General features: G+C 66.4%; 110 protein-coding genes (2 of these 110 only partly in view). 62 read left to right on the forward strand and 48 right to left on the reverse strand.

Annotated features, from left to right (window positions below; genetic code table 11):
• From AC56KL_RS09495 to AC56KL_RS09510, 4 genes are all read left to right on the forward strand, one after another.
• A protein-coding gene (locus tag AC56KL_RS09495; RefSeq protein WP_497179904.1) for a manganese catalase family protein crosses the window boundary here: on the forward strand, nt 1-846 show its 3' portion. Its footprint begins 177 nt before the window's first position; only the last 846 of its 1,023 coding nucleotides appear in the window; the start codon falls outside the window, past its left edge; it ends in the stop codon at nt 844-846.
• 55 nt (nt 847-901) lie between these two features.
• Nucleotides 902-1,825: a ZIP family metal transporter gene (locus tag AC56KL_RS09500; RefSeq protein ID WP_497179905.1), complete on the forward strand. Its 924-nt coding sequence runs from the start codon at nt 902-904 to the stop codon at nt 1,823-1,825.
• A gap of 105 nt (nt 1,826-1,930) precedes the next feature.
• Entirely contained in the window at nt 1,931-2,521 is a 591-nt protein-coding gene (locus AC56KL_RS09505; protein ID WP_497179906.1) for a TetR/AcrR family transcriptional regulator, read from the forward strand.
• A 219-nt stretch (nt 2,522-2,740) separates the two neighbouring features.
• Complete coding sequence (locus AC56KL_RS09510; protein ID WP_497179907.1) at nt 2,741-2,980, forward strand: hypothetical protein; 240 nt, start codon at nt 2,741-2,743, stop codon at nt 2,978-2,980.
• A 110-nt stretch (nt 2,981-3,090) separates the two neighbouring features.
• On the opposite strand, the gene AC56KL_RS09515 is transcribed toward AC56KL_RS09510, so the two are convergent.
• Nucleotides 3,091-4,434, reverse strand: a complete 1,344-nt coding sequence (locus tag AC56KL_RS09515; RefSeq protein ID WP_497179908.1) for an MFS transporter — start codon at nt 4,432-4,434, stop codon at nt 3,091-3,093.
• Between the two features lie 186 nt (nt 4,435-4,620).
• Here AC56KL_RS09515 and cyoA point away from each other — a divergent pair, with 186 nt between their 5' ends.
• The 13 genes from cyoA to AC56KL_RS09580 all read left to right on the forward strand — a co-directional run bounded on the left by cyoA (nt 4,621) and on the right by AC56KL_RS09580 (nt 16,855).
• Entirely contained in the window at nt 4,621-5,670 is a 1,050-nt protein-coding gene (gene cyoA, locus AC56KL_RS09520; RefSeq protein ID WP_497179909.1) for a ubiquinol oxidase subunit II, read from the forward strand.
• 2 nt (nt 5,671-5,672) lie between these two features.
• Nucleotides 5,673-7,676: a cytochrome o ubiquinol oxidase subunit I gene (cyoB, locus tag AC56KL_RS09525; protein ID WP_497179910.1), complete on the forward strand. Its 2,004-nt coding sequence runs from the start codon at nt 5,673-5,675 to the stop codon at nt 7,674-7,676.
• Nucleotides 7,669-8,307, forward strand: coding sequence for a cytochrome o ubiquinol oxidase subunit III (gene cyoC, locus AC56KL_RS09530; protein WP_497179911.1), 639 nt, complete (start codon nt 7,669-7,671; stop codon nt 8,305-8,307). Before cyoB ends, cyoC begins: the two co-directional genes overlap by 8 nt.
• Nucleotides 8,304-8,705: a cytochrome o ubiquinol oxidase subunit IV gene (gene cyoD / locus AC56KL_RS09535; RefSeq protein WP_497179912.1), complete on the forward strand. Its 402-nt coding sequence runs from the start codon at nt 8,304-8,306 to the stop codon at nt 8,703-8,705. Before cyoC ends, cyoD begins: the two co-directional genes overlap by 4 nt.
• 18 nt (nt 8,706-8,723) lie before the next feature.
• On the forward strand, nt 8,724-9,587 hold the full coding sequence (locus AC56KL_RS09540; protein ID WP_497179913.1) for an SURF1 family protein: 864 nt from the start codon (nt 8,724-8,726) through the stop codon (nt 9,585-9,587).
• A gap of 15 nt (nt 9,588-9,602) precedes the next feature.
• Nucleotides 9,603-10,955 (forward strand): ATP-binding protein, encoded by a 1,353-nt coding sequence (locus AC56KL_RS09545; protein WP_497179914.1) that lies wholly within the window; start codon nt 9,603-9,605, stop codon nt 10,953-10,955.
• Nucleotides 10,939-11,481, forward strand: coding sequence for a response regulator transcription factor (locus AC56KL_RS09550; protein ID WP_497179915.1), 543 nt, complete (start codon nt 10,939-10,941; stop codon nt 11,479-11,481). The genes AC56KL_RS09545 and AC56KL_RS09550 overlap by 17 nt, the downstream gene beginning before the upstream one ends.
• An 8-nt stretch (nt 11,482-11,489) precedes the next feature.
• Nucleotides 11,490-11,888: a c-type cytochrome gene (locus tag AC56KL_RS09555; RefSeq protein WP_497179916.1), complete on the forward strand. Its 399-nt coding sequence runs from the start codon at nt 11,490-11,492 to the stop codon at nt 11,886-11,888.
• Between the two features lie 3 nt (nt 11,889-11,891).
• Nucleotides 11,892-12,545, forward strand: a complete 654-nt coding sequence (locus AC56KL_RS09560) for an MOSC domain-containing protein (protein ID WP_497179917.1) — start codon at nt 11,892-11,894, stop codon at nt 12,543-12,545.
• 74 nt (nt 12,546-12,619) lie between these two features.
• Nucleotides 12,620-13,057 carry an acetyltransferase gene (locus AC56KL_RS09565; protein ID WP_497179918.1) on the forward strand — a complete coding sequence of 146 codons (438 nt, stop codon included), beginning with the start codon at nt 12,620-12,622 and terminating at the stop codon, nt 13,055-13,057.
• Between the two features lie 270 nt (nt 13,058-13,327).
• On the forward strand, nt 13,328-14,413 hold the full coding sequence (locus tag AC56KL_RS09570; RefSeq protein WP_497179919.1) for a hypothetical protein: 1,086 nt from the start codon (nt 13,328-13,330) through the stop codon (nt 14,411-14,413).
• Entirely contained in the window at nt 14,406-15,662 is a 1,257-nt protein-coding gene (locus AC56KL_RS09575; RefSeq protein WP_497179920.1) for a cation:proton antiporter domain-containing protein, read from the forward strand. Before AC56KL_RS09570 ends, AC56KL_RS09575 begins: the two co-directional genes overlap by 8 nt.
• A complete protein-coding gene (locus AC56KL_RS09580) occupies nt 15,659-16,855 on the forward strand; it encodes a YbdK family carboxylate-amine ligase (protein WP_497179921.1) in 1,197 nt (398 codons plus the stop codon). The genes AC56KL_RS09575 and AC56KL_RS09580 overlap by 4 nt, the downstream gene beginning before the upstream one ends.
• 275 nt (nt 16,856-17,130) lie before the next feature.
• Here AC56KL_RS09580 and AC56KL_RS09585 read toward each other — a convergent pair whose 3' ends face one another.
• Nucleotides 17,131-17,619, reverse strand: coding sequence for a MarR family winged helix-turn-helix transcriptional regulator (locus AC56KL_RS09585; protein ID WP_497179922.1), 489 nt, complete (start codon nt 17,617-17,619; stop codon nt 17,131-17,133).
• A 171-nt stretch (nt 17,620-17,790) separates the two neighbouring features.
• Between AC56KL_RS09585 and AC56KL_RS09590 the strand changes: the two genes are divergently transcribed.
• Entirely contained in the window at nt 17,791-20,262 is a 2,472-nt protein-coding gene (locus tag AC56KL_RS09590) for a penicillin-binding protein 1A (RefSeq protein ID WP_497179923.1), read from the forward strand.
• Here AC56KL_RS09590 and AC56KL_RS09595 read toward each other — a convergent pair.
• The 4 genes from AC56KL_RS09595 to AC56KL_RS09610 all read right to left on the reverse strand — a co-directional run bounded on the left by AC56KL_RS09595 (nt 20,259) and on the right by AC56KL_RS09610 (nt 24,073).
• On the reverse strand, nt 20,259-20,810 hold the full coding sequence (locus AC56KL_RS09595; RefSeq protein WP_497179924.1) for a M23 family metallopeptidase: 552 nt from the start codon (nt 20,808-20,810) through the stop codon (nt 20,259-20,261). The genes AC56KL_RS09590 and AC56KL_RS09595 overlap by 4 nt on opposite strands.
• Before the next feature lie 72 nt (nt 20,811-20,882).
• Nucleotides 20,883-22,733 (reverse strand): sensor histidine kinase, encoded by a 1,851-nt coding sequence (locus tag AC56KL_RS09600; RefSeq protein ID WP_497179925.1) that lies wholly within the window; start codon nt 22,731-22,733, stop codon nt 20,883-20,885.
• Nucleotides 22,734-22,871: 138 nt separating this feature from the next.
• Nucleotides 22,872-23,711: a glucose 1-dehydrogenase gene (locus tag AC56KL_RS09605; RefSeq protein ID WP_497179926.1), complete on the reverse strand. Its 840-nt coding sequence runs from the start codon at nt 23,709-23,711 to the stop codon at nt 22,872-22,874.
• A gap of 182 nt (nt 23,712-23,893) precedes the next feature.
• Nucleotides 23,894-24,073 carry a DUF3606 domain-containing protein gene (locus tag AC56KL_RS09610; RefSeq protein ID WP_027864044.1) on the reverse strand — a complete coding sequence of 60 codons (180 nt, stop codon included), beginning with the start codon at nt 24,071-24,073 and terminating at the stop codon, nt 23,894-23,896.
• A gap of 183 nt (nt 24,074-24,256) precedes the next feature.
• Between AC56KL_RS09610 and AC56KL_RS09615 the strand changes: the two genes are divergently transcribed.
• Both AC56KL_RS09615 and AC56KL_RS09620 read left to right on the forward strand, forming a co-directional pair.
• The gene (locus AC56KL_RS09615) at nt 24,257-24,580 is read left to right on the forward strand and encodes a thioredoxin family protein (RefSeq protein ID WP_497179927.1); all 324 of its coding nucleotides are present in this window, start codon (nt 24,257-24,259) and stop codon (nt 24,578-24,580) included.
• Nucleotides 24,577-25,881: an MFS transporter gene (locus AC56KL_RS09620; protein ID WP_497179928.1), complete on the forward strand. Its 1,305-nt coding sequence runs from the start codon at nt 24,577-24,579 to the stop codon at nt 25,879-25,881. Before AC56KL_RS09615 ends, AC56KL_RS09620 begins: the two co-directional genes overlap by 4 nt.
• Before the next feature lie 21 nt (nt 25,882-25,902).
• Here AC56KL_RS09620 and AC56KL_RS09625 read toward each other — a convergent pair whose 3' ends face one another.
• Both AC56KL_RS09625 and AC56KL_RS09630 read right to left on the reverse strand, forming a co-directional pair.
• Nucleotides 25,903-26,712, reverse strand: a complete 810-nt coding sequence (locus tag AC56KL_RS09625) for a DUF481 domain-containing protein (RefSeq protein ID WP_497179929.1) — start codon at nt 26,710-26,712, stop codon at nt 25,903-25,905.
• A gap of 92 nt (nt 26,713-26,804) precedes the next feature.
• Complete coding sequence (locus AC56KL_RS09630; RefSeq protein ID WP_497179930.1) at nt 26,805-28,097, reverse strand: NCS2 family permease; 1,293 nt, start codon at nt 28,095-28,097, stop codon at nt 26,805-26,807.
• A gap of 112 nt (nt 28,098-28,209) precedes the next feature.
• Here AC56KL_RS09630 and AC56KL_RS09635 point away from each other — a divergent pair, with 112 nt between their 5' ends.
• On the forward strand, nt 28,210-29,448 hold the full coding sequence (locus AC56KL_RS09635; RefSeq protein ID WP_497179931.1) for a hypothetical protein: 1,239 nt from the start codon (nt 28,210-28,212) through the stop codon (nt 29,446-29,448).
• 456 nt (nt 29,449-29,904) lie between these two features.
• Nucleotides 29,905-31,086, forward strand: coding sequence for a glycosyltransferase (locus AC56KL_RS09640; RefSeq protein WP_497179932.1), 1,182 nt, complete (start codon nt 29,905-29,907; stop codon nt 31,084-31,086).
• Nucleotides 31,087-31,263: 177 nt separating this feature from the next.
• On the opposite strand, the gene AC56KL_RS09645 is transcribed toward AC56KL_RS09640, so the two are convergent.
• Together AC56KL_RS09645 and AC56KL_RS09650 are read right to left on the reverse strand one after the other, a co-directional pair.
• Entirely contained in the window at nt 31,264-31,659 is a 396-nt protein-coding gene (locus AC56KL_RS09645; RefSeq protein WP_497179933.1) for a KGG domain-containing protein, read from the reverse strand.
• A 187-nt stretch (nt 31,660-31,846) separates the two neighbouring features.
• The gene (locus AC56KL_RS09650; RefSeq protein WP_497179934.1) at nt 31,847-32,941 is read right to left on the reverse strand and encodes a mechanosensitive ion channel family protein; all 1,095 of its coding nucleotides are present in this window, start codon (nt 32,939-32,941) and stop codon (nt 31,847-31,849) included.
• 317 nt (nt 32,942-33,258) lie between these two features.
• On the opposite strand from AC56KL_RS09650, the gene AC56KL_RS09655 reads away from it, so the two are divergent.
• Nucleotides 33,259-34,107, forward strand: a complete 849-nt coding sequence (locus tag AC56KL_RS09655; RefSeq protein WP_497179935.1) for a phytanoyl-CoA dioxygenase family protein — start codon at nt 33,259-33,261, stop codon at nt 34,105-34,107.
• Between the two features lie 67 nt (nt 34,108-34,174).
• Here the strand turns inward: AC56KL_RS09655 and AC56KL_RS09660 are convergent, their stop codons facing one another.
• The 4 genes from AC56KL_RS09660 to AC56KL_RS09675 form a co-directional block, all read right to left on the reverse strand.
• A complete protein-coding gene (locus tag AC56KL_RS09660) occupies nt 34,175-34,447 on the reverse strand; it encodes a hypothetical protein (RefSeq protein ID WP_497179936.1) in 273 nt (90 codons plus the stop codon).
• Nucleotides 34,448-34,521: 74 nt separating this feature from the next.
• A complete protein-coding gene (locus AC56KL_RS09665) occupies nt 34,522-34,791 on the reverse strand; it encodes a DUF5985 family protein (protein ID WP_497179937.1) in 270 nt (89 codons plus the stop codon).
• Nucleotides 34,792-34,795: 4 nt separating this feature from the next.
• Nucleotides 34,796-35,053: a DUF5985 family protein gene (locus AC56KL_RS09670; RefSeq protein ID WP_497179938.1), complete on the reverse strand. Its 258-nt coding sequence runs from the start codon at nt 35,051-35,053 to the stop codon at nt 34,796-34,798.
• Nucleotides 35,054-35,527 carry a hypothetical protein gene (locus tag AC56KL_RS09675; protein WP_497179939.1) on the reverse strand — a complete coding sequence of 158 codons (474 nt, stop codon included), beginning with the start codon at nt 35,525-35,527 and terminating at the stop codon, nt 35,054-35,056.
• A gap of 104 nt (nt 35,528-35,631) precedes the next feature.
• On the opposite strand from AC56KL_RS09675, the gene AC56KL_RS09680 reads away from it, so the two are divergent.
• From AC56KL_RS09680 to AC56KL_RS09700, 5 genes are all read left to right on the forward strand, one after another.
• A complete protein-coding gene (locus AC56KL_RS09680; protein WP_497179940.1) occupies nt 35,632-36,417 on the forward strand; it encodes a DNA/RNA non-specific endonuclease in 786 nt (261 codons plus the stop codon).
• Between the two features lie 27 nt (nt 36,418-36,444).
• Complete coding sequence (locus tag AC56KL_RS09685) at nt 36,445-36,702, forward strand: hypothetical protein (RefSeq protein WP_497179941.1); 258 nt, start codon at nt 36,445-36,447, stop codon at nt 36,700-36,702.
• Between the two features lie 114 nt (nt 36,703-36,816).
• Nucleotides 36,817-37,251: a YsnF/AvaK domain-containing protein gene (locus AC56KL_RS09690; RefSeq protein WP_497179942.1), complete on the forward strand. Its 435-nt coding sequence runs from the start codon at nt 36,817-36,819 to the stop codon at nt 37,249-37,251.
• Nucleotides 37,252-37,265: 14 nt separating this feature from the next.
• Nucleotides 37,266-38,456, forward strand: a complete 1,191-nt coding sequence (locus AC56KL_RS09695) for a YsnF/AvaK domain-containing protein (RefSeq protein WP_497179943.1) — start codon at nt 37,266-37,268, stop codon at nt 38,454-38,456.
• A gap of 215 nt (nt 38,457-38,671) precedes the next feature.
• A complete protein-coding gene (locus AC56KL_RS09700) occupies nt 38,672-40,627 on the forward strand; it encodes a YsnF/AvaK domain-containing protein (protein WP_497179944.1) in 1,956 nt (651 codons plus the stop codon).
• Nucleotides 40,628-40,743: 116 nt separating this feature from the next.
• On the opposite strand, the gene AC56KL_RS09705 is transcribed toward AC56KL_RS09700, so the two are convergent.
• Together AC56KL_RS09705 and AC56KL_RS09710 are read right to left on the reverse strand one after the other, a co-directional pair.
• Complete coding sequence (locus AC56KL_RS09705) at nt 40,744-41,733, reverse strand: sensor domain-containing diguanylate cyclase (protein WP_497180143.1); 990 nt, start codon at nt 41,731-41,733, stop codon at nt 40,744-40,746.
• A 132-nt stretch (nt 41,734-41,865) separates the two neighbouring features.
• Nucleotides 41,866-42,792: a sensor histidine kinase gene (locus AC56KL_RS09710; protein WP_497179945.1), complete on the reverse strand. Its 927-nt coding sequence runs from the start codon at nt 42,790-42,792 to the stop codon at nt 41,866-41,868.
• Between the two features lie 226 nt (nt 42,793-43,018).
• On the opposite strand from AC56KL_RS09710, the gene queE reads away from it, so the two are divergent.
• From queE to AC56KL_RS09755, 9 genes are all read left to right on the forward strand, one after another.
• Nucleotides 43,019-43,654, forward strand: coding sequence for a 7-carboxy-7-deazaguanine synthase (gene queE / locus AC56KL_RS09715; protein WP_497179946.1), 636 nt, complete (start codon nt 43,019-43,021; stop codon nt 43,652-43,654).
• Nucleotides 43,655-43,707: 53 nt separating this feature from the next.
• Nucleotides 43,708-44,154, forward strand: coding sequence for a 6-carboxytetrahydropterin synthase QueD (gene queD / locus AC56KL_RS09720; protein ID WP_497179947.1), 447 nt, complete (start codon nt 43,708-43,710; stop codon nt 44,152-44,154).
• 97 nt (nt 44,155-44,251) lie between these two features.
• On the forward strand, nt 44,252-44,704 hold the full coding sequence (gene tadA, locus AC56KL_RS09725) for a tRNA adenosine(34) deaminase TadA (protein ID WP_497180144.1): 453 nt from the start codon (nt 44,252-44,254) through the stop codon (nt 44,702-44,704).
• A 144-nt stretch (nt 44,705-44,848) separates the two neighbouring features.
• Complete coding sequence (locus AC56KL_RS09730) at nt 44,849-45,775, forward strand: alpha/beta fold hydrolase (protein WP_497179948.1); 927 nt, start codon at nt 44,849-44,851, stop codon at nt 45,773-45,775.
• A 10-nt stretch (nt 45,776-45,785) separates the two neighbouring features.
• Nucleotides 45,786-46,715, forward strand: coding sequence for a muramoyltetrapeptide carboxypeptidase (ldcA, locus tag AC56KL_RS09735; protein ID WP_497179949.1), 930 nt, complete (start codon nt 45,786-45,788; stop codon nt 46,713-46,715).
• A gap of 109 nt (nt 46,716-46,824) precedes the next feature.
• Nucleotides 46,825-48,426: an ABC-F family ATPase gene (locus tag AC56KL_RS09740; protein ID WP_497179950.1), complete on the forward strand. Its 1,602-nt coding sequence runs from the start codon at nt 46,825-46,827 to the stop codon at nt 48,424-48,426.
• Nucleotides 48,427-48,555: 129 nt separating this feature from the next.
• Nucleotides 48,556-49,704, forward strand: a complete 1,149-nt coding sequence (gene nadA, locus AC56KL_RS09745; protein ID WP_497179951.1) for a quinolinate synthase NadA — start codon at nt 48,556-48,558, stop codon at nt 49,702-49,704.
• Nucleotides 49,701-50,588: a carboxylating nicotinate-nucleotide diphosphorylase gene (gene nadC, locus AC56KL_RS09750; RefSeq protein ID WP_497179952.1), complete on the forward strand. Its 888-nt coding sequence runs from the start codon at nt 49,701-49,703 to the stop codon at nt 50,586-50,588. Before nadA ends, nadC begins: the two co-directional genes overlap by 4 nt.
• Before the next feature lie 90 nt (nt 50,589-50,678).
• Nucleotides 50,679-50,906, forward strand: coding sequence for a hypothetical protein (locus AC56KL_RS09755; protein ID WP_497179953.1), 228 nt, complete (start codon nt 50,679-50,681; stop codon nt 50,904-50,906).
• A 195-nt stretch (nt 50,907-51,101) separates the two neighbouring features.
• Here the strand turns inward: AC56KL_RS09755 and AC56KL_RS09760 are convergent, their stop codons facing one another.
• From AC56KL_RS09760 to nadB, 4 genes are all read right to left on the reverse strand, one after another.
• Nucleotides 51,102-52,148, reverse strand: coding sequence for an alpha/beta fold hydrolase (locus AC56KL_RS09760; protein ID WP_497179954.1), 1,047 nt, complete (start codon nt 52,146-52,148; stop codon nt 51,102-51,104).
• A gap of 61 nt (nt 52,149-52,209) precedes the next feature.
• The gene (locus tag AC56KL_RS09765; protein ID WP_497179955.1) at nt 52,210-53,055 is read right to left on the reverse strand and encodes an NAD-dependent protein deacetylase; all 846 of its coding nucleotides are present in this window, start codon (nt 53,053-53,055) and stop codon (nt 52,210-52,212) included.
• 150 nt (nt 53,056-53,205) lie between these two features.
• On the reverse strand, nt 53,206-54,105 hold the full coding sequence (locus tag AC56KL_RS09770) for a DMT family transporter (RefSeq protein ID WP_497179956.1): 900 nt from the start codon (nt 54,103-54,105) through the stop codon (nt 53,206-53,208).
• A 48-nt stretch (nt 54,106-54,153) separates the two neighbouring features.
• Nucleotides 54,154-55,794 (reverse strand): L-aspartate oxidase, encoded by a 1,641-nt coding sequence (nadB, locus tag AC56KL_RS09775; RefSeq protein WP_497179957.1) that lies wholly within the window; start codon nt 55,792-55,794, stop codon nt 54,154-54,156.
• 155 nt (nt 55,795-55,949) lie between these two features.
• Between nadB and AC56KL_RS09780 the strand changes: the two genes are divergently transcribed.
• Nucleotides 55,950-56,450 (forward strand): pyridoxamine 5'-phosphate oxidase family protein, encoded by a 501-nt coding sequence (locus tag AC56KL_RS09780; RefSeq protein ID WP_497179958.1) that lies wholly within the window; start codon nt 55,950-55,952, stop codon nt 56,448-56,450.
• 38 nt (nt 56,451-56,488) lie between these two features.
• Here the strand turns inward: AC56KL_RS09780 and AC56KL_RS09785 are convergent, their stop codons facing one another.
• The gene (locus AC56KL_RS09785) at nt 56,489-56,842 is read right to left on the reverse strand and encodes a hypothetical protein (RefSeq protein WP_497179959.1); all 354 of its coding nucleotides are present in this window, start codon (nt 56,840-56,842) and stop codon (nt 56,489-56,491) included.
• A 63-nt stretch (nt 56,843-56,905) separates the two neighbouring features.
• Complete coding sequence (locus tag AC56KL_RS09790; RefSeq protein WP_497179960.1) at nt 56,906-57,349, reverse strand: DUF411 domain-containing protein; 444 nt, start codon at nt 57,347-57,349, stop codon at nt 56,906-56,908.
• A 122-nt stretch (nt 57,350-57,471) separates the two neighbouring features.
• On the opposite strand from AC56KL_RS09790, the gene AC56KL_RS09795 reads away from it, so the two are divergent.
• Nucleotides 57,472-58,635, forward strand: coding sequence for a tyrosine-type recombinase/integrase (locus tag AC56KL_RS09795; RefSeq protein ID WP_497179961.1), 1,164 nt, complete (start codon nt 57,472-57,474; stop codon nt 58,633-58,635).
• 41 nt (nt 58,636-58,676) lie between these two features.
• Here AC56KL_RS09795 and AC56KL_RS09800 read toward each other — a convergent pair whose 3' ends face one another.
• Both AC56KL_RS09800 and AC56KL_RS09805 read right to left on the reverse strand, forming a co-directional pair.
• Nucleotides 58,677-58,955 carry a hypothetical protein gene (locus tag AC56KL_RS09800; protein WP_497179962.1) on the reverse strand — a complete coding sequence of 93 codons (279 nt, stop codon included), beginning with the start codon at nt 58,953-58,955 and terminating at the stop codon, nt 58,677-58,679.
• 97 nt (nt 58,956-59,052) lie between these two features.
• On the reverse strand, nt 59,053-60,591 hold the full coding sequence (locus AC56KL_RS09805) for a hypothetical protein (RefSeq protein WP_497179963.1): 1,539 nt from the start codon (nt 60,589-60,591) through the stop codon (nt 59,053-59,055).
• A gap of 346 nt (nt 60,592-60,937) precedes the next feature.
• Here AC56KL_RS09805 and AC56KL_RS09810 point away from each other — a divergent pair, with 346 nt between their 5' ends.
• The 3 genes from AC56KL_RS09810 to AC56KL_RS09820 all read left to right on the forward strand — a co-directional run bounded on the left by AC56KL_RS09810 (nt 60,938) and on the right by AC56KL_RS09820 (nt 66,121).
• Complete coding sequence (locus tag AC56KL_RS09810; RefSeq protein WP_497179964.1) at nt 60,938-61,795, forward strand: hypothetical protein; 858 nt, start codon at nt 60,938-60,940, stop codon at nt 61,793-61,795.
• Between the two features lie 143 nt (nt 61,796-61,938).
• Nucleotides 61,939-62,637 (forward strand): PEP-CTERM sorting domain-containing protein, encoded by a 699-nt coding sequence (locus AC56KL_RS09815; RefSeq protein ID WP_497179965.1) that lies wholly within the window; start codon nt 61,939-61,941, stop codon nt 62,635-62,637.
• A gap of 424 nt (nt 62,638-63,061) precedes the next feature.
• Nucleotides 63,062-66,121, forward strand: coding sequence for a TonB-dependent receptor (locus tag AC56KL_RS09820; RefSeq protein WP_497179966.1), 3,060 nt, complete (start codon nt 63,062-63,064; stop codon nt 66,119-66,121).
• Nucleotides 66,122-67,660: 1,539 nt separating this feature from the next.
• Here AC56KL_RS09820 and AC56KL_RS09825 read toward each other — a convergent pair.
• Together AC56KL_RS09825 and AC56KL_RS09830 are read right to left on the reverse strand one after the other, a co-directional pair.
• The gene (locus AC56KL_RS09825) at nt 67,661-68,722 is read right to left on the reverse strand and encodes an AI-2E family transporter (protein ID WP_497179967.1); all 1,062 of its coding nucleotides are present in this window, start codon (nt 68,720-68,722) and stop codon (nt 67,661-67,663) included.
• Nucleotides 68,723-69,153: 431 nt separating this feature from the next.
• A complete protein-coding gene (locus AC56KL_RS09830) occupies nt 69,154-69,978 on the reverse strand; it encodes an ion transporter (protein ID WP_497179968.1) in 825 nt (274 codons plus the stop codon).
• Nucleotides 69,979-70,308: 330 nt separating this feature from the next.
• Between AC56KL_RS09830 and AC56KL_RS09835 the strand changes: the two genes are divergently transcribed.
• Together AC56KL_RS09835 and AC56KL_RS09840 are read left to right on the forward strand one after the other, a co-directional pair.
• Nucleotides 70,309-70,815: a DUF421 domain-containing protein gene (locus AC56KL_RS09835; RefSeq protein WP_497179969.1), complete on the forward strand. Its 507-nt coding sequence runs from the start codon at nt 70,309-70,311 to the stop codon at nt 70,813-70,815.
• A gap of 369 nt (nt 70,816-71,184) precedes the next feature.
• Nucleotides 71,185-72,177 carry a tyrosine-type recombinase/integrase gene (locus AC56KL_RS09840; protein ID WP_497179970.1) on the forward strand — a complete coding sequence of 331 codons (993 nt, stop codon included), beginning with the start codon at nt 71,185-71,187 and terminating at the stop codon, nt 72,175-72,177.
• Between the two features lie 128 nt (nt 72,178-72,305).
• Here the strand turns inward: AC56KL_RS09840 and AC56KL_RS09845 are convergent, their stop codons facing one another.
• Complete coding sequence (locus AC56KL_RS09845; protein WP_497179971.1) at nt 72,306-72,806, reverse strand: YybH family protein; 501 nt, start codon at nt 72,804-72,806, stop codon at nt 72,306-72,308.
• Nucleotides 72,807-73,035: 229 nt separating this feature from the next.
• On the opposite strand from AC56KL_RS09845, the gene AC56KL_RS09850 reads away from it, so the two are divergent.
• From AC56KL_RS09850 to AC56KL_RS09865, 4 genes are all read left to right on the forward strand, one after another.
• A complete protein-coding gene (locus tag AC56KL_RS09850) occupies nt 73,036-74,919 on the forward strand; it encodes an AI-2E family transporter (RefSeq protein ID WP_497179972.1) in 1,884 nt (627 codons plus the stop codon).
• Between the two features lie 161 nt (nt 74,920-75,080).
• The gene (locus AC56KL_RS09855; protein WP_497179973.1) at nt 75,081-76,040 is read left to right on the forward strand and encodes a chemotaxis protein; all 960 of its coding nucleotides are present in this window, start codon (nt 75,081-75,083) and stop codon (nt 76,038-76,040) included.
• A gap of 217 nt (nt 76,041-76,257) precedes the next feature.
• A complete protein-coding gene (locus AC56KL_RS09860; protein ID WP_497179974.1) occupies nt 76,258-76,455 on the forward strand; it encodes a hypothetical protein in 198 nt (65 codons plus the stop codon).
• A 365-nt stretch (nt 76,456-76,820) separates the two neighbouring features.
• Nucleotides 76,821-78,791: a peptidase U32 family protein gene (locus tag AC56KL_RS09865; protein WP_497179975.1), complete on the forward strand. Its 1,971-nt coding sequence runs from the start codon at nt 76,821-76,823 to the stop codon at nt 78,789-78,791.
• Between the two features lie 70 nt (nt 78,792-78,861).
• On the opposite strand, the gene AC56KL_RS09870 is transcribed toward AC56KL_RS09865, so the two are convergent.
• A complete protein-coding gene (locus tag AC56KL_RS09870; protein ID WP_497179976.1) occupies nt 78,862-79,842 on the reverse strand; it encodes a Bug family tripartite tricarboxylate transporter substrate binding protein in 981 nt (326 codons plus the stop codon).
• 221 nt (nt 79,843-80,063) lie between these two features.
• Between AC56KL_RS09870 and AC56KL_RS09875 the strand changes: the two genes are divergently transcribed.
• The gene (locus AC56KL_RS09875) at nt 80,064-81,758 is read left to right on the forward strand and encodes a hypothetical protein (RefSeq protein ID WP_497179977.1); all 1,695 of its coding nucleotides are present in this window, start codon (nt 80,064-80,066) and stop codon (nt 81,756-81,758) included.
• 500 nt (nt 81,759-82,258) lie between these two features.
• On the opposite strand, the gene wrbA is transcribed toward AC56KL_RS09875, so the two are convergent.
• From wrbA to mltG, 12 genes are all read right to left on the reverse strand, one after another.
• A complete protein-coding gene (gene wrbA / locus AC56KL_RS09880) occupies nt 82,259-82,858 on the reverse strand; it encodes an NAD(P)H:quinone oxidoreductase (protein WP_497179978.1) in 600 nt (199 codons plus the stop codon).
• 108 nt (nt 82,859-82,966) lie between these two features.
• A complete protein-coding gene (lpxO, locus tag AC56KL_RS09885; protein ID WP_497179979.1) occupies nt 82,967-83,866 on the reverse strand; it encodes a lipid A hydroxylase LpxO in 900 nt (299 codons plus the stop codon).
• 176 nt (nt 83,867-84,042) lie between these two features.
• Complete coding sequence (locus AC56KL_RS09890) at nt 84,043-84,270, reverse strand: DUF6139 family protein (protein WP_497179980.1); 228 nt, start codon at nt 84,268-84,270, stop codon at nt 84,043-84,045.
• A gap of 119 nt (nt 84,271-84,389) precedes the next feature.
• The gene (locus AC56KL_RS09895) at nt 84,390-84,590 is read right to left on the reverse strand and encodes a hypothetical protein (protein WP_497179981.1); all 201 of its coding nucleotides are present in this window, start codon (nt 84,588-84,590) and stop codon (nt 84,390-84,392) included.
• 246 nt (nt 84,591-84,836) lie between these two features.
• Nucleotides 84,837-85,751, reverse strand: coding sequence for a class I SAM-dependent methyltransferase (locus AC56KL_RS09900; protein ID WP_497179982.1), 915 nt, complete (start codon nt 85,749-85,751; stop codon nt 84,837-84,839).
• 131 nt (nt 85,752-85,882) lie between these two features.
• Nucleotides 85,883-86,548, reverse strand: coding sequence for an ankyrin repeat domain-containing protein (locus AC56KL_RS09905; protein WP_497179983.1), 666 nt, complete (start codon nt 86,546-86,548; stop codon nt 85,883-85,885).
• A 3-nt stretch (nt 86,549-86,551) separates the two neighbouring features.
• Entirely contained in the window at nt 86,552-87,334 is a 783-nt protein-coding gene (locus tag AC56KL_RS09910; RefSeq protein ID WP_497179984.1) for a TatD family hydrolase, read from the reverse strand.
• 218 nt (nt 87,335-87,552) lie between these two features.
• Complete coding sequence (locus tag AC56KL_RS09915; RefSeq protein ID WP_497179985.1) at nt 87,553-88,071, reverse strand: GNAT family N-acetyltransferase; 519 nt, start codon at nt 88,069-88,071, stop codon at nt 87,553-87,555.
• Between the two features lie 56 nt (nt 88,072-88,127).
• Nucleotides 88,128-88,505 (reverse strand): PilZ domain-containing protein, encoded by a 378-nt coding sequence (locus tag AC56KL_RS09920; protein ID WP_497179986.1) that lies wholly within the window; start codon nt 88,503-88,505, stop codon nt 88,128-88,130.
• A gap of 10 nt (nt 88,506-88,515) precedes the next feature.
• The gene (locus tag AC56KL_RS09925; RefSeq protein WP_497179987.1) at nt 88,516-89,553 is read right to left on the reverse strand and encodes a DNA polymerase III subunit delta'; all 1,038 of its coding nucleotides are present in this window, start codon (nt 89,551-89,553) and stop codon (nt 88,516-88,518) included.
• Complete coding sequence (gene tmk, locus AC56KL_RS09930) at nt 89,550-90,176, reverse strand: dTMP kinase (protein WP_497179988.1); 627 nt, start codon at nt 90,174-90,176, stop codon at nt 89,550-89,552. Before tmk ends, AC56KL_RS09925 begins: the two co-directional genes overlap by 4 nt.
• Complete coding sequence (gene mltG, locus AC56KL_RS09935) at nt 90,173-91,171, reverse strand: endolytic transglycosylase MltG (RefSeq protein ID WP_497179989.1); 999 nt, start codon at nt 91,169-91,171, stop codon at nt 90,173-90,175. Before mltG ends, tmk begins: the two co-directional genes overlap by 4 nt.
• Nucleotides 91,172-91,308: 137 nt before the next feature.
• On the opposite strand from mltG, the gene ygfZ reads away from it, so the two are divergent.
• The 4 genes from ygfZ (at nt 91,309) to AC56KL_RS09955 (ending at nt 95,421) form a co-directional block, all read left to right on the forward strand.
• The gene (ygfZ, locus tag AC56KL_RS09940; protein WP_497179990.1) at nt 91,309-92,379 is read left to right on the forward strand and encodes a CAF17-like 4Fe-4S cluster assembly/insertion protein YgfZ; all 1,071 of its coding nucleotides are present in this window, start codon (nt 91,309-91,311) and stop codon (nt 92,377-92,379) included.
• A 2-nt stretch (nt 92,380-92,381) separates the two neighbouring features.
• On the forward strand, nt 92,382-92,666 hold the full coding sequence (locus AC56KL_RS09945) for a DUF4936 family protein (protein ID WP_497179991.1): 285 nt from the start codon (nt 92,382-92,384) through the stop codon (nt 92,664-92,666).
• A 4-nt stretch (nt 92,667-92,670) separates the two neighbouring features.
• Nucleotides 92,671-93,429: an NRDE family protein gene (locus AC56KL_RS09950; protein WP_497179992.1), complete on the forward strand. Its 759-nt coding sequence runs from the start codon at nt 92,671-92,673 to the stop codon at nt 93,427-93,429.
• A 129-nt stretch (nt 93,430-93,558) separates the two neighbouring features.
• Entirely contained in the window at nt 93,559-95,421 is a 1,863-nt protein-coding gene (locus tag AC56KL_RS09955; protein ID WP_497179993.1) for a glycosyl hydrolase family 18 protein, read from the forward strand.
• A 125-nt stretch (nt 95,422-95,546) separates the two neighbouring features.
• Here the strand turns inward: AC56KL_RS09955 and AC56KL_RS09960 are convergent, their stop codons facing one another.
• The 3 genes from AC56KL_RS09960 to AC56KL_RS09970 are packed head-to-tail and all read right to left on the reverse strand — an operon-like array spanning nt 95,547 to nt 97,577.
• A complete protein-coding gene (locus AC56KL_RS09960) occupies nt 95,547-96,455 on the reverse strand; it encodes an SDR family oxidoreductase (protein ID WP_497179994.1) in 909 nt (302 codons plus the stop codon).
• A 34-nt stretch (nt 96,456-96,489) separates the two neighbouring features.
• On the reverse strand, nt 96,490-97,272 hold the full coding sequence (locus AC56KL_RS09965) for an SDR family oxidoreductase (RefSeq protein WP_497179995.1): 783 nt from the start codon (nt 97,270-97,272) through the stop codon (nt 96,490-96,492).
• A gap of 2 nt (nt 97,273-97,274) precedes the next feature.
• Entirely contained in the window at nt 97,275-97,577 is a 303-nt protein-coding gene (locus AC56KL_RS09970; RefSeq protein WP_497179996.1) for a Dabb family protein, read from the reverse strand.
• A gap of 299 nt (nt 97,578-97,876) precedes the next feature.
• On the opposite strand from AC56KL_RS09970, the gene AC56KL_RS09975 reads away from it, so the two are divergent.
• On the forward strand, nt 97,877-99,577 hold the full coding sequence (locus tag AC56KL_RS09975; RefSeq protein WP_497179997.1) for an MFS transporter: 1,701 nt from the start codon (nt 97,877-97,879) through the stop codon (nt 99,575-99,577).
• 106 nt (nt 99,578-99,683) lie between these two features.
• Here AC56KL_RS09975 and AC56KL_RS09980 read toward each other — a convergent pair whose 3' ends face one another.
• The 4 genes from AC56KL_RS09980 to AC56KL_RS09995 all read right to left on the reverse strand — a co-directional run bounded on the left by AC56KL_RS09980 (nt 99,684) and on the right by AC56KL_RS09995 (nt 103,548).
• Nucleotides 99,684-99,932 (reverse strand): hypothetical protein, encoded by a 249-nt coding sequence (locus AC56KL_RS09980; RefSeq protein WP_497179998.1) that lies wholly within the window; start codon nt 99,930-99,932, stop codon nt 99,684-99,686.
• Nucleotides 99,933-100,058: 126 nt separating this feature from the next.
• On the reverse strand, nt 100,059-100,667 hold the full coding sequence (locus AC56KL_RS09985; protein WP_497179999.1) for a PH domain-containing protein: 609 nt from the start codon (nt 100,665-100,667) through the stop codon (nt 100,059-100,061).
• Between the two features lie 149 nt (nt 100,668-100,816).
• Nucleotides 100,817-101,365, reverse strand: a complete 549-nt coding sequence (locus tag AC56KL_RS09990; RefSeq protein ID WP_497180000.1) for a DUF2939 domain-containing protein — start codon at nt 101,363-101,365, stop codon at nt 100,817-100,819.
• A gap of 95 nt (nt 101,366-101,460) precedes the next feature.
• Entirely contained in the window at nt 101,461-103,548 is a 2,088-nt protein-coding gene (locus AC56KL_RS09995; RefSeq protein ID WP_497180001.1) for a 3-hydroxyacyl-CoA dehydrogenase NAD-binding domain-containing protein, read from the reverse strand.
• Nucleotides 103,549-103,691: 143 nt separating this feature from the next.
• Here AC56KL_RS09995 and AC56KL_RS10000 point away from each other — a divergent pair, with 143 nt between their 5' ends.
• The 3 genes from AC56KL_RS10000 to AC56KL_RS10010 all read left to right on the forward strand — a co-directional run bounded on the left by AC56KL_RS10000 (nt 103,692) and on the right by AC56KL_RS10010 (nt 106,955).
• A complete protein-coding gene (locus tag AC56KL_RS10000; protein ID WP_497180002.1) occupies nt 103,692-104,429 on the forward strand; it encodes a hypothetical protein in 738 nt (245 codons plus the stop codon).
• Between the two features lie 71 nt (nt 104,430-104,500).
• A complete protein-coding gene (locus AC56KL_RS10005; protein ID WP_497180003.1) occupies nt 104,501-105,127 on the forward strand; it encodes an MEDS domain-containing protein in 627 nt (208 codons plus the stop codon).
• Nucleotides 105,105-106,955: a putative bifunctional diguanylate cyclase/phosphodiesterase gene (locus AC56KL_RS10010; RefSeq protein WP_497180004.1), complete on the forward strand. Its 1,851-nt coding sequence runs from the start codon at nt 105,105-105,107 to the stop codon at nt 106,953-106,955. Before AC56KL_RS10005 ends, AC56KL_RS10010 begins: the two co-directional genes overlap by 23 nt.
• Before the next feature lie 28 nt (nt 106,956-106,983).
• On the opposite strand, the gene AC56KL_RS10015 is transcribed toward AC56KL_RS10010, so the two are convergent.
• Nucleotides 106,984-108,666 (reverse strand): 3-(methylthio)propionyl-CoA ligase, encoded by a 1,683-nt coding sequence (locus AC56KL_RS10015; protein WP_497180005.1) that lies wholly within the window; start codon nt 108,664-108,666, stop codon nt 106,984-106,986.
• Between the two features lie 194 nt (nt 108,667-108,860).
• On the opposite strand from AC56KL_RS10015, the gene AC56KL_RS10020 reads away from it, so the two are divergent.
• From AC56KL_RS10020 to AC56KL_RS10040, 5 genes are all read left to right on the forward strand, one after another.
• Nucleotides 108,861-110,375, forward strand: coding sequence for a protein adenylyltransferase SelO (locus AC56KL_RS10020; RefSeq protein WP_497180006.1), 1,515 nt, complete (start codon nt 108,861-108,863; stop codon nt 110,373-110,375).
• Nucleotides 110,376-110,438: 63 nt separating this feature from the next.
• Nucleotides 110,439-110,834 carry a peptide-methionine (R)-S-oxide reductase MsrB gene (msrB, locus tag AC56KL_RS10025; protein ID WP_497180007.1) on the forward strand — a complete coding sequence of 132 codons (396 nt, stop codon included), beginning with the start codon at nt 110,439-110,441 and terminating at the stop codon, nt 110,832-110,834.
• Nucleotides 110,835-110,862: 28 nt separating this feature from the next.
• The gene (locus tag AC56KL_RS10030) at nt 110,863-111,504 is read left to right on the forward strand and encodes a septation protein A (RefSeq protein ID WP_497180145.1); all 642 of its coding nucleotides are present in this window, start codon (nt 110,863-110,865) and stop codon (nt 111,502-111,504) included.
• A complete protein-coding gene (locus tag AC56KL_RS10035) occupies nt 111,494-111,772 on the forward strand; it encodes a BolA family protein (protein WP_497180008.1) in 279 nt (92 codons plus the stop codon). The genes AC56KL_RS10030 and AC56KL_RS10035 overlap by 11 nt, the downstream gene beginning before the upstream one ends.
• A gap of 136 nt (nt 111,773-111,908) precedes the next feature.
• Nucleotides 111,909-112,494: the 5' portion of a peptidylprolyl isomerase gene (locus AC56KL_RS10040; RefSeq protein ID WP_497180009.1), read on the forward strand. The gene runs 194 nt beyond the window's last position; the window shows 586 of its 780 coding nt (coding positions 1-586); its start codon is at nt 111,909-111,911; its stop codon lies beyond the right edge, outside the window.

The following is a 112,494-nucleotide window of genomic DNA, read 5'->3' on the forward strand; positions in this document are numbered from 1 at the left end:
GACATCGCCACCGAGGAGCTGAGCCACCTCGAGGTGATCGGCCATATCGTCGCCATGCTGAACAAGGGCGCCAAGGGCCGCCTGGCCGAGGCCGTGGATAGCGAAGCCGACATGTACAAGGCCATCACCGGTCCCGGCAACGACAGCCACATCACCCAGGTGCTGTATGGCGGCGGCACCCCGCTGGTCAACTCGGCCGGCGTGCCCTGGACCGCGGCCTACATCGATTCGATCACCGAGCCGACCGCTGACCTGCGCTCGAACATCGCCGCCGAGTCACGCGCCAAGATCGTGTACGAGCGCCTGATCGCGCTGACCGACGACCCGGGCGTGAAGGAAGCGCTGGGCTTCCTGATGACCCGCGAAGTGGCGCACCAGAAGTCCTTCGAGAAGGCCTTGTACGCCATCGAGCCGAACTTCCCGCCGGGCAAAATGCCGGCCGACCCGCGCTTTGCGAGCGTGTACTACAACATGTCGCAGGGTCCGGGCGAGATGCGCGGTCCGTGGAACCAGGGCGCCGACTGGGACTTCGTCACCGACCGCGACAAGCAGCAGGCGGTGGACGGCGGCTCGGGCGAAGCCGAAGTGGCGTTGCCGAGCGGCGACATCGACCTGCTCAAGCAGATGGCGATGCGCACCATGTCCGACCCGATGGCCTCGCCGCGCACCGGCGCCGAACTGGGCATGAGCATGCAGTCGGCAGGCGGTGCTACGATGGCGGGGCAGTCCGGCAGCGCCATGGGGTCCACCGAGCTCGGTTCGAAAGGCGGCAAGCTCGACGACACCGGCATGAGCAAGCCCCAGGACAAGGGCACCGCCAAGGGCGTCAAGGCAATGAAGAAGTAAGCACGCGCCGCGCGGCCCGCACCGGCCGGCCGCGCGGATTTCCTTTGGGAGTTGCATGGATACGAACGCAGACAAAGCACAAGACAACAGCCTCATCGGCCTACGATCGCTGCTGCGGGCGCTGACGCTCCGCCGCGTCGTCGGCTTCCTCATCTGCGGCCTCGGCTGCATCCTCCTGCTCGGCAGCCTGGTCGAGCAGCTCATGAATGCGAATCCCAAGATGCACCGCGCCCTGCTGGGTGGCGCGATCGCCGCGGCGGCCACCGCGCTGGGCACCTTGCCGGTCCTGTTCGCACAGAATTTCTCGAAACGTACCTACGACTGCTTCCTCGGTTTCGGCGCAGGCGTGATGCTGGGCGCAACTGCGTTCTCGCTGGTCATCCCGGCCATTGCCGCGGCCAAGACGGCAGGCGCCGGCAACTGGGAAGCGAGCCTGATGGCCGGCGCCGGCATCATGGCCGGGGCCGGCGCCATCCTGCTGATGGGGCGCGCCGTCCGTACCGAGGGACTCCTCGACGCCGACGAGGCCGCCGTTTCGCTTCGCCGGGCCTGGCTGTTCGTCTGGGCCGTCGCCTTGCACAACTTGCCGGAAGGGCTGGCGATCGGTGTTGCCCACGCCGGGATCGACCTGGAGAAAGCCAATGCACTGACGACTGGCGTGTCGATCCAGGACGTGCCGGAAGGCCTGGTAGTGGCGCTTGCCCTGCGTACGGTCGGTTGCAGCCGCCTGGTTGCGGTCGGCATGGGCGTGGTTTCCGGCCTGATCGAACCGGTCGCCGCCGTCGTCGGCGTGGCGCTGATCGGCATCGCAGGCGGGCTCTTGCCATTCGCACTGGCTGCTGCCGGCGGTGCGATGTTGTTTGTGATCGTCAATGATGTGATTCCGGAATACCGCCAGAACGGCAACGGCACCTTTGCCAGCATCGCGCTGGTATTCGGCTTCATCCTGATGACCGTGCTCGATACGGCGCTGGCCTGAGGCGGGCGCCGCCTGGACGCCTCCGTGCCGGTACCGGCGGAGGCGTTTCTTGACTGCTAAATATGATGAGAATAATATGAGTGCCATCATATTTTTGGAGTTGCCATGAGCATGTCCGCAAAGTCCAGCAAGCGCGAACAATCCCATCACCGGATCGTGGAGGCCGCCAGCCGCGCCGTACGGCGCCACGGCTATGCGGGCGTCGGCGTCGCCGAGGTCATGAAAGAGGCCGGGCTGACCCATGGCGGTTTCTATGCCCATTTCGATTCGCGCGAGGCTTTGCTGGTGGAGGCGATCGAGCATGCCGGCGCCATCAGCAGCGCGGAGCTCGACGAACGCATCGCTGTGCGGGCAGCCGAAACGGGCCAGCCCCTGCAGGCACTGATCGAACTCTACCTGGCGGACGAGCAATTACACGATGTCGAACACGGTTGCGTGGTCGCGGCGCTCGCCAGCGACATGCCGCGCCAGCAGGACATGGTGCGCGACGTCTCGAAAGGACGCGCCGACCGCCTGGTGCGGCGCGTGGCCAGGGCCTTGCCGCCCAACGCCGCGCCCGGGCTGGCCGGCGTCATCGCCGGCGCGCTCATCGGCAACCTGCAGCTGGCGCGGATCCAGGGTGATAATGCGGAGGGCAGGGCGGTGCTGGCAAGCGCACGCGCAACCCTGCTTGCGCTGTTCGCGTCGACCCGCTGACTCGCGCCGGCGAGCGGGATGCGGTGCTTAGACTGGATATCGAAGAATTTATGATGCTGATCATATGATCGCCACCATATTTTAATTGCAGGGATCTTTGGCCGGCTCCGATGTTGCAGGAGGCTAGCCTGGGACACTTTGTCCTCTTTGTCTGGCGCCTGCGCGGACGTAGTATGCGATGTCGGCAGCTTTCTCAGTCCTAGGCTCGAAATACTCAATATGACCGATTGGTTCCCCGCAGTCTTTTATACCTTCAAGTTCCTCGTCCTGGGCATCGGCATGTTCTTTGCCGTGAAATGGCATTACGACCAGGGAAGGAAGGGGCGGACAAAGGAGAGCGGCGCGGTGCTGCGCGCCAGCGGGACGGCGGCGGCCGTGTTCGTGGTATCGCTGCTGTTCCTCGGCTTTGCCACCTTCGCCCTGGCCGGGATGCTCGGCCTGGATTTGCGCATGCCGTGAGGGCAGGCTGCACGTTGCGGACAAGACAAGGCCCCGGAGCGCTACGCCACGGGGCCTGGTTTTTACTGCGCGAGCGCGCTTTTGCGGATCAGTCGCGGATCAGTCGCGGATCAGTCGCGGATCTCGAGCGCCCGGTTCAGGCTCAGCGCCGCCAGCGAACCGACCGCACCCGACAACAGGTAGAGGCTGACATAGCCGAGGCCGAAGTGCGCCGACAGGCCCAGTGCGACCAGCGGTGCGAAGGCCGCGCCTACCAGCCAGGCCAGGTCGGAGGTCAGGGCTGCGCCGGTGTAGCGGTACTGCTGCTTGAAGTTCGCGGTGACCGCGCCGGCGGCCTGGCCATACGACAGGCCCAGCAGCACGAAACCGACCAGGATGAAGGTGTTCTGGCCGGTCACGCCGCCATCCATCAGCGAGGGCACGGCGAGCGAGAACAGGCCGATCAGCACTGCCAGCGTGCCGAGGGTGGTGCGGCGGCCGACCCGGTCGGCGATGAAGCCGGAGGCCAGGATCGCCAGCACGGCCAGGCCTGCGCCCCACATCTGGACATGCAGGAACTCGTCCATCGGGCGGGTGTCATAGAGCTGGATCCAGGACAGCGGGAACACGGTCACCAGGTGGAACAGCGCATAGCTGGCCAGGGCGGCGAGGGCGCCGATGGCGATGTTGCTGCCCTGCGATTTCACCAGCTCGCCAACCGGAGCCGGGTCCAGCTCGTGGGCGTCGAGCAGGCGCGAATACTCGCTGGTCGAGACCAGGCGCAGGCGTGCGAACAGCGCCACGACGTTGATGGTAAACGCGCAGAAGAAGGGATAGCGCCAGCCCCACACCAGGAAGTCGTCTTGCGACAGGTTGGTCAGGAGAAAGGCGAACAGGCCGGCGGCGATCAGGAAGCCGACCGGCGCGGCCAGCTGGCCCAGCATCGCATAGAAGCCGCGCTTGTTCTCGGGAGCCGACAGGGCCAGCAGGGAGGGCAGGCCGTCCCACGAGCCGCCCTGCGCCACGCCCTGTCCGATGCGCATCAGCGCCAGGATCACGATGGCCGCCACGCCGATGCGCTCGTACGAAGGCAGGAAGGAGATCACGACCGTGCTGGTTCCCATCATGAGGAGGGAGATGGTGAGCTTGAATTCGCGGCTGTAGCGCGTCTGGATCCACATGAACACCACGGTGCCGATGGGGCGGGCGATGAATGCGAATGAAAAGACGATGAACGAGTAGAGCGTCGCTTCGAGCCGGTCGGCCCACGGGAAGAACACCGCGGGGAACACCAGCACGGAAGCAATCGCGTAGACGAAGAATTCGAAATATTCCGAGGCGCGTCCGATGACCACGCCGACGGCGATTTCGCCCGGATGGATTTCGCCGTCCCGGGCATTGATGTTGCGAGCCCCGCTGGTAGGGTGGGTGATGGGGGCGGCGCCCGCGCCGCCGTACGTCGTGTTGCTTTGCATATCTTCATCTCCTTGGGGGTCAGCCCGGCCTGCAACAGCCTGAACTTCGCACCCTGTTCTCATTGTTATCGCGGCATTGCCGCGATTTCAATATAGCAAGGGTGGGACAAAGTGTCCAATGGTTGCCGTAGGCCGTTGGCGGTACAGTAGCATGTTCTTATTCCCATGTAACGTTAGATACCTAGCATGATTCCTAAAATTGTCCGCCGCGGACTCCCGTTACTTCCGCTTGCGCTGCTCTCCGGCTGCAACACGGTCGTAATGAATCCCACCGGCGATATTGCAAAACAGCAGGCAGACCTGATCACGATCTCGGTCTTGCTGATGCTGATCATTATCGTCCCGGTGATGATCCTGACTGTCCTGTTCGCGTGGCGCTACCGCAAGGGCAACACCACGGCCAAGTACGAACCGGACTGGGACCACTCGACCAAGCTCGAACTCGTGATCTGGGGCGCGCCGCTCCTGATCATCATCGTGCTGGGCCTGATCACCTGGGTCTCGACCCACAAGCTGGATCCCTACCGCCCGCTCGACCGCCTCGACGAGAACCGCCCGATCCCGGCGTCAACCAAGCCGCTCGAAGTGCAGGTCGTCGCACTTGACTGGAAGTGGCTGTTCATCTATCCGGAGCAGGGCATCGCTTCCGTCAACCAGCTGGTCACCCCGGTCGACGTGCCGATCCGCTTCAAGATCACCTCGTCGACCGTGATGAACACCTTCTACATCCCGACGCTGGCCGGCATGATCTACGCGATGCCGGCCATGGAGACGACCCTGAACGCCGTGCTGAACAAGCCGGGCGACTACAAGGGCCTGTCCGCCAACTTCAGCGGCGAAGGCTTCTCGCATATGTATTTCGCCTACAAGGGCGTCACGGCAGGCGAGTTCGACGCCTGGGTCGCGACGATGAAGGCCAACCCGGCCGTGCTGGACCGCGCCGAGTACCTGGCCGTCGAGAAGCCGTCCGTGCGCGAACCGGTGCGCCACTACGGCCAGGTGGAAGCCGCGCTGTTCAACCGCATCCTGAATCGTTGCGTGGCCGAGGGCAATGTCTGCATGAACGAGCAGATGTCCCAGGACCACCAGCGCAACGCCATCGCCGCTGCGGCGAAGCGCCTGCCGGGCAAGGCCCAGCTGGAGCAGATGGCCCAGCTGGCGGAAGCGGAAGTCTGCCTCACGCCGGACGCCGGTGGACCCACCGTCGGTATTCCTAATTCTCCTGTAAAGAAGTAATCATGCAAGATTCTCTCGACCTGACGAAGCTACTCTTCGGCCGGCTCAGCTGGGACGCGATTCCGTTCCACGATCCGATCCTGCTGGCGACCTTTGCCGGCGTGGTGGTGGGTGGCGGCGCCCTGGTGGCCCTGATCACCTACTTCCGCCAGTGGGGCAATTTGTGGAGCAACTGGATCACCAGTATCGACCACAAGAAAATCGGCATCATGTACATGATCCTCGGGCTCGTCATGCTGCTGCGCGGCTTTGCCGACGCGCTGATGATGCGCGCCCAGCAGGCCTTCGCCTTCGGCGCCAACAAGGGTTTCCTGCCGCCCGACCACTACGACCAGATCTTCACCGCCCACGGCGTGATCATGATCTTCTTCGTGGCGATGCCGCTGATCACGGGCTTGATGAACTACGTCGTGCCGCTGCAGATCGGCGCGCGCGACGTGGCCTTTCCGTTCCTGAACAACTTCTCGTTCTGGATGACCACCATGGGCGCCGTGCTGGTCATGGCTTCGCTGTTCGTCGGTGAATTCGCACGCACCGGCTGGCTGGCCTATCCGCCGCTGTCGGGCATCCTGGCCAGTCCGGGCGTGGGGGTCGACTACTACATCTGGTCCTTGCAGATCGCCGGCGTGGGTACCTTGCTGTCGGGCGTGAACCTGATCGTCACCATCGTCAAGATGCGCGCGCCGGGCATGGGCCTGATGAAGATGCCGGTGTTCGTCTGGACCTCGCTGTGCACCAACATCCTGATCGTGATCACCTTCCCGATCCTGACCGCCGTGCTGGCCATGCTGGGCATGGACCGCCTGTTCGACACCGCCTTCTTCACCAACGACCGCGGCGGCAACGCGATGATGTACGTGAACCTGATCTGGATCTGGGGCCACCCGGAGGTGTACATCCTGATCCTGCCGGCCTTCGGCATCTTCTCGGAAGTCGTCTCGACCTTCTGCGGCAAGCGCCTGTTCGGCTACACCTCCATGGTCTATGCGACCTGCGTCATCATGGTGTTGTCCTACCTTGTCTGGCTGCACCACTTCTTTACGATGGGCGCGGGGGCGAGCGTGAACTCGTTCTTCGGGATCACGACGATGATCATCTCGATCCCGACGGGCGCGAAGATCTTCAACTGGCTGTTCACCATGTACCGCGGCCGCATCCGCTTCGAACTGCCGATGATGTGGACCGTGTCGTTCATGCTGACCTTCACGCTCGGCGGCATGACCGGCGTGATGCTGGCGATCCCGGCGGCCGACTTCGTGCTGCACAACTCGCTGTTCCTGATCGCGCACTTCCACAACGTGATCATCGGCGGCGTCGTGTTCGGCCTGTTCGCGGGCTTCAACTACTGGGCGCCGAAGATGTTCGGCGTGAAGCTCAACCAGTTCTGGGGCCACGTGTCCTTCTGGCTGTGGTCGATCGGCTTCTGGGTCGCCTTCACCCCGCCGTACATCCTGGGCTTCATGGGCGTCACGCGCCGCATGAGCCATTTCGAAGATCCGTCGATCCAGTGGCTGTTCCAGATTTCGCTGGTCGGCACCCTGATGATCGCGGGCGGCATCGGTGCGCTGCTGCTGCAATGCTTCTTCACCTGGAAAGACCGCGCCAAGCTGCGCGACATCACCGGCGACCCATGGGATGGCCGTACCCTCGAGTGGTCGACCGCGTCGCCGCCGCCGGACTACAACTTCGCCTTCACCCCGGTGGTGCACGACAACGACACCTTCGCCGACATGAAGAAGAACGGCTACCAGCGTCCGCTGAAGGATTTCGTGGCGATCCACATGCCCAAGAACACCTGGGCCGGCTTCGTCATCTCGGTCCTGTCCGCCGTGGTGGGCTTCGGCATCATCTGGCACATGTGGCTGCTGACCGCCGTCGGTTTCGTCGCCATGATGGCAGCGATCATCGTCCACACGTTCAACTACAAGCGCGATTTCTACATTCCGGCGGAAGAAGTGGCCCGTTCCGAAGAAGCGCATACCCGTCTGCTGAAGAGCTATGTCTAATACCAATGCAACCATTCCCGGCGGCCTGAGCCCCGACGACGTGACCGCGCGCTACCTGGTGCGCGAGCACCATCCGGAGCAGGGCACCTTGCTCGGCTTCTGGATCTACCTGATGAGCGACTGCCTCATCTTCGCGTCCCTGTTCGCCACCTATGCGGTGCTGGGCCGTAACTACGCCGGCGGTCCGACCGGCGCGGAGCTGTTCGACCTGACCCTGATCGCCATCAACACCGGCTTCCTGCTGCTGTCGTCGATCACCTTCGGTGTCGCGATGATCTCGGCCCAGGCCAAGAAGCTGGGCGCGACCCTGCTCTGGATGGGCGTCACCGGCCTGCTGGGCCTGGCCTTCCTGTCGCTCGAGATCTACGAGTTCCTGCACCTGATCCACCAGGGCGCCGGTCCCCAGCGCAGCGGCTTCCTGACCGCGTTCTTCGCGCTGGTCGGCACCCACGGCCTGCACGTGCTGTTCGGCGCGATCTGGCTGGTGGTCCTGATGGTCCAGCTGGCCAAGCACGGCATCAACACCGAGAACTTCCGCCGCCTGCAGTGCCTGTCGCTGTTCTGGCACTTCCTGGACGTCGTCTGGATCGGCGTATTCACCTTTGTCTACCTGATGGGAGTGCTGCCATGAGCGAACACATCCACCACCACGAGCACGACCACAACGGTCATACCAGCTTCGTCACGCACTATTCGATGAAGGACTATGCGATCGGCTTCGCGCTGTCGCTGGTGCTGACCGCGATCCCGTTCTGGCTCGTCATGGGCAACGTGCTGCCGACCGAAACGACCAAGTACGTGATCATGGGCTTTGCCGGCGTCCAGTTCGTGGTGCAGATGATCTACTTCCTGCACATGAATTCGAAGTCGGAAGGCGGCTGGAACATGATGGCGCTGATCCTGACCGTCGTGCTGCTGGTGATCGTGCTGGCAGGCTCGATCTGGGTGATGACCCACATGAACGCCAACATGATGCCGGCCATGGGTGGGGCAAGCGACACCACCCACGGCATGCACGACACGCAGTAAGCGCTTCATCGTCCCGCGATGACGTCCCCGCGCGACCAGCAGGCAGCACCTGCCGCCCATGCTCCGCGCAGCGCTTTCGCGCGGCGGATGCTGGCGCTGGCGGCGCTGCTGCTGGCCGCGCTTTTTTTGGGTCTCGGGACCTGGCAGGTGGTTCGCCTGCAATGGAAACTGGCGCTGATCGCCCGCGTCGACGCCCGCGTGCACGCCGCGCCGGCGGCCTTGCCTCCCGCGGCGCGCTGGGCGCAGGTGACGAAGGAATCCGACGAATACCGGCGCGTGCGCGTGTCCGGACACTACCTCTACCCATTCACGACTCCGGTCCAGGCGGTCTCCGACCTGGGCGCCGGCTTCTGGTTGCTCACGCCGCTCTGCACGGCCGAGGGCCACATCGTCTTCGTCAACCGCGGCTTCATTCCAGCGGCAGCCAACAAGCCCGGCACCTACCCGGCCCGCCGGGCGGCCGCCGATCCCTGCGCTACGAGCGGGGAGGGCGCCGCCGAGCGGGTCGAGCTTACCGGCCTGTTGCGCATCAGCGAGCCGGGCGGCGGCTTCCTGCGCGACAACGACCCTGCGGGTAACCGCTGGTTCTCCCGCGACGTGCAGGCGCTCGGCGCCGCCCGCGGCTTGGCGAACGTTGCGCCGAACGGCGCTGCCGGGAGCGCGCCGAACGGCTCTCCTGTGGTCGCGCCGTTCTTTATCGACGCCGGCAAGGGCCAGGATCCGGCTGGGGCGCCCGAGCGCGCCGCCGGTGGCCTGACTGTGATCGCCTTCCAGAACAACCATCTCGTCTATGCCCTGACCTGGTATGCGCTGGCCCTGATGGTGCTGGGCGCATGGTGGTGGATCAGCCGTTACGGAAGTACAATCCGTGACGATGACTGAGCACACCACACGGGCATGATCCAGAACCCCCTCGATTTCTTCGCCAAAGCCGGACGCAGCTCGCCCCAGGCCGCCGCCGCGAGCGTGGAGTTCGCCGCCGGCCACAAGAACATGCTGCAGCTGATCGAGCTGCGCTGGATCGCCGTCATCGGCCAGGTCACGACCATCGCGGCCGCCATCCTGGTGTTCGGCATCGCGCTGCCGCTGGTGCACATGCTGCAGGTGCTGGCCTGCCTGATCGCCTTCAACGTCGCCAGCCACTTGCGCTGGCACGAGCGCCGGCCCGTCTCAAACACCGAAATGTTCATGGCCCTGCTGGTCGACGTGGCCAGCCTGACCGTGCTGCTCTACCTGTCCGGCGGCATCACCAACCCCTTCTCCTTCCTCTACCTGCTGCAGGTGATCATCTCGGCCGTGCTGCTGGAGGTGATGTGGACCTGGACCATCGTCCTGATCACGATCGCCTGCATGGCCGGGCTGGCGATGTACGCCCAGCCGCTCGCGCTCCCCTTCGACCATGCACGGGGCATCTCCAGCCTCTACATCCAGGGCCTGCTCGTGTGTTTCGCCCTGAATGCGGCGCTGCTGGTGATGTTCATCTCGCGCATTTCCGACACCCTGCGCCAGAAAGCGGCGCAGCTGGCCTTGCTGCGCCAGCACGCCGTCGAGGAAGAGCACATCGTGCGCATGGGCCTGCTGGCCTCGGGCGCCGCGCACGAGCTGGGCACGCCGCTGGCCACCGTGTCCGTGATCCTGGGCGACTGGAAGCGCATGCCCCAGTTCCGCAACGATCCCGACCTGCTGGAAGAAATCACCGAGATGCAAACCCAGCTGCAGCGTTGCAAGTCCATCGTCAGCGGCATCCTGCTGTCGGCCGGCGAAGCGCGCGGCGAGTCGGCCGTGCGTACCACGGTGCGCAGCTTCCTCGACGGCGTGGTCGCGAGCTGGCGTGCGAGCCGCCAGGTCGCCAGCTTCCAGTACAATGACCGTATCCTGGAAGACCGGCCGGTCGCGTCCGATTCCGCGCTCAAGCAGACCATCGACAACCTGCTCGACAATGCGCTCGAGGCATCGCCCGACTGGGTCGGCCTGGACGCCTGGATCGAGGATGGCAGCCTGATCGTGATGGTCACCGACCGTGGACCGGGCTTCGCGCCGAGCATGCTGGGCCAGATCGGGAAGCCCTACCAGTCCACCAAGTCCAAGCCCGGACGCGGCCTGGGCCTGTTCCTGGCAGTGAACGTGGTGCGCAAGCTGGGCGGTTCGGTGACGGCGGCCAACCGGGAACAGTGCGGGGCGCAGGTGACACTGCGCCTGCCGCTGTCGAGCATTGAACTGGAAGAGGAACGCATTGACGGAAAACATTGAGCGCCTGCTCCTGATCATCGAGGACGACGAGGCGTTCGCGCGCACCCTGAACCGCTCCTTCGAGCGCCGCGGCTACCGGGTGCTGGTGGCCCACGGCCTCGAGGAAGCGACCGCGCTGCTGGTCGAACACTCGCCGGGGTATGCGGTCGTCGACCTCAAGCTCAAGGGCAATACCTCCGGCCTGGCCTGCGTCCAGCTGCTGCACGAGCACGACCCGGACATGCTGATCGTCGTGCTGACCGGCTTCGCCAGCATCGCCACCGCGGTCGAGGCCATCAAGCTGGGGGCGGTGCAGTACCTGGCCAAGCCGTCCAATACCGACGACATCGAGGCCGCTTTCGGACACGTGGCCGGCAATGCCGAGGTCGAGGTGACCAATCGCTCCACCTCGATCAAGACCCTCGAGTGGGAGCGCATCCACGCGGTGCTCGCCGAGACCGACTTCAACATCTCGGAAGCGGCGCGCCGCCTCGGCCTGCACCGGCGCACGCTGGCGCGCAAGCTCGAGAAGCAGCGGGTGAAGTAAGGCGCCCGATGCGCGCACTCGCCTTGTTCGCGTTCCTGTCCTGCGCGGCCCAGCTGGGGCAGGCCGCCCAGCCGGCCCGGGCGCCAGAGGCAGGGCGCGCTGCCTTCAAGCGCTGCGCCAACTGCCACCAGGTCGGCCCCGGCGCGCGCAGCCATTTCGGACCGCAGCTCAACGGCATCGTCGGCCGCCGCGCCGGCGCGGCCACCGATTTCGCCTATTCGCCGTCAATGAAGCGCGCGGGTTTCGTCTGGGACGAGGCGCGCCTGGCGGCCTTCCTGCGCGAGCCGGACGCCGTAGTTCCCGGCAACCGCATGCGCTTCTGGAGCCTGATGAGCGAGCGCCAGGCGCGCGACCTGGTCGCCTACCTGCGCTCGTTCCCGCCATCCGCGCCGGCGAATGGCCGCTAGCACATGGGCAGCGTGATCGCACTGGCGCTACGCGCGCCGGCGTCGGGAGCGCCGGCGCCGGCCGAGTCGGTCGAGGCGATCGCCGGCCTCGGACTGGCCGGCGACCGGCATGCCGATGCGCGGTCGCCGCGCCAGGTGCTGATTGCAGGCAGTGGCGTCTACGAGGAATTGTCCTTGCCGGCGCTGGCCCTGGCCGAAAACATCCTGCTCGATGTCGACACGGCCGCCATGGCGTCCGGCACCCTGCTGCGCATCGGCCACGACGTCGTGCTGCGCCTGAGCTTCCAGTGCGAGGCCTGCGGCAGTCTCGAGCGGCGGTGCGCGGGCCTGGCGCGTGCGCTCGGCCGCCGGCGCGGAGTGCTTGCCCGCGTCATCGCGGGCGGGGAGGTCCGCGCAGGCGACCGGCTGGAGATCGTCGGCCGGCGCATGGCGGCCATGGCGGACGACTGGCGCGAACGGGTGTTGCAGGTGCTGCATGCGGTCCCCGCAGGCATGGTGGTCGACTACGCCGTCCTGGCGCGCCTGGCCGGTGTGCAGTCCAGCTATTGCCGGGCCTTCCCGCGCCTGCTGGCCGCACACGGGCTGGCCGGCAAGGCGGTGGCGGCGCGCATCGACCCGGCAAGGCCCCGGTGGGATGGCGCCGGACTGTTCGACTGACGCAGGCCACCCGGGAGATCGACCAGGCACTTCCTGTTGAGGCACAATACGGTTTCCTCGACAAGGAACACCGCATGACGACCATCCGACTGTCGCTCGATACCGACACCGCCGCGCTGGCGGATATCTGGCGCGCCAGCGTGCGCGCTACCCACGACTTCCTGTCCGACAGCGACTTCAAGGAAATCGAGATCCTGGTCGCCGAGCAGTACCTGCCGGCCTGCCGGGTCTGGGTCGCGCTCGACGCCGCCGGCAGGCCACGTGGCTTCATGGGCCTCACGGAGGCCAACGTGGACACGCTGTTCATCGACCCCGCCAGCCGTGGCCAGGGAATCGGCCGCCATCTGCTGGCCCACGCCAGGGAGCTGGCAGGTCCCCTGAGTGTCGACGTCAACGAGCAGAACCTGCAGGCCGTGGGTTTCTATCGCCACATGGGCTTTACCGAACAGGGGCGCTCGCCGCGCGACGATGCCGGCCGGCCCTACCCCTTGCTTCACATGCAGCAGATCTGAATCAAGGTAAATACATTTGCACAAACATGGTTGCATCCAGCACATTTTTAGTCCATTATTGCTGAGTGGCGCCGGTTCCAGCGAGCCGGCGCCCGATCAGCGATGAGGCGGCTCAGTCCGTTTCTTTTCATCCCCCGCCTCGCGCCGGGGGTCTTTTTCGGTACCGCGGCCCTGGTGCAGCGGCTGGCGCGGCTGGTATCACGGCGCGCCCCTGCCGGCCCACCGCCAGGCAAGCTGCACGCTTCACCTGCGCGACCCACCGGAGGAAACTTGACGACACTGTTCTCCCCGACGAGCGGCGTAGCCCGGATCGTCGCCCACCGCCCGCCGCAGAGCCTGGCTCCTGTATGCGCCGCCGTCCTTGCGCTGTGCATGCCGGTACCAGCGCAGGCAGCGCCTCGCCTGCCGGCCGTGCCGGCTGCGGCCGACTTCCCGGCGCTCAGCGGTTCGCGCCCCGGCGCCTGCAGCGCACCCCTCGACGCCGGCCCGGCCGCGCTCGGCGCGCCTGCGTTGCGCCGCTGTGCCTGGAGCCAGCGCATCGAAATGCTCTACTGGGACGAACTGCCGGCGCCCTCCGGCGCTTGCCTGCCTGGCGCCGCCATCGCCTGGCACCGCCTGGGCGCCGCCATGGGCGCAGTGCTGCCGCCGTGGAACGGCGCCTGGAGCGGGCAATCGTCACGGGTCGAGACCGGCGGCGTGGTGCAGGCCGGCTCGGTCTGGCGCCGCGCCGACGGCCAGTGGTCGGCGGTGTTGTGGCGCTGGCGTCCGTCCGACCGCATTCCGACGCGGAACTGGCAGGCCGGCCATTGGGCCGAGGTGCTGGCGGCCGTACGCGCCGTCGACGCCGCCAATCCGGCGCCGCCGCGCTCGACCCTGATGGTCGCCTGGCTCGACGCCACCAACGGCAAGCCGCGCGTGCTCGGCTCCGACAGCTGGCGCTGGGCCAGCGAGGGCGCCTGTTTCGACCTGCGCAGCGCCAACCTGGGCCAGGCCCAGCTGCCCCTGCAGCATTCGCGCGACGACGCCAGGCTCGAGCAGCGCAGCGCCATGCAGGTGCTGCTGGCGCGCCGTTACCCGAATGCCGAATGGCTGCGTCCGTTCACCTTGGTCGAACCGGCCATCGCAGGCGACCGCACCGGCGCCAAGTTCCTGGCCGTCTGGAAAGAGGGCCCGGCGCTGCACGGCCAGTTGTGGATTCCGCTGCCCGGCGAGGGCGGCATCATGCGCGCCCGGATCTCGAGTGAGCTGCCGGCCGCGAGCGCCCCGGGGGCGGCCGCGCTCACGAAGGGCCGCGCCGTCCTGACCGAACGCGAGCTGAGCAAGCTGGCCCATGCCTGGGAGACCCGCCATGAATGAGGAACTCTCGACGCCCCTGTGGCTGCTCTCGCCGCTGGCCGTGCTGGGCGCCGGCCTGATGCTGGCGCTGGTGCTGGGCATGCTGCTGCAGCGCTTCAAGGTGCCGAAACTGTACGGCGCAGTGCTCGCCGGCCTGCTGCTGGGCGCCAGCGGCGGCGAGCTGATCGACCGGCCACTGCTGGCCCAGTTCCAGGAACTGCTGAATGCGGCGACCGCGCTGGTACTGTTCGAGGTCGGGCGCAAGATGGACCTGGCCTGGCTGCTCAGGAGCGGCCGGCAGGGCGGCAGCCTGCTGCTGGCCACGCTGGCCCGCCTGGCCGCCGTGGCCCTGGTCGTGCGCCTGCTCGGACTGCCCTGGAGCGCGGCCCTGTTCATCGCCTCGATCCTGATCGCCGTGAATCCGGTCATCGTGAATTCGATGGTGGCCGACGAGAATGCCAGCGGCACCAGCACCTTCGCCACCGCCAACATGGTGGGCCTGAGCAGCCTGGTGGCCTTGCTGATGCTGGCTGTCACCATGGCCTGGACCCGCAGCCACGGGATCGACGCCGCCACAGATTTCGGTTCCGAGCTGGTGCGCCAGGGCGGCAAGCTGGTGCTGGGAGCCGCGATCGCGCTGCTGTCCTACGGGCTGTACGCGGCCGCTACCCGGCTGTGCAAGGTGCCGGCGACGATGCGTCCCGGCATGCTGCTGGCCGCGCTGCTGATCGACCTGGGCCTATGCTCGATCTCGTCGGCCAGCGCGCTCCTGTCGCTTTTGCTGATGGGCCTGCTGTTGCGTAACGCCGAGCGCCGCGACAACGTGTTCCAGGCCCAGCTCAAGACTGCCCAGGACATCGGCTACGTGCTCCTGTTCCTCATGTCGGCGGCCCTGGTCGACCTGCAGGGCCTGGCCCAGGGGTGGACGCTGCTGGCGGCGCTGGCCGTGTTCGCCGTGCGGATCGCAGCCACGCGCCTGGCTCTATGGCCGGCCACCGCCTGGGACCGCAACAAGAAGCATGCGATGGCGCTGTCGATGTGTTCGCTGGTCAGCTACGGCGGACTGGTGGTCGACACCACGCTGAATGCCTACACAGGCCTGGACACGGTGTCCACCGAGCTGATGGGAGCGCTGCTGGCGCTGAACGTACTGCTGGCGCCCGGCCTGACCTGGCTCGGCCTGCGCATGGCGGGCGAGACCTACCGCCAGGCAGCGCCCCACGAAGAGCGCAGCGACCAGGACCACCCGAAGAAGGAGGTGAACGCATGAGCGCACCCTTGAACGACGAAGAGACGGCCCGCCTGGCGCAGGCGCAGGCCCGCGCGGTGTCGGGGCAGGGCCCGGCTTTCCTGCCCGATTTCACGCCCTCGACCGTGGGAACCATGGGCATCGAGCTCGAACTGATGGTGCTGGACCGGCTCACCTACGACCTGTTCCCGGCCGCGCCGGATATCCTGCGCGTGCTCGACAAGCATGACAAGCCCTGGGTGCACACGCCCGAGATCACCACCTCGATGCTGGAAGTGGCCACCTCGATCCTGAGCAGCTTCGGCGAGGCGCAGGAGCAGCTCGAGCACATCCGCAGCACCGTGGGGCGCGCCGCCTTCGAGGTCGGCGCCGCGGTCTCGGGCGGGGGCGCCCACCCGTTCCAGCGCTGGAACGAACAGCGCATTTATCCGAAGGAGCGCTACTTCGAGTCGGAGCGCAAGTACGGCTACCTGGCCAAGCTGTTCACCGTGTTCGGCATGCACGTGCACATCGGCGCCGGCACGGCCGACGAGGCGGTGCGCCTGTGCGCCTGGCTGACCCAGCGCGCGCCGCTGTTCGTGGCCCTGTCGGCCAACTCGCCGTGCTGGCAAGGCGAGGTGTCGGGATTCTGCAGTTCGCGCAGCAACGTGGTCGGCGCCTTCCCGATGAGCGGGATCCAGCCGCATGACCTGCGCAGCTGGCAGGACTTCCGCGACTATTTCGAGCGGCTGGCGGGATTCGGCATCGTCAACAGCATCAAGGATTTCTACTGGGACGTACGGCCTAAGCCCGAGTACGGCACCATCGAGCTGCGCGTGCTCGACACGCCCTTGAAGCCGGTGTACGCCGCGGCGCTGGCCTGTTACGCGCGCGAGCTGTGCCTCGAGTTCGCAGACGCCGCCGGCGCCTGGCCGACCAACGGCAGCCGCGAGCTGTACACCTGGAACCGCTTCAATGCGGCGCGCGACGGGGTGGCCGCCAACTGGATCGACCCCGAGACCGGCGCTTCCAGGCCAGTGTGCGAGGTGATCCGCAGCGACCTCGAACGGCTCGGCCGGCGCTCGCGCGACCCGGGCTTCGGCAAGGCCTGCGCCGTGATCGAGGACCTGATGAAGGAGGGCGGCCAGGCCGGCCTGCTGCGCCGGCACCTGGCGGCAGGCGGTGGCATGAACGACCTGGCGCGGGTCGCCAGCGAGATCTTCGACGCCGGCTAGGCCTGTTCGACCGAAGCCAGGGCAGAGCCCGCGATTCTCCGTAGGGTGGTCGGCTCCGCCGACCGCGCGTTCAGCCCAGGCATGCGGCACGACTGCGCCTGTCGTTCACTCAGGCATGCGGCACGACTGCGCCTGCGCCTGTCGTTCAGCCCAGGCATGCGGCACGACTGCGCCTGCGCCTGTCGGACGCGCGGTCGGCCAAGCCGACCACCCTACGTTTGTCCCGAACACGTCGTTCCATTGACTCTGCAATCGGTCAGACAGGCGCTGGCGCCTCAGAGCTGCGACAACGGCGTGGTGGCGGCGGCGTCGTCAACGCCCAGCTCGGCGATCAGGCGATCCAGGTTCTGCTCCAGCTGATCCAGGGTGGCCGCGTCGAGGCTGGCCAGCGCGTCCGGCAGCACCCCGGCGAAGGGCATCGGGGCGCGCTGCAGGATCTCGCGCCCCGCCGGCTGCACGTACAGGGCGACGGTGCGGCGGTCGGCGCCTTCGCGGCTGCCGCTCACGTAGCCGCGCTCCACCAGGCTGCGCACCAGGTTGCTGGCGGTCGACTGGTGGATGTCGAGTTCGCGCGCCAGGCCGGTGGCGCCGATGCCGGGATGGCGCTCGATGACCGACAGCGCCCACAGCTGGGCGCCGCCGACCCCGGCCTCGCGCTCGACCTGGCGGAAATGGGTCTTGACGGCGTTGAACACGATACGGAACTGGCGCAGCACGCGCATGGACTGGCCGCTGTCGGGCGCTGGATCGGGATTCGGATGCATGGCGCGATCATAGCGGATTTCCAGGCATCCGGTACGGCCCGGAACGCCGGGTGCGCCGGCTTGCCGCGCAAGCCGGACCGTGCGCGCGGCAGTGGTCGGCTATACTTCTCCCATAGGTAGCGCCGGCAAGCCGGCCGTGATGCCGGCATTCGCAGCAAGGACTCGTATATAGTGAACCAGGAAGAAAAGACCGAACCCCAGCTGGGGCCCGACAGCCGAGCCGGCGGGCTCAAGGGCCATGGCAGGCGCCTGTTCGAAGGCGCCCGCGGGCGCGCCCAGGCGGGGGTCTCGCTGGCCCAGGCGCGCCTGCGCGGCCGTTCGCGCACCGAGCAGGTGCTGCTGGTCGGGCTGTGGACGCTGGCTGCCGGCCTGATGGCCTTCTTCCTCTACCTGGTGATACTGATCCCGCTTACCCCCGGCATCGACGACCTGCGCCAGGCCAGTACCGCACGCCCGACCGTGATCCTGTCCGCCGACGGCAAGGAACTCGGCAGCTTCGAGAAAGGCCTGCAGGAGCGGGTAAAGCTGTCGCAGGTGTCGCCGCACGTGATCAAGGCCCTGATCTCGACCGAGGACCACCGCTTCTACGACCACCACGGCGTCGATTTCCGCCGCGTGGCGGGGGCACTGGTCGCCACCCTCAAGGGCGACCCGCAGGGCGGCTCGACCATTACCCAGCAGCTGGCGCGCAATATGTTCCCCGACGAGATCGGCCGCGCACGCAGCGTGAACCGCAAGATGAAGGAACTGATCACCGCGATCAAGATCGAGAACACCTACAGCAAGACCGAGATCCTCGAGGCTTACCTGAACACCGTGCCTTTCCTCTACAACGCCTATGGTATCGAGATGGCGGCGCGCACCTATTTCGGCAAGTCCGCAGCCAGGCTGGACGTGCTGGAATCGGCCACGCTGGTGGGCATGCTGAAGGGCACCCATTATTACAACCCGGTGGCCAACCCGGAGCGCTCCAAGCTGCGCCGCAACGTGGTGCTGTCGCAGATGGCCAAGCACGGCGCGTTCACGCAAGAGCGCTACCGGCAGCTGGCGAAGCGTCCGCTGCGCGTGCGTTTCGCGCGCCTGAACGACCGCAGCGGCAAGGACGACCATTTCACGGCCTACGTGCGCAAGTGGCTGCTCGATTGGGCCGAGCAGAACGACTACGACCTGCAGCTCGACGGCCTGGTGGTGCACACGACGCTCGACCAGGACTTGCAGGAAGCGGCCGTGCGCGCCGTGGAGCGCCAGACCAACACGCTGCAGGCGATCGCCGATGTGGAGTGGGCGTATGCCGGCATGCCGCGTTCGACGTCGACCGGCATGTACACGTCCATGCGCGACGAAGTCGATCCGTTTGCGTATTACTGGAGCTCGCATGCGCGCACGCTCGACGCCTTCGTGCGCGAGAGCGGCGAGTACCGCCAGGCGGTCGAAGACGGCGAGGCTGCGGCCGCCGCGCTGAAGCGCCTGAAGGCAGACCGCGGCTTCATGCGTGAGCTGAAGGCGAACAAATCGCGCCTGGAAGCGGGCTTCGTCGCCATGGACCCGCATACGGGCGAAGTGCGCGCCTGGGTCGGCAGCCGCAGTTTCGAGCGCGACCAGTTCGACCATGTGGTCCAGGCGGCGCGCCAGCCCGGTTCGACCTTCAAGCCGATCGTGTACGCCGCGGCGCTGGAAAGCGGCATTCCGCCGGACCAGACCTACCGCGACGTGGTGCAGGACATCCGCGTCGGCGGCACCGTCTGGCGTCCCACCGACATGTCCGGCAACAGCGGGCGCAGCATGACCATGCGCGAGGGCCTGGTGTACTCCAAGAACACCATCACCGCCCAGGTGATGCAGCAGGTCGGGGTGAATCCGATCGTGCGCCTGGCCCAGGGCATGGGCGTGCGCCAGAGCCGCCTGCAGGCGGTGCCCTCGCTGGCGCTGGGCACCAGCCCGGTGACCCTGCTCGAGATGGTCAGCACCTACAGCACCATCGCGGCCCAGGGCGAATACCGCAAGCCGGTGCTGGTGCGCCGCATCACCGACCGCGAAGGCAGGACGATCGCCGACTTCGCGCCGGCGGCGCCGGAGCGCGCGCTGTCGCAGGAAGCGGCCGTGACCCTGATCGACATGCTGCGCGGCGTGGTCAACCGCGGCACCGGCGGCGGCGTGCGCTACCGCTTTGGCGTGCAGGGCGACGTGGCCGGCAAGACCGGCACCACCCAGAACAATACCGACGGCTGGTTCATCCTGATGCATCCGAACCTGGTAGCGGGCGCCTGGGTGGGTTTCAACGACAACCGCGTGGCCATGCGCAGCAGCTACTGGGGGCAGGGCGGCCACAACGCCTTGCTGCTGGTGGGCGACTTCATGCGCTCGGCCATCGAGAGCGGCCGGGTCGATCCGAACGCCCTGCTGCCGGGCGGACGGCCGCCGCCGCCGCGCCCGGCCGAGGAGCCCGAGTACGTCGAGGAAGGCCAGGACGAGATGGAGTTCGAAGGCGAGATGCCGGCCGACGAGGAGGTTCCCGACCCTGCCCCGATCGAGGACGAGGACGCGGCCGAGCCGGTGCAGCCGGTGCCGGTACAGCCGGTACCCCTGCCGGAGTTTGCGCCGCCCCCTCCGCCGCCATCCAGCGGCGAAGACGACATCATCTAGGGTGCCGCGCCCGCCAAGGCCGCGCGCGGCGGTCCATCCTTCAACAAGGGATACGGGTTGAGCGGGCCGCCTGCGCCATACACGCCGTAGTGCAGGTGCGGAGGCGTGGTCCTGGCATTGCCCGTATTGCCCACGTAGCCCAGCAGCCGGCCTTGCTCGACCCGCATGCCCGGCGCAAGGTCCGAGAAGCGGTCGAGGTGGGCGTAGTAGTGGCGCTGGCCGCCCGGCCCCAGCACCCACACCACCTGGCCGCCCAAACGGTTGTTCCCGACCCGCAGGACGATGCCTTCGGTGGCGGCGCGCACCGCCGTGCCGCGCCTGGCGAAGATGTCGATGCCCTCGTGCTTGCGGCCTTCGCTCCTGGCCGCATGCCAGGTGTCAACCAGGGCTTTCGGCCGCACGCCGCTCACCGGCATGGCAAGGGCCGCGGGAGCTGGCATCGCGGCCAGCCGCATCGCGTACACGGCATGCCGGGCCCACGGTTCGAACAGGCCCCAGGCGGCAAGCAGGAGAACGGCAAACAGCAGACTGCGCAGAAAGGTTCGCATAGCGTGGATCCATGGAACGTGCGATACCGGACAGGTATGGGCGAAGCCGTGGATTTACAGGTGCGAACCGGATCAGGCCGGGTCAAGGCTGGCACGGACCCTCGGTTCGGCAGGCGCGTCGCCAGGCGCGCCGCCCGCGCTTAGCGGGAAGGCCAGGGTGAACACGCAGCCCTTGCCATGCCCCTCGCTATGCACCGATACCCTTCCGCCGTGCAGTGCGGTGAGCTCCTTGACCAGGGCCAGGCCGAGCCCGAGGCCGCCCTGGGCGCGGTCGATGCTGGTCGGTCCCTGGACCAGCACGTCGAAGATCACCGGTAGCAGCTCCGGCGCCAGGCCCACGCCCGTGTCGCTGACCTCCACCGTGACTTCATGCGCTTCCACGCTGCAGCGCACGCCGATGCGCCCGCCGGCCGGAGTGTACTTGATGGCGTTGTGCAGCAGGTTGTCGACGATTTGCTCCAGGCGGGTGCGGTCGCCGTCCACCCATGCCGGCCCGAATTCGGTTTCCCATCCATGGTTGCCGGCGTCGATCAGGCGCTTGGCCTCGACGCAGGAGCGCAGCACCTCGCCCAGGTTCACAGGCGTGCGCTGCAGGACGATCTTGCCCGAGAGGATGCGCTGCACGTCGAGCAGGTCGTCCACGATGCGGGTCAGGTGGCGCATCTGGCGGCGGCTGATCTCGCGCGCATTGGCCGCCAGTTCCGGCTTGAGGTTCGGCATGTCGAGTACGCTCATGGCTCCGGAGATCGCCGCCAGCGGGTTGCGCAGTTCGTGGCCGAGCATGGCCAGGAAGCCGTCCTTGGCCTGGCTTTGCGCCTCGGCCACGCGGCGCGCGCGCTGCTCGCTCAGGAGGAGCTGTTCGCGCTCGTGCTGGAGGGCCTGGCGCGCCGCGCTTTCGCGCGACAGCGCCTCGCTGGTGTAGTGCAGGCCGTCGAGCAGGGCGTCGACTTCGTCGACCTTGGTCGGGCGCGGCTTGGCGATGGCGCCGCGCGCGAGCGAGTTGGCCACGCTGCCGGCCTGCTGCAGCGCTGCCGACAGCTTGTTCCCGAAGAAGGAGGCGATCAGGAGGGCCATGCCCATCAGCAGCAACAGGGCCAGCGTGGCATAGGTAGCGGCAGTGCGGGCCGCCGATTCGATGTCGGCCACCGGTACGCCGATCACGATGGTCCAGCCGCTGGCCGCCGAGCGCGTATAGATGCCATATACCTCGGTGCCTTCGTGCGTCACGTGACGCAGCACGCCGCTTCCCGCATGCCGCGCCGCTGTACGCATCTCGGGATGCATCGGCTTGCCGGCAAGGCGTGCTCCATGCCGGTTGCGTGCGATCGTGTTCCCGTCCGCATCGAAGATGCCGACCAGCCAGGTCGGCTCGAGCGCACGGTTGGTGAACACGCGCTCGAAATAGCGGGCGTCGAACACCTGGCTCACGACATAGCGCGGGCGCTGGTCAGGCGGCGAGGGCACGTCCACCGACACGACGCCACGCCGCGACGTGGGGCCAAGGAAGTAGCCTGACACGCGGGTCTTGTTGGTGCGCAGGACTTCCTCGGCGAAATGCCGGGCTTGGCCGTTCAGCTCGGTATCGTAGGGCAGCAGGGTGTTGAATAAGGGGCGATATTGCTCGTCAACCAAGGTAGTCCACGACTGCCTGTCGCTGGCGTTGAGCCGCTCGGCAAGACGATACACCCGTGGCAGGTTGCCCAGCGCCAGGCTTTCCGAGCTGGCAATCGTGCGCAGCAGCGCTTCCTTCACGGCAAGTTCCCGGTCTACCAGCAATGCGGTGGCGCGCGCCGTCTCCTGCACCCGGTGGATGCGCGACGCCCGCTCCCAGTCGAGCAGCATTGACACCCCGATCCAGAACGCGAGCGCGACCGGGATCAAGATGGCGGCGGCCATCAGGAACAGGTAGGTGCGTGTTTTCATGGGGACATGCGTTCGCCGGTGCGCGCGAGGACAAAGCGTTGGCATTGCAAAATGGCAATGCAGGCAAGCTTAACAGAAGCTTCGCCTGGGTGCTTGCCTTTTCGTCACACTCGCGGCGGCCCATCGTGCCGCCCATTCCTACAGGATCGGTGTGCCCCCGGTCACCGCGATCCGCGCGCCGGAGATGTAGCTGGCCTGTTGCGATGCCAGCAGCACGTAGACCGGCGCCACCTCGACCGGCTGGCCGGGGCGCTTCATCGGCACCTGCTGGCCGAAGCTTTCCACCTGGTCAGGCGGCATGGTGGCCGGAATCAAGGGCGTCCAGATCGGGCCCGGCGCCACCGAGTTCACGCGAATGCCCTTTTCGGCCAGCAGTTGGGCAAGGCCCGCGCTGAAATTGGCGATCGCGCCCTTGGTGGCGGCATACGCCAGCAGGGTCGGCTTTGGATTGTCGGAGTTGATCGAGGTGGTATTGATGATCGACGAGCCCGGCTGCATATGGCGCACCGCAGCCTTGCAGATGTGAAACATCGCCGTGATATTCACCTGGAAGGTGTAGTCCCATTCTTCATCGGGGATGTCCTCGATCGCATCACGGCTCATCTGGAAGGCGGCGTTGTTGACCAGCACGTCGATGCGCCCGAATTCCGCCACGGCGCGCTCGACGATGGCGCGGCAGTGCGCCGGATCGGCCAGGTCGCCCGGCACCAGCACCGCGCGCCGGCCCGCCTCCTCGACCAGGCGCGCGGTTTCCTGCGCGTCCTCGTGCTCGTTCAGGTAGGACACCAGCACGTCGGCGCCCTCGCGCGCGAAGGCCAGCGCGACGGCGCGGCCGATGCCGCTGTCGCCGCCCGTGATGACGGTCGCCTTGTCCTTCAGCTTGCCGGAACCGACATAGCTCGATTCGCCATGGTCGGCCTTGGGGTCGAGGGCCGACTCGAGGCCCGGCGGTTCCTGCTGCTGCTTTGGCTGGTTCATGCGCTTCTCCGGTGGTGGCGCGCAGGGATGCGACGCCGTGCTTGAACTGGGCGTCCAAGATAGCGCGTCCGTCCGGAGGGCGTCGCGCCATTCCGGCGCGCATGGGCCGCGCCGCAAGGCGATGCTGCGGGGATGCAGGCCACCCCTGGGCTGCCTCCGCCCACGGGCATGCCGTCAGGGCCTCAGTGGCGCTTCAGGTGCTCGCGCACCGCCTCGGCGCTGGGGCCGACCTGCTTCACTGCACGCTCGAGCTCTTCCTTGCTCACGCCCAGCGCCTCGGTCCAGTGACGCACTTCCCATTCTTCGTTGACGTTGATGCGGGCACGGTCTTGCGCGCCACGGTTTTGCAGGTTGTCGGACATGATTGCCTCCTTGATCACTTTGCCTGCAGCCAGAGTGCCAGTCCCCGTGGTGCCCTTCCGTACGCTGTTTCACCTTGCGCCGCAAGACTGCCGCGGGATCGACCTACCCACCCGTGCCAGCGGCAACATTTTCAGGTACGCTTGCGATATCAACAGCACCCCGCACAGATGGAGGAGACCCGCATGTCCGCACCCTATGAAACCGCCCAGCCCGAACGCAGCGCCGTCGACGCCATGCCGGGCACCGTGATGCTCGATTTCGGCGCCAACTGGTGCGGCTACTGCCGCGCCGCCGAGCCCCTGATCGACGAGGCGCTCGCGGGCAGCAAGGGCGTGCGGCACGTGAAGGTCGAGGACGGACCAGGCCGTCCGCTCGGCCGCTCGTTCCGCATCAAGCTGTGGCCGACCGTGGTCGTGCTCCAGGACGGTCGTGAAGTGGCGCGCGTGGTGCGCCCGGTATCGAGCGACGAGGTGCGCGTGGCGCTGGCCCAGGCCGGTGCCGCATGAGCGGGTCGGCCCCGCCAGTCGCGGCGAACAAGCCGCGCACCGTCCTGTTCGCCAGCCTGATCGGCACCACCATCGAGTTCTACGACTTCTATATCTACGCGACCGCCGCGGTGCTGGTGTTCCCGCGGCTGTTCTTCCCGGCCGCCGATCCGGCCGCCGCCACCCTGCAGTCGCTCGCGACCTTCGCCATCGCCTTTTTCGCGCGCCCGGTCGGCTCGGCCGTGTTCGGACACTTCGGCGACCGCATCGGACGCAAGGCCACCCTGGTGGCGGCCCTGCTCACCATGGGCATTTCCACGGTGCTGATCGGCCTGCTGCCGACCTATTCCTCGATCGGCACGCTGGCGCCGCTGCTGCTGGCCCTGTGCCGCTTCGGACAGGGCCTCGGCCTGGGCGGGGAGTGGGGCGGGGCGGTCCTGCTTGCCACTGAGAACGCGCCGCCCGGCAAGCGCGCCTGGTACGGCATGTTTCCGCAACTGGGCGCGCCGATCGGCTTCTTCCTGTCGGGGGGCACCTTCCTGCTGCTGGGCCAGCTGATGTCGGACGAGGACTTCTTCAGTTACGGCTGGCGCATTCCTTTCCTGGCCAGCGCACTGCTGGTGCTGGTGGGCCTGTACGTCCGGCTGAAGATCACCGAGACGCCAGATTTCCAGAAGGTGCTGGACCGCAACGAGCGGGTCAAGGTGCCGGTGCTGGCCGTGTTCCGCGACCACCGGCGCGCGCTGGTGCTCGGCACCGTCACGGCACTGGCGACCTTCGTGATCTTCTACCTGATGACGGTGTTCGCGCTCAGCTGGGGCACGACGGCGCTGGGCTTTTCGCGCCAGCAGTTCCTGACCATGCAGCTGGTCGCGGTCGTGTTCTTCGGTCTGACCATCCCGCCCTCGGCGCTGCTGGCGGACCGCTACGGGCGGCGCATGGCGCTGATGCTGGTGAGCGGGGCGATCGCCGCGTTCGGGCTGCTGTTCGGTCCGCTGTTCGGCGCCGGCACGATGGTCTCGGTGGCGGGCTTCATGATCCTCGGCATGTGCCTGGTGGGCTTTACCTACGGTCCGCTCGGCACCCTGCTGGCCGAGCTGTTCCCGCCGGAGGTGCGCTACACGGGAGCGTCGCTGACCTTCAATTTCGCGGGCATCCTGGGCGCCTCGCTGGCTCCCTACATCGCGACCTGGCTGGCCACGAACCACGGCCTGGCTTTCGTCGGCTACTACCTGGCCGCCGCCGCGCTGCTCAGCCTGTTGGCCCTGGTAGCGATCGGCGCGCCCCGCACGTCCGCGCCGGCCCAGCCGGCTGCCCGCTAGGGAGGGCCGGCCCGCTCGACTTCAGAAGGAATAGACCATCGTCAGCGAGGTCTGGGTATCGGTGTTCTTCTTGCCGGCCGGGACACTGGTGTCACTGCGCGCGCTGAAGCCTGCCTTCATCTGCATGGTCGAATTGATCTTGGTGCTGAGCGAGGTCTCGGCCACTGAGTGGGTGTTCGAGGTGCCTTTCTCGACGCTGACGGTCTGGGCGAAGAAGGCCGAGGGGCTGACGCGCCAGCGGAACTGGGCCGCGCCGCGCACGGTCAGGCCGCTTTCGTCTTCCCCGGTGGCGCGCTCGCCGGCGAAATAGCCCGGGCCGATCTCGACGTCGAGGGTCCTGTCGCTGGCATTGAGCCAGCGCGAGCCGTGACCGATGGCCAGCGACGAATAGCGGGTGTACGCGCCGAAGCGGTCGTTGACGTGCGAACCGAGCACGAAGGCGCGCCGGCCTTCGCCCAGCAGCTTGAGCGATGCCTTGGCCGAGACGGCGAAGCGCTCGGCCGACTTGCTGCGCTCGAGCTTGCCGTCTTCGTCCTCGTACTCGTCTTCCTTGAAGAAGCCGCTGACGACGAACTCGTGGCTCCAGTAGGCGGTCTCGTGGCGCGCGTCGATCTTGCCGGTGATCGAGGTGCCGGTGGTGTTGCCGGAGGTCGTGATGGCGCCCAGTTCGGCCGAGGTGAACCAGCCGCCCTCGGGAATCTCGGGCAGGGCGACGGAGAGCGGGGCGTGGACATCGCCAACGGGAGGCAGGTCGGGACCGGCCAGGACATGGCCAGGGGCGGCGCAGAGCAGCAGCACCGGCGCGGAGAGCAGGAATCGAAGAGATTTCATAAGCATCATGTTGCCGACAGGATGCGCGACATTGTAGCGCAATGAGGCCACAAAACGATGCTTCGTGACACATTCAAGCGCATCGGGCCGGCTCAGGTGCCCACGTAGACGATCTTGAAGGTGAACAGCGCGGCGATCACCCACACGACCGGCGCCACGTCGCGGGCGCGCCCGGTCAGCAGCTTCAGCACGGCATAGGTGATGAAACCGAAGGCGATGCCTTCCGCGATCGAAAAGGTAAAGGGCATCACCAGCGCGGTGACGGCGGCCGGAATGCTTTCGGTGGAGTCGCCCCATTCGACCTCGCCCAGGTCGGACAGCATCAGGCAGGCGACGAACAGCAGGGCCGGCGCGGTGGCATAGGGCGGCACCACCCCGGCCAGCGGGGCGATGAACAGGCAGGCCAGGAACAGCACCGCCACCGTCAGCGCCGTCAGGCCGGTGCGCCCGCCCGCCTGGACCCCGGAGGCGCTTTCCAGATAGGCGGTGGTGCTCGAGGTGCCCAGCACGCTGCCCGCGACGATGGCGCCGCTGTCGGCCAGCAGGGCCTTGTTCAGCCGGTCCATCTTGCCCTCGACCAGCAGGCCGGCGCGGCGCGCCACGCCCATCAGGGTGCCGGTGGCGTCGAACAGCTCCACCAGGAAGAACACCAGCACCACGTTCAGGATCCCGACCGACAGCGCGGCCTTGATGTCGAGCTGGAGCAGGGTGGGTGCGAGCGAGGGCGGCGCCGAGAAGACGCCCTTGTAGGTATTCCCGCCGAAGAAGAAGGACAGGACCGTCACCAGCACGATGCCGATCAGGATCGCGCCCTTCACGCGCAGGCGGTCGAGCGCGACGATGGCGAAGAAGCCGGCGATGGCCATGATCGCCTCCGGCCTGTGCAGGTCGCCGGCCTTGACCAGGGTGGCCTCGCTGGCCGCCACGATGCCCGCGTTCTTCAGCGCGATCAGGGCCAGGAACATGCCCAGGCCGACCGTGATGGCGACCCGCATCGACTTCGGGATGCCGTTGACGATCATGCCGCGCAGGCCCAGCAGCGACACCACGATGAACAGGCAGCCGGAAATGAACACGGCGCCGAGCGCAGCGGGCCAGGCCACGCCCATGCCGAGTACGACCGCGTAGGCGAAATAGGCGTTCAGGCCCATCCCCGGCGCCATCGCGATCGGGTAGTTCGCGTACAGGCCCATCACCGCCGTGCCCAGCGCGGCCACCAGGCAGGTGGCGACGAATACCGACTCCCTGGGCATGCCGGCATCGCCGAGGATCGAGGGGTTGACGAAGATGATGTACACCATCGTCAGGAAGGTGGTGAGCCCGGCCAGCAGTTCGGTGCGGACGTCGGTGCCGCTCTGGGTCAGCTTGAAGAATCGGTCGAGCATCGCAGCGCTCCATGGTTGTCCTGGCTGAAGCATAACACCGCGGCGCGTCCGGGCCGCGCGATGCCCTGCCAATGCGCTAACATGGCATCTCCACCATTACCGACCCATTCACATGAAGAACAAGCGCCCGCTGCCCCGCACCTCCAACAACCCGCGCGAGCCGGACAAGGCCGCGGTGGCCCAGGAGCTCGCCGACCTCGCGCTGGCCATTGCGGAGCGCGAGGAAGCGCCCGGCTTCGGCAGTGCCGATGAGCGCGAGGAGGAACTGCTCGGCGCGCTGCGCAAGCTTCTGCGCAAGAAGCGCGACGAGCCGCTGTACGAAGCGATCGAGCTGGCGCGCTACACCGACCCGGAAGCCTGCCGCCTGCTGCGCAGCCGCATCGAGGAGGAGGCGGCCAACCTGCGCCTGCGCCGCGAAGGAGGAAAGGATGGCGGCATCAGCGGCATCAGCGGGGGCGCCGAATACGAGATCGACGCTTTCCTGATTCCGCTGTTCGTGCGCAGCACCGGCGGCCTGCAGGCCGCGCAGACCTTCCAGGACCCCGAAGCCTTCGAGGCGCTGGCGGCCAGCTTCCACCCGGCCGGACTGGAAAGCGCGGGCGGCAAGCTGGTGCTGGTGCAGCATGCCTACGACCTGGCCGAAATCGACCACGTGTCCTTTTCGACGCTGCAGGAGATGCTGCGCGAGGCGGCCGCGTCGCTGCTGGAAAAGAAGCTGCAGCCGGCGCCGACCATCGAGGCCAGCATCCGCGGCTGGACCGGCGAGCGCTTCGCTCCCGACGAATCGGCGCTGGAACTGCGCTTCCTGCTCGGCTTCTCGCTCAAGCGCACCGACGACCCGTTCTATGCGGTGCCAGGCGACGAAGCCGGCGCCGACGCCTGGTACGCCACGCGCGAGGAACGCTACCGCGCCTGGACCTTCAGCGCCGCACCGCTGGTGCGGCGCCTCCTGGCAGCCGATCCGGAGGCCGTGCACGTCGACTTCCTCTACCAGGACCTGTTCTACGGCGCGAAGGAACAGGGCGTCAGCGAACTGACCACGCTCGGGATCCTGTCCGACGTGGCGCGCACCCTGGCGGCGAAGGACCTGGAGCCGGACCGGGTGCATGCGGCGGTCGCCCCGCTCGATGCGGGCGAGCACATTATCCTGCGCGTCAACCTGTACGCGCTCGACGGCGGAACCCCGTGGGGCAGCGTCGAAACCCCGGTCGACCTCGCCGCCGACCTGGGCGCGGAGATCGACAACCTGTGCGATGCGCTGCTCTCGCTGGGCCTGGAAGGCGTGTCGATCGCATCCGGCTTCAGCGAAGACGGCCACGCCGAGGGCGCCGAACCCTACCTGCCCGGCTGACCGGCAGAACCTGCGCGGCCAGCTTGCGGCCGCCGCAGACCGCCTGAATGACGGCGCGGCAGCACTTTCCGCTGTGATCCAGCACTGTCCACACACATTTCTACCGTATCAAACACGGCCCGTTGGCGCACCTGGCAGGGCGGTGCGCTCGTGCAAGGTAAAAAGAGCGATGAACGTTCGTAGTGGATTTTCCTGTAAAAGTGTAGGAAGCGCCCTACAGCAACTCTGGCAGCTCTTGGGACTCCCTATGGCGACGACTTGTAACAACTGCTTGCAATATTTCATAGTAGAAATATTGCAATGCATAAATGAAAATATTGGAAAATTTGCATGTTACGATTCGAGGGTCCGGTACGCTGCCGCAGGGCGGATGGCGTACCCGGGGACTGGCGTCGAGAGAAGAACTGCCAGGCTTTGCCAACAACTATAGCGCCACGAAGGCGAAAGGAACTGAATATGCCGACCTTGATCGTGTTTTGCCACCTGCGCTGGGATTTTGTCTTCCAGCGTCCACAGCACCTGATGACCCGTCTGGCGGAACACTACGATATCGTGTTTGTCGAGGAACCGGTGTACAGCGAAGGGCAGGCATACCTGAAGAAGACGGCGGTCGCGCCGAACATCACCGTGTGCCGTCCGCATACCGCGATCCACGCACCAGGCTTCCACGACGACCAGATCCCGACCCTGCAGACCCTGCTGGCCGACATCGTCCCGCAAGGCGAGCAGCCGGTGGTCTGGTTCTATACCCCGATGGCGCTGCCGCTGCTGCAGGGCCTGAATCCTTCCAAGATCGTCTACGACTGCATGGACGAGCTGGCGATGTTCAAGAACGCGCCGAAGCAGCTGCTGCAGCGTGAAAGCGCGCTGCTGAACATGGCCGACGTGGTCTTCACCGGCGGCCCGAGCCTGTACCAGTCCAAGCGCGACCGCCACGCGAACGCGCACTGTTTCTCGAGCAGCGTCGACGCCCGGCACTTCCGCCAGGCCCAGGACCGCACCATCTCGCACTCCGACCAGGCCCACATCCCGGGTCCGCGCCTCGGCTTCTATGGCGTGATCGACGAGCGCCTGGACGTCGAGCTGGTCTCGAAGATGGCCGACGCGCACCCGGAATGGCAGATCGTAATGGTCGGACCGGTCGTGAAGATCGATCCGGCGACGCTGCCGAAGCAGCAGAACGTGCACTACATGGGTCAGCGCACCTACGACCAGCTGCCGCAATTCCTGGCCGGCTGGGATGTGTGCCTGCTGCCCTTCGCCATGAACGATTCGACCAAGTTCATTTCGCCGACCAAGGTGCTCGAATACATGGCGGCCGAGCTGCCGGCCGTGTCCACCCCGATCACCGACGTCAAGGTGCCGTACGGCGATGTGGTGGCCGTGGCCGAGACCCCGGAACAGTTCATCGCAGCCTGCGAGCGCCAGCTGGCGCTGGGCCAGGGCGAGCGCGAGCGCATGGCCAAGCGCATGCGCGAAGTCGTGGCCGGTACCTCCTGGGACCTGACCGCGTCACGGATGCACGAGCTGATCACGAATGCCGTCCCGGGCCGCCACGCGCGCCTGCCGGCCACCCCGGACGCCGCCAAGGCAGTGCCGGTGAAGGCCAGCGCGGCACCGGTCGCGAAGACGGCCTGACAGGGTAAGCGGCCAGCGTTCCGGGACGGGACGCTGGCTGGCGACGGCACGGCGGCGCACCTGCGGGTAGCGCCGCCGTGTTTTTGTGCGCTCGTCCGATCCCGGATGTAGAAAGGCCGGAGGGGCGTCCTGGGACGCCCCTCCGGCTGTCGCTTGTGTGAGGATCGGGATCCGCGTCTAGCGCTTGCCGCCGCGTTCACCGTTGTCGCCGCCGCCGTTGCCGCTGCCGTTGCCACGATTGCCGCTCTGCTGGTTGCCGTCGTTCTTGTGGCTCATGCGGCCGGCCTCGCGTGCTTCTTCCGAAGTGAACTCGTGGGCATTGCCCGATGCGTGGGCGGCGCGGCCGCCCTGCGAGGCGATCTCGCGCTGGCGTTGCGGGTCCATCGAGGCGAAGCCGCGGTTACTGGAATTGCCGCTCTGCGAATTGGCGCCGTTGCCGCTCTGGGCGTTGCCGCCGCTCGATGCACGGCCGCCGCCGGAAGAGCGGCCGCCCTGCGAAGCGGCTTCACGCTGCTGCTCTTTGTCCATGGACGCGACGCCGCGTTTGCTGTTTCCCTGATTGTTCGATGCCATGATGGTCTCCTTTATCGATGACAGGGTTGGTCGAAGTCCCTTCCGCCCGCCGTCCGCGTCCTGCGGTCGGTATATTACGGAAGAGGCGGGTCCATCTTAGGGCGGCGAGCTCGGCCACGGAATAGGACTGTCCGGCCAGGCACTGTAGGACCGGTCCGGCGCATAGCACCGCGGCGCCGGACCATGATCAGTGCTTCATCTGGACGCCGGGCGCTGCGGCCGCCGGCGTCCAGCCGCCTGCCGGGTCCTTGTGGTCGGCCACCCGCACCACCGACAGCGGGTGGGCGAACTGGATGCCTTCGCGCTGGAAGGCGCGGTAGATCCGCAGCAGGATATCCTGCTGGGCGTCCATGTGCAGGATATAGTCCGGGCTTTTGAAGTGGTATACCACCTCGACATCGAGCGACCAGTCTCCGTAGCGGAAGAAGTGGGCGCGCTCGAAGTCGACGTCGGCGCGCGTGCCGACGATCGCTCGGATCATCGCCGGAATGGCGGTCACCTGCGCTTCGCTGGTGCCGTAGGCCACGCGCAGCACGAAGGCGACCCGGCGCGAGGCCATGCGCTTGTGATTGTGGATACGGCTGCGCAGCAGCTCGCCGTTCGAGAATACGATCTGCTCGCCGCCCAGGCCGCGCAGGCGGGTGGTCTTCAGCCCGATGTACTCGACCGCGCCGAGCGCGTCGCCGACGATGATGAAGTCGCCGATCTCGAAGGGCTTGTCGAGCATGATAGACAGCGAGGCAAACAGGTCGCCGAGGATGTTCTGGGTCGCCAGGGCGACCGCGATGCCGCCGATGCCGAGGCTGGCTACCAGCGTGGTGATGTTGAAGCCGAAGTTATCCAGCATCATCAGGAATGCGACCGTCCACACGACGAGGCGCAGCATGAAGAACAGGATGGTGCTGGAGGCCTTGCGGGCCCCGTCGCCTGGCGTGGCGAGCAGCTGGCTGCGCCATCCGCGCAGGGCGACGTCGCCCCAGATCCCCAGTTGCAGGACCAGCGAGCCGACCGCCACCCGCGATACCACCAGGCGCCAGCTTTCCGGCATGACGAGGAAGATGCTGGCCAGGTAGACCCCGATCGCCAGCTGGAGCACGAGGTAGGTGCGGCGCAGCATCTTGACCACCAGCTCGTCGATCCGCGTCGCGCTGCGCCCGGACAGCTCGCCCAGCCGCCGCAGGAACAGCACGCGCACGAGGTACATCGTCGCGGTCGCGCCAATGCAGACGCCCAGGGCCAGCGTCCAGTTTTCCAGGTCATTGTTAGTCAGTAAGAACTCCATCCGCCACTCCACCTTCCTTGAACACTGCGAGGCGACAGTGTGCGGTCCGGGCAGCATGGGGCGCGCACAATTGGCAGGCCGCCGGGCTGGCCGCTACAGTGGTTCGACGCGGGCATGGCGGCGGGCCGGGCGGCGCGCACCACATCGCTGCGCCCGATGACCCAGCGCCAGCTACGGTCCTGATGGCGTCCTGTCAACGCCTCCTGGCGCCCGCTGCCGGGCCTGCGCCACGCTGCCTGAATTGCCAGTAGTATCTGCGCGAAACATGGCGTGCGCGGCGCCGGTGCCGCGGGCAGGAACTGGACAAGGAGGTCAGGATGGACAAGCTCAAGCAGGGCGGGCAATACGAGGTGGCCGACATCATGCGCGGCCTGTACGGCGACGGCATCATCGCCTGCCGCGGCGCCTTCACGCCCGCGCTGATCGCGGAACTGCGCGCCGACATCGACCGGCTGTTCGAAGAAGCGCTCGGGCGCGAGGGCGGGGCCCTCAACCGCGGCCCGAACCGCTACTACGTGGAGGTGCACCCGGAGCGCCTGCGCTCCTTCCTGGCGATCGCCAGCCACCCGTGGGTGAGGGCGGTCTGCAGCGCGGTGCTGGGACCGGAGTACCGCATCGTCGAAGTCGGTTTCGACGTGCCCGGGCCGGGCGCCATGCACCAGCCCTGGCACCGCGATTTCGCATCGCCGCCCGAGACGGCGCAGGGACGGCGTCTGAGCTCGCTCGCGTTCAACATGACCACCGTCGACGTGACCGAGGAGATGGGGCCGTTCGAGATCGCGCCCGGCACCCAGTGGGACCTGTATGAGGGCGACCAGATGTTCCCGGACAAGGCCCTGTGGCCGCGTTATGAAGCGCTAGCCCAGCGCAAGCTGCCGAAGGTGGGCGACATCTCCGCGCGCTCGGCGCTGACGATCCACCGCGGCACCGCCAACCGCTCGCATCTCTCGCGCCCGGTGCTGGTGCTGGGCGCCGACGCGCCGGACGCAACGAACGCCATCAAGCACGACCTGCAGATGTCGCGTGCCTACTACGAGAGCCTGCCGGAAGACGTGCGCCGCCACCTGGCCTGCCGCGTGGTGGAGCAGCTCGAGCCGATCCGCCAGGCGCATACCATCGAGGGCCTGAAGATGGGCGTGAACATGGGTGGGGAAACCGGGGCGTGAGGGGCGCCTGCGCCGGGTTTGACCTGGCCAGGAGGCGGCCAGGCCGCGTTGCGCGGCCCGGAGCGCATCACTCCTTGTCGGGAACGCCTTGCGAAGGCACCGGCGTCTTCAGTGCATCCGGCACGGCGCCGGCAATGCCGTTCTCGGGCAACTGGCCGACCCGGCGCGCTTCGTCCGAGTGCTGGTCGAGACTGACTTCCTCGGCCACGTCGAAGCGACCGTCCTCGGCTCCTTCCTCGCCCGGAAGCAGGTTGTCCGAACGCTGGTCCTGGCCGCCGCCTGCGGCCGGATTGTCCTGTGGGGTGGGCTGTCTGTTCTCTGGTTCGCTGGGTGACGCCATGCTGTCCTCCTGTTGAGGGTTTTTCGTGGCTTCATTATCGCCCTCGGCCCGCCGCGCGGGCGCACGCCAGGCATTCAGTCGCGCCGGTCCTGGCGCGGGAGGTTCTTCTCCACGATCGCCCACACGATCATGCCGTAGGCAACCACCCGGATCAGGTAATGCAGCGGCGAATCCTCGCCCGCCTCGTTCAATACGGCCGAATAGACCCGGTGCAGGCCTTCGATGAAAAAGGACAGGGCGAAATACAGGAAAAAGCGGTCGCCGGTGTTGCGCCAGAAGCGCAGGAAGAAGAGCGCGATGGTCAGCGAGGCCATCGAAATCGCACCGTACATCAGTTGGACCATCGGCTCACTCCTTCTCGTAGATCAGTCCGTACAGCAGCAGCAGGCAGGCCAGCAGGGCGCTGATCACGCGCAGCGGCATGAAGTCGACGTTCGGGAACACGATTTTGTCGAAAATCAGGAACAGGTTATTGAATGTCATGACAGCGAAGCACAGCGCGCTCCAGAACAGGAGCCGATACCGGGTGCGCCGGTAGCTGGCGAACAGCAGCCAGGCACAGGCCAGCGAGGTGAGCATGCAAAGCGTATAGATGAGTTCGCCCATCTAGGAATCCTTTCGCAAGCGGAAGGCGTCGGCGAACTGCTGCGCCTTCCGGTCGAGTGTGGAATGGATGATGTTGGTAACGTCCACCAGATGACGCGCGTAGATCTCGGCCAGGCCGTCGATGCGTTCACGCATCGTGTCGCTCGCCGGGCCATAGCAGTACGACGCTTCATGTGGCGTCGGACAGGGACTGGCCATGCCGGAACGGTACAGCTCGTCGAGCAGGCCCTGGGCCGTGCGCTCGCTGGTGTACAGCCGGCGCGCCAGCATCTCCCCGGACCATTGCTGGCCAGGATCGGCGCGCAGCAGCAGCAGCGCTTCGAGAAAGGGCACGGAGGGGATGCTCGTCAGTACAAAACGGCGCAAGTCCTCGGGTATCGGCGGACGGTTCATTCGCTCCGGGTTAATTTCCCAAAAGGAATATTGTGAGAAAGACGAAAGTGTAGCCCATTCCAGCAGGAAAAGGACTTTCAATCGTGCTCAATCGTGCGCGCTCCCCTCAAGCGTTTGTTTGACGGTTCTCAACAGCACTCGGCTACAATGCGCGCTATCGAATCATTGAGTAGCTGTACACGATCATGTTCCGTTCCATCCTGGCCCGCATCAAAGGCGCCGCCATTGTCGCCGGACTGCTTGCCGGCGCCGCTGTCCAGGCCGCCAGCTGCGCCGATCACTACCTCGACGGCCGTCCGCCCGAGATCCGCAACCCGAAGCTGGCTGCCGCTACGCGTGAACTGTGCTACAGCGAGTTCGGCGTCATGCATTCAGGTGTTACCCGGACCGCCCTGTGGTCGGCCGAACACCTGGCCGTGAACCAGCTCGAAGCCGCCGAAGGACTGGACCGCGACAACGCCTTCCACCCGGAGCCACGCCTGCCGCGCGCGCAGCGCGCCGAGCTGTCCGACTATGCCCGCAGCGGCTTCGACCGCGGCCACCTGGCGCCGAACGGCGACATGCCGGACCGCCGTGCCCAGCGCGAAAGCTTTTCGCTGGCGAACATGGTGCCGCAGGACCGCGAGCATAACCGCCATATCTGGGCGCCGATCGAGGGCGCGGTGCGCAAGATGGCAAGGAAGGAAGGGCAGCTGTACGTCATCACCGGGCCGGCCTTCCTCGGCAACAGCCTGCGCAAGGTCGGCAACGTGATCGTACCGAGCCACCTGTACAAGGTGGTGTACAGTCCCCGCCAGAAGGCCGCTGCCGCCTGGTTCGTCGAGAACCGCGGCGACGCGCCGATCCATGTGGTCCCGGTGGCCGAGCTCGAGCGTATCGTCGGCATCGAGCTGCTGCCATCGCTCAGCCGTCAGCAGAAGGAGCGGATGCTGGCGCTGCCGAAGATCCGCCAACGCAATAAGCGAAACTGAACCCCGGAACTGCCCCGCGGAGATGACATGAGTCCGAAAAAATCCTTCACGCCCTTTGCCAATGAAGCCGACGTACTCGAGATCGGCAAGCTGATGCTGGAGAACCGTCTCGACCGCATCACCATCTCGGGCGACCTCGACCTCACCGCCGACAAGGCTGGTCTGGAGGCGGCGCGGCGCCTGCACGCGCAGCTGGGCGCGGTGGTCGCCGCGCTCGAGGCGCGCGAGCTTCCGGACCGCCTGCCGCCACCCGACGTGAAGACCGTCGACAACCCCTTCGCCTGATCCGGCGCCGCCCCTGCGGCGCACTCATCATTCCGCGCGTCAAGGGTGCGCGAGCCCCGGAGGGATTGGAGTAACCTCGTTCGCTCTGAAAGCAGCGACGCGAGGAGCCACCAGATGTCCAGCACCATTCCCCAGAACACGCCACAGGGAGACCTGCGTATTCCTTTGGCCGAGGAGCAGTTGGAGGTCGGCACTCGCGTCGTCGACACCGGCCGCGGCGTTCGCATCCACAAGACGGTCACCGAACAGGCAGTCACCATCGACGAGCGCCTCGCGCGCGACGAGGTGGACGTCCGCCATGTCCCGGTCGACCGGATCGTCGCGCTGGAAGAGGCACCTGCAACCCGCTACGAAGGCGACACGCTCGTCGTGCCTATCCTCGAGGAAGTGCTGGTGGTCGAACGCCGCCTGCGCATCAAGGAGGAACTGCACATCACGCGCGTCCGGCACGAAGAGCACTACCACGACACCGTTCCGCTCAAGGTGGAGCAGGTCGTGGTGGAGCGCTTCGACGATGCCGTCCTGCCGCCGTCCGATACCCACCAATGATGGAGGAAACGATCATGCAACATACCCTGGTAGCCGTATTCGATAACAACGCCGACGCGCAAAGCGCCATGGACGAACTGCTCGCTTCGGGCTTCTCGCGCCAGGACGTGCGCATGTCGAGCGGCGGCAGCACCGCCGGCGCCGACAGCAGCCTCTCCAGCAACTCCACTTCCTCCCACTCGTCCGGCGACACCGGCGGCGGAGGCATCATGAATTTCTTCAGCAACCTGTTTGGCAGTGACGAGGACGACACCCGCCATGTCAGCCGCTACGAAGGCGCCGTCTCGGGCGGCAAGTGCGTGGTCACGCTGACCGCCGACTCGCTGCCGGAAGTCGAGCGCGCCGCCGACATCGTCGAACGCTTCGGCCCGATCGACATCGACGAGCACTCGGACGGCGCCGGCGGCATGGGCGCCGGCGGCGCCATGCTGCAGGGCAGCCAGAGCGGCATGCAGTCGTACTCGAGCTCGGCGCAGTCGGGCACGACCCAGCAGCAGGGCAGCCTGGGCGGCGCCTCCCTGCAGCGCGACACCGCGATGGAAGCCGGCCGCACCGGGTCCACCCAGGCGATCCCGGTGGTCGAGGAACAGCTCAAGGTCGGCAAGCGTGAAGTGCAGCGGGGCGGCGTGCGCATCTTCTCGCGCGTGGTCGAGACCCCGGTCAACGAAAGCGTGAGCCTGCGCGAGGAACACGTGGACGTCCAGCGCCGCGCCGTCAACCAGCCGATCAACCCGGGCGACACCACCGCGTTCAAGGAGCAGACGATCGAGATGCGCGAAACCGCCGAGGAAGCCGTGGTGCAGAAATCGGCCCGCGTGGTCGAGGAAGTCACCATCGGCAAGCAGGTCAACGAGCGTCAGGAACAGGTCAATGAGACCCTGCGCCACACCGAAGTGGAAGTGGAACGCCTGGGCGGCTCGGACCTGGACGACGACAGCTCTTACCGCAATCACTACCAGAGCAATTTCGCCTCGAGCGGCGGCGCCTACGACGACTATGCGCCGGCCTATTCCTACGGCTCGCAGATGCGCGGCCAGTATGCCGGCCGCCAGTGGGACGAGGCCGAGAGCGACCTGCGCACCGACTGGGAGTCGCGCAACAGCGGCAGCGGCGCGGGCACCTGGGAGAAGATGAAGGCCGCCGTTCGCCATGGCTGGGATCGCATGACCGACGACAATAGTAGCGGCAGCAGCCGTTCCTATTAAGCTTGCGATGCGGGCGATTGCCCGCGCTTCGGCAGCTCGACATACGGCGCTTCGGCGCCGTATTTCATTGTTAATGTTTCCCTTCTAACATCCGGTTCCTCCACTGCAGCGTTGGCCCGGCAGGCGCGCGCGCGCCCGGTCGGGATTGATGTAATCTCAACTCACTAGCTTGGCGGCCACAAGGCCCTTGAATCTACCATTACGGAGGAACCACCATGCAACATACTCTTGTAGCCGTGTTCGACAACCGGACCGACGCGCAGAATGCAATGAATGAACTCCTGTCTTCGAATTTCTCCCGTCAGGACGTACGCCTGTCGAATGCCGATCCGACCGGCATGACCGACAGCGTTTCCGGCACTAGCAGCAACAGCAGCAACAGCGGCATCCTCGCCGACGGCACGGGCGACGGCATCGGCGCCAGCATCAAGAACTTCTTCAGCGACCTGTTCGGCGCCGACAACAGCGAGCACGCCAGCCGCTACGAGGGCGCCGTCACGCGCGGCCACCATGTCCTGACCGTCAGCGCCGACTCGCTGCCCGAGGTCGAACGCGCCGCCGACATCGTCGAGCGCTTTGGACCGACCGACATCGACGAACAGGCAACGGGCGACAGCCCGCTGAGCGGAGGCGCGATGGCCGGCGGCCTGGGCGGAACGTCCGGCGCGATGCGCACAGGCGGCGCCGGCGCGATGCAGCAGTCGAGCGCCATGTCGGCCCAGTCGACCTCGGCCCAGACCAGCGGCGCACCCAACCTCCAGCTCGACAATGCCGGCGACCGCAAGCTGTTCGCCCAGCAGTCCCTGAACCAGGCCGAGCCGATGGGGCAGACCTACCAGGAACCGATGGGCAAGAGCGGCCTGAGCGCCACCGGCGGCACCTCGTTGCAAGGAACTACGCTGCAGGAAAACTCTGTGCAGGGCTCCGCGCTCGAAGGAACGCAGAAGAGCGACACCTCCTTCCTGAGCTCGGGCCAGCAGGGCGGCACGCTGCAGGGGTCGTCGCCTTCGGCCTCGCTGCAGACTCCCGGTTCCGGGCTGGGCGGCGATCCGGTCGGCAGTCCTACCCATTCCCACCTCGGTTCGCAGCAGCGCGAAGGCGGCCAGCTGAACACGGCCGGCGTAGGTGGCTCAACGAGCCCCACGGGCGGCGCGTCGCAGCAGCTGGCCACCGGGTATGGGACAGGATCGGACACTGCGGACACGCTGCGCGGCGACGCGATGCGCGCGGCCGGCGCCCAGTCGATCCCGGTGGTGGAAGAGCAGCTGCGCGTCGGCAAGCGCGAAGTCCAGCGCGGCGGCGTGCGCATCTATTCGCGCCTGGTCGAAACCCCGGTGAGCGAGAGCGTCAGCCTGCGTGAAGAACACGTGGACGTGCAGCGCCGCCCCGTCGACCGCCCGCTCGGTTCCGCGGACACCGCTTTCCGCGAACAGTCGATCGAGATGCGCGAGACCTCCGAGGAAGCCGTGGTGCAGAAGTCGGCCCGCATCGTCGAGGAAGTCACGGTGGGCAAGCAGGTGAGCGAACGCCAGGAGCAGGTCCACGACACGCTGCGCCACACCGAAGTCGACGTCCAGCGCCTGGACGGCGCCGGCGCGAGCTCGCACCTGAACGACGACGATAACTATTTCCGCAGCCACTACGACAGCAAGCTGGGCAGCTCGGGGTTGGATTACGACAGCGTCAAGCCGGCTTATGCGTACGGCAGCGAGATGCGCAAGAGCGAACTGTACCGTAACCGCCCATGGGACGACATCGAGGGCGACCTGGCGCGCGGCTGGGATTCGCGCATCTCGACGGGCGGCGCGAGCGGCACGGGCGGCACCGGCGCAGGTGCGGCCGTGTCCGGCGCCTGGGAGAAGATCAAGTCGGCCGTGCGGCACGGCTGGGACCGCGTGACGGACGACGACGACGACGATCGCGAATACCGCAATCACTGGAACGCGACCTATAGCAGCTCGACCGACGCCGGCACCTATGACGACTTCAAGCCGGCCTATGCCTACGGCTCGTCCATGGCCCGGGATCCCAAGTACCGCGGCCGCCAGTGGGGCGAGGTCGAAAGCGACCTGCGCACCGACTGGGATAGCCGCTACGGCAACGGCGGGCAGTCGACCTGGGAGAAGATGAAATCGGCCGTGCGTCATGGCTGGGACCGCATGACCTCGTGATCCCGCGGGGCGGCGCAAGCCCTTGCGTCACTTGAAGCAGTCGACATCGGCGCCCCATGGGCGCCGATGTCTTTACTGTTGCAGGCCTGCCCGGATCGATGTGGACATGCCGGCGCCTAGGCGGCTTCGCTCAGGGGCAGGCTGATGCGGTTGCGGCCCATGTGCTTGGCGCGGTACAGGGCGGCGTCCGCGGTCGCCACTAGCTCGCTGGCCGTATTGTCCGGACCGGCCATCGCCGTGGCGGCGCCAATCGAGACCGTCACATGGCGGGTTGGGGCGGTGGACGGCAACTGCAGCTGCTCGACGCGGCAGCGGATGCGTTCGGCCACGATCGCCGCGCCCTTGAGCGACTGGTTAGGCAGGATCACCGCGAATTCTTCGCCGCCGTAGCGCGCCACCAGGTCGTTGGCCCGCATCTCGCTGGCCACCGCCCGGGCAATGCGCTTCAGGCATTCGTCGCCGCCCAGGTGGCCGTTGGCGTCGTTATAGGCCTTGAAGTTGTCGACGTCGACCATCAACAGCGACAGCGGCTGCTGCTGGCGCAGCGCGCGCGCCCATTCAGCGTGCAGGGTGTCGTCAAAGCAGCGCCGGTTGGCCAGGCCGGTCAAGCCGTCGCGCGTGGCCAGCTGCTCGAGCGCCACCTGTGCGAGCTTTTCATCGGTCAGGTCGCGCAGGGTTTCCACCACAGCCGCCAGTTGGCCGTCGGCGCCGAAGATCGGGCTGGCGTCGGCGGCCAGGTAGCGCCGGCGTCCGACGCGCGGCATGTCGAACCAGCTTTCCAGGCACAGGCTCGCCGGCGCGGTGTCGCCGGCGCGGCGCGGCAGCAGGCGGCGCACGTCTTCGCTGCGGTTTTGCAGGACCAGGTCGGCCAGGGTCGGGCGGCGCTGTTCGTAGAAGCTGCGCCAGTGGTCGCCCGTGCCCAGCACTTCGTGGGCCGGCACGCCGGTCAGCTGTTCGCATGCGCGGTTCCAGATCATGACCCGCGCGTCGGTATCGAGGACGAATACGGGAATCGACAGGGACGCCACCAGTTGTCCGACGAACGCCCCGTCGTTCACGAGTGCGGTCGCGGCAGGCGCGCTGGCGCCGGTGGGGGCTGAACTCATCATGGTCGTCCTCTGCGGTTCCGGTCCGGCAGCCGATTGACTGCCAACAGGAAAGGATTTTGCTACCGCGCAGGCGCAACCTTATTGATTTAAAGCAATATCTATTGATGGATGAAGCAGCCGCCTCCGTGCTCAGGCCGGTGTCGCGACCCGGTAGCGGGGCAGGGTGGCGCAGACCACCGTCCCGCCGCGCCGTCCCGGCGCCAGGGTCAGCGTTCCGCCGAGGGCTTCGGTACGCTCGCGCATCCCGTCGATCCCGAAGATCCGCGTATCGCGGCCGTCGAGTTGGCTTGGGCCGACACCATCATCCTCGACCTTCAGCACGGCTTCACCGGCCGACTCGACCAGGGTAACGCATACCGTGGTGGCGTGGGCGTGACGCGCCACGTTCGACAGCGCCTCCTGCAGCACGCGGAACAGCACCGCTTCCGTTTCCGGGTCGCGCCGGCCATCGGCGGCGAGGCCCGCATCGAAGCGGTAGTCCAGCCCGTGCAGGCGGGAAACGTCGGCCAGGTGGCGTTCGGCGGCGTCGCGCAGGCTCACGCCCGGCGCCATCGGTCGCAGGCCGGCAACGATGCCCCGCACCGAGCGGATCGCGGCGTCCAGGCCGGCGATCGTGGCGCTCAGCCGGTCGTGCGCGGCAGGCGAGGCGCCGCGCGCCGCAGCCTGCTGCAAGGCCAGTTCCACCCGCATCGACAGCAGGCGCTGTCCCAGTTCGTCGTGCAGGTCGCGGGCGATCCGGGTGCGTTCGGCCACGCGCACGCTTTCCTGCTGGCGCACCAGCCGGCACAGCAGCTCATGGCTGGCGGACAGGGCGTCCTCGACACCGGCATGAGCGCTGCGCTCGGCCTGCAACTGCTGTTCCAGGGCGTGGTTGCGGTCGTGGCTGGCCCGGGCACGGCGCTGCAGCAGCAGCGCCAGGGCGATGGCGGCCATGGCGAGCATGGCAGCCGCGACGGTTTCTGGCGCCGCACTGCGCAGCGGCAGGGGAAGGGGAAGCGCCGCGCCGGCCGGCGTACTGGCGCCGAGCAGCCCGGCTGCTAAGCCGATTGCTGACACGTGCTCTAGGAATGAAGTGGGCTTGTTCATAGCATCCTTCTTACGGGCATTCGGAACATTCCGTACGAAGGTACATCGGAGTCCGACGATAAATATTGCTTATCCTCAACGCATGAAGCGGATGTCCGCGATGGGATGCGCCGCCGGGAGGGCAGGCGGCCGGCCGGGCCGGCGCTCCACAGTGGCTGCCGGCGCGTTATAATGGAAGGTTGACGAGAGGCTTACCGTGACTTACAGCATCAAAGAGATCTTCTACACCCTGCAGGGCGAAGGCGCCCATGCGGGGCGTCCGGCCGTGTTCTGCCGTTTCGCCGGCTGCAACCTGTGGACCGGCCGCGAGGTGGACCGCGCCACTGCCGTCTGCAGCTTCTGCGACACCGACTTCGTCGGCACCGATGGCGAGCGCGGCGGCAAGTTCCGCGACCCCGCTGCGCTGGCCGCAGAGATCGACGGCCTGTGGCCGGCGACCCATGCCGCCAGCAAGTACGTCGTGTTCACCGGCGGCGAGCCGCTGCTGCAGCTCGACCATCCGCTGATCGAGGCCATGCATGCGCGCGGCTTCACGATCGCGATCGAGACCAACGGTACCCTGCCGGTGCCGGAAGGCGTGGACTGGGTGTGCGTGAGCCCCAAGATGGGCTCCCAGCTGGTGGTAGCCAGGGGCAACGAGATCAAGGTGGTGATCCCGCAGGCGGGGCAAGACCTGTCCGCCTACGAGGGACTCGACTTCGAGAACTTCTACGTACAGCCGATGGACGGTCCGCTGGCAGCGCAGAACACGCGGCTGGCGATCGAGACCTGTCGTCGCAACCCCAGGTGGAAGCTCAGCCTCCAGACCCATAAACTGCTCCAGATTCCCTGAGCGATTCGCCAGGAATCCACGCCAGGAAACCATTCAGAACAGGCGCCGCCGCAATGCTGACCATTACCCGCAAGCTGGAGTTCGATGCAGGCCATCGGATTCCCGACCACAAGAGCCAGTGCCGCAACCTGCACGGCCACCGCTACACCCTCGAGATCACCCTGACCGGCGATGTCATCGACGTTGAAGGTAATTCCGACAACGGCATGATCATGGATTTCTCCGATGTCAAGACCTTGGCCAAGCAGCACTTGGTCGACGTGTGGGACCACGCCTTCCTGGTGTACGAAAAGGACGACAAGGTGCGCGAATTCCTGGCCTCGCTGCCGGGACACAAGACGGTGGTGATCGACTGCATCCCCACGGTCGAGAACCTGGCGCGCGTCGCCTTCAACATCCTCAGGACGGTGTTCACCGACCGCTACGGCACCGGACTGCGCCTGCACAAGCTGGTGCTGCACGAAACCCCGAACTGCTGGGCTGAAGTCACCGATGCCTGAGACATCGACGGAGGCGCCCGAGCTGGCTGCCGACCAGCCGGCGGCCGGCAAATCGGACGCCGACAAGTCGGACGCCGGCAAATCGGACGCAGACTACATGGGACTGGCCCTGGAGCAGGCCAGGCTGGCCTGGGCCGAGGGTGAAGTGCCTGTGGGCGCGGTGGTGGTCAAAGACGGTGAAGTCATCGCGACCGGCTACAACCAGCCGATCGGCCGCCACGATCCGACCGCGCACGCGGAGATCATGGCGCTGCGCGCGGCCGCCGAGAAGCTCGGCAACTACCGCCTGCCGGGCTGCGAGCTGTACGTCACGCTGGAGCCCTGCGTCATGTGTTCCGGCGCGATGATGCACGCGCGCCTCGCGCGTGTCGTGTACGCCGCGGTGGACCCGAAGACCGGCGCCTGCGGTTCGGTGCTGAACCTGTTCGAGCAGGAAAAGCTCAACCATCACACCGGAGTCAGCGGCGGGGTCATGGCGGAAGAGGCGAGCAGCCTGCTCAAGGCCTTTTTTGCCGAGCGACGGGCTGCCGCGCGCAAGCTCGCCGTTTAGCACCCCCTGAAGCGCCGTAAGACAAGTCGCACGCCTGAACGAGCGCCTTGCCCGTAGCGAAAGTGATATGCTGGCCGCGAGCCGCTGGGGCGGCAAGCCAAACGAGAAGAGCCGATGCCGGCCATGCGGCCACGACAAGCTGCCATGCCTACGCTGAACGCCAACGGAATCCGCATCGCCTTCGACACCGCAGGCGACCCCAAGGCCCCGCCGCTGCTGCTGGTGCACGGCCTCGGCATGCAACTCACCGGCTGGCCCGACGAGTTCGTCGAAGGCCTGGTCGAGCTGGGTTTCTACGTCATCCGCTTCGACAACCGCGATTGCGGACTGTCCACCAAGTTCGAGCAGGCCGGCGTGCCGAACCTCACCCTGGCCTGGATCAAGTCCAGGCTCGGGTGGCCGTTGCGCGCCGCCTACCGCCTCGACGACATGGCCGAAGACGCCATCGGCGTGCTGTCCGCCCTCGGCGTGGCGCGCGCCCACGTGGTCGGGGTGTCGATGGGCGGCATGATCGGCCAGATCCTGGCCGCCCGTTATCCGCAGCGTATCCTGAGCCTGACCTCGATCATGTCCAGCAGTTGCCGGCGCGGACTGCCCGGGCCCGACAAGAAGCTGCGCAAGCTCCTGTCCTGCCGCCCGCCCGGCCCGGCCGACATCGAGAGCATCATCGACCAGGGCGTGACCATGATGCGCGCGATCGGCAGTCCGGCCTATCCGACCCCGGACAAGCTGCTGCGCAAGCGCGTCGCCCGCTCGGTACGGCGCAGCTATTGCCCCAGCGGGGCCGCGCGCCAGATGATGGCCATTGCCGCTTCTGGGGACCGCTGTGCATTGCTGCGCACCATCACCGCGCCGTCGCTCGTGATCCACGGCGCCGCCGACCCGCTGGTCCCTCCCGCTTGTGGCCAAGACACGGCCAGCCGCATCCCCGGCGCGCGCCTCGAAATCATCGAAGGCATGGGCCACGACCTCCCGCCGCAGTTGGTCGAGCGGCTACTTGCCTTGATCGATGCCCACGCCAGGGGTAAGATGTTGCCAGACTCAACACCCCGCTTATTTGTCAAACAATAGTCGTCCAACAGTGATCACCCAACAAATCGGCATCGCCATCGTGGCTCCCGCCGGCCAGGCACTCGACCCGTGCGCGGTCGACCGCGGCATCGCCCGCCTCGAGCAGCACGGCTGCCTCGTCCATAATTACTACGACCACGCGGCCGTCCACGAGCGCTTCGGCGGCACCGACGCGGGCCGCCTGGCCCAGCTGCGCGCCGCCGTCGAGGACCCGGACGTGCAGCTCATCATGGCCATCCGCGGCGGCTACGGCAGCTCGCGTCTGCTGCCGCACATCGATTTCGAAGCGATCGCGGCCAGCGGCAAGCTGGTGGTCGGATTTTCCGACATCACCGCTCTCCACATGGGGCTGATGGCACGTACCGGCGCGCTCAGCTATGCAGGCCCGATGGCCGCGACCGACTTCGGCTTGGCCGAGCCGGTCCGGTTCACGCTGGACGACTTCTGGCAATGCCTGGCGGGACCGACCCATACCATTACCGAATCCGCAACCGGCAACCCGTGCATCCAGGAAGAGGGGTCGGTCTGGGGCGGCAACCTGGCGATGGTCGCCTCGCTGCTGGGCACGCCGTATTTCCCGCGCATCGACGGCGGCATCCTGTATCTGGAAGACATCGCCGAGCATCCCTACCGGGTCGAGCGCATGCTGCTGCAACTGCAGCAGGCCGGCGTGCTCGAACGCCAGCGCGCCGTCGTGCTGGGCGACTTCTCCGGCTACAAGCTGGCGCCGAACGACAACGGTTACGATTTCGACACCATGCTGGCGCACCTGCGCAGCACCCTGCCGGTTCCTGTGCTCAGCGGACTGAGCTTTGGCCATATCCCGCGCCGCGTGACGATTCCGTTCGGGTCGCAGGGCAGGCTGGTATCGCATGCCGACGGTTTCAGCCTGACGCTGTCCGATTACCCGACCCTGCGCCGCAGCAGCTGCCTCCCCTGAGCGGCAGCCCCGCCTGCGGCGGGGCAGATTCACCTTGACGCCTCCAGCGATGGTAAAATCGCGGGTTATCCGGCAACACCGTTGCTAACCCGCTTTTAAAGGTTTCATAGTGCTATCCACAGCCAATATCACGATGCAATTCGGCGCCAAGCCGCTGTTCGAGAACATCTCGGTCAAGTTTGGTGAAGGCAACCGTTACGGCCTGATCGGCGCGAACGGCTGCGGCAAGTCGACTTTCATGAAAATCCTCGGCGGCGACCTGGAGCCGTCGGCCGGCAACGTCAGCCTCGACCCGGGCGAGCGCCTCGGCAAGCTGCGCCAGGACCAGTTCGCCTATGAAGACGTGCGCGTGCTGGACGTCGTCATGATGGGCCACACCGAGCTGTGGAATGCCATCTCGCAGCGCGACGCCATCTACGCGAACCCGGAAGCGACCGACGAAGATTACATGAAAGCCGCGGAACTCGAAGGCAAGGTCGCTGAGTACGACGGCTACTCGGCCGAGGCGCGCGCTGGCGAGCTGCTGCTCGGCCTGGACATCGCGAGCGAGCTGCACCAGGGCCCGATGAGCGCCGTGGCGCCGGGCTGGAAGCTGCGCGTGCTGCTGGCCCAGGCCCTGTTCTCGAACCCGGACATCCTGCTGCTCGACGAGCCGACCAACAACCTGGACATCAACACGATCCGCTGGCTCGAAGACATCCTGAACCAGCGCAACTCGACGATGATCATCATCTCGCACGATCGCCACTTCCTGAACCAGGTCTGCACCCACGTGGCCGACATGGACTACGGTACGCTGAAGGTCTACCCGGGCAACTACGACGACTACATGCTGGCCTCGACCCAGGCGCGCAACCAGCAGCTGGCCAACAATGCCAAGGCCAAGGAGAAGGTCGCCGAACTGCAGGACTTCGTGCGCCGCTTCTCGGCCAACAAATCCAAGGCGCGCCAGGCGACCTCGCGCGCCAAGCAGATCGACAAGATCAAGATCGAGGAATTCAAGCCGTCCTCGCGCGCCTATCCCTTCGTGCGTTTCGAAGGCGAGAAGAAGCTGCACCGCCTGGCCGTGGAAACCGAGGGCCTGACCAAGGCTTATGACCGCACCCTGTTCAAGAACTTCTCGATCATGGTCGAGGCAGGCGAGCGCGTGGCCATCATCGGCGCCAACGGCGCCGGCAAGACCACGCTTCTGCGCTGTATCGGCGGCCAGGACATCACCGGCCTGTCCGGCGACCAGGGCCGCGTGAAGTGGGCCGAGAACGCCAACGTCGGCTACATGCCGCAGGACCCGACCGAGGAATTCGCCAAGGGCGAAACCCTGACCGACTGGATGGGCCAATGGACCCAGGAAGGCGACGACGACCAGGCCGTGCGTTCCATCCTGGGCCGCCTGCTGTTCGGCGGCGACGAAGTCAAGAAATCCGTGAAAGTGCTGTCCGGCGGCGAGAAGGGCCGCATGATGTACGGCAAGCTGATGCTCGGCCGTCACAACGTGATGCTGCTCGACGAGCCGACCAACCACATGGACATGGAATCGATCGAAGCGTTGAACATTGCGCTTGATAAATACGCCGGCACCCTGATCTTCGTGTCGCACGACCGCGAGTTTGTGTCCTCGCTGGCGACCCGCATCCTCGAGATCCGCGAGAACGACATCGTCGACTTCCAGGGTAATTACGAAGAGTACCTTACCAGCCAAGGCATCGCTTAAGACATTCGTAGGGTGGGCAGGTTCCCTGCCCACGCGGTCAGATCATGTAACCTGGCCCGCTCCGTGGTTCGCATGCGTGCGTTGACCGCGTGGGCGGGGGACCCGCCCACCCTACAGGAGACCACCTGAATGATCATCGCACCAATCAAGACCTACGAATACGACCGCCCGCAGGTGGGCGAGGCCTGCACCATCAACCCGGCCACCGCCGAGGCCTGGGCGCGCGTACCTGCCGTGCCGGGCGCCGGCGAGAAAGCCGAACTGAAGGAACGCATCAGGCGCCTGCTCAAGGAACGCAATGCGGTGCTGGTCGCCCATTACTACGTGGACGCCGAGCTGCAGGACCTGGCCGAGGAAACCGGCGGCTGCGTGTCGGATTCGCTGGAAATGGCGCGTTTCGGCCGCGATCACCCGGCCCAGACCCTGGTGGTGGCCGGCGTGCGCTTCATGGGCGAGTCGGCCAAGATCCTGAGCCCGGAAAAGACCATCCTGATGCCGGACCTGGACGCGACCTGCTCGCTCGACCTGGGCTGCCCGGCCGACGAATTCGCGGCCTTCTGCGACCAGCATCCGGACCGCACAGTGGTGGTGTACGCCAACACCAGCGCCGCCGTCAAGGCGCGCGCCGACTGGATGGTGACCTCGTCGATCGGCCTGGACATCGTCCGGCACCTGCACGAGCAGGGCAAGAAGATCCTGTGGGCGCCCGATCGCCACCTGGGTGCCTATATCCAGAAGCAGACCGGCGCGGACATGCTGCTGTGGCAGGGTTCCTGCCTGGTGCACGACGAATTCAAGGGCGTCGAGCTCGACCTGCTGAAGGCCGAGCATCCGGATGCGAGGGTGCTGGTGCACCCGGAGTCGCCTGCATCGGTCGTGGCCCAGGCCGACGTCGTCGGCTCGACCACCCAGCTGATCAACGCCGCCGTGAACCTGCCGGCGACCACCTTCATCGTCGCCACCGACAATGGCATCCTGCACAAGATGCGCGCCGCGGCCCCTGGCAAGCGCTTCATCGAAGCCCCGACCTCCGGCAACAGCGCCACCTGCAAGAGCTGCGCACACTGCCCGTGGATGGCGATGAACGGCCTGAAGAACCTGGCCGACGCGCTCGAGACGGGCACGGGCGAGGTGCACGTCGACCCGGAAATCGGCCGCCAGGCCAAGCGCGCGATCGACCGCATGCTCGATTTCGCCGCCGCCAGGAAGGTGCAAGCCCTGCCGAGCGGCGCGCTCGAGCAGAACGCGACGCTGTTCAACGGAGTAGGCCCGGCATGACGACCCTGCGCAACCCATTCATCATTGATGCCAAACTCGACGACCAGCTGCAATCGGCCTTCGAGGCCAACATCCTGGCGGCCCTGCTGGAAGACGTCGGCACCGGCGACCTGACCGGCATGCTGGTGCCGGCGGACACCTGCGTGCAGGCGCGCGTCATCGTGCGCGAGGCGGCGGTCTTGTGCGGCGCGCCCTGGTTCGAAGGCGTGATGCTCGCGGTCGACCAGGACATCGAGATCGACTGGCAGTATGCCGAGGGCGAGCTGATGGCTGCCGACTCGACCGTGTGCACCATCGTCGCGAACCCGCGCTCGCTGCTGACGGCCGAACGTGCGGCGCTGAACTTCATGCAGCTGCTGTCGGGCGTGGCAAGCGCCACCCGCAAGTATGTCGACCTCATTGCCGGCACCAAGGCAGCCATCCTCGATACCCGCAAGACGCTGCCGGGCCTGCGCCAGGCCCAGAAGTACGCGGTGCGCGTCGGCGGCGGCAAGAACCAGCGCATGGCGCTCTACGACGGCATCCTGATCAAGGAAAACCATATCGCGGCCGCGGGTGGCGTGACCAGGGCGCTGCGGGCGGCCGACGCCCTGAAATCCGGCGCACCGGTGCAGATCGAGGTGGAGACCATCGCCCAGCTGGTCGAGGCGCTGGCGGCCGGGGTCGAGTCGGTGTTGCTGGACAACTTCAACCTCGACATGATGCGTGAAGCGGTGCGCGTGAACGGCGGCCGCGCGCTGCTGGAAGCCTCGGGCGGCATCAACATGGACACGGTGCGCGCGATCGCGGAGACCGGCGTCGACCGCATCTCGATCGGCAGCCTGACCAAGGACCTGCGTGCGACCGATTATTCACTGCGCATTCTTGGGGAGGTGGCGCGATGATGGACTGGAGCCGACTGCGCCTCTCGACCCGCGCGCATCCTCTGGCTGGCCTTCGGGCTACTGCTGGGCCTGCCGACCCTGGTGAATGGCATGAGCACCGACAACACGGCCGACCAGTGCTTCGGCATCGGCATGGTGCTGGTGGGCGTGCGCGGTTTCCTGCGTCCGGTCATGTTCGGCAAGGCCGTACGCATGGAAATGGACCCGCGCACCTCGCAGGTGTCGATCGGCTCGCCGGCGCTGCACGCCGGCCTGTCACTGGTGATCTTCGCGGCGCTGATGGCGGGCATCGTCATCAAGTACGCGCTCAAGGGCTGAGGGTGGGGCGCCAGGCGTCTGGCGCCACCAAGGGCCGATCCGTCATGCGCGCCATAGGCGCCCATGACTTCCGGCCAATTTCTTCCAGCGTGCCAGTGAGTTCAAGCATCCCCGCCAAGCTGGAAAACGTGGGTTCCAGCCTTCGCCGGAACGACGCGTAAGCGATTCAGGACCAGCGCCTGCGTTGCCCGCCCTTCACACGCCGCTCTCGCTTGCCCTGGCGAGCGCCTCCGCCTCCGGCGTACGCGCATGGAGCGGCTCTCCCACCTGCGCCGCAATCGCGTCGATCGCCGCCATCACCTTTTCCGGATGCGCGTAATGCGACATGTGTCCGACGCCGGGCACCAGTTCCAGCTGGCTCATGCCGAGCCGCTCGCTCAGCCGCTCCGAATTGTGTCCGGCATCCGCGATCTTGTCCTCGGTCCCGGCGATGATCACCGACGGCAGCTTGAGCTCCGCGTAGCGCCTGGACAACGAGGCCGCCGAGGGAATCATCATCGCGGTCTCGGCCGCGGCGGCGCGCAGCTGGCTCGGCCGCAGGGCCATCCAGACCGGGAAGGCGTCGAAACGCTTGTCCACCGGCTTGGGCGAAAACACGCGCTTGGTCATGCCCGGCCACAGCGCCCGCGAGACCAGCGGCGACACCGTATAGCGCAGCAGATCGCCGACGATCGGAACGGCCGGCTGGGTCATGGTGACCGCATCCAGGCGCACGCTGGGATAGAAGTAGCCCGACAGCAGCACCAGCCCGCGTACCACATCCGGCTGCTGCAGGCCCATCGCCAGTGCGACCATCGTGCCCCAGGAGTGGCCGACGACGATGGCCGAATCCACGCCGATCTTCTCGAGCGCGCTGTGCAGCAGGGCTGCCTGCTTCTCAGGCCCCCAGATCGTGGTGCGCGGGCGCTCGCTGTAGCCGAAGCCCGGCCGGTCGAAGGCGATCACGCGGCAGTGCTCCGCCGCGCGCTGCAGCAGGCCGCTCGTTTCGAAATCCTTCGAATACACGCCGTTGCCGTGCAGGAGCACGAGTGTGGGGCCGGAACCCTGCTCCAGGTAGTGCAGGCGCACTCCGTCGACTTCGACGAACTTGCCACCCGGTGGATTGTCGCGTTCGGCCTGCGCCGTCTTGGCGCGGACGTAGAAGAAGGAGGCGGCCAGGCCAATGCCGGCCAGGATGGCGCCGGTCGAAAGGCCGGTCGGCGCGCTCGTGTCTGTTGCGGTAGTGCGGTAGCGCTTGGTCACAGAATTCCCCTATGGTTGAGTAACGGTTGTGACTCCTCCAGCTCCCCCGGGCGCATGAGCCCTACGCGTGGAGCAGGTCGGCGACGCGCGGCAACAGCCGCTCGGCCGACTCTTCTATTTTCAGCGACAGCAGGTGGTCCGCCCGGGTGAGCCCGAGGTTGACCGCGGCGATCGGCTTGCCCGCTTCCTGCGCCATGCGACAGAAGCGGAAGCCCGAATACACCATCAGCGACGAGCCCACCACCAGCAGCGCATCGGCCGCCGCCATCTGCGCCAGGGCGCCGGCGCTACGCGCCGCCGGGATGCCATCGCCAAAGAATACGACATCCGGCGCAAGCGCGCCGCCACAGTGGATACAGAAGGGCAGGTAGAAGTCCTCGAGGGCGTCCGGCTCGATCGCGGCGTCGCCGTCCGGCAACGGCGCGGCCAGCACATTTGCCAACCCGGGATTCGCCTCATTCAGCAGGGTCTGCACAAACGCGCGCGGAAACTGCGCCTTGCAATGCATGCACACCACGCTGTGCACGTTGCCGTGCAGTTCAAGCACGGCATGGCTGCCGGCCTGCTGGTGCAGGCCGTCGACGTTCTGCGTCAGGAGGTAGCCGAAGCGTCCATGCTTTTCCAGGCGCGCCAGCGCATCGTGGCCGCCATTCGGCCTGGCCCCGGCCATGACCGGCCAGCCCACCATGCTGCGCGCCCAGTAGCGCCGCTGGATATCGCTTGATCGCCGGAACTCCGGACCCTGGATCGGCTGGCGGCCGCGCCGGGTGCCGTCGCGGTCGCGGTAGTCGGGAATGCCCGAGGCGGTAGACAGGCCTGCGCCGGTCAGCACCAGCGCGCGCGGATGCCGTTCCAGGAAATCCGCCAGCGCCCCGGCCTGGTCTTGGACGGTAAGAACTGCTGCCATCTTGCGTGATCCTCCATTGGCTGGGATCCTAGCATCCGCCCCACGCGGACGGAAACACGATTCCCTGGCTAAAGATGCCCATCGATTGCACAGTAGATGGTCACGCCCAGCAGTTTCGCAATGCCGCGCCCGAAAACGGCCGTGAATGCTTCAGCGCGCGGACACGGCGATGCCGCCGACGATCAAGCCGAAGGCCAGTGCATGGTAGAGCTGTGGCGCCTCGCCGAGGAATGCCGAGGAGAGCAGCGCCGTGAACAGCGGCGTCAGGTTGATGAAGAAGGCGCCGACGCTCGGGCCGGCGCGCTGCAGGCCCGCGCCCCAGCAGCGCATCGCCAGGATGGCCGGGCCGATCGCCACGTACAGCAGGGCCGCTCCCAAGGTCCAGCTCCAGTCGATGGACACGTCCTGCAAGGCCCATTCGCCCCCGGACAGCAGGGCCGACCACAGCACGCCGTAGCCGACCTGGGCCAGCAGGAAAGCCGCCCAGTCGGCGCGCAGGCCGGGCGCGTCCTTCCGCTGCATCAGCATCCAGCTGTAGAAGGACCAGGCGATGGTCGCCAGGATCATGTAAAGATCGCCGGCCACCAGGCGCAGGCCCAGCAGCTGGTGGATGTCGCCGCGGCACAGCACCACCAGCACGCCGGCGATCGACAGCACCGCTCCCACGACCTGCTTGCGCTTGACCGGCACGCCGTAGAACAGGCGGCCGACCAACAGCATCCAGACCGGCACGCCGGACGCCACCAGGGTCACGTTAATCGGAGTGGAGCTCTGCAGCGCAAGGTATTGGAGCGAGTTGTACAGGCCCACGCCCAGCAGTCCCAGCATGGCATAGCGGCGCCAGTTGGCGAGCATGCCGCTGCCGCGCTTGAAGGCCGCCCTGCCGAGCGGCACCAGCACCGCCAGCGCGATGCTCCAGCGGATCAGGTTGAGGGTCATCGGCGGCACCGCGTCGCGCACCAGCCGCCCGACGATGGCGTTCCCGGCCCACAGCACGGGCGGAACGCTCAGGAGGAAGACGGTGGACGGCGTGAGGGCAGGGCGGTTCATGGCGGGACTCCCGGCCCGCGTGTACGGGCCGGCGAAGCAGGGTGGGCGCTAGGGGCGCGGCGGCGTCAGCACGCTCGGCAGCGCCTTGGGCAGCGTATCCGGGAAATCCCGGGAATAATGCAGCCCGCGGCTTTCGTGGCGCGAGAGTGCGCTATTGACGATCAGGGACGCCACATCGACCAGGTTGCGCAGTTCGAGCAGGTCGTGCGTGATGCGGAAGTTGCGGTAGTACTCGTCGATCTCCTCCTTCAGCAGCGCGATGCGGTGCTGGGCCCGCTCGAGGCGCTTGGTGGTGCGCACGATGCCGACGTAGTTCCACATGAAGCGGCGCAGCTCGTCCCAGTTGTGGGCGATCACCACTTCTTCGTCGGCATTGGTCACGCGCGACTCGTCCCAGGGCGGCAGGGACGGGTTCTCGACCGCGGGCGCGGCGGCGATCTGGTGCGCGCAGGCGCGCCCGATCACGACGCATTCCAGCAGCGAATTGCTGGCCAGGCGGTTGGCGCCGTGCAGGCCGGTGCAGGCCGTCTCGCCGACCGCATACAATCCCGGGATGTCGGTGCGGCCGGCCAGGTCGGTGACGATGCCGCCGCAGGTGAAGTGCACCGCCGGCACGACAGGAATGGGTTCTTTGGTGATGTCGATGCCTAATTCCAGACAGCGCGCGTAGATGGTCGGGAAGTGCTCCTTCAGGAAGTCCGGATCCTGGTGGCTGATGTCTAAGTGGACATAGTCCAGGCCGCGCTTCTTCATCTCGAAGTCGATCGCGCGCGCCACCACGTCGCGCGGGGCCAGTTCGCCGCGCTCGTCGTGGGCCGGCATGAAGCGGGTCCCGGCGGCGGCGCCGGCTTCAGGCGGCAGCTTGAGCTGCCCGCCTTCGCCGCGGATCGCTTCGGTGATCAGGAAGGATTTCGCGTACGGGTGGTACAGGCAGGTCGGGTGAAACTGGATGAATTCCATGTTCGACACGCGGCAGCCGGCGCGCCAGGCCATCGCGATGCCGTCGCCGGTGGCGGTGTCGGGATTCGTGGTGTACAGGTAGACCTTGCCGGCGCCGCCGGTGGCCAGTACCGTGTGCTCGGCTTCGAAGGTGAGCACCTGGCCGCTCTGTTCGTCCTGCACGTACAGGCCGTAGCAGCGCGGCTGCCCCACCAGGTGGGGAACGCCGCCGTGGAGCGGCCCGTTCGCGCCCTTGGCGGTGAGCTTGTCGGAGGTGATGACGTCGATCGCGCAGTGGTGCTCGAACAGGCTGATGTTCGGGTGCGCGCGCACCTTCTGTTCCAGCGTCACCTGCACCGCGTGGCCGGTGGCGTCGGCCGCGTGGATGATGCGGCGCTGGCTGTGGCCGCCCTCGCGGGTCAGGTGGAAGCCCAGCTCGGCCGAGGCGTCGCGGGTGAAGGGCACGCCCTGCTCGATCAGCCATTCGATCGCGGCGCGCCCGTTCTCGACGATGTAGCGGGTTGCCGCTTCCTCGCACAGGCCGGCGCCGGCCACCAGGGTATCGGCGATGTGCTGGTCGTGGCTGTCGCTCGAATCGAGCACCGCGGCGATGCCGCCCTGGGCCCAGTTGCTGGCGCCGTCCAGCAGCGCGCGCTTGGAAACGATCGCGACCTTGCGCGTCTGCGCCAGGTGCAGGGCCACCGACAGGCCGGCCAGGCCGCTGCCGACAATAGCGACATCAAATTTCATGGCAAAGTCACTTGTGCAAAGGCATCACTATAGACGATTTGGCCAGTGAGCGTGAGCTCGAGGCGGCAGGTCAGGGACGGGGCACTGTTCGGCGTCGCACCGAAGGGATGGCGGCATGGCGCTAGGATGGGCATTCCACTACCGTGAGGAAAGCCATGTCTACAGAACACGCCCGGGCCCATGCGGCCGCCCTGTCCGATCGCATCGGCGCGATGCGCTTCGCCATGTTCACCACCCGCGACGCCAACGGCCACCTGGTCAGCCAGCCGATGACCAGGCAGCAGGTCGACGACGAAGGCGGGCTGTGGTTCTACACCCGCAGCACCACCGAACTGTGGGAGAACATCGCCCACCAGCCGGAGGTCAACCTGAGTTTCGCCGATCCGGACAACAGCAACTGGGTTTCGGTCAGCGGTGTCGCCAGCCGCGTGGTCGAGCGCGCCAGGGTGAAGGCCCTGTGGAACCCGATGGTGCAGGCCTGGTTCCCGAGCGGCCCCGAGGACGAACACGTCGTGCTGGTACAGGTCATGCCCCACGCGGCCGAGTACTGGGACGCGAACGACAGCAAGATGGTGCGCCTGTTCGCGATGGCCAAGGCGGCCGTTACCGGCACCACGCCCGACATGGACGCCGACCACGGCACGATACGGATGTAGGCGCTGCTGCGGCGCTCCGTGGGCTGGCGCCGCCTGTCCTAGCGCGGCGGCAGGTCGCCCTCGTCCTGGTTGCCGCCGGTCTCCGGCGTGCCGAGGCCGGTTCCGGTGGGGCTGGCCTGGTCGGGACGGGTATCCTGCGGCCCGCGTGCGATGTTGGTCATCGCACTGCCTCCGGCCTGCAGCTGCCCGCCGCCTTCGGCCAAGGTGCCGGCCGGCGCATTGGCCGTTTCGCCGGACTGGTTGCGGGTGAGGCCGTCGCCACCGCTGCCGCCCGTCTCCTGCTGGGTTTCACGGGCGGGCGTGGCGCCCTCCTGGTTGCTGGTCGCGCCGCCGACGCCCAATGTCGTCGACGGGTCGTCCTGCGGATGCTGGCTGTCCTGTGCTGCGTTCATGCTGTTCTCCCTCGATGCGGAAAACCCATTATGCAGCGATCCAGCGGGAGGGCGCGCGCGGGCTTACTCGTATCGCTTGTAGACGCTGGTCTTGCCGCCGTCCTTTACCAGCAGGACCTCGTACGGGTCCTTGCGCGGGCCTTCCATGCCGGGCGAGCCCATCGGCATGCCGGGCACGGCCAGGCCACGCGCCTTCGGTTTCTCAAGCAGCAGGCGCTTGATCTCGCTCGCCGGAACGTGGCCCTCGACCGCGTAGCCGCCGACCCGGCCGGTGTGGCAGGACCCGTATTGCTCAGGGATGCCGAATTTCGCGCGGTAGTCGGCCGTGCTGGCGACGTCCTGCGCCTTCACCTTGAAAACATTGGCTTCGAGGTGCTTGATCCACTCCTTGCAGCAGCCGCAGTATTCGGACTTGTAGACTTCGATGACGGGCTGCGCGGCCTGCGCCGCAATCGGCAGGGAGAGTGCGGTAGCGATGGCCGCATGGCTGAGGAAACGCAGGTGCATGATGGCTCCAGAAACGGTTCGAACGAACCCGCATTATGCACCAGGCACGCGCCTGGACGCCCGCCGCGGCGCGGCCATACTGTATATAATCACAGTATCGTCACGCAGCCTCGCCTCACCCGATGCCCAGCTTTTATCCGATCGACCTCGATCCGCTCCCTGGAGACTCGCCCCAGCGGCTCGCTGCCGGCGCCCGCGGCGCCGCCTTCCGTGGGATGGCCGACGAGCCGGTCACCGACGCCCGCAGCGACGCCGAGCTGGCGCGCGAATACATCGGCCAAGGCGAACTGAGTCCGAAATCGGTCGCCAACACCCAGAAGGAGCTGTATCGTTTCCTCACCTGGTGCCGCGAAGAGGCGCGCAAGACCTTCGCGCAGTTGTCGGTGGCCGACCTGAACGCCTACAAGGAGTTCATCCGCAATCCGCCGCCGGAATGGGTCAGCGCCACCAAGTGGCCGCGCACCGATCCGCGCTACCGGCCGTTTTCCGGTCCCCTGTCCGACGCCAGCCGGCGCCAGGCGATGATCGCGGTGAAGGGTCTGCTCGGCTACGCCGAACAGACCGGCTACCTGCGGCGCAATCCGGCGCGGCTGGTGCGCAACGTGCGCGCCCCGTCAGGCAGCCGCATCACCCGCTACCTGACCCCGCAGGCGATCGCGCACGCCCTCGATGCGGTGGCGTCGCGCGTGGCCGACACTCCGGCCACGCTCCGCCAGCGCGAACGCGACCGTTTCCTGCTGATCGCGTTTGCCCAGACCGGCGCGCGCCTCAACGAGATCGTCGGCGCCGACATGGGGGCCATCTACACGGAAGGCGACGGGCGCTGGTGGCTGGACGTGATGGGCAAGGGCGCCAGGCCGCGCCGCCTGCCGGTGCCGCCCGCGATGCTGGCCGCCTGGCGCGACTATCGCCAGGCCTTCGGCCTGCTGCCCCAGGCCAGCCGCGCCGACCGTACGCCGCTGGTGCTGTCGAGCCGCAGGGAAGAAGCGGTGCGCATCACCGACGAAGCGGCCTCGGAAGCGCTGAAGGCGGTGTTCGTGGCGGCGGCCGAGCGCGCCGCCGGCCAGGGCGACGCAGACAGCGCCGCAGCGCTGCGCCAGGCGTCGACGCACTGGCTGCGCCATAGCATGCTGACCAACCACGCCAACAGCGGCGTCCAGCTCAAGACCCTGCAGGACACCGCCGGGCATGCGAACATCGCCACCACGGCAGCCTACCTGCACAAGCGCGACCACGAACGCCACGACGAGATCCTGGGTTCGAGCGGTAGCGGGCTCATCCCTTAGAAGCCGTCAGCGCGAGCCTCCCATGGGGTGTCGCCGATCGCTCAGATCGGCAGATCGGAGGTCCCGCCCGCGGAGCTGCCGAAATCCTGCAGGTCGTCGAGCGAGAGGCGGCGCTCGTTCAGCGCCGCGACGATCGACGCCAGCTGCTCCGGATCCGGGTGCAGGTAGACGATCCGCTGCTCCAGCTCATTGTCCCAGTACCTGGTGTACGGTACGTCGGTCTCCGCCATGACCCTGGCGTCGAAGCTCCCGTCCATCATCTCCCCGACCAGCGTGACCCGGGCCGTGTCCGGTGTCGTGTTCTTCACGATGATACCCATGCTCTTCCTTTCGAGTGATCAGTTCGCACAGACGCATTCTTACCCACCTGCCCGGGACCATGCAAACGGCGCGGCGCCAGCCGTGCGCGGGGTCGGCTCAGCGCGCGGAGCCCACAGCGGGCACTCCCCGGGCACAGCTGGGCGGACCGTCGAGGTAACGCCAGCCGGCCGCATCGCGCCCGCCTGGATCAGGCGAGGCCACGCGGCCGCCCGCGCCGCACAGGACTGCGTGCGCCGCCGGGTTGCCGGCGTCGAACAGGATTTTGACCGGATTCGCTTGTGAAGGATAGAAGACCACGGCGTGATCACGCGCGGCCCCGTCGGCCCCTGCCGCACGCTCCAGGAAGATTTCGGGCTCAGGCGCATACAGCGCGGGAAAGCGCTCGAGCATGAAGCGCGCGGCCGGACTGAATTCGACATGCCGGTAGCTGCGCGCATACTTGATGGACCCGGCCTGTACGAGCAACATCGCGCCCAGCAGCAAAAGGGGCCAGCGGCGGGCATGATGCAGGTAGAGCAGCGCCAGGTAGAGCAGCGGCATGGCGCCCCAGAACGCATAGCGCATCATGCCTGCAGCGCCGGAATTCCAGTTCGCCGTCGCCAGCGAGGGAATCGCCATGATGACCGAGAACAGGATGGCTGCGAGCGTGTGCGGCAGCCAGCGCAGCCGGTCCTTTCCCGCGAAACTTGCCAGCACCAGCAGCATCGCGACCGGCAGGCCGACGATCGCGCCCTGGTTCAGGTCGAAAAAGAAGGACGCCAGGCGGCCCGCGGACATCAGTCCCGGGTCGGTCGCCAGGGCCGCGATCACGCTCGGTACGCCGAACTTCGCCAGGCTGAACAGCACCGGCAGCGCGGCCAGCCCGGCCTGCAGGATCGACGCAAGCACTGTACGCGGCGTGGCGACCCTGCGCAGGGCGGCGCCGGCGCCCACCGCTTCATGGGCGTAGACGTAGCAGACCCGGATCAGCGGTGCGAACACCGAAAAGAACACCAGCGGCGGATTCTGCATGGCGCCCAGGCCGGCCAGCAGCGCCGCCGCGAACGGACGGTCGAGCAGCACCAGCAGCAGCCCGGAGAGCAGGGCGCAGGCGCTGAAGAATTCCGGGCTGCACCAGTTCGAGTACAGCACCCCGCCGGACAGCAGGAAGAACACCGTGCCGAACATGGCGCGCGGCGCAGAACCGGTGAAGCGGAACATGGCGAGCGCGAGGATAGCCAGCGCCGCCAGGTTGACCACTTGGTAAGCCTTGAAGGGCTGGCCGCCGGCGACGTCGATCAGCTTGAAGGGCAAGGCGGCCAGCGCCGGGTACGCGAAGAAGTGGATCGCGTAATAGCGGCCGTCGCGGCCGCGCACGAAGCCGGGGGAGGGGTGTGTTGCGCCTTGGCGCATGCCGGCGCGCAGCTGTTCGTGCACGGCCACGAAGCCGGCCTCCGGCGACAGGCGGTGGGCGAGGTCGACGTCGGCCAGGCGGATGTCGGGGCTGCCGTGCGAGGCGAGCGCGATCGTCGTCAAGGCGTATTCCGGGAAGTCGCCGCTCTTCGATGGACGGGTCAGCAGCAGGGCGGCCAGCGACAGCAGTGCAATGAAGAGGGCGAGGAGGCCGGCGGGACGGGCAGGGAGGAAACGCTGCATGACATGTGCGAGGCAACGCATGCGCGGCGGGTGTAACCTTGGCGGCTCATGCGTTGCGTCGAATCCTTTGTGACGGTGACGGAACGGCCGAGATTCTAGCTTGCTATCCCTGCAATAGGAATGGCGGGGCGGCGTATTATCCTTTCCGGATGACCCCGTATCGCCGCTTCCGGACAGGGTCAACCGAGCCAGCAGCGCCGGCGCCATGGCGGCCGATCCACAGTCGCTGAACAAGCTTCCATGTCATCGGCGAACACGGCCTGGTTCGAGCCCCCCCTTGGAGAGTGGGTATCATGGCGGCTTCCGAAGAGGCTGTTTGCCCTTTACGTTTTCCGAAGGCGTGGCAATGCATATCGAAGTGGTATCGTCCGGCGCAACAGCGCAGCATAACGAGGATTGGGCCGGCAGCTTTCACACGCCTGCCGGCACCGATCTCGTGATCGTCGACGGCGGCAGCCCGGTGGCCGAGCGCGACTACGTCGATCCGGCAAACGGCGACGTGGTGTGGTTCGTCGCCCGGTTTGCGGCCGCGCTCGGCGCTACGGTCGCGGCCGGCCTCGGCCAGGAGGCGGCGGTGCGCGCGGCAGTCGAGACCGTCGACCAGGAATATCGCAAACGGGTTGGCGACCAGCACGTGCCGGCGTACGCATGGCCGGTCGGCGCCTTGACCTGGGTGCGCGCGCAGGAGACAGACAAGGGCCACCGCCTGGGTCTCTATTGCCTTGCAGACTGCAAGGCCCTGATGCGTACGCCAGACGGCGCCATCCACGACCTCGATCCCTTCGTCAATCCGCAGGAAGCGATCCTTCAGGCTGAAATCGCCCGGCTCCAGGCCGAAGGCGTCGTGGATGGCGCCGCCCGCAAGGCGCGCTTGACCCCGATGCTGCGTGCGCGCCGCACCTACCAGAACACGGTCGCGGGCACTCAGGTGTTGTGCCTTCGCCCGAACGGGCCCTTCGGTGCGCGCGCAGCCTTGGCCGACGCGCCGCGCGGCTCATCCGTGCTCTGCATGACCGACGGCTTCTACCGGCTGGTCGACACCTATGCGCTGCACACGCCAGCCAGCCTGTTCGCCTTGTGCGAGCAGAAGGGACTGCAGGCGGCGCTGGATCAACTGCGGCGCCATGAGGCCAAGTCGCAGGCCGGCACCTCGATCACGGTCAAGCAGGCCGACGACGCATCCGCACTCCTGTGGCGTACCTGATCCGCCAACGCAGTGTCGGGAATCTTTACATGAGCGTTCCGAGCAGCAAGACAATTTGCAGCAAGTGACTGAAGCGGCAACAATATTTGAGCAGGCATATATATTGCTCTGATCTGGTTTCCATAACAATTCCGGGGAACGACATGATCAAACCACTTCTTGCCTGCGCTGCCGCCGCGCTGCTGGCGTACGGACCGCATGCGTCTGCATCGAGCATCAAGATTGAGCTGAGCAATTTTGTCTACGGCGACGACATCGGCGAGTACTACAACGGGGGCCGCGACAGCCTGAATCGCAAGGGCCAGGACTACGGCCTGAGCTTCAGTAACGCGGTGGTCAAGTACCGGCCGCGCGGCGCCTATCTCGCTGGCCCTGCCGTACTGGACATCGACCAGGCCAGGCTGCGCGCCGCGCTGGGCACAGAGAACTTCTACATCAAGTTCCGCGGCGGCCGCTATTTGCCTGGTGAAGACGAGACCGGCCCGGTGTACGTGGACTTCGACGACGGCTACACCGAACCGTTTGCCTACGTCGGCCACAACTGGAATCCGTACTGCGCCATCGACCCCGAGTACTGCAACCATCCGCACTACGCGAGCATGTACGGGCATGCGGTCGGAAGCTATGACGGCATGGCCTTCCCGACCAGGGTGCGCTTTGGCACCGACCGCCTGGACAGCATCGAAATCGTCGGTTACGACGGATTGCCGAACTTTACGACGCCGGAAAGCTTCGGCGGCAGCGATGCGCTGGACCGCGACATTCCCGAACCCGCATCGATCTTCCTGCTTGGCGCGGCCGTCGCATCCGCGCTGCTGGCACGCCGCCGCCGCACGGCCTGAGACCTGTCAATCCCCCCTGTCCGGCCGCTCGTTCGGCCGGGTACGGCATCTTGCGAAGGAGGGGTGGTCGACTCTGCCAAAAGGCAGACCCGGCCACTCGCCGTCCTCGCCATCGTGGCGTCGCTACAACAAGCCCGACCCAATCGGCCGGGACTACTGGAACACGGCCAGTACGCGAACTGCGCCGAACGCCGCCGCCTTGACATACATCTTCCGGATATTTGCGTAGATCGATAGTTTGCATTCTATATGCATGCATATATCTGGTATTTCTATTTTGCAAGCGCTATTCGCTGCTGTGATTTTTACAAAATACAATTGTGACATTCCTCCTATCGTCGGGCAGGCAGCAAATGTCGCGCATGGCCAGGGGAGGATTCAGGCTGCTTCCGATGGGGAGCGGATTCACATATAGGAGATTTTCATGGCAGTAAATACCAAACTGGCGCGTGCACTTGCCCTCGCATTCGGGGCAACGGCTCTGTCGCTGGGTATGAGTTCGACGGTGCTGGCGCAGTCGAACACCACGGGTAACGTGTACGGCGCAGTGGAAAGCCCGGCCGGCGCGACCGTCATCGTCGAAAACCTCGACACCAAGCTGCGCCGCACCGTGTCGGTGGAAGGCAATGGCCGCTTCCTGGCCACCTCGCTGCCGCCGGGCCGTTATTCGGTGCAGCTGGTACGCGACGGTAAGGTCGTGCAAACCCGCGAAGTCGAAGTGCTGATCGGCCAGGGCGCCGAAGCACTGTTCACGACCCAGCAGGTGCAGATCGTCGCGCGCCGCCGCGCCATCGACGTGACCAACACCAACAACGGCGCCATCTTTACCGCCGCCCAGCTGGCCAAGCTGCCGATCGCACGTAACGTCGAATCGATCATCCTGATCGCCCCGAACACGACCCAGGGCGACAACCGCTATCCGGGCGGCGCCAACAGCTTCGGCGGCGGCGCGGTATCGGAAAACTCCTACTACGTGAACGGCTTCCCGGTCACCAATCCGCTGACCCAGCTGGGCTTCATGGAACTGCCGTACGGGGCGATCGGCCAGGCGCAGATCCTGACCGGGGGCTTCGGCGCCGAATTCGGCCGTTCGGTCGGCGGCGTGGCCAATATCACGACCAAGAGCGGCACCAACAGCTGGGAAGTGGGCGGCATCGCGCAGTGGGAACCAAAGCAACTGGCCGCCGGCCAGGACGACATCTACTACCCGACCGTCGGCGCCGCCAACACGGCTGCGACGGACGGCACCTTGTACCGTCGCCGTTCCACCAACGAAACCGATCGCAAGCTCATCGGCGTCAACGTCGGCGGCCCGCTGATCGAGGACAAGCTGTTCTTCTTCGGGTCGCTGGAACAGACCCGTACCGACTTCTCGGGCACCAACCCGATCACCGGCCTGCGCACCGGCACCTCGGTGGGCACCCGCGGCTGGGAAGATTCGGAAACCGATACCACCCGCTACCTGGTGAAGCTCGACTGGAACATCAACGATAACCACCGCATCGAGTACACCGGTTTCGGTGACACGTCGAAGAAGGACAAGTACCTGTACGGCTACGACTACGCCAGCGGCGCGGTCAGCAGCGCGATCGGCGCGAGCGAGCACTACAAGAACTTCTCGGGTGAAACCCCGGTCGGCGGCATCATCAACATTGCCAAGTACACCGGCAATATCACGGAAGACCTGACGGTCACGGCATTGTACGGCCGTTCGAAGACCGAACACGTCAACACCTACGGCACCTACCCGGGCATCAATCCGAACGTGTACCAGGTTGCATCCACACCGGCTGCGCGCGTTCCTGGCCTGTCGTATCCGAACCCGAATCCGGTCAGCGGCAACGTGCCGCGCACCGGTGGCAAGGACACGGTCGAGTCGGCACGCCTGGACATCGAATACAAGCTCGGCAGCCACACGCTCCGCGCCGGTATCGACGAGAACCGCCTGAGCTCGGTTGACGCCGGCCTGTTCCGCGCCGGCGGCGGCCTGTGGACCTATTCGCGCAGCTCGTCGTCGCCAACCACGCCGATCGTGCTGCAGAACGTCACCGTGGCCCCGGCCAGCGGGGGAGGCTACGGCCTGCAGGGCTACTACGTGACCGAAACCAAGTTCACCTCGATCACCGACGCCTACTCGGACCAGTCGGCGCAATACATCGAAGACCGCTGGCAGGTGAACAAGGACCTGCTGCTCACGCTCGGCATCCGTAACGAACAGTTCGAGAACCGCAACGGCGAGAAGCAGAAGTTCATGGACATCAAGGACCAGATCGCGCCCCGCTTCGCGGCGTCCTGGGACGTGAACGGCGACTCGTCGCTGAAGGTGTTCGGTACCGCCGGCCGCTACTTCGTGCAAGTGCCGACCAATATCTCGGTGCGCGGCGCCTCGCGTTCGCTGTTCACGACGCAGTCGTTCACCTATACCGGCGTGGATCCGGTCACCGGCGCTCCACAGGGCCTGGTGCCGCTGGCGCCGGCGCCGTTCTCGACCAACAACGAGTACTTCCAGAGCAAGCATCCGCAAACCGTCGCCGCCACCAACCTGCGCCCGACCTTCCAGGACGAGCTGACCCTCGGTTTCGAGCAGGCGCTCTCGCGTGACCTGACCTTCGGCGCCCGCGCGACCTACCGCAAACTGCAGTCGACCATCGACGACACTTGCGACAACCGCCCATTCCTGGCATGGCTGGCGCGCAACCCGAACGTCAACACCAGCAAGTGGACCGGCTTCGGCTGCGCAGCCTTCAATCCGGGTGAGGACAACACCTTCCTGGTCGACTTCGCCAATACCGGCACCAACCTGACCGAGGTCAAGCTGAGCAAGGCCGACCTGGGCTTCGACGATGCCAAGCGTACCTACAAGGCGATCGACCTGTTCCTGGAGCACCCGTTCCGCAACGGCTGGTATGGCCGCGTGAACTACACCTGGTCGAAGAACGAGGGCAACACGGAAGGCCAGACCCAGTCGGACATCGGCCAGCTCGACGTGTCGCACACCATCAGCTGGGATAAACCTGAGCTGATGCGCGGCAAGTACGGCCCCTTGCCGAACGACCGCCGCCACCAGCTGAAAGCCTTCGGCTTCTACCAGATCACCCCTGAGTGGATGGTCGGCGGCAATCTGCTGGCGCAGTCGGGCCGTCCGAAGAACTGCCTGGGTTCCGACGCAAGCGTGCCCGCCGCGCACAGCTACGGCTCGTTCTACGCCACGTGCTTCGGCCGTCCGGCGCCGCGCGGATCGGAAGGCCGCCTGCCATGGACGACGCGCCTGGACATGAACCTGGCCTATATGCCGTCGTTCCTGCCGGGCATGTCGGTGAAGCTCGATGTCTTCAACGTCATGAACCGCGAGACCGTGCAGTCGATCTCGGAGCAGTTGAACAGCGGGTCAACCCCGACGCTGCTGGACAGTTACCAGCGTGTCCTGTCGACCCAGACGCCGCGTTACGCGCGCTTCACGGTCGAGTACAACCACAAGTTCTAAGTTTCAGGAACTTGTCGCAACAAAGCCGCGGGCGCAAGCCCGCGGCTTTTTTTGCTTGGCGCCGTCCACTGTCGACATGGGAGAGGGTGGAAGCGCTGAGGCGTTCCGGAGTAGAACATCGTTCGCGCCATCCGGACAGGCAGCGCCAGGGTAGGGGAGTCGTCGTCGGCGAACGACCTGCCGACGCGGGAGCTGCGGCGCATGCTGCTGCCATGGTGCGGGCACCCATCGAGCAGGGTACGGGGCAGGCGACAATCGGCAGCCTGCGAGGGAGCGAGCTCGACGGCCCCGCGGCAGTACAGCTATTCATCGAGCCTCATCCGCACCGCGGCGGCAAGAGCCAGGGGCGCGGCAAGGGCGTCAACGCTAGCGTGGGGTGAACAGGTCAATCTTGTGCGTTTTCCGGATTTCTAGGGACTTCCACTATGGTGGCTAGCAGATTCGGCTTGGTAGAGTGCTGATCAATCAGGCCGGAAAGGCGAGAAACCGGCGCCTTGTTGCCTGACTTCGCACTTCGATCTCTCGATCGACATTATTTCCTGTAATGTCGAGTTCGCTTTTATCCGATTGCCTGGTATCCATTCTTGAAACCTAGCCGAGGAAAGGCCGGGTGTCACGCGCGCGCGCAACGGGATCGGGAGCCCGTGCCAGCTTGCCGAGGAATTCGACGGCACCCGCGGTACAGGCGCATCGAGCACCGTACCAGCACCTGGATTTAGGCAAGCAGATCCATGGCGCGTCGATACGATCCCGACGAGCCAAGGATGCCAACGCCAACGATACCAAACACTCCGGCACCACTGGTCGCTCGCGGGTCATTTGCCCTGTAGTGCTCAAGGCATGTCGATCCGCGGTGTCGATCCGGGATGCACGCCAGCTGCGGCATCGATTGCGGCTTCCCGTAGCGGAAGGAATATGCGCTGCTGGCGCCAAAAGGACCTCGTTTCGCAGGAACCTGCAGGCCAGGCCGCCATGGCGCCTGCCGGACAGCTTTCGGAATCCCGACGTTGCCGACGCAGACGCGCCGCCTGGTAGCGACAGCGTGCGGTGCGTGCTGCGTCAGCGACAAGCTGATGCGAGCATGTCGTCCATCTACATCCTCGCGTGCCCGGCGAGGCGCGGCCGATATTCTGAATGCTTCACCACACAGGATCCGTCTACAGGGAACCGGCAGCTTGCTGCGCCATGAAGGGGCAGTCTCTGCCGCTCGCGTGCAAGTGGAACCGGCCATGACCGCCATGTCCTCGATGCATGGCCGCAGCCAGCCCGATCGCCACACGACCACCGTGGCCATGCGGCGGTGACGCAATAGCCGCCATTCGCACGTCAATAGCATTTGTGGTCCTGGTGCTGGCGCGGGGCCGATCGGGGAGTGCTCGGCGCGGTTCTCCAACGGACACCAGACCACGCAAGGATCGTATTTAACATAATATAGATTATGCGTACTTTACGTGATTCGCGCGCACACGTGCTTTGGCTTGTTGCGCCGCCTCAAGCGTCAAAAGTGTGCTTGGATCGTCCAGGATACATCAGTGGAAATCATGCATCCCCCTTCCGGGTGTCGCCGGCGGCCGTCGTCCGATCGCCTAGCAGGTCTTCCACATACCACATTTTTATCATCACCATTGCCGCTGCAGTCAGCGGCGTAGCCAGGATAATTCCGATAATCCCCGCTAGAGAACCGAGAAGCACCTGGGTGCTGATTGTCAGCGCTGGGGGCAAGTCAACCATGCGCTGTTGCAGAAACGGTGTCAGCAAGTAGCTCTCGAATGCTTGCACCCCAAGATACAGCATGACGACGTAAATGACCTGATCGGGACCACTTATCAGGGCAATCAGCGCCGCGGGAATCAGTGCGATGACGGGACCGAAATTTGGTATGAAGGAAAGTATCGCGGCAATCACACCGAGTACCAAGGCCAAGTCTATCCCGATGACCCACAGACCCAAGGTAGTGAGAATACCGATCGCCACCATGGAAATGATTTTTGCCATAAGCCAGGCGCTCAAGGTCGAACCTGTCGCGTTGAGAACCTCTTCCGTCCTGTCACGATGATCCAGTGGAACAAGGTGCAAGAGACCACGAAGATAGACAGCGGGGCTAATTGTAAGGAACAAGCCGACTACTACAGCAAAGACAAAATCACCCACGCCGCCAAATGTTGACGAAAAAAACGTTGCGGCTGCACTTGCCATACTGGAGTCACCCGGGAGTGCGTCACGTATCCGATCGGTATGGTCGATCAGTCGGTTTGCCCATTCGTACTGCCGTAGTTGGTCTTGCAGCTGCGACACGGCTTTAGGCATTCTATCCGCCAGTTCCGCCCCCTGCTCCGAGATATTCGGCGCGACGAGCCAGAGCGCGATAGCGGAGAATATCAGCGGCGAGAGGAGCGCAATGGCCAGCGCCCAGGCGCGCGATAGTCCCGTTTTTTCACTGATCCACGTCGCCGTTCCATGGATAAGGATCGCAAGGAGAATGCCACCAAACATGGCCAGGAAGACCTTTGCAGCGTCCAGTAGCAACATCACCAGCAGGACAACTGCTGCAGTGACGCTAACCTGAATGAGAGTTCGAACAGCAATCGCCTTTGCTTGCATTTCAGCCCCTCTGGTAAAGACATTCCCTCGGCACAGGCCGTTCCCAACATTCGAAGGAACCTACCGAAGCTCCGCAATCGACCCAGTGGCCCGGGCGTCCCGGATCGCAAAATGCAGACGCAACCGGCGCTGATTAAAGTGAGTTGTACTGTGTTGACCCTGGAAGAAATGGTCCGTCTAACGGATCCTGGCGCTTGGCGGCAGCCTATATTAGCTCGCCGCCTTGCAGTACACCGCTCGCATGCACAGGGACGCACTGGGTGCTGCTTCACGACAGGGTCGAACAAACGGCTGGCGACCGGCGCCGCAGCGGGAAAGATGGCCCGCCTGCCCGGGCGAGGTTCCGCAGCAGGCCGGACGCACCGCCCCGAAGCACGCGGGCGGCCGCCCCCATGAGGCCACCACGGAGTCCAGGGGTGGCCTGGCTGCGTTTACCGTTGGATGAGCGGCGGCTCTTTCGCCAGCTCGGCCCGTAACCGGGCCAGCTCCATGCGCATGTCACGAATCGCTGTCATGACCTCGGTATCGGCTTGTGCGCCGGAATCGCGGCCGATAAAGTAGGTTGCGATGACGCCGGTGACATACCCGAACACTGCGAAGGCATAGACTGATAGAAATAAGCAAAGCAGGCGGCCTTCGGCACTGTTCGGCCAGTGTGCGCTGCCCATCGTCGTCATGATCATTCCGGTCCACCACAGGGACGACCAGAAGTCCTGGAATCCCTCTTGCCCGCGCCCGCCCTCGAAGTGCAGCATTCCCGCAGCCCCCGCCACTGTCACGATCGCCGTAATCGCGACGACATACCCAAAGCCGCGCCGCTGCATGGTGTCTCCCAGCGAACGCATGCCCCGGTTGATCGACGCCAGCAGTCGCACCAGCGGCACTCCCCGCAGTCGTGACAGTCCACGCAGCAAGCGGACGAAACGCAACATGCGCAACGCCGGCAACAACAAGGCGACTGCAGTCAACCAGTTGCGGCGCAGGAAAGCCAGCTTGCGTGGGGCCAGGAGAAGTTGAAGTGCGAAGTCGCCTACGAAGACGGCCCAGATGAGGCTTGTGATGTTTTCCCCGGCGGGCCCGAGTCCGCGAGTAAGCTCCGCCACTACCAGGCAAAGCCAGGCAAGCCCCAGCAGCGCCATCGGCGTTTCCAGCATGCGGCTGATCTTGCGTAGCAAGCGCAGCCGCTCACGGCTGAGGGCGAATCCAGCGCTCCGTTCCGCACCACTGTCGGGCTCTCCCAGATCAACATTGTTCATTGGATATACCATCGACCGTGTTGGAAACGCCCCAGTATAAGAGTTGTGCCGCGCACATGCCGCAAGTTATCGGGTAGCCCTCCCCCCCCCCCTGGGAACAAGCCATCGTTGCGCCTGGCAGGCAGGGATCCTTGTAAGCTGATGACCTCATGCGCCGCCGGATCAGGGAAGCTCACGTTCGTCGCCAGCCGCAAGCCGCAAGCGCAGCCGTGCTACGTAAGGAGCACGGCCAGATGGTGGCCCCGGGCTCTGCTGTCGAGCACGAGCGTCCACAAGGCTTGCCGCCTTCGGCGGCGCCGGGAAGACGGTCTCACTCACAGGGAGATGTTCATGCTTTTCGACGGCTGGAGCGGTGTTATTCGCGTGGTCACGGTCGGAGTCTTGGCCTATGCCGGGCTTGTACTGTTGCTGAGGATCAGCGGCAATCGCACCTTATCAAAAATGAATTCGTTCGACCTGGTCGTCACGGTCGCATTCGGCTCTACGCTCTCGACGATCCTCGTCAACAAGAGCGTGAGCCTTGCGGTCGGCCTGGCTGCCCTGGCCCTGCTGGTGATGCTACAACTGGTCATTACCTGGCTATCGGTGCGTTCGCGGTTCATCAGCAAGGCCGTCAAGACCGCGCCGACCGTTCTACTGCGCGACGGGAAATTGCTGCACGACGCATTACGCGACGTGCGCGTGACGGCTGACGAAGTGCTGGGCGCTGTGCGCCGCCAGGGTCAGGGCTCGCTCGCTGCCATCGACGTGGTGGTGCTGGAGACCGACGGCAGCCTGTCGGTCATCCCTTTGGAGGACGCGGGTGACCGCTCCGCCTACGGCAACCTGCACGTCTGACGCACGGTCTGGCTCCGTGGACAAGGCAGGACAGGTGCCGAATGGCCGCAGGTCCGGTCGCGAAGGAGCCGACACGATCCGACCGGATGTGACGCCGCCCTTCACCCGGCACCAGGTCGAGCGCTGCGCGCGCTTGCCTCTTGTGCAGTCATGCTCGCCCTCTCCGCTTATACCTCGCCGGACACCACCGCAAGCCGCGGCGCGCATCGGCATGGAACGCCGCCCGCCCGGTGGCAGGCACGACGATGATGGGCCGTTCCGGCTGGCCGCCCCTGCGCTGGTGGCGCTTTTCGGGTGTACCCGGCTAACCTCGTGGGTTAGTTACATTTTTGATGCTATAGTACCCGCACCCCCACCTTCGTTTCGATCATGGCCAAGCGTTCATCCTGGGACCACAAGCCCGTCGAGGCCTTCGAGGCCTTCGTCGTCAGCCTCGACTTCGCCGATACGGCCAAGCGCCGGCCGGCAGACGGCAAGCTCAAGACCATATCGAAGCAGTCCGTCACGATCTACACCTACATGTTCCGGAATTTCTGCGACTGGATGACGGAGCAGGGAAAGACCCTCTCCACGATCGACCGGGCCGACCTGAAACGGTTCATCGACCGCGCAGACGAACACGGACGCGTCATCAACAGCAAGATCGCCTACCGGTACCTGCGCCTCCTCGAGCGTTGCTACCAGCATCTCGAGGCCGATCCGAACCCGGCGCGGGAGGCAATCCTGGCCACGGCCCCGGCCGAGTTCATGCGGGACGATCCCAGCCGCGCACTGTCGGAGCAGCAGCTGCGCCGCTTCTTCGACGCCCTGCCCTCGGCGCCGGCCCGGTTGCGCCGCGTCACTCCCTTCGACGGCTGGAAGCGCCGGCGCGACCGGGCCATGCAGCTGGTGATCGCGCTGGCCGGCTTGCGCGTGTCCGAAGCGATCGGCCTGCTGATCGGCGAAGTCGGGCAGCAGGCCGATCTCGACGGCGCCATCGAACTCAACATCACCCCGCGCCAGAAGCACCAGACCAGCCACGAGCACGTCACGGTGCTCCCGCGCGAAGGCGCCGTCGAGCTGCAGGCCTGGTTGCGCGAACGGGCCGAGATGGGAATACCTGGCGAGTTCGTCTTCCCTGCCAATGCCGAGGGTCGGAAGATGATCAAGAAGACCGTGTACATGCAGGTCCGGGCGACATTCGAGCGTGCCGGCATCGACCTGTCCCGATCGGGCGGGCGCACCTTGCGCAACACCTTCGCCCAGCGCAAGCTGTCCGAAGGCACGACGCCGGACGAGCTCAAGGACACGCTCGGGCTGGCGCTCGAGCGCTCCGCCGCGGATTACCAGTTCGCCCGCGTGAAACCGGACCCGGACCAATAATTCGATTCACGATGCCGCCGATGCGCGCCTGGCGCTCACCCTCGCTATGCAAGGCAGTGGCCGAAGACCTGGCGCCCTGCCTCGCCCGCGCCCTGGACTGTCCGGGCCTTCCCGGCCGTGCGCGCCGCCTAGCCGGCAGCCGCAGCGCCCCCGGGGGCGGAAGAGGCAGCCGGTTTCGCCGCCGGGCGCTGCGGCGGCCCCATGCGCCCATTGGCGTTCTCGATGTCGGCGGCGATCAGCCAGCGGCCGTCGAGCTTGCGCAGGACCAGCACGAACTTGCCGAAGTCGCGCTGGCTGCCGGCCGGGCCATAGGCGCCCACCACGTAGGCCAGGTCGCCGGCCGCGCGGTATTCCAGCGCGCGCAGGGTGGTCGGCTGGCCTCCGCCATGCGAATAGGCCTGGCGGATGCTGTCCTTGCCGCGCGCCGGCGGCTGGCCGCTGGGCAAGGCAAAGCCGTCCGGCGCAAACAGCGCAGCCAGGGCGGGGGCATCGTTGGCGGCCCAGGCGCGCTCATAGGCCCGCAGGACCTGGTCGACATCGCTCGGAAGGCTTACCGACGGCGGGTCCTGGGCAAGTGCGGGTACGGCCAACATGGCCGCGAAGAGTGGAGCGAGTAAGCTGGCGCGCATGGCGGCATCCTTGCGGTTGTGGTGACGGGAGTTGCCGATTCTAGCGCTGCCTTGTGTTTCCGACTATCAAAAATGGGTATGCATCCGAAGCCTGATCGTTCAGTCCACACCTCGGTTGGCACCGCGGGCAACGGTATCCTGCACGCCGGCGCGCCGAACTACTTGGCTAAGCACCAAAATTCCTTTATACATACCCGGTTTCCATTACCATGAGCCGACGACCACCTGCATGAACGCCTCGCCACCTTCCCTGCGCCTGACCGCGAACACGGTCGTCAGCGCCACCTGCGTCGTCGCGCTGCTGTATTTCGGCCGTGAAGTGCTCGAGCCGCTGGCGCTCGCGCTGATCCTGAGCCTGGTGCTCGCGCCCCTGGTGCGCAGCATGACGCGCGTCGGCCTGCCGCGCATGCCGGCCGTACTGCTGGCGGTGGCCCTGGTCGCCACCTGCGTCGGCGGGATCGGCGCGGTCCTGTTCGACCAGCTGGTGACGATCACGCGCGACCTGCCGCAGTACCGCAAGGCGATCAAGACCAAGGTGGCGAACGTGCGCGAACTGGTCGAGCGTCCGATCACCCGCATCGAGGCCGAACTGAGCGCCGTGGCCCCGGTACCGGCAAGCGAGGCGGCGCGGGTACGGCGCGGCAACCTGGTGGTCACGCCCAACCAGCCCCTGCCGGTGGAGGTGCGTACGCCGCGCACCATGAAGGACACGCTGGGACGGGTCATCAACCTGGTCTGGGGACCGATCGGCGAGGCCGGCGTGGTGCTGATCCTGCTGGTCTTCATCCTCCTCGAACAAGGCTCGCTGCGCGACCGCCTGGTGCGCCTGGCCGGCCAGGCCGAGGTCAGCCGCACCATCCGTACCCTGGGCGACGCGGCCCAGGGCGTGTCGCGTTTCTTCTTCTCGCAGTTCGTCGTGAACGCCACCTTCGGCGTCGTGATCGGCCTGTCGCTGTGGCTGGCAGGGATCCCGCATGCCATCCTGTGGGGTGTGCTGAGCGGGGTACTGCGCTTCGTGCCCTACCTGGGGGTATTGCTGGCAGGCTCGATCATCGGGGTGTTCGTCGCCGCCATCGATCCCGGCTGGTCGCTCGCGATCACCTGCATGGCGATCTTCCTGGCGTTCGAGCTGGTGCTGGCCAACTTCATCGAACCCAAGGTATACGGGCACAGCTCCGGCCTGTCGCCGCTGGCCGTGATCGTCTCTGCCCTGTTCTGGGGCGCGTTGTGGGGGCCGGTGGGCCTGCTGCTGTCGACCCCGCTGACCCTGTGCCTGGTGGTAGCCGGACGCCACGTGCGGGCGCTGGCGCCGGTCACGATCCTGCTGGGCGACGCGCCCAACATGTCCGACGCCGAACGCTTCCACCAGCGCGTTCTGGCCGGCGAGGCGGACGAACTGACCAAGGACGCGCGCGCCTACGTGCGCCGCTACAGCTTCGCGCGCTATTGCGACCACGTGCTGCTGCCCGGCCTGCGCATGGCCGTGTCCGACCTCGGCACCGGCGCCATCGACAAGGCGCAGGAGGTGCGCATGCGCGCCGTGATCGCCAACATCGCCGAGACCGTCGCCTCGGCATCCAGCGGCGACGCCCGCAACCGGCGCAAACCTGTGCCGCTGCTCGATGCGAATATCGGCGCCCACCTGCGCCAGATGCGCGAAGCCCGTTTCGGGCGCTGGCAGGGTTCGCTCGACGTGCCGGTCGGCTCGATCGTGCTGTGCGCCGGGCTGCCGTCCGAGCGCGACGAGTTCCTCACCGAACTGCTGGTGCGGGCGCTGCGCGAAGCGGACGTCGACGCGCGCAGCGTGGTGGTCGGCAAGCCGGTCGAGCGCCCGGAATCGGGCGCCCCGGACCTGGTCTCCACCGTGTTCATCACCTATCCGCGCCAGGACAACTTCGACGCCTGGCGCGCCGCCGTCGCCGAGCTGCGCGCCGACCTGCCGGAAGCGCTCATGGTCACCGTACTGCTGCCCTATGACGAGCAATTGCCGAAGCGCGCGCTGGTCGAGGCCTATGTCGACATGATCCTGCGCTCGTTCGAGGAAGGCCTGGCCTTCGTTGCGCCCGACCGCAGCTCTCCGGCCAGGGCGGCCGTGCCGGAACTGGCGCGCTGAGGCCGGCGGAGCCACGCCGGCAGCGGGGCTGCCGTCAAATTTGTTGTTTTCAGGCGATGAGCAGTTGAAAAAAGCGGCAAACTTGCAGCAGTCTTTACGCTCCGCCATGTTTCACACGTAAAATGCTTTCTCATTGGCATTAATTCTTTTCGTGGCGGAATATGAAATCGGTTCAACAAGAAGTCGACGAGCGTAGCAACCTCACCAGCAACAACAAGTTCGAGCTGCTCCTGTTCCGCCTCGGCGGCGACGAAAACGGCGAGCGCAGCGAACTGTTCGGCATCAACGTGTTCAAGATCCGCGAAATCGTGGCCATGCCCGAGATCACCTCGGTGGCCGGCGCGATGCCGCACGTGCTGGGCGTGGTCAACCTGCGCGGCCAGATCATCCAGGTGCTGGACCTGCCGGCCATCGCCGGCGTCAAGCCCAAGACCGGCCTGAACATCATGCTGGTCACCGAGTTCGCCCGCACCACCCAGGCATTCGCCGTGGAGAGCGTGGAAGAGATCGTGCGCCTCGACTGGAGCCAGGTGATGTCGGCCGAACGCACCGCCGGCAGCGGCATGGTCACCAGCATCGCGCGTTTGCCGGAAGAGAACGGCCAGGCGGGCCGCCTGGCCCAGGTGTTGGACGTCGAAACCATCCTGCGCGACATGAACCCGGATTCCGGTCCGGAGATCAACGAGCAGACGGTCGGCGCGAAAATTTTGATCAAGCCCGGCTCGGTCGTGCTGGCGGCCGACGATTCGCTGGTGGCGAGAGCCCTCATCGAGCAGGGGCTGGACGCCATGGGCCTGCCCTTCATCATGGCCAAGAGCGGCAAGGAAGCCTGGGACCAGCTCAACAGCATCGCGAATACCGCCGAAGCCGAGGGCAAAACCGTGCACGACAAGGTAGCGCTGGTGCTGACCGACCTCGAAATGCCGGAAATGGACGGCTTTACGCTCACCCGCAACATCAAGAAGAACGCGCGCTTTTCCGGCCTGCCGGTCATCATCCACTCCTCGCTGTCGGGCACCACGAACGAGGAGCACGTCAGGAACGTGCAGGCCGATGCCTACGTGGCCAAGTTCTCGGCCGAAGACCTGGCGGCGACGATTCGCCGCCTGCTGCGCCAGTAAGCGTTCCGGCCCGGCGCCCTTGTCAACGGCCGGCGCGTGCCGGCCGTTGTGTTGTAACAAACGCTAACAAGTTCGACCGTGTGCGGACCGGCGCGGGATATACTATAAGCAACAAGCCGGTACAAGATCGGGGGTACCGGCCAGGCGAAGGTGAATTCCTTCGCCGACCTGACACGCGGGACATTGGCCACCGCCATGGCGCCGCAGAGAGCGAAGCATGCCGCAACGACGAAGAGACGAGGACACCGCAGTTGCCGCCGAGTACGCCTTCTTCCTGGCGGAAACCCGGGGCTTGCGCTTCGCCCTCGATTATCTGGACAACTGCCGCATCCCGCGCGAGATCCTGCTGCGCGCCTATGATGAGCCGGAACGCCGCCGGCGTGGCGAACGGCGCCGTTATCCCCGTAACGACTGATACGCCCTCCGGTCCGGATCCCCATTCCACATCACCGCTCCGCATCCCCGCTCCGCATTCCAGCGCCGAATTCTTCCAGCATCGCGATTCCTGCAGCGCCTTGCATCGCATGCTACCAACCGGCACTGGATGCAGGCGTCACCATGCAGCGCAGCTGCGGGTGCTGCGCAAGCCGGCGCTGTTCAGCAGGTTCGACGGCGTCCGGACGCCACGGGCGGCCTGCGACGGCAGGCGCCGCATGCATGCGCGTCGCGGGGCGCCGCCGGGAAAACCACGGCCAACGTGCTTGGCGAATGACTTAACGCCTTGATTTCGCTATAATTTCGCCCTTCACCCTTTCGGCCGCCCTGCGCCAGGAACCCGCCATGTCCCTCCTCGACCACCAGCTCGAACTGCTGTCGCCCGCCAAAACCGCCGAGATCGGCCGCGAGGCCATCCTCCATGGCGCCGATGCGGTGTACATCGGCGGCCCGGCGTTCGGCGCGCGCCACAACGCCAGCAACCCCCTGGAAGACATCGCCGGCCTGGTCGACTTCGCCCACCGCTACCGCGCACGCATCTTCGTGACCATGAACACGATCATGCACGATAGCGAGCTCGAACTCGCGCGCCAGCAGATCTGGCAACTGTACGAGGCGGGTGTGGACGCCCTGATCATCCAGGACATGGGCCTGCTCGAAATGGACCTGCCGCCGATCCAGCTGCACGCCAGCACCCAGTGCGACATCCGCAGCGCGGAGAAGGCGAAGTTCCTGGGCGAGGTCGGCTTCTCGCAGCTGGTGCTGGCGCGCGAGCTCACCGTCGAGCAGATCCGCAAGATCAGGGCGCAGGTCGACACGCCGCTCGAATACTTCGTGCACGGCGCGCTGTGTGTGGCCTTCTCGGGCCAGTGCTACATCTCGCACGCCGACACCGGCCGCAGCGCCAACCGCGGCGACTGCTCGCAGGCCTGCCGCCTCCCGTATACGCTCAGCGACGGCCAGGGCCGCGTGGTGGCCTACGAAAAGCACCTGCTGTCGATGAAGGACAACGACCAGAGCCGCAACCTGGAAGCCCTGGTCGACGCCGGCATCCGCTCGTTCAAGATCGAGGGCCGCTACAAGGACATGGGCTACGTGAAGAACATCACGGCCCATTACCGCTTGCTGCTCGACGAGCTGCTCGAGCGCCGCCCGGAATTCGCGCGCGCGTCCAGCGGCAACACCCGCGTGCTGTTCTCCCCGGACGTGGACAAGAACTTCCACCGCGGCCACACCGACTATTTCGCGCTCGGCCGCCAGGACGACATCGGCGCCTTCGATTCGCCCAAGTACATCGGCGTGGAGCTCGGCACGGTCACGCGCATCGGTCCCGACTTCGTCGAGCTGCTGACGAACGGGCCGATGGCCAACGGCGACGGCCTGAACTACATGAACAAGCGCGAGACGGTCGGCCTCCAGGCCAACACGGTCCAGAAGCTGGACGAAGATGCGGATGGCCAGCGCTGGCGCGTGTTCCCGAACGAGATGGTCAAGAGCCTGGCAGGCTTGAGGCTGGGCACCATCGTCCACCGCAACCGCGACCACCAGTGGGAATCGGCGCTCTCCAAGAAGTCGTCCGAGCGCCGGGTGCGCGTCGACCTGCTTCTAGCCGAGCAGCCGGGCGGCCTGCGCCTCACCATGCGCGACGAGGACGGCATCGAAACCTCGACCTTTGCCGGGATCGCGCTGCAGCCGGCCCAGCAGGCGGCCCAGGCAGACAGCGCACTGCGCAGCAGCCTTGCCAAGCTTGGCAACACGATGTTCGAGGCCGGCTCGGTCGAGCTGGCGTTGTCGCAGCCCTGGTTCGTGGCCGCGAGCGCGATCAACGCGCTGCGCCGCGACGCCGTCGCCGCCCACGAAGCGGCGCGCCTGGCCAACTGGCAGCGTCCGGAACGCAAGGCGGCCAGCGAGCCGCCGGCCGTCTACCCGGACCCGCAGCTGAGCTACCTGGCCAACGTCTACAACGAAAAGGCGCGCGCCTTCTACCACAAGCACGGCGTGCAGCTGATCGATGCGGCCTACGAGGCCCACGAAGAGCCGGGCGAGGTGTCCTTGATGATCACCAAGCACTGCCTGCGCTTCTCGTTCAACCTGTGCCCGAAGCAGGCCAAGGGTGTGCAGGGCGTGCAGGGCCAGGTCAAGGCCGAGCCGATGACCCTGGTGAGCGGCAACGAGCGCTACACGCTGCGCTTCGACTGCAAGCCCTGCGAGATGCACGTGGTCGGCGCGATGAAGGACAACATCCTGAAGCAGCCTCCTCCTTCGGCCGTGCCGTACAGCCCGCTGGTGTTCCACAAGCAGCGCCCACGCGCCTGAATCTGACCAAGTGGTAAAAAACGCCGCCCCGGTAGTCCGCGGCGGCGTTGTCATTGGTAGCCGGCGAAGCTTAGTCGACCGTGGCCCCGCTCTGCTTGACCACCTGTCCCCAGCGCGCATGCTCGGCCTGCACGAACTTGCCGAAGTTGGCCGGCGTGTCGCCAACGAAGTCGGAGCCGGTATCGGCCAGCACCTTCTGGAAATCCGGTCCTTTCATGACCTTGATCGCCTCGGCGTTGATCTTTGCGACGACATTGGCCGGGGTCTTGGCCGGCGCAAACATGCCGTACCAGGCGTAGGACTCGATCTGCGGCAGGCCGGCTTCGGCAAAGGTCGGCACATCGGGCAGCAAGGGCGAACGCCTGGCGCCCGAGATCGCGATCGGCTTGACCTTGCCGCTCTTAATATGCGGCATGATCGCGATGGTACTGTCGAACATCATCGGGATATGCCCGCCCAGCAGGTCGGAAATCGCCGGCGCCGAGCCCTTGTACGGCACGTGGGTCATCTGCAGTTTCGCGACGCTGGCGAACAGCTCGCTGGTCAGGTGCTGGGGCGTGCCGCTGCCCGATGAGCCATAGGTGAACTGGCCCTTCTTCGACCCGATATGCGCCATCAGTTCCTTCAGGTTTTTGGCCGGCACCGAAGGATGCACGACCAGCACCAGCGGCACGCGCAGCAGGTTCGTCACCGGCGTCAGGTCCTTCAGCGGGTCGAAGCTCATGTTCTTGTACAGGCTCGGGTTGATCACGATGGGCGCACTCGAGGTGATCAGGAGGGTCTTGCCGTCCGGCTTGGCGCGCGTGACGGCGGCCGTGCCGATATTTCCTCCGCCGCCGGCACGGTTGTCGATCACGAAGGACTGTCCGAGCGACTGCGTCAGGCCCTTGGCCAGCGGACGCGCCGCGATGTCGGAGGGACCGCCGGGAGGCCACGGCACCACCACCGTCACCGTCGAGCCTGGCCAGTTTTGCGCCAGTGCGCTGAAGGAAATCGCCGATGCGGCAAACGCGCAGGCAAGGGTTTTAACGGCGCCGAAGAGTATTCGCATAGTCCCATCCTTTGTTGATGAATTGGCATGAGCGGACAGTGTAGCCTATTCGCGCGCAGGGAACACGGTGTGCGCGGAAGCGCATCGGCAACTGCTTAAATTGAGCATACCAGGTAAATACTCGTGTTCATCAACAACACAATCGTCAATTTATCATTTAAATATCGATCAGCTTGGCAGAATGCTCTACTATGTAGGATCACTCCTACCGACATGCCCGCATGGATCACCGCTACCCCTACAGCCGAAGACTGGTATCGCGCTCCCGCCTGCACAAGCGGATGGCGGGCATGGTGGCCGCCGGGATTGCCGGCGCGATCGCATTCGTCATGCTGGCGTGGACACCGGACCCGGTCGCCGGCGTCCTGCGGAACCCGGGTGCGGGCTCCCTGGCCCTCGCCAGCGCGACAACCGGCTCTGCCGGGCGTGACACGCGCGCGATGCGCCGTATCTATCCGTATTCCGTAGTGCCCGGCGGTGTGTCGGGCCCGCAGGAACTGGCCCGCGTGATCCGCGCCGACCGGGTGGTCGCCCTTCACTACGCCAGTTTCGACGTCCCGAGGGCGCGCGCCCTTGCCGTCGACAAGCCTCGCGCCGTCTACGTTTCTTACCGCAAGGGAGAAAAGGTTTACTGGACGGCCAGGAAGGTACACCTGGCGCCGGGGGAAACCCTGCTTTCGGATGGTCGGAATGAGCTGCGCGCCCGCTGCGCCAACCGCATTTCCGATGTCCCCCGTTACCCGGTCGAGCCGCATCGGCCCGCGATGGAGGAGCTTGATCATGCCGTGGAGGTCGGCCCAGACGACCAAGTCGTGCTCGGCCCGAACGGGCTGCCCCTTGCCGCCGGCAGCGATGACGCCCTTCCCCGCCATGGCGCCCGGCCTGGGCCGGGACATGCCGGTTCCGGTCGCGGCCATACCGGCGGTGAAGGAGGCGGCGGCGGCGGCGGTGGCGCTGCCTCGGCTCCGGCACCCGGTGCGATGACCCTGGCGAGCAGCACAGCCGCGAGCGGCGCAGCGCAGGTCGCCCAGCTCATGGCAATGAGCATGTCCGGTGCGGCGAACAGCCTTGCAAGCCGTCCCCGTTCGACGAACCGGCCGGTCGTGCCTCCTCATGGCGCCGCCGCCGAGACCGGCGGCGCTGCAGGCGGCGACATCGGTGGCAAGGGCAGCGCGACGGCTTCGGCCAAGCCTGCGGATAGCGTAGACTCCCCGGTGGCCGCGCCGCAGGCCGCCAGCGTGGACGCGCCGGCAACGGCGCCTCGGGCGCTTTCGCTCCCCGATACCGCATCGCCCGCCAGCAACCCGTATGCGGCCGCGCTGCCGGGAAGCGCTTCTTCGCCGAAGCCGGCGCCGGTGCTCCCCGCCACCACCCCAGGCACGTCGCCAGGCACGTTGCCCGCCGCGTTGCCTGCCGCGTTGCCGGCCGCCGCGCCATCCGCAGCGGTCGCGCCAGGCCTGCCCTACCTGTCGGGACTGCCCGCGGCGCCCGGGCTAGCTGCGAGCCTGCCGGCCTCGGCGCCGCCATCGCTTGCACCAGTGCCATCGGTCTCGCTTCCCGGCCAGGGAATGTCGCTCCTCGTCCCGTCCGGTGGAAGCGCAAACCAGGGCATTCACGCCGTATCGCCGACGCCTCTTTCCGAACCGCAGCCGGGGCCACTGGGCAATCCCTCGCCGGAACCGCTAGCGGCGGCGCTGCCGGATCTGCTGGCGCGCAGCGAGGCCCCGCTGGGCCCCGAGCCGGCGCCGGACACGGCCCCTTTCATCCCGAACGTTATCCTGGATCTCCCCCAGCCCGGCGCCGATATGGTGACAGCGCCCGCCGAGGTGCCGGAGCCGGCCAGCATCTGGCTTATCGTTCCGGTGCTGGCGGGCATGCTGGGACTGGGCCGCAGGCGCTGGCGCGGCGGCGCCTGAACCGGCTGCAGCGCTCGATTAGCAACACACCCGGCATGTCACCTGCAAGAATGTTAGATTTCTGTGCAGCGATGTATTATTCTGTAGGATCCGTCCTACCTCGCCCGCCTTATGGACTGCAGCTACCACCGCTATAACCGTCGCCTGGATTCGCGTGCCCGCCTGCAAAGGCGCCTGGCCGCCGTGGCTGCCGCCGGTGTCGCCGTGACCGCCGCCTTGCTGGCGCTGTGCTGGGAGCCCGATCCCGTCGCGGCGGCAATCCAGTCGGCGCCTCCGGCTAGCGGGAGCACGCCCCATGCCGCTGGGCCACGGGCGGGGACAACCGCAGCCGCAGCCGCAGCCGCAGCCGCCAACGGTGGCCTTCGAACCGATCTGGCTGCTGAATTCCCCGCCGGCCGCCAGGCAGAGCGCGCCGCCGTCAGCTAGGCGCCGGCGAGCCAGGAATCCGCAGGCCCGCCGCGTTCACCTGGCGGCCACGCGGCCGCTCGTCCCCGATCCGCTCAGCCGAACAGCTTGCTGGCGGTGCGCGCGACCAGTTCGCCCTGGTGGCGCGCACCGCCCAGTTCGATCTCGCTCGGCTGGCGCTGGCCCTGGCCGCCGGCGATGGTCGTGGCGCCGTAGGGGCTGCCGCCGACGATTTCGTCGAGCGTCATCTGGCCGGCGTAGCTATACGGCAGGCCGACTACCGTCATGCCGAAGTGCAGCAGGTTGGTGATGATCGAGAACAGCGTCGTCTCCTGCCCGCCGTGCTGGGTGGCAGTGGACGTGAAGGCGGCGCCGACCTTGCCGTTCAGGGCCCCGCGCGCCCACAGGCCGCCGGTCTGGTCGAGGAAGGCGGCCATCTGCGCCGGCATGCGGCCGTAGCGCGTCGGCGCGCCGATGATGATGGCGTCGTAGTCCGGCAACTCGTCGACGGTGGCGATCGGCGCTTCCTGCTGCAGCTTGAAATGGGCGTTGCGGGCAACTTCCTCCGGCACCGTTTCGGGCACGCGCTTCACGTCCACCGTTGCGCCGGCCGCGCGCGCGCCCTCGGCAACGGCATGGGCCATCTGTTCGATGTGGCCGTAGGACGAGTAGTACAGCACCAGGACTTTCGACATGCTCTTCTCCTGTGGGGATTGGAAAAGTCCCATTTTGCTGCGAACGCGGATTGCGCGGCACGCGCCTGGCTTCGCCCGCCGATTCCTCGCAGCGCGGAAGATAGCTGGTCAGATCCAGTAGATGAAGGCGGCGAGCGCGATCACCAGCAGCACGCGCGTGAGATTGTAGGCTGTCCTGTTCCACGCCTTGAAGCGGCGCCGATACTGGCCCAGGTAGAACGAAATGCGGAACAGCTTGCTGACCAGCCCGACCTGGTCGCCCGTCTCGTTGGGCGAGGCGGCCGCGGTCATCATGGTACGTCCGAGCCAGCGGTTGACCGCTCCCATCCAGCGGTAGCGCATCGGCCGCTCGATATCGCAGAACAGGATGACACGGTCGCTTTCACTGCCGTTGATGGCCCAGTGGATATAGGTTTCGTCGAAGATCACGCCCTGCCCGTCGCGCCAGCTGTGGCGTTCGCCGTCGACCTCGATGAAGCAGCGGTCGTCGTTCGGCGTGGCCAGGCCCAGGTGGTAGCGCATCGAGCCGGCGAAGGGATCGCGGTGCGGGTTCAGCTTGCCGCCCGGCGGCAGCTCGGCGAACATCGCCGCCTTCACCGAAGGAATCGACTGCAGCAGCGCATGGGTCTGCGGACACAGGCGCTCGGCCGAGGGGTGGCTGGCCTCATACCATTTCAGGTAGAAGCGCTTCCAGCCGTTCTTGAAAAAGGAATTGAACCCGGCATCGTCGTTCTGCTCGGCGGCCTTGATCTTCTTCAGCAACAGCAGCTGCTCGGCTTCGGCGCGGATGATCGGCCAGTTCTCCTGCAGGCGCTTCAACTCCGGAAATTCGCTCACCGGAATGAAGGGCGTGTTCGGCACCCGGGAAAACTTGTGCATGAAGATGTTAATCGGCGCCATGAACGACGAATGGTCGAACAGCTGGCGACGGAAAGGCAGGCGCACACGGCCGCGGAAGTGGATGTGCAGGATCGACAGAAAATAAAACCCGACCACTACCCATTTCATGACAACCTCCATCCCGTACCGACTCGATAAGGGACGCAGGATACCATAACGATCACTCTGCCGTTGGAGGGAGGGATCTTGTTCCGCCCCGCCAGGTTGCGCCGGACACTCGGGCGAGCGTCCCGGCGCAGCGGGCGTCACGGGCAGGCCCGGCGCGCGCGCCGGGCGAGGAAAACTCAGTGCTGGACCGAGGTGATGGCGTAGCCTTTTTCGTTGATCTGGCCGGCCACGTTGTCGATGTCGTAGTCTTCCAGCTGGTCGGCGTCGTCGTCGACCTCGATGGCGCGAGCCTCGATTTCCCAGTCGGTATTGGTGGCTTCGTCCGGGATGTTGCGTGCTTCGGGCACTGCCAGGTAGGACAGCTTGCCGTCGCTTTCCGGTCTGCGATAGATATCCAGGCGCATAGTCGTTTCCTCAAAGTCAAAGCCCGCTTTCCCGATGAAAGCGGGCAGTTCCACAGTAGAAGATAGACACGCTGTCGTCTGTTAATTGGCCCACACACAAGCGCGCACGGCCTTGCCCTTCATCGGCCGGGCGACGCCCCGAGGATGCGCGCCGGCAGCAGCACGATCGCGCGCAGGAGCTCGAACACGGCCTCGACCCCGACGCCGAGCAGCCGCAACGGCAGCAGGAGCAGCCAGACCAGCGGGTACAGCACCAGGGCCAGCAGGGCAATGGGCCAGCACAGGAACAGCAGCAGCAACCATAGCAGGAAACCTGACATTCTCCTCGCTCCTTTGGGTGATCATGCCTGCCGGCGGCAGGACGGATGGGGCAGGAGAAGCGTAATTCGACCAGGCTGCATGGACAATCCGTCTGCGACAAACGGCGCGAAAGGCGGCTTGGACGGGGGAAAACGGCGGCTGGATGGCTTGCGGCGGATGCTCCGGCAAGCGAGAGGGGCGCATGTTGCCAGGCGCCCCCCCCTTATTGCGTGCTGCTTGCGTGCTGCTTGCCGATCAGGCCAGGCTCAGGCGAACGCCGCCACCTGCTCGGTCACGCGCTGGTTCACCACCTGCGCCCTGAGCGAGGCCTGCAGCGAAGGAATCGAGCCGCCCGCACGGTACTGGAAGGCAACATGCACCAGGTCTCCCGCCTCCACCCGCACCGGGTTGGCCAGCGGCAGGGTCATGTAGTGATTCAGCCAGTCGATCGTGGTCGACTGCTCCTGCACGATGGCCAGCACGTTCTTGGTGATGAAGCGCATCGCATTGAGCATGCCGCCCTTCTCCACCACGATGCCGCCTTCCCAGGCGAAGCTGGTGTCGACCGGCTGGCTGAAGTCGATCAGGCCGTACACGGCAGGCTGGCCCAGCTCCACGGTGCCGGCATGCACCACGCCGGTTTCCTGGAACTGCACGATCGGCGCGTGGAAACCCTCGAAGTCGTATTCCTGCGAGATCGGCTGGGCCGCCATGATCACCGCTTCGGGGATGAACACCGGCAGCGGGCCGCCGAACCTGGCCAGGTAGCGGCGCTTGAAGGATTCGATCACCTCGACCTGCTTTTCACGCAGCATGGCGACGTGGATCATCTCGCAGATGACGACGTCGACCGGCTCCGGCGGCAGGTAGTCGAAGGCGTCGGCGTGGATCACCTCGACCTTGTGGCCGTTCGGATTAATCGCCAGGAACTTGCGCGCTTCGCGCACCATGTCGGGGTTGAACTCGACGCAGTAGACCTTCGCCGCCTGCTGGGCCGCGAAGAAGGACAGGACGCCGGTGCCGCCGCCCAGCTCCAGCACCTTGGCGCCCGGGCGCACCGCGTAGTGGATGGCGGATTTGAAGCTGTGCATCCGGTTCTGGTCCATCAGCATGTTGTGATGGTAGTGCACTGGAATGAACTGCCCCAGGTAGCAGCTTTCGATTTCGCGTTCGTTCAGCATGGTTGGTCCCCTTGTCCTTCATGGTGTTTGTATCGTGAAGGCATTATGGCCAAGGATGCACGCCGTCCATGCGTCGAGATGCGGGGTGTTTACCGCCCAGTTCCGCGTGGAAATGCAAATTCGTCCGGATGCTAGCGGCGGAAGCCGGCGATGGTGGCGGCGATGTTGGTGTGGCCGCCGCGCTGCGCGATCTGGGCCGCGGTGAGGCCCTCGGTATTCGTCACGGCCGGATTCGCGCCCGCGTCCAGCAGCAGCCGCACCATGCCCGGCTGGCCTTCGCGCGCCGCCATCATCAGGGGCGTATAGGCGCCGCTCTCGCGCGGCGACGTGGTGTCCAGCTGCGCCTTGCGGGCGACCAGCAGGCGGGCGATGTCTTCGCTGCCGGCGGCGGCGGCGTAGTGCAGCGCCGTCCAGCCGGGGCGGCTGACCTGGGCGCCCCTGGCGAGCAGCGCCTCGGCGGCCCGCCTGTTGTTCTTGAAGGCCGCCATCATCAGGGCCGTGTTGCCGTTCATCGCCTTGGCCTCGAGGTCGATGCCCGGGTGGGCCAGCAAGGCGTCGAACACCCGCATCGACCCCTCGCGTACGGCCAGGACCAGGGCCGGCTCGCCGCCAACCGGGTTGATCGCATTCGGGTTCAGGTCCTGGCCCGCCAGTTCGCGCACCGCCGATACGTTGTCAAGCTGTACGGCGCGGAAGAACGCCGCGATCTGCGCCGGGGTCGCGGCGGCGACCATGCCGCCGTGGAGTGCTGCCGCCAGCAGGCAGCCCGTGAGGATGGCGCGGCGGGGTGTGCTCATGGTTCAGGCCTTCGCAGTCTGGAACAGGGTGAAGAAATTCTCGCTGGTCCGGGCGGCGACCTCGGGCAGCGACACGCCCTTCAGCGTGGCGATGAACTCGCCTACGTGGGCCACATAGCCCGGCTCGTTCATCCTGCCGCGGAAGGGCACCGGCGCAAGATACGGGGAATCGGTCTCGATCAGCATGCGATCGAGCGGCACGGCGCGCGCCACTTCCTGCAATTCTTTCGCACTCTTGAAGGTGACGATGCCGGAGAAGGAGATATAGAAGCCCTGCTCCATGGCCGCCCGGGCGACGTCGAGCGACTCGGTGAAGCAGTGCATCACGCCCGCCACGCCGCCGGCACCCGTGCCGGCGCCCTCTTCCCGCATGATGCGGATGGTGTCCTCGCTGGCGGCGCGGGTATGGATGATCAGGGGCTTACGGGTCTCGCGCGAGGCGCGGATGTGGGTGCGGAAGCGCTCGCGCTGCCATTCCAGGTCGCCCTCGAGGCGGTAGTAATCGAGGCCGGTTTCGCCGATGGCGACGATCTTCGGGTGGTTTGCCAGCTCGACCAGTTGCTGCACCGTCGGTTCGGGCGTGTCCTCGTAGTCGGGGTGCACGCCCACCGACGCGAAGATGTGGGGGTGCCGTTCGGCCAGCGCCAGCACTTGCGGGAAGTCCGGCAGGTCGACCGAGACGCACAGCGCGTGTGTCACCTTGTTCTCGGCCATCTTGGCCAGGATCTCGGGCATCCGGGCAGCCAGCTCCGGGAAATTGATGTGGCAGTGGGAATCGATGAACATGCCGATATTGTACCCGGAGGGCGCTGATCGGGCAGATGGCGGGTTCCCTTGCCGCCGGCTGAGTGGTCGGCGCCCGGGCACTGGCCGGGGCCCAGGTTTGCGCAGTGAAGCCTCGCCTCGCAGACTGGATGCTCGCTGGCCAGGATCCGGGCCTTTGCCGGCGTCAAGCGCGGCAAAGGCGCCGTGGACGACGCGGAGTCCGGTGGCGAAAGTGCCGCTTATGCGACCCGCTTGCCCAGGATGATCAGGTCGCGCTCGATCCCATCCAGGTTCGCCACCCGCGGAAAATGCGCCCACTTCTCGAAGCCGTACTTGCCGAACAGCGCCAGGCTCGGCGCATTGTGGCCGAAGATGAAGCCCAGCAGCGTATGCACCTCGACCTTCGGCGCATGGGCGATTGCCAGTTCCAGGCAGTAGCGCCCGATGCCCTGGCCGCGGGCCTTTTCCGCGATATAGATCGACACCTCGGCCGTGCCCGAATAGGCCGGGCGGCCGTAGAAATTCGAGTAGGACAGCCAGCCCAGCACTTCCGGCTGCGCGCCGGCATCCCCGGCGGCATGGATCACCCACAGCGGCCGGCGTTCCGGCGTATGGTCGGCAAACCATTGATCGCGCGAGGCGACCGTGATCGGTTCCGTATCGGCGGTGACTTCGCGCGAAGCGACGGTGGAGTTGTAGATGTCGACAATGACGGGCAGGTCATCGCGGGTGGCCAGGCGGTGGACGTAGGACGACATGGAAGAGAAAGTTAAGCGTAGCTGATCGAAAATCAGCAAAGATTAATAAAACTGAATCAAAGGGTGTGGGTAGCGCGGGCCGAGCGCAGGGCGGCGCCCAGGATCTCTTCGATGCGCAGCCTGGCGCGCTGCCCGGCCTCGTCGTCCGGGAAATGCACGCCGATACCCTGCGCCTTGTTGTTGTTCGCGCCCGCCGGGGTAATCCAGGCCACCTTGCCGGCGATCGGGTACTTGTTGGGGTCGTCCATCAGCGACAGGATCAGGTAGATCTCGTCGCCGATCTTGTAGGGCTTGGTCGTCGGCACGAACATGCCGCCGTTCTTCAGGAAGGGCATGTAGGCCGCGTACAGCGCCGCCTTTTCCTTGATCGCCAGCGACAGCACCGACGGCCGCGCTGGCGGCAAGGCGTTCGGCTCGGCGGGGTTGGCGTTCATCTGGGTCCTTTCATGCGCAGCACGAAGTGTACTCAAGCAACATATCTTCGACAAACAATTTTGCCGACAGCGGGTGGTCGGCCACCGCGCGCCGCTCGTTGGCGGCCTTGATCGCCCGGTTCAGGCTGCCAGTAGACACCCGTCCCGCCAGCGCCGCAAGCTCGTTCCGGAAGCGCGGGTAATAGCGGACCCGGCCGGCCAGCTTGCTCGACATCACATCGTACAGCCAGCGCTGCTGCCACGACACGAGCGCGGGCAAGGAGGCTTTCGCCAGCTTCTCGGCGGTGCGCAGGGCGCCATCGACGGCTGGATTCGCCAGGAAATGCAGCAGCGCGTCCAGCTCCTCGCGGCTGCCGGACTCGGCTTCGGCGAGGGCCGCCAGCGGCGCCCCGCCCTGCTCGCGCAGCCAGCTGTCGGCATCCTGCACGCCCTGCCCCTGAAGCCAGGCCAGGGCCTCGTCGTGCGAGGGCATCGGCAGCGCGAACTTGCGGCAGCGCGACAGGATCGTCGGCAGCAGGCGGTCCAGGCTGTTCGAGGCGAGCAGGAACACGGTGCCCGGCGGCGGCTCTTCCAGCGTCTTCAGCAGCGCGTTCGAGGCCGGCATGTTGAGGTTCTCGGCCGGGTACAGCACCACCACGCGCAAGCCCTGCCGGTGGGTGGAGATGTTCATGAAGTCGCCCAGCGCGCGGATCTGCTCGATCTTGATCTCTTTCGAGGGCGCCTTGGCCGACTTGGCCTTGCCGGATGCGGGTGAGGCCGATTCGGCGCCTTCTTCCCCCTCGGCGGCGGGCTCGTCCTCGAGCGCCTCGGGCCGCACGCGCCGGTAATCGGGGTGGTTGTTCTGCAAGAACCAGCCGCAGGAGGCGCAGGCGCCGCAGGCGTGGCCGTCGGGGCGCGCGTCCTCGCACAGCAGGGCCTGGGCAAAGCTTTCGATGAATCCGGACTTGCCCACGCCGGCCGGGCCGTGGAACAGGATGGCATGCGGCAGGCGCTCGCGCATCTGCACCAGCTGCTTCCACGCTGCCCCCTGCCAGGGGTAGATCGTCACAGCAGTTTCTCCAACACTTGTTTCAGGTGCGCCTGGATGGCCTCGATGCTGCGGGTCGAGTCGACGACCACGATGCGCTGCGGGTATTCCTGGGCGCGGCGCAGGTATTCGGCGCGGCACTTCTCGAAGAAGCCGGCCTGTTCGCGCTCGAACTTGTCGAGCGTGCGGGTGGCGTCCAGGCGCTGGCGCGCCACGGCCAACGGCACGTCGAACAGCAGGGTCAGGTCCGGCTGCAGCTGCGGATGCACCCAGCGTTCCAGCGTTTCCAGCTTGGCGCGATCCAGTCCCCGCCCGCCGCTCTGGTAGGCGAAGCTGGCGTCGGTGAAGCGGTCGGACAGCACCCAGTCGCCGCGCGCCAGCGCCGGCGCGATCACCTGCGCGATGTGCTCGCGGCGGCTGGCGAACATCAGCAGCGCCTCGGTTTCCAGGTGCATCTTCTCGTGCAGCAGCAGGTCGCGCAGCTTTTCCCCCAGCGGCGTGCCGCCCGGTTCGCGCGAGCTCACCACGGTCTTGCCGCGCGCCGCCAGGACATCGGCGACGAAGCCGATGTGGGTCGACTTGCCGGCGCCGTCGATGCCCTCGAAACTGATGAACTTGCCTTCGGAAGTACGGCGATCCGTCATTGGTTGATCCGCCGCTGGTACTGGTTCACGGCCCGGTTGTGGTCGGTCAGGTTGTCCGAGAACTGGCTGGTGCCGTCGCCGCGCGCCACGAAGTACAGGGCCTGGGTCTTGGCCGGCGCCAGCGCGGCCGCCAGCGAGCCGATCCCCGGCAGTGCGATCGGGGTCGGCGGCAGGCCGGCGCGCATATAGGTGTTGTAGGGCGTGTCGGTCTGCAGGTCCTTCTTGCGGATGTCGCCGGCGAAGCGCTCGCCCATGCCGTAGATGACGGTGGGGTCGGTCTGCAGCATCATCCCGGTGCGCAGGCGGTTCACGAATACGCCGGCGATCATGTCGCGCTCGCTCTTTTGCCCGGTTTCCTTCTCGATGATCGAGGCCATGATCAGGGCTTCGTAGGGGCTCTTGTAGGGCAGGCTCGGGTCGCGGCCTTCCCAGGCGGCCTTCAGGTGCTTCAGCATGGCCTGGTGGGCCTGGCGGTAGATGGCAAGCTCGGACGAGCCTTTCGCGAACAGGTAGGTATCCGGGAAGAACAGGCCTTCCGGATTGGTGTACTCGGTCGAGATCTTCTTCATGAGCTCTTCGTCCGACAGCTTGACGGTGTCGTGGCGCAGGCGCTCGTGGGCGGCCAGGGCGGCGCGCATCTGGCGGAAGGTCCAGCCTTCGACGATGGTGACGCCTTCCTGGGCATACTCGCCGCGCACCAGTTGCGTGAGCAGGCGCCGCGGCGAGGTGTCCGGCTTGAGCTCGTAGCTGCCGGCCTTGATCTTGCCGGCCTGGCCGGTGACCCGCGCCAGGATGTTGAACAGCTGCGGATTGACCGGCACGCCGGCCTTCGCCATCTGCTGGGCGGCCGCGGCGACGCCGCTGCCCGGGGCGATGCTGAACTCGACCGGCTTGCCGCCCGTGTCGAGCGGGTTCTTGGCCCAGTACGAGAAGCCGGCCACCGCAGCCACCGAGACGATGACGCCCGTGACCAGGAGTTTTTTGATGAATGCCATATGTTTTTGTTGTGGGTTTCGCCGCGGGCCTGACCGTGAGTTTGGCCGCCCCCGGCGCGATTTCGCCGACATCTTTATAATGAGCCCGTAATGATAAAGCTTATTTGCGAAGTGAATTGCTAATACTAACTGGATTTATGCTCAACTGGACAGATACCCTTTCCTCGCTCGGCGCGCGCTTCCATATTGACGAAGCGACGCAAGTGGAAGACTTCGGCCGCTCCTTGAGCGCTGCCGAGCTGGCCGACGGTTTCGTGGCCCCGGTCACCGATCTCGGCATCATCGCCGCCGAAGGGCCGGATGCCGCCAGTTTCCTGCACAGCCAGCTCACCAACGATGTCGAGCACCTGGGCCGCAACGAAGCGCGCCTGGCCGGCTACTGCACCCCGAAGGGCCGCCTGCAGGCGACCTTCCTGACCTGGCGCAGCGCCGGCGCCGAGCCGGACACGGTGTACCTGCAATTACCGCGCCCTATCCAGGCGCCGCTCCAGAAGCGCCTGTCCATGTTCGTGCTGCGCGCCAAGGCCAAGCTGCGCGACGCCACCGGGGAAGCGCCGTTCGCGGCCGTCCTCGGACTGGGCGGCGCCAGGGCGCAGGCCGCGCTGCGCCGCCACCTGCCGGTGCTGCCTGAAGTGCCATACGGAAAGATCGACACCGCATCCGGCACCGTGATCCGCCTGGCGGACGTGTTCGGCGCGCCGCGCTACCTGTGGCTGGCCACGCTCGATGCCGCAACGACGGCCCTTCCCGGGCTGGCCGGCGAACTCGCGCTGGGCGGCAACCAGGCCTGGCGCCTGGCCGCCATCCACGCGGGCATCCCGCAGGTGACCGCCGCCACCCAGGAACAGTTCGTGCCACAGATGATCAACCTGGAGCTGCTGGGCGGCGTCAACTTCAAGAAAGGCTGCTACCCGGGCCAGGAGATCGTCGCACGCAGCCAGTACCTTGGCAAGCTCAAGCGCCGCACGGCGCTCGCCACGGTAGCCAATCCGGCGGCGCGCGCGGGCGACGAGGTGTTCTCGATGCTCGACCCGGGCCAGCCCTGCGGCATGGTGGTGAACGCCGCCGCGAACGGCCTGGGCGGGGCGGATGTGCTGGTGGAGATGAAGCTCGACGCGCTCGGCCAGGACGTCCGCCACGGCGCGGCCGGCGGCCCGCCGCTGGCCTTCCAGCACATGCCCTACCACCTCGACGCGCTCGACATCTAGCGATGACCGACCTGTACGTGTATTACAAGGTGCGTGAGGACGACGCGCAGGCGCTCGCGCCGCGCGTGCGCGCCATGCAGCTCGGGCTCGCCGGCCACGGCCGGGCGCTGCTGCAACGGCGTCCGGAAGCGCGCGACGGCCTGCAGACCTGGATGGAAGTCTATCCCGGCGTCGACGACGGCTTCGACGCGCGCCTGGAAGGGGCCGTGCGCGCCGCCGGCCTGCTCGATGTCATCCAGGGACCGCGCCGGTCCGAAGTGTTCATTGACCTCAACCCCAGGACCTGATCCCATGTGCCTGATTGTCTTTGCCTGGCATGTGGTGCCGGGCGTGCCCGTCATCGCTTGCGCCAACCGCGACGAATTCTACGACCGACCCGCCACGCCCGCCGGCCCATGGCAGGACCACCCGCAGGTGATCGCCGGACGCGACCTGCAGGGCGGCGGCAGCTGGATGGGGGTGACGAGGACCGGCCCGAACGGCCCCAGGTTCGCCGCCCTCACGAATATCCGCGGCCCTGCCGAGCGGCGCGAGAACGCGCCCTCGCGCGGCGAACTCGTGGCCGGCTTCCTCACCGGCGCGCTGACCGCGCTTGACTACCTGGACCAGGTCATCGCCCGGGGCGACGTCTACAACGGCTACAACCTCGTGCTCGGCGACCGCGACACGCTGTACTGGTACTCGAACCGCGGCGGCGACGATCCGCGCAACGGCGAGCCGCTCGAGCCGGGCCGCATCTACGGCATCTCCAACGGCCTGCTGGACGCGCCCTGGCCCAAGGTGCTGCGCACCAAGGCGCAGTTCGCCAGCCTGCTGTGCCAGGGGGCGCCGGAAGACGCCTACTTCGAGATGCTGGCCGACACCACCCGCGCTCCCGACCTGCGCCTGCCGGAAACCGGCATGCCGATCGAAGTCGAGCGCATGCTCTCGCCGGTGTGCATCGAGATGGAAGGCTATGGCACCCGCACCTCCACCGTCGTCAAGCTCTACCGCGAAGGCGAACCGGAACTGCACGAGCGCGTGGTGCAGCCCGACAGCAAGGCTGCTTGACACAAATTGACCGGGCTCAAGCAACGCCCGTTTCCCCCCACCCGAGGGGGTATTACATTTAGACGACATATTTACACCCCAGCGGGATGTTACATTGTTTCCACATGGCAACCATATGAGGAAAAAAAGATGAAAACAACATTGAAACGCCTGGCGGTACTCTCGCTGCTGGCCGCCGCCGCAAGCACCCCCTGGGCGGCATACGCCGCTGAGCCGGGCATGCCGCCCGCCCCCGCCAGCAAATGGGTGACCGGCTACTACGGCGCCTACTTCTGGGACAATGGCGACTACCAGGCCCCCGAGCACGTCGACATGACCGCGATGACACACTTCGTGTTTGCCCGCATCGGCCCGGGCGGCGCCAAGACCGGCCTGCCGGGCGAGATCGTGCTCGGCGCCGGCACCGCCCACGAGCGCCGCGACCTGGGTCCGGGCGCGGCCTGGGACAAGTCGGTCGAGGAATACCTGATCATGCGCGCCAAACAGGTGGGCACCAAGGCCCTGATCATGCTGGGCGGAGAAGGCGACAACGCCGGCTTCATCGCCTCGTCGCAGCCGGACGTGCGCCCGACCTTCGTGAAGAACCTGGTCGACTACATGGTCGCCAAGGGCTACGACGGCGTCGACGTCGACTGGGAAGGCATTCCCGACAAGGCCGTCGAGGAACAGGCCCTGCTGGAAGCCCTGATCGCCGACATCCGCAAGGAAGCGAACGGGCGTCCGGAATACCAGGACACGCCGGTCATCATCACCTTCCCGGCCGGCATGCTGAACACCAACATCGACAAGGTGAGCGAGCACCACAAGCGCGTGGCCAGGCTGGTCGACCAGTACAACTTCATGAGCTACGGTATGGGCTGGTTCGGCCAGGGCTGGACCTCAACCACCTTCGCACCCCTGACTGGCCACAAGGGCTCGCGCCCGATGTCGATCGCCAGCACCATCCAGATGTACGAAGACGCCGGCATCCCGCGTTCGAAACTGGGCATGGGCCTGGGCTTCTACGGCATGAACTACGCGCCGCCGCACGCCGGTCCGAACGAAGAGACCGACGGCGACCTGAGCAAGTGGTCGGTGCTCGACGTGCGCTGGAACTACGCGCAGCTGCACAAGCACGGCTACCTGGACAACGGCATCTATGCCTGGGATGCCGACACCCGGACCAGCTACCGCACCTACCCTGGCGGCTATACCCCGGCCACCCGAACCGACTGGGCCACCGGCTACCTGAGCTACGAGGAACCTGCCACCATCGCCGAGAAAGGCGCCTGGGCGCACTCGACCCGCGCGGGCGAAGGCGCGGCCGGCACCATCATCTGGCTGGTGAACTACGGCACCACGAACGGTGTCAACAACCCGCTGCTGACGGCCACCAAGAAGGCATTCCTCGACCCGAACGCGGTTGAGCCGGGCCCCTACCCGAACCCGCTGCCGCCGGCGCCGGTCCCGCTAGTCGCGGTCACGTTCGACAAGCCGAACGACTGGGGCAGTGGCTGGTGCGGCACCATGAAGATCAAGAACGTGGGCACTGTTGCCGGCTGGTTCGTGGCCGAGACCGACTTCCCGGACACCGTCACCTCGCTCTGGAACGGCACCTACACGCTCGAGAACAAGAAGCTGGTCGTGAAGGGCATGAACTGGAACAAGATGCTGCGTCCGGGCGACTCGACCGAGATCGGCCTGTGCGCGACCCGTCCGGCCAAGCCGGTGGAACCGCCGCCGCAATTGCCTGAAGGCGCGCTCAGCGCGAAGCTGATCATCACCGGCGACTGGGGCAGCGGCTACTGCGCCAAGGTGACGGTGACCAACACCAGCGCCGTGAAAGCGCTGCGCTGGTCGGTGAAACTGCCGGTGCAGGGTACCCCGAGCGGACTGTGGAACGGCAAGTACACGCTCGAGAACGGCATCATGACCCTGTCGGGCGCGGACTGGAATCCGGACCTGGCGCCGGGGGCGACCAACAGCGATCCGGGCTTCTGCGCGAGCCGGTAACGCAAGCATCGGCTGTAGCTGCAAGAGGTCGTAGGCGCCACTGGCGCCTGCGGCCCTCCGCGCAGACGGGAGCCCAATCGAGCACCTGCTATCGCACCGCCTGCGAAATCGGGTTCCCGCCAGGACTACTTACGCCCCCTGATCGCCGCCTTCAGCAGCTCCTTCACCTGCGGCGTCGCCGCATACGGATCCGCCGGTCCATCCCCCTGCACGATCGCCTCGAAGCGTTCCGCCGCAGCCTGCAAGGCCTGCGGATGCGAATACAGGTAGAACTGCCCCCGCGCGATCCCGTCGAAGGTCAGGTTCGCCACATCCTGCGCCGTCACCTTGCCCGTAGCCACGGCTTTTTCGGTGAGCATCTGCGCCGCCACCTGGCTCGCCGTGACCGCTTCGCCGCTCTCGAGCTCTTCCGGCCGGTTGCGATGCGACTGGTGGATGGCGGTCGGGACGAAGTAGGGACACAGCACCGACACCCCGATCGGCGCGCCGACCAGCTGCAGGTCGTGGTGCAGGGTTTCGGTGAGCGCGACCACGGCATGCTTCGAGACGTTGTACACGCCCATCGCGGGCGGCGTCAGCAGGCCGGCCATCGAGGCCGTGTTGACGACATGGCCCTCGTAGGCGCTGTCGCGCGCCGCGCATTCGAGCATGGCGCGGGTGAAGATGCGCACCCCGTGGATCACGCCCCAGAGGTTGACGCCCAGTACCCACTCCCAATCCTGCTCGGAGTTTTCCCAGATCAGGCCCCCTGAACCGACGCCTGCATTGTTGAATACCAGGTGGATCGCTCCGAAGCGCGCCATTGCCGAGTCGGCCAGCTCCTGCACGTGTGCGGCCTTGCTGACATCGCACACCATGGCCAGCACCTCCACGCCCTGCCCGAGCAGCTCCTCGGCGGCGTGTTCCAGCGCCTTCGGCTGGACGTCGGCCAGCACCAGCTTCATGCCCAGGCTTGCCGCCTTGCCGGCGAACTCGCGCCCCAGGCCGCTGGCGGCGCCGGTGATGACGGCAACCCTGCCGCGAAATTCCTTCATGTTCCTTCTCCCCTCGCCCGTCAGGACGCTGCAATCAAACGCTCGACACGCCGCCGTCGACGGCCAGCGTCTGCCCTGTGATGTGCTTGCCGGCATCGGAAGCGAACAGCACGACCGCGCCCTTCAGGTCTTCGTCGTCGCCGAGGCGCATCAAGGGCGCGTCCTTGGCCAGGTTCTCGGCGCCGAAGGCGGCCAGCACGCCCTTGGTCATCTTCGACGGGAAGAAACCCGGGGCGATCGAATTCACCGTAATACCATAGCGGCCCCATTCGCCGGCCAGCGCACGCGTGAAATTCACCACCGCGCCCTTGGAGGTGTTGTAGGCGATGGTCTGCATCGTGCCCGGCGGGTTGCCGGCCAGGCCGGCGATCGACGAAATACTGATGATACGCCCGTAGCGGCGCGGGATCATGGACAGCTTGCCGACCGCCTGGGTGACCAGGAAGATGCTGCGCACGTTCAGGTCCATCACCTTGTCCCAGGCTTCCAGCGGATAGTCTTCCGCCGGAGCGCCCCAGCTGGCGCCGGCATTGTTGACCAGGATGTCGATGTGGCCGAGCCGGGCGATGGCTTCCTGCACGAAGGCCTGGACCTGGGCTTCGTCGGACAGGTCGGCGGCGATGCTGGAGGCGTCGATGCCGCGCCCCGCCAGGTGGGCGACGGCGGCGTCGAGCTCGTCCTGCTTGCGGGCCGAGACGAGCACGCGCGCGCCCTGCTCGCCGAGGGCTTCGGCCATCTGCAGGCCGAGGCCGCGGGAGCCGCCCGTGACGATCGCGGTCTTGCCCTTCAATGAAAAGAGTTCCTGGGTAGTGCGCATGATCAGACCTCGTAATCCATGCACTGCCTGCCTTCCCTGACGGCCCCGATGAAGGGCACCACCGCCTTGTGGGTCGGGTGCTCGATGTAGGCCTGCAGTGCAGCCCTGTCGGCAAACTCGGAGTACAGCACCACGTCGTAGGTCGCTTCCAGGCCCGGCTGGGCCAGCATCACCTCGAAGGCCAGCTGGCCCGGCACAATGCGGGCGCACTCGTCCAGCCGGCGCTTCATCTCGCGCGCATTGCCGAGCTTGTCGGCGCCTTCGGCTTCGTCCTTGAGCTTCCACATCACGATATGTTTGATCATCCCATTCCCTTATAGTCGAACCCGAACTGGCCCGGCCTGCTGCCGGCGGGCCGCTCCAGCATAGCATCATTAGTACGGTCGTTCGTAAATAAATCGGCAAGTCATATTGCGCATCGCAGCATACGATTCTCCAGAGTGTAAACACAGGAAGGTGGAGCGGCCGCCAGCTTGGCTGTGCTCATCTGTAAGCTGTGCGTCAGTTTGGAGAAAGCCTCGTGTGAGGAAACCGGCACACACTCCGCGACAGCTGACAAACAATCAGCATTTCCGGTGACACTAAATACTATACGGAGACACACATGGCAATCACACCCGGCACGACCGCCGGAGGGAAAGCTGCACCTTCCTCCGGCGGACTCACCAAGGAAGAACGGAAAGTCATCCTGGCTTCCTCGCTCGGCACGGTGTTCGAGTGGTACGACTTCTACCTGTACGGCACGCTCGCCGCCATCATCGCCAAGCAGTTCTTCGTCGGCGACCCCACCACCACCTTCATCTTCGCCCTGATGGCTTTCGCGGCCGGTTTCATCGTCCGTCCCTTCGGCGCGCTCGTGTTCGGCCGGCTGGGCGACATGATCGGCCGCAAGTACACCTTCCTGGTGACCATCCTGATCATGGGCGCCTCGACCTTCCTGGTGGGCCTGCTGCCGAGCTATGCGTCGATTGGCATCGCAGCGCCGATCATCCTGGTCACGCTGCGCATCCTGCAGGGCCTGGCCCTCGGCGGCGAATATGGCGGCGCCGCCACCTACGTGGCCGAGCATGCCCCGGAAGGCAAGCGCGGCTACTTTACCGCCTACATCCAGACCACGGCGACCCTCGGCCTGTTCCTGTCACTGCTGGTGATCCTGGGCGTGCGTACCGCCATCGGCGAAGAAGAGTTCCAGGCCTGGGGCTGGCGCATTCCCTTCCTGATCTCGGTTGTGCTGCTGGGCATTTCGGTCTGGATCCGGCTGGCCATGAACGAGTCGCCGGCATTTGCGAAAATGAAAGCCGAGGGCAAGACCTCGAAGGCGCCGCTGACCGAGTCCTTCCTGAAGGCCAAGAATGCCAAGATCGTCTTCCTGGCGCTGGTGGGCCTGACGATGGGCCAGGCTGTGGTCTGGTACACGGGCCAGTTCTACGCCCTGTTCTTCCTCCAGCAGACCCTCAAGATCGACGGCCCCACCGCGACCGTCCTGACCGCGATCGCGCTGGCCCTGGCCACCCCGTTCTTCATCTTCTTCGGCATCCTGTCGGACAGGATCGGCCGCAAGTGGATCATCCTCGGCGGCTGCCTGATCGCGGCGGCAACCTACTTCCCGATCTTCAAGGCCATCACCCACTACGGCAACCCGGCCCTCGAGCGTGCGATCCAGACCTCGCCGGTGGTGGTCGTCGCCGATCCGGAAACCTGCCATTTCCAGGTGGACCCGACCGGAACCAAACCCTTCCCGTCCTCCTGCGACATCGCGACCCGCATGCTGACCGGCGCCTCGGTGAGTTACACCATCCAGGATGCGCCTGCCGGCACCGTTGCGGCGATCAAGGTCGGCGACACCACCTACCAGTCCTTCAACGCGGCCCTCACGCCGGATGGCCTGAACTTCGACGCGGCATCGAAAGCCCAGCAGGACGCGCTCAAGAAACAGGTGACGGGTGCGCTCAAGACGGCGGGTTATCCGGAGAAGGCCGACCCGGAGGCGATCAACAAGCCGATGGTGGTGCTGCTGCTGTTCATCCTGGTGATCTACGTGACCATGGTGTACGGGCCGATCGCAGCCATGCTGGTGGAGATGTTCCCGACCCGTATCCGGTATACCTCGATGTCGCTGCCTTACCACATCGGCAACGGCTGGTTCGGCGGCATGTTGCCGACCATCTCGTTCGCCCTGGTGGCCTTCAAGGGCGACATCTACTACGGCCTGTGGTATCCGATCATCATCGCGCTGATCACGGTGGTCATCGGTGGCCTGTTCGTCAAGGAGACCAAGGACAACCAGATCTACGCGGACGACTGAGCGCCGCCGTCCCATGAAAAATGCCGCTGGGGTCGGTTCAGACCCAGCGGCATTGTCTTCTCGCCGGCGCCGTGCAGCCGGGCCCGCGCAAGCCCGCCAGCGCAGGTCAGCGACTGAGCGGATCGAGCAGCTTGCTGCCGGGCGCGACGAGCAGCACAATCAGCCAGGTAATGAATTCCAGGCATTTCCAGATGCCGCCGAAGCAGAGGAAGTGGACGATCCACTGCGCCAGGTTATCCGGGGAGCCGATGCCGGCGAAATCCAGCAGCATCAGGCTCAGCAGCGCGCTTGAAGCACTCAGGATACCCACCACCCACACATTGCGGCCAAGATTCGTCGACACCAGTTTGCTCATGCACGCCCTCCCTGTTCGAAATGCATTCGATACTAGCATTCGCGGCGGGGGAACAGATTCACCTATTGTCACCAGCGCCGGCCGCCGTCCAGTGTCAGCCGGGAACCGGACCGTCCGGCGCGGTCTTCAGTTATGGATGTACCTGGAGAATACGTCGCTGAAATCGCGCTTGGTGTGGGTGTCGAACATGGCCGCGTTCAGCGCCGACAGCATGGCGTCGAACTGGCCGACCAGGCCGCCTTCACCCGGGGCGAGATTGAGCTTGTGGACGGAAGCGATCGCGTCCAGGGTGCGCAGCGCATTCTCGCGCGCGGCGGCGTCGCGCACCTGCTGCTTGCCGATGGAGATCAAGGCCTTGTAGATGTCCTTGACCTGCTCGATGAAGCTTTTCTTGACGTCGATCGAGAACGGCGTGCCGTCGATGCTGAACTTGAGCTCGACATCCATGTCCAGCGTGCCGGCCGTTTCGATGCTGACCTTGGCGACCGGGTGCGAGGCATAGTCGTAGCGTTTGATCGAACGCTTCGACGACACCGCCGAGTCGCCGTCCACATGGATCAGCGCCAGGTTGGTGAAGCAGTACTCGTCCTTCTTGCTCTTGATGAGAAAGAAGATCTGCTCGCCGTCTTCGCTGAACAGGTAATCGTCCGCATCGACCTTGCTGTAGTCCGCAGGCCCGACGATGACGCCGATATCGCTGATGCCCAGTGCTTCCGCCGCCAGTTTCTTGAACATGATCGCCCTCGTGTGATGAAAGGAATCACATTACCATTTTTTGGCGGCGGCAATGATCCATTGCGGGTAGATGGACGGTTTTTTTGAATGGCGCAGGCAGATGGCAGGTCCATCTCCGGTGAGCATGCGATGCCGGGCGTCAGGCGCAACTATGCTTCCGGCAATTCGACCGCGACGAGCTTCCAGCGCCACAGGCCGCTTCGGTCGAGCACGAAGCGCACGCCGCCCCCGTCCGCCCGCTCCACGACCACCTGCTTCCAGCTGCGGTACGACAGATCGTAGTCCGGCTTCTCGCGGGGCGCATTGGACGCAGGCGGCGGCGGGCCGTCGCGGCCGGGCTGGAAGCGGATGTCGCCCGCATCGAGCATGGCCGCCACGCCGGCCGGCGACACGGCCGCATCGACCACCGGATCGAGCACGGCCAGCGCCATCGTCCGGCCGAAGGCCGCAAACGGGTTCCCGCGCGCATGCGCAGTTTCCCCGTCAGCGCCGAGCCGGCGCATGACTTGCAGCCTGACGCTCTCGCGCAGCCTCGGGAAGTCGACGTACTGCGCCAGCGCCGCGGTATCGCGCGCCTCGACGGCGGCGTGCATGCGCGACAGCTGCCAGTACGGGCTGGCATACGCGGAAAGGACAAGGGCTGCGCCGATGGTCCCGGCGATCTTCGCGGCGACCATCGCCGCCGTGCTTGTCTTCATGGTGATTGGCATGTGCTTGAACGAGGCCCAGTATAGGCAGGACGGGACGGCCGGCGCGCGCGCATGCGCGGCGCCGGGCCACGGCCGCGCTATCCTCAGCCGTTGAAGCCCTTGCCTTCGGCCGCGCGCCGCTCCAGAAGCGGCGCCGGCGTCCAGGCTTCGCCATGGCGGCCGCGCGCAAAGCCGCGGATGGCCTCGAGCACGGACGGCAGGCCGACGCTGTCCGCGTAGAACATCGGGCCGCCGCGGTGCAGCGGGAAGCCGTAGCCGCTGAGGTAGACCATGTCGATGTCCGAGGCGCGCAGCGCGATGCCTTCTTCCAGGATCTTCGCCCCCTCGTTCACCAGCGCGTACACGAGGCGCTCGACGATCTCGGCGTCGCCGATCTGGCGGCGCGCCAGGCCGATGTCCTGCGAATGCCGCACGATCATGTCGTCGACCAGCTGGGAGGGGGTGGCCTTGCGCTCGCCCGGCTGGTAGTCGTACCAGCCGGCGCCGGTCTTCTGGCCGAAGCGGCCGGCCTCGCACAGCAGGTCGGCCGTCTTCGAATAGGCGATCTGCGGCGACTCGACGGCGCGGCGCTTGCGGATGGTCCAGCCGATGTCGTTGCCGGCCAGGTCGCTCATGCGGAAGGGACCCATCGCGAAGCCAAAGCGCTCCATCGCGCCGTCCACCTGTTCCGGCAGCGCGCCTTCCTCGAGCAGGAAGAAGGCCTGGCGCAGGTACTGTTCCAGCATGCGGTTACCGATGAAGCCGTCGCACACGCCGGAAACCACGCCCGTCTTCCTGATCTTCTTCGACAGCGCCAGCGCGGTGGCCAGCACGTCCTTGCCGGTCGCGCGACCGCGTACGATCTCAAGCAGCTTCATCACGTTGGCCGGGCTGAAGAAATGCAGGCCGATCACGTCCTGCGGGCGCGAGGTGAACGCCGCGATGCGGTCCAGGTCCAGGGTCGAGGTGTTCGAGGCCAGAATCGCGCCCGGCTTCATGACTCCGTCGAGCTGGCGGAACACCGCTTCCTTCACCTCCATGTCTTCGAACACGGCTTCGATCACGATATCGGCGCCCGCGATCTCGGCATATGACAGCGTGCCCGTGACCAGGGCGATGCAGGCCTCCGCCTTGTCCTGCGCGAGCTTGCCCTTCCTCACCGTGTTCTCGTAATTCTTGCGGATCGTGGCCAGGCCCTTGTCGAGCGCTTCCTGCTTCGTCTCGAGGACCGTCACCGGGATGCCCGCATTGGCGAAGTTCATCGCGATGCCGCCGCCCATGGTGCCCGCCCCGATCACGGCCGCGCGCCCGATCGCGCGTACCGGGGTATCGGCCGGTACGTCGGGCACCTTGCCGGCCGCGCGCTCGGCCATGAAGGCATGGCGCAGCGCCTTCGATTCCGGCGTCCCCATCAGGTGCAGGAAGCGCTCGCGCTCGAATGCCAGGCCTTCCTCGAAGGGCTTGCCCACCGACGCGGCCACGGTCTCGACGCACGCGAGCGGCGCCGGGAAGGGGCCGGCCGTCGCCTTGACCGATTCGCGCGCCGCGGCGATGAACGCTTCCGGGTCCGGATGGTCGACCGCGCGCTCGCGCACCTTGGGCAGCGGACGGAGCGCCGCCAATTTTTCCGCGAAAGCGACGGCCGCCGCCACCAGGTCGGTCCCGGCCGGGAACACTTCGTCGAACAGCGCGGTGCCGGCCAGCTTTTCCGACGCCACCGGCGTGCCCGACACCACCATGTTCAGGGCCATCTCCAGGCCCAGCACGCGCGGCAGGCGCTGGGTGCCGCCGGCGCCCGGCAGCAGGCCAAGCTTGACTTCCGGCAGCGCGATCTGGGCGCCCGGCAGGGCGACGCGGTAGTTGCAGCCCAGCGCCAGCTCCAGCCCGCCGCCCATACAGACGCTGTGGATCGCGGCCACCACCGGCTTGCTGCAGTTTTCCACCACACGGATCAAGGTGTGCAGGGTCGGCTCGGTAAGCGCCTTCGGCGAATTGAATTCGCGGATGTCGGCCCCGCCCGAGAACGCCTTGCCGGCGCCGGTGAGGACGATGGCCTGGACGGCATCGTCGCCCTCCGCGCGCTGGATGGCCTCGACGGCGGCGCTGCGCGTGGCCAGGCCGAGGCCGTTCACCGGCGGATTGTTCAGGGTGACGACGGCAACGCTGCCATGGACGGTGTAATCGGCGCTCATGCTGGTTCCTTCTCCTTGTAAGTGACCGGTGGCCCGGCCTGGCACATTTCTTAACTATACCTCAACTAAAAGAACGTTCGTCTTATTTCTGGAGCCCAAGGATATGCCAGAATAGCGCCCTCACAGAACCACACCGCACGCACATGGACAAACTGACCGCACAGCTGACGCGCCTCTACCTGATGCCGGAGTCGGCCAGCCCCGACGAACTGGCCGACCACTTCAGTGGCGCCCGTACCCTGTCGGTGCCGCTGGCCTCCCGCGACGGCCTGGCGCGCGCCATCGTGATCGATTTCCCGCACCGGCGCGACGCCGGGCCGGAACAGCACTGGACCGACCTGTGCGCCGTAGCCAACCGGCTGCAGGAGAGCTTCGGCTTCCCGGCGCCGGCGGTGAGCATCACCGGCGCGAGCGGCTACCTGCTGTGGCTGTCGCTGCGGGATCCGGTGCCGGTCGGCGACACGCGGCGCTTCCTGGCGATGCTGCGCACCGCCCATTTCCCGGAACAGGAGCTGGCCGCACTGGACGCCGTCGCGCCGCCGCCCTTCCTCAACCCGGCATCCGGCCAATGGGCCGCCTTCATCCACCCCGGCATGGGCGCCTCGTTCGCCGAGGAAGCGGGCCTGGAGATGGCCCCGCCCGCCGCCGCCCAGCTGGCTTTCCTGGAAGGGCTCGACAGCATCGGCAAGGCGCAGTTCTTCGATGCGCTGGTGTCGATGAAGCAGGCCGACGCCCAGCCGCCGGCTCCCCCGGCCCTGTCGGCAGCGCCGTCAAGCGAGGGCTTGCTGCTCAAGGATGCGACGCTGGAAGACATCGTGCGCCACCTGCATGCGCTGGGCATCGAGCCCAGCTTCCGCCACGTCCTGCCTGGGCGCAGCTAGGGCCAGGCAAGCGAACGGCCCCGAGCGGCGCGGCGGTGTATCCTGTACTGACGGGTCGCTGGAGCAGCCGCATGAACGAAGAACGACGCCACGTATGCCTCGGATTCACGGATGAGCGCTACCCCGAGGGGACGCACATCTGCTATCTCTACAACGACGACGAGGAACGCCGCCGCATCCTGCCCCTCTTCGCGCGCCACGCGCTGCTCGAGCGCGAACGCTTCGACTATGCCGCCGACGTCGACGACCCCGCCGGGTTCGCGGCCGTCATGGCGCAGCTCGACCTGGTCCAGGCGTCGCGCGGCGTGGCCGGCGACGTCCACATGGCAACGACGCGGGAAGTGTATTTCCCCGAGGGCCGCTTCGATCCGGACGCCATGCTGGCCCGGCTGCGGGCGAAGCATGCGCAGTGTGCCGCCGCCGGCCATGCCGGCACCCGCTTCGCCGGCGAAATGAGCTGGGCCCTGAGGGGCATCCCGGGGGCGGACCGGATCATCGAGTGCGAATCGCGCATCAACGACCTGGTCAGGGAGGCGCCGATGACGATCATGTGCCAGTACGACCTGCGCCAGTTCGACGGCGCCACGATGTTCGACGTCATGAGCGTGCATCCGGTCATGATCGTGGGCGGCCATATCCTGCGCAATCCCTTCTACCGGCATTCCCCGGTGGGGCATGGACACCCACCCGCAGGCTGATGCCGGCGAGCCCAGCGCCGCTGTGCTCGGGCGCCTGCTGGTCATCCAGCAGGCCATCGACGCCTTGCCCGACGATCAACGGCTTGCCGCTTTCGTGCGGCGCGCGCTGGGCGGCGTGCCGGGCATCGCCGACGTCCACGTCCATCTCGAGGGGCGCACCACCCCTCCCACCGACGCCATCGCGGCGCTGCTCGCGCGCTGCAAGGGCGGCGCCGGTGCGCCCACGCGCAATTTCCAGCGCAGCATCGGGCGGGACGGACAATGCTTTCCCATCCAGACCCCCGAGCAGCACTTCGGCTGCCTGGTGGTGCAGGTATCGGACGAGCACGCCCTGCGGCCCTACCGTGACTTCCTCAGCAATATCTCCAGCACGATCAGCCGGGTGCTCGCTACCCGGCTGTACCAGGCACGCCTCACCCAGCTCAACGAGGAGCTGCGCCGCTCGCACGACGAGCTCGAGCAGCGGGTCGCAGAGCGCACGCGCGAGCTCGAGTACCGGGCCACCCACGACCTGCTCACCGGATTGGCCAACCGTCCTCTGCTGCTCGACCGCCTGCATGCGGCCATCACCCATGCCCGGCGCGACGGCAGCCTGCTGGTGGTGGCCTACCTCGACCTGGACAGCTTCAGCTTCATGAACACGGGCCTGGGCAATGCCTGCGGCGACGCGTTCCTGGTCGAGACCGCGCACAGGCTGTGCCGTGTCGTGCCGGACTGCGACGCCGTTGCGCGCATCGGTTCCGACGAGTTCGTGGTCCTGCTCGCGGGACTCGACAGCGTCGAGCGCAGCGGTCCCGCCCTGCACGAGATGCTGGCCGCCTTGCGCAGCCCGCTGCTGCTGGACGGGAAGGACGTCGTGGTCACCGGCAGCATCGGCGCCAGCGTGTTTCCATCCGACGGTGAAGATCCGGAGCTGCTGCTGCGTCGCGCGAACTCGGCCATGCATCGGGCCAAGCGCTCGGGCAAGGACAGCATCCAGTTCTATGCCAGTGCGCGCGACGCCGAGGTGGCCGGACGCATGGCGCTGGAAGCCGAGCTGCGCGAAGCCATCCGGACCGGCCAGCTGGTGGTGCATTACCAGCCCAAGCTCAACCTGCACGACGGCGCCTGGCGCGGCGCGGAGGCGCTGGTGCGCTGGCAGCACCCGGCCCGCGGCCTCTTGATGCCGGGCGCCTTCATCCCGCTGGCCGAAGAATCATCCCTGATAGTGGCGCTGGGCGAATACGTGCTGGCCGAGGCTTGCGCACAGGCCGTGCGCTGGCACGCAGCCGGCCTGACAGGGAAATCGGTGGCGGTGAATGTCGCCGCCCGCCAGCTGCGCGACCGGCGCATCGTCGAGGTCGTGGCCGGCGTACTGCATGACACCGGGCTGCATCCCAGCTGCCTCGAGCTCGAGATCACGGAAAGCTCGATCATGCACGACCTGGAGCATGCCTCCAGCCTGATGCGCGAGCTGAAGGGCCTGGGCGTATCGATCTCGATCGACGACTTCGGCACCGGGTACTCGAGCCTGAGCGCGCTGCGCAATTTTCCGGTCAACAAACTGAAGATCGACCGCTCCTTCGTGCACGACATCGAAACCGACCAGAGCGCCGCAGCGGTGGCGCTGGCCGTGATCTCCTTCGCCAGGACACTCGGCTTGCGGGTGAATGCCGAAGGCGTCGAAACGGCCGGCCAGGCGCGCTTTCTCAAGCACCACGGCTGCGACGAGATCCAGGGCTACCTGCTCGCCCGGCCGCTCCCGTCGGCCGAACTCGAGACCCTGTACCGGCGCGGCGATCCGCCTGCATGGGGCGAGGACGGCGCACGCGCGGTGTCCGCGCGCTAGGCTCTCCGCTGCCGCTGCCGCCGAGGATTCAGGCGGTCGGCAGGCGGTGATCGAAATAGATGTCGCGCAGCTTGTTCTTCTGCACCTTGCCGGTGCCGCCCATCGGCAGCGCCTCGGCGAACACGACGTCGTCCGGGATCCACCATTTGGCCACCTTGCCTTCGAAGAAGCCCAGCAGCTCCTCGCGCGAGACCTCGGCGCCGGGGCGCTTGACCACCACCAGCAGGGGGCGCTCGGCCCACTTGGGGTGCGCCACGCCGATGCAGGCCGCCTGCAGCACGCCCGGGTGCGCCATGGCGATGTTTTCCAGGTCGATCGACCCGATCCATTCGCCGCCCGACTTGATCACGTCCTTGCTGCGGTCCGTGATCGCGAGATAGCCGTCCGGGTCGATCGTGGCCACGTCGCCAGTCGGGAACCAGCCGTCCTGCAAGACGTCGCCGCCCTCGCCGCGGAAGTAGCCGGACACCACCCACGGCCCCTTCACCAAGAGGTGGCCGAAGGTGGCGCCGTCCCACGGCAGCTCGCTGCCGTCATCGTCCACGATCTTCATGTCGACGCCGTAGATCGCATGGCCCTGCTTGCGCAGCACGGCGCGCTGCGCCGCGTCGGGCAAGGAACGGTGCTTGCCCAGCAGCGTGCAGGCGGTGCCGAGCGGAGACATCTCGGTCATGCCCCAGGCATGCACGACCTGCACGCCCGGCCGGTCGATCAGGGTGTCCATCATCGCCGGCGGGCAGGCCGAGCCGCCGATCACGGTGCGCCGGAAGCTGGAGAAGCGCAGCCCGTTCTCCATCACGTAGTTGACCAGGCCCAGCCACACGGTCGGCACCCCGGCCGAGAAGCTCACGCCTTCGCTCTCGAACAGTTCGTACAGCGACTTGCCGTCCAGGGCAGGCCCGGGGAACACCATCTTGGCGCCCGACAGCGGTACCGAATACGGCAGGCCCCAGGCGTTCACATGGAACATCGGCACCACCGGCAGCACCGTGTCGGCGCTGGACACGTTCAGGGCGTTCGGGATGGCCGACGCATAGGCGTGCAGCACGGTCGAGCGGTGCGAGTAGAGCGCGCCCTTGGGGTTGCCGGTGGTGCCCGAGGTGTAGCACAGGCTGGCCGCCGCGCGTTCGTCGAACTGCGGCCATTGGTAGTCGCCGGACGCGGAGGCGACCAGGTCCTCGTAGCACAGCAGCATCGGAATGTTCGTCTCGCGCGGCATGCGCTCGCGCTCGCACATGGCCACATAGCCCTTGATGGTCTTGCAGTGACGCGCCATCGCCTCGATCGCGGGGAGGAAAGTGAGGTCGAAGAACAGGTACTGGCCTTCGGCATGGTTGATGATGTAGGCGATCTGTTCCGGGTGCAGGCGCGGGTTGATCGTATGCAGCACCGCGCCCGAGCCCGACACGGCGTAGTACAGCTCCATGTGGCGGTAGCCGTTCCAGGCCAGCGTGGCGACCCGGTCGCCCATTCGTACACCGAGGCCCTGCAGCGCCTGGGCCAGGCGGCGGGCGCGCGCCTCGCAGTCGCGGTAGGTATAGCGGTGGATGTCCCCCTCGACCCGGCGCGAGACGATCTCGCCGGAACCGTAGTGGCGCGCGGCAAAACCGAGGATGCTCGACACCAGCAGCGGCTGGTCTATCATCTGGCCCATCAGGGGGCTGCCCGGGAAGGCGGCAGTTGCGGCGAAGGTAGCGGATGGGGCGGTCATGGCAACTCCATGGACAAATTGGTAACTGATGGTCGAGTGTCAACCGGCACGTTCAGTTACGTCAACGCAATTCGATGACGCGGCGCAGCAAGCACATCCCGGTCCAGATGCGGGGCGCACAGGGCCGGCGCCGCAGCCGTGCGCCGATGGATTCGGCCCGGTACGGTAGAATCCTGCCAATGCCGCATACATAAATGTTCCGCACGCATGGGCGTGCGGTCCAGACGACCGAAGGAGCTGCCATCACTGCCGACGAACTCCCCTTCAGCAATTCCTTCGCCGAATTGCCGCCGGCTTTCCATACCCGGCTGATGCCGACGCCCCTGCCGTCGCCGTATTTCATTGGCGCGAGCGCGCCTGCCGCTGCCTTGGTCGGCCTCGATCCGGCCACGCTGGCGCAGGAGGATTTCGTCGCCGTCTTCACCGGCAACAAGGTGGCGGTCCGTTCGCAGCCCCTGTCGGCCGTGTATTCCGGCCACCAGTTCGGTGTCTGGGCCGGCCAGCTGGGCGACGGGCGTGCGATCCTGCTCGGTGAGCTGCCGGGCCCGGACGGTGCGATGGAACTGCAGCTCAAGGGCGCCGGCCTGACGCCCTACTCGCGCATGGGCGACGGCCGTGCCGTGCTGCGCTCGTCGATCCGCGAGTTCCTGTGCTCCGAAGCGATGGCCGCGCTCGGCATCCCGACCACCCGCGCCCTGATGCTGACCGGGTCGCACCAGCGGGTCATGCGCGAGTCCGTCGAGACCGCCGCCGTGGTGACCCGCATGGCGCCGAGCTTCGTGCGTTTCGGCTCCTTCGAGCACTGGCACTACCGCAATAAGCAGGACGAGCTGCGGCTGCTGGCCGACTACGTCATCAAGGGCTGGTACCCGGAATTCCTCGGTGCGGCCAATCCCTACAAGGAGCTGCTGGCCGAGGTCACGCGCCGCACGGCGCGCATGGTCGCCCACTGGCAGGCGGTCGGCTTCATGCATGGCGTGATGAACACCGACAATATGTCGATCCTCGGCCTGACGCTCGACTACGGCCCGTTCGGCTTCATGGAAGCGTTTGACGCCAAGCATATCTGCAACCACACCGACCAGGGCGGCCGCTATTCGTATGCGAACCAGGTGCAGGTGGGACACTGGAACTGCTATGCCCTCGGCAACGCCCTGCTGCCGCTGATCGGCACGCCCGAGGATGCCGAGGAAGCCCTCGACACCTACCGCCCCGCATTTGGCGCAAAGCTCGACGAGCTGCTGCATGCCAAGCTGGGGCTGTTCGACGCGCGCGACGAGGACAGCGCCCTGTTCGACGCCATGTTCGGGCTGCTGCAGGCGAACCACGCCGACTTCACGCAGTTCTTCCGCCGCCTGGGCGACCTGCAGCTGGTGGGCGGCCTCGAGGAGGATGCGCCGCTGCGCGACCTGTTCATCGACCGCGACGCCTTCGATGCCTGGGCGCTGCAATACCGGGCGCGCCTGCGCGCCGAGAACAGCAGCGACGCGCAGCGCCGCACCGCGATGAACCGGGTCAATCCGAAGTACGTGCTGCGCAACTACCTGGCCCAGACCGCGATCGAACAGGCGCAGAACGGCGACTACGGCGGCGTGCACCAGCTGCTGGCCGTGCTGGAGCGTCCCTTCGACGAGCAGCCGGAAAACGAAGCCTACGCGGCCCTGCCGCCGGACTGGGCGGCCCACCTCGAGGTGAGCTGCTCGTCCTGAGCTGCGGTTCCAGCCGACCGTTTTCCATTGATACACGTTTCAAGAAAGCCAAGCGAGAACGACATGACAGAAAAAGTGACCCGGAGCGACGCCGAATGGCGCACCCAGCTCGACCCGATGGAGTACCAGGTGACCCGCCATGCCGCCACCGAGCGCGCCTTCACCGGCAAGTACTGGGACCACCACGAACATGGGATCTACCACTGCGTCTGCTGCGACACCCCGCTGTTCGAGTCGGACGCCAAGTTCGATTCCGGCTGCGGCTGGCCGAGCTACTTCCGCGCGCTCGACCCTGACAATGTCATCGAGAAGGTCGACCGGACCCATGGCATGCTGCGCACCGAGATCATCTGCGCCGTGTGCGACGCCCACCTCGGCCACGTGTTCCCGGACGGTCCGCCGCCGACCGGCCTGCGCTACTGCATCAATTCGGCGTCCATGCGCTTCGAACCGGCCTGAGCCCGGGAACCGACAAGGGGAATCAATGATCAAGTTTTTGTTCGACATGCTGCCGGTAATCCTGTTCTTCGGCATCTACAAGTATGGCGAAAACAATCAGGACTGGGCCCACGGCCTCGTCACCGACTACCTGGGCTTCCTGATTTCGGGCGGCGCCGTACCGGCCTCGCAGTCGCCGATCCTGCTGGCGACCGCGGTCACGATCCTGGCCACGGTGCTGCAGATCGTCTACCTGCTGGCGCGCCGCCGCAAGGTGGACGGCATACTGTGGCTGTCGCTGGGCGTGGTGGTGGTGGCCGGCGGCGCCACGATCTACTTCCACGACGACACCTTCATCAAGTGGAAGCCGACCATCCTGTACTGGGCCTTTGGCCTCGCCCTGCTGCTGGCGCACCTCCTTTACCGCAAGAACCTGATGCGCTCGGCGCTGGGCGCGGCCATGAACCTGCCGGAGCCGGTGTGGACGCGGGTGCTGTATGCATGGATCGCCTTCTTCATCGGGCTGGGCCTGCTGAACCTCCTGATGGCATTCGTGGTCTTCCGCGCCGACACCGGCGCCTGGGTCAGCTTCAAGCTGTTCGGCATCACCGGCATCCTGTTCGCCTTCATCATCATCCAGTCGCTATTCCTTTCCAAACATATTCAGGAGGACGCCCATAATGGAAGCTGACCGTACCGAACGCCTGCGCGAGCGCCTGCAGGCCGAACTGGCCCCCACCGTGCTGGAGATCACCGACGACTCCCACCTGCATGCCGGCCATGCCGGCGCCGCTTCCGGCGGGAGCCATTACAGCGTGAAAATCGTGTCCGACAAGTTCCAGGGCCTGGCGCTGGTCATGCGCCATCGTCTTGTGTATGATGCCGTTCACGAAATGATCAACAAGGCTGAAATCCACGCGCTGGCCATCACGGCCCTCGCACCGACGGAGCAGCGCTGAGGTCGAGCCGGCTTCGGTCGGCTTCAGTCAGCTTTAAGAATAGTGGCAGACAATATGTAACGCGAAGTACCAGAACCTGAAGTACAAGAACACATCAAATCTCGTCCAAAGCACATCTTCCCCAGGAATCCCAGAAATGACTTTTAAGCCAGCACGCCTGCTGTTAGCGCTGATCGCCGTCGCCGCGGCCCCGGCGTTTGCCCAGAACCTCGCCGTGGTCAACGGCAAAGCCATCCCGACCTCGCGTGTCGAGGACGCCGTCAAGCAGGTCGTCGCCGCCGGCCAGGGTCAGGATTCGCAGCAGCTGCGCGCAGCGATCAAGGAAGAAATGATTGCCCGTGAAGTCCTGATGCAGGAAGCCCTCAAGCAGGGTTACGACAAGAAGCCGGAAGTGCGCGCGGCGCTCGACAACGCCCGCCAGTCCATCGTCGTCAACCAGCTTGCCCGCGACTACATCACCAAGAACCCGGTGAGCGACGCCGAGATCAAGGCCGAGTACGACCGCTTCAAGGCCCGCACCGGCGATAAGGAATATCACGTGCGCCACATCCTGCTGGAAACCGAAGCGGAAGCCAAGGCCGTGATCGCCAAGATCAAGGGCGGCGCCAGGTTCGAAGAGCTGGCCAAGCAGTCGAAGGATACCGGCACCGCCTCCACCGGCGGCGACCTGGACTGGGCCAGCCCGTCCGCGTTCCCACCGGAATTCGCCGCCGGCTTCACCG

The sequence above is a fragment of the Telluria sp. ZB4P34 genome (assembly GCF_059686055.1).

Coding starts and splice junctions, on each gene's coding strand:
- AC56KL_RS09500 (WP_497179905.1), top strand. CDS start 902: ATGGATACGAACGCAGACAAAGCACAAGACAACAGCCTCATCGGCCTA.
- AC56KL_RS09505 (WP_497179906.1), top strand. CDS start 1,931: ATGAGCATGTCCGCAAAGTCCAGCAAGCGCGAACAATCCCATCACCGG.
- AC56KL_RS09510 (WP_497179907.1), top strand. CDS start 2,741: ATGACCGATTGGTTCCCCGCAGTCTTTTATACCTTCAAGTTCCTCGTC.
- AC56KL_RS09515 (WP_497179908.1), bottom strand. CDS start 4,434: ATGCAAAGCAACACGACGTACGGCGGCGCGGGCGCCGCCCCCATCACC.
- cyoA (WP_497179909.1), top strand. CDS start 4,621: ATGATTCCTAAAATTGTCCGCCGCGGACTCCCGTTACTTCCGCTTGCG.
- cyoB (WP_497179910.1), top strand. CDS start 5,673: ATGCAAGATTCTCTCGACCTGACGAAGCTACTCTTCGGCCGGCTCAGC.
- cyoC (WP_497179911.1), top strand. CDS start 7,669: ATGTCTAATACCAATGCAACCATTCCCGGCGGCCTGAGCCCCGACGAC.
- cyoD (WP_497179912.1), top strand. CDS start 8,304: ATGAGCGAACACATCCACCACCACGAGCACGACCACAACGGTCATACC.
- AC56KL_RS09540 (WP_497179913.1), top strand. CDS start 8,724: ATGACGTCCCCGCGCGACCAGCAGGCAGCACCTGCCGCCCATGCTCCG.
- AC56KL_RS09545 (WP_497179914.1), top strand. CDS start 9,603: ATGATCCAGAACCCCCTCGATTTCTTCGCCAAAGCCGGACGCAGCTCG.
- AC56KL_RS09555 (WP_497179916.1), top strand. CDS start 11,490: ATGCGCGCACTCGCCTTGTTCGCGTTCCTGTCCTGCGCGGCCCAGCTG.
- AC56KL_RS09560 (WP_497179917.1), top strand. CDS start 11,892: ATGGGCAGCGTGATCGCACTGGCGCTACGCGCGCCGGCGTCGGGAGCG.
- AC56KL_RS09565 (WP_497179918.1), top strand. CDS start 12,620: ATGACGACCATCCGACTGTCGCTCGATACCGACACCGCCGCGCTGGCG.
- AC56KL_RS09575 (WP_497179920.1), top strand. CDS start 14,406: ATGAATGAGGAACTCTCGACGCCCCTGTGGCTGCTCTCGCCGCTGGCC.
- AC56KL_RS09580 (WP_497179921.1), top strand. CDS start 15,659: ATGAGCGCACCCTTGAACGACGAAGAGACGGCCCGCCTGGCGCAGGCG.
- AC56KL_RS09585 (WP_497179922.1), bottom strand. CDS start 17,619: ATGCATCCGAATCCCGATCCAGCGCCCGACAGCGGCCAGTCCATGCGC.
- AC56KL_RS09595 (WP_497179924.1), bottom strand. CDS start 20,810: ATGCGAACCTTTCTGCGCAGTCTGCTGTTTGCCGTTCTCCTGCTTGCC.
- AC56KL_RS09600 (WP_497179925.1), bottom strand. CDS start 22,733: ATGAAAACACGCACCTACCTGTTCCTGATGGCCGCCGCCATCTTGATC.
- AC56KL_RS09605 (WP_497179926.1), bottom strand. CDS start 23,711: ATGAACCAGCCAAAGCAGCAGCAGGAACCGCCGGGCCTCGAGTCGGCC.
- AC56KL_RS09610 (WP_027864044.1), bottom strand. CDS start 24,073: ATGTCCGACAACCTGCAAAACCGTGGCGCGCAAGACCGTGCCCGCATC.
- AC56KL_RS09615 (WP_497179927.1), top strand. CDS start 24,257: ATGTCCGCACCCTATGAAACCGCCCAGCCCGAACGCAGCGCCGTCGAC.
- AC56KL_RS09620 (WP_497179928.1), top strand. CDS start 24,577: ATGAGCGGGTCGGCCCCGCCAGTCGCGGCGAACAAGCCGCGCACCGTC.
- AC56KL_RS09625 (WP_497179929.1), bottom strand. CDS start 26,712: ATGAAATCTCTTCGATTCCTGCTCTCCGCGCCGGTGCTGCTGCTCTGC.
- AC56KL_RS09630 (WP_497179930.1), bottom strand. CDS start 28,097: ATGCTCGACCGATTCTTCAAGCTGACCCAGAGCGGCACCGACGTCCGC.
- AC56KL_RS09635 (WP_497179931.1), top strand. CDS start 28,210: ATGAAGAACAAGCGCCCGCTGCCCCGCACCTCCAACAACCCGCGCGAG.
- AC56KL_RS09640 (WP_497179932.1), top strand. CDS start 29,905: ATGCCGACCTTGATCGTGTTTTGCCACCTGCGCTGGGATTTTGTCTTC.
- AC56KL_RS09645 (WP_497179933.1), bottom strand. CDS start 31,659: ATGGCATCGAACAATCAGGGAAACAGCAAACGCGGCGTCGCGTCCATG.
- AC56KL_RS09650 (WP_497179934.1), bottom strand. CDS start 32,941: ATGGAGTTCTTACTGACTAACAATGACCTGGAAAACTGGACGCTGGCC.
- AC56KL_RS09655 (WP_497179935.1), top strand. CDS start 33,259: ATGGACAAGCTCAAGCAGGGCGGGCAATACGAGGTGGCCGACATCATG.
- AC56KL_RS09660 (WP_497179936.1), bottom strand. CDS start 34,447: ATGGCGTCACCCAGCGAACCAGAGAACAGACAGCCCACCCCACAGGAC.
- AC56KL_RS09665 (WP_497179937.1), bottom strand. CDS start 34,791: ATGGTCCAACTGATGTACGGTGCGATTTCGATGGCCTCGCTGACCATC.
- AC56KL_RS09670 (WP_497179938.1), bottom strand. CDS start 35,053: ATGGGCGAACTCATCTATACGCTTTGCATGCTCACCTCGCTGGCCTGT.
- AC56KL_RS09680 (WP_497179940.1), top strand. CDS start 35,632: ATGTTCCGTTCCATCCTGGCCCGCATCAAAGGCGCCGCCATTGTCGCC.
- AC56KL_RS09685 (WP_497179941.1), top strand. CDS start 36,445: ATGAGTCCGAAAAAATCCTTCACGCCCTTTGCCAATGAAGCCGACGTA.
- AC56KL_RS09690 (WP_497179942.1), top strand. CDS start 36,817: ATGTCCAGCACCATTCCCCAGAACACGCCACAGGGAGACCTGCGTATT.
- AC56KL_RS09695 (WP_497179943.1), top strand. CDS start 37,266: ATGCAACATACCCTGGTAGCCGTATTCGATAACAACGCCGACGCGCAA.
- AC56KL_RS09700 (WP_497179944.1), top strand. CDS start 38,672: ATGCAACATACTCTTGTAGCCGTGTTCGACAACCGGACCGACGCGCAG.
- AC56KL_RS09705 (WP_497180143.1), bottom strand. CDS start 41,733: ATGAGTTCAGCCCCCACCGGCGCCAGCGCGCCTGCCGCGACCGCACTC.
- queD (WP_497179947.1), top strand. CDS start 43,708: ATGCTGACCATTACCCGCAAGCTGGAGTTCGATGCAGGCCATCGGATT.
- tadA (WP_497180144.1), top strand. CDS start 44,252: ATGGGACTGGCCCTGGAGCAGGCCAGGCTGGCCTGGGCCGAGGGTGAA.
- AC56KL_RS09730 (WP_497179948.1), top strand. CDS start 44,849: ATGCCTACGCTGAACGCCAACGGAATCCGCATCGCCTTCGACACCGCA.
- nadA (WP_497179951.1), top strand. CDS start 48,556: ATGATCATCGCACCAATCAAGACCTACGAATACGACCGCCCGCAGGTG.
- nadC (WP_497179952.1), top strand. CDS start 49,701: ATGACGACCCTGCGCAACCCATTCATCATTGATGCCAAACTCGACGAC.
- AC56KL_RS09755 (WP_497179953.1), top strand. CDS start 50,679: ATGAGCACCGACAACACGGCCGACCAGTGCTTCGGCATCGGCATGGTG.
- AC56KL_RS09765 (WP_497179955.1), bottom strand. CDS start 53,055: ATGGCAGCAGTTCTTACCGTCCAAGACCAGGCCGGGGCGCTGGCGGAT.
- AC56KL_RS09770 (WP_497179956.1), bottom strand. CDS start 54,105: ATGAACCGCCCTGCCCTCACGCCGTCCACCGTCTTCCTCCTGAGCGTT.
- nadB (WP_497179957.1), bottom strand. CDS start 55,794: ATGAAATTTGATGTCGCTATTGTCGGCAGCGGCCTGGCCGGCCTGTCG.
- AC56KL_RS09780 (WP_497179958.1), top strand. CDS start 55,950: ATGTCTACAGAACACGCCCGGGCCCATGCGGCCGCCCTGTCCGATCGC.
- AC56KL_RS09785 (WP_497179959.1), bottom strand. CDS start 56,842: ATGAACGCAGCACAGGACAGCCAGCATCCGCAGGACGACCCGTCGACG.
- AC56KL_RS09790 (WP_497179960.1), bottom strand. CDS start 57,349: ATGCACCTGCGTTTCCTCAGCCATGCGGCCATCGCTACCGCACTCTCC.
- AC56KL_RS09795 (WP_497179961.1), top strand. CDS start 57,472: ATGCCCAGCTTTTATCCGATCGACCTCGATCCGCTCCCTGGAGACTCG.
- AC56KL_RS09800 (WP_497179962.1), bottom strand. CDS start 58,955: ATGGGTATCATCGTGAAGAACACGACACCGGACACGGCCCGGGTCACG.
- AC56KL_RS09805 (WP_497179963.1), bottom strand. CDS start 60,591: ATGCAGCGTTTCCTCCCTGCCCGTCCCGCCGGCCTCCTCGCCCTCTTC.
- AC56KL_RS09810 (WP_497179964.1), top strand. CDS start 60,938: ATGCATATCGAAGTGGTATCGTCCGGCGCAACAGCGCAGCATAACGAG.
- AC56KL_RS09815 (WP_497179965.1), top strand. CDS start 61,939: ATGATCAAACCACTTCTTGCCTGCGCTGCCGCCGCGCTGCTGGCGTAC.
- AC56KL_RS09820 (WP_497179966.1), top strand. CDS start 63,062: ATGGCAGTAAATACCAAACTGGCGCGTGCACTTGCCCTCGCATTCGGG.
- AC56KL_RS09825 (WP_497179967.1), bottom strand. CDS start 68,722: ATGCAAGCAAAGGCGATTGCTGTTCGAACTCTCATTCAGGTTAGCGTC.
- AC56KL_RS09830 (WP_497179968.1), bottom strand. CDS start 69,978: ATGAACAATGTTGATCTGGGAGAGCCCGACAGTGGTGCGGAACGGAGC.
- AC56KL_RS09835 (WP_497179969.1), top strand. CDS start 70,309: ATGCTTTTCGACGGCTGGAGCGGTGTTATTCGCGTGGTCACGGTCGGA.
- AC56KL_RS09840 (WP_497179970.1), top strand. CDS start 71,185: ATGGCCAAGCGTTCATCCTGGGACCACAAGCCCGTCGAGGCCTTCGAG.
- AC56KL_RS09845 (WP_497179971.1), bottom strand. CDS start 72,806: ATGCGCGCCAGCTTACTCGCTCCACTCTTCGCGGCCATGTTGGCCGTA.
- AC56KL_RS09850 (WP_497179972.1), top strand. CDS start 73,036: ATGAACGCCTCGCCACCTTCCCTGCGCCTGACCGCGAACACGGTCGTC.
- AC56KL_RS09855 (WP_497179973.1), top strand. CDS start 75,081: ATGAAATCGGTTCAACAAGAAGTCGACGAGCGTAGCAACCTCACCAGC.
- AC56KL_RS09860 (WP_497179974.1), top strand. CDS start 76,258: ATGCCGCAACGACGAAGAGACGAGGACACCGCAGTTGCCGCCGAGTAC.
- AC56KL_RS09865 (WP_497179975.1), top strand. CDS start 76,821: ATGTCCCTCCTCGACCACCAGCTCGAACTGCTGTCGCCCGCCAAAACC.
- AC56KL_RS09870 (WP_497179976.1), bottom strand. CDS start 79,842: ATGCGAATACTCTTCGGCGCCGTTAAAACCCTTGCCTGCGCGTTTGCC.
- AC56KL_RS09875 (WP_497179977.1), top strand. CDS start 80,064: ATGGATCACCGCTACCCCTACAGCCGAAGACTGGTATCGCGCTCCCGC.
- wrbA (WP_497179978.1), bottom strand. CDS start 82,858: ATGTCGAAAGTCCTGGTGCTGTACTACTCGTCCTACGGCCACATCGAA.
- lpxO (WP_497179979.1), bottom strand. CDS start 83,866: ATGAAATGGGTAGTGGTCGGGTTTTATTTTCTGTCGATCCTGCACATC.
- AC56KL_RS09890 (WP_497179980.1), bottom strand. CDS start 84,270: ATGCGCCTGGATATCTATCGCAGACCGGAAAGCGACGGCAAGCTGTCC.
- AC56KL_RS09895 (WP_497179981.1), bottom strand. CDS start 84,590: ATGTCAGGTTTCCTGCTATGGTTGCTGCTGCTGTTCCTGTGCTGGCCC.
- AC56KL_RS09900 (WP_497179982.1), bottom strand. CDS start 85,751: ATGCTGAACGAACGCGAAATCGAAAGCTGCTACCTGGGGCAGTTCATT.
- AC56KL_RS09905 (WP_497179983.1), bottom strand. CDS start 86,548: ATGAGCACACCCCGCCGCGCCATCCTCACGGGCTGCCTGCTGGCGGCA.
- AC56KL_RS09910 (WP_497179984.1), bottom strand. CDS start 87,334: ATGTTCATCGATTCCCACTGCCACATCAATTTCCCGGAGCTGGCTGCC.
- AC56KL_RS09915 (WP_497179985.1), bottom strand. CDS start 88,071: ATGTCGTCCTACGTCCACCGCCTGGCCACCCGCGATGACCTGCCCGTC.
- AC56KL_RS09920 (WP_497179986.1), bottom strand. CDS start 88,505: ATGAACGCCAACCCCGCCGAGCCGAACGCCTTGCCGCCAGCGCGGCCG.
- tmk (WP_497179988.1), bottom strand. CDS start 90,176: ATGACGGATCGCCGTACTTCCGAAGGCAAGTTCATCAGTTTCGAGGGC.
- mltG (WP_497179989.1), bottom strand. CDS start 91,171: ATGGCATTCATCAAAAAACTCCTGGTCACGGGCGTCATCGTCTCGGTG.
- ygfZ (WP_497179990.1), top strand. CDS start 91,309: ATGCTCAACTGGACAGATACCCTTTCCTCGCTCGGCGCGCGCTTCCAT.
- AC56KL_RS09945 (WP_497179991.1), top strand. CDS start 92,382: ATGACCGACCTGTACGTGTATTACAAGGTGCGTGAGGACGACGCGCAG.
- AC56KL_RS09950 (WP_497179992.1), top strand. CDS start 92,671: ATGTGCCTGATTGTCTTTGCCTGGCATGTGGTGCCGGGCGTGCCCGTC.
- AC56KL_RS09955 (WP_497179993.1), top strand. CDS start 93,559: ATGAAAACAACATTGAAACGCCTGGCGGTACTCTCGCTGCTGGCCGCC.
- AC56KL_RS09960 (WP_497179994.1), bottom strand. CDS start 96,455: ATGAAGGAATTTCGCGGCAGGGTTGCCGTCATCACCGGCGCCGCCAGC.
- AC56KL_RS09965 (WP_497179995.1), bottom strand. CDS start 97,272: ATGCGCACTACCCAGGAACTCTTTTCATTGAAGGGCAAGACCGCGATC.
- AC56KL_RS09970 (WP_497179996.1), bottom strand. CDS start 97,577: ATGATCAAACATATCGTGATGTGGAAGCTCAAGGACGAAGCCGAAGGC.
- AC56KL_RS09975 (WP_497179997.1), top strand. CDS start 97,877: ATGGCAATCACACCCGGCACGACCGCCGGAGGGAAAGCTGCACCTTCC.
- AC56KL_RS09980 (WP_497179998.1), bottom strand. CDS start 99,932: ATGAGCAAACTGGTGTCGACGAATCTTGGCCGCAATGTGTGGGTGGTG.
- AC56KL_RS09985 (WP_497179999.1), bottom strand. CDS start 100,667: ATGTTCAAGAAACTGGCGGCGGAAGCACTGGGCATCAGCGATATCGGC.
- AC56KL_RS09990 (WP_497180000.1), bottom strand. CDS start 101,365: ATGAAGACAAGCACGGCGGCGATGGTCGCCGCGAAGATCGCCGGGACC.
- AC56KL_RS09995 (WP_497180001.1), bottom strand. CDS start 103,548: ATGAGCGCCGATTACACCGTCCATGGCAGCGTTGCCGTCGTCACCCTG.
- AC56KL_RS10000 (WP_497180002.1), top strand. CDS start 103,692: ATGGACAAACTGACCGCACAGCTGACGCGCCTCTACCTGATGCCGGAG.
- AC56KL_RS10005 (WP_497180003.1), top strand. CDS start 104,501: ATGAACGAAGAACGACGCCACGTATGCCTCGGATTCACGGATGAGCGC.
- AC56KL_RS10010 (WP_497180004.1), top strand. CDS start 105,105: ATGGACACCCACCCGCAGGCTGATGCCGGCGAGCCCAGCGCCGCTGTG.
- AC56KL_RS10015 (WP_497180005.1), bottom strand. CDS start 108,666: ATGACCGCCCCATCCGCTACCTTCGCCGCAACTGCCGCCTTCCCGGGC.
- AC56KL_RS10020 (WP_497180006.1), top strand. CDS start 108,861: ATGTTCCGCACGCATGGGCGTGCGGTCCAGACGACCGAAGGAGCTGCC.
- msrB (WP_497180007.1), top strand. CDS start 110,439: ATGACAGAAAAAGTGACCCGGAGCGACGCCGAATGGCGCACCCAGCTC.
- AC56KL_RS10035 (WP_497180008.1), top strand. CDS start 111,494: ATGGAAGCTGACCGTACCGAACGCCTGCGCGAGCGCCTGCAGGCCGAA.